This window comes from Amycolatopsis sp. NPDC051102 (assembly GCF_040682815.1).
Taxonomy (GTDB): domain Bacteria; phylum Actinomycetota; class Actinomycetes; order Mycobacteriales; family Pseudonocardiaceae; genus Amycolatopsis.
In genome coordinates this window covers 56,502-167,686 of the sequence record NZ_JBFBBT010000021.1, presented here as the reverse complement: position 1 = coordinate 167,686, position 111,185 = coordinate 56,502, and the positions used below count along the sequence as shown (strand labels likewise).

Sequence of the window (111,185 nt, the reverse complement as noted above, 5' to 3'; positions counted from 1 at the left end):
CACCGCGGACATCAGCGCCGTGTCCTCGCGGCCCGTTCCCGCCACCAGCCACGGATGTGCCCGCATCGCCGACGCCACCGCGAACGACGGGCTGTCCGTGGCGGCCGCGATCCGGCCGAATGCGCGGGCCAGTCCCGTCAGGGAGAACGCGAACAACGGTGCGCCGCAACCGTCGACACCTGTGTGGGCGATCGGCTCGCCCGTCAGCGTCGAGACGGTCTCGGCGAGAGACTGCTGCAGCGGGTGGTCCGGTGCTTCGTACCCCGGCGTCGGCCAGCCCGCGCGGAGGCACGTCGTCAGCATTGCCGTGTGCTTGCCCGAACAGTTCATCGTCACGCGGCGGGGCTCGGCCGCGTCGCGCATGCTCGGGATGTGGAGCGGGAAGTCCGGTGGGCAGGCCAGGTCCTGCTCGCCCAGGCCCGCCGCCGACAGCAGGTCCAGGACCCGCTTGACGTGTCCCGGCTCGCCCGAATGCGACGCGCACGCCAGCGCCAGGTCCTCGCCCGTGAAGTCCAGGCCCGCGCGCAGCATTCCGACCGCCTGCAGCGGCTTGTTCGACGACCGCGGGAAGAAGGGCGTGACCACGTCGCCGAGGGCCAGGCGGGCCTCGCCCTCCGGGCCGGTCACCACCAGGGCGCCGCGGTGGACGCTTTCGACGAAACCCGACCGCACGACTTCGGCGAGCACCGGGTTCGTCACTCGGTGCGGCCTTCGTTCTCCAGCAGCTCGTCCACTGTGGCCGAACCCTGCTGGTAGCGCTGCGCGATCTCCGCGTTCAACGTGTCCATCACGCCCTGGACCTCGCGGCGGAAGGACGACACCGACAGCTCTTCGCTCGCGTACGTGTCCAAAGCGGAAGCCAGCTTCTCGTCCGACAGCGACCCGACGTCGGTCAGGTCCGTGTCGCCGATCAACGCCTCCGCGTGCCGCCGGTGCTCGCCCGCGCGGGAGGGCTCCAGCTGCTGGTGACGGCCCGAGCCGGCCGCCGGGCCCAGTGCGTTGTCCGCCAGGATCGTCGCCAGCTGGTCGACGATGCTGGCCTCGCCGCCCGAGCTGCGCCGGGCCTGCTCCGCGCGCACGATGTCGATCCGGGCGTGCAGGAGGCGGCGCAGGTAGGACAGGTCGGTCTCTTCCTGGGCGGCTTCGTCGCGCCGCTCGCGCAGCACCTTCAGCGGCAGTTCAGCCAGGCCGCTGAGGTACCCCGGGCCGAGCACGCGGTCGATCCGCCGCCTGCCGCCGGGCCGCACTTCGATCACAGCGCAGTTTATCCCGGTTGAGCGTGATCTCGCTGTCAGGGGCTTTGGTTCAACCACGAAGTTGCGCTGCCGCCGCACGGCCGGGTGCGGGAGCCTCGGACGGCACCGAATCGGGGTCGATGGCCGCCTGGACTAGGTTGTCCTCCGAGCCCGCCAGCAGCTCCGCGCCCACCGGCGTCGACCGCTTGACCAGCGCCAACGCGATCGGGCCGAGCTCGTGGTGCTGGATCACCGTGCCGATCCGGCCGACCGTCCGGCCGTCGAGCAGCACCGGGTCGCCGGTCTCCGGCGTCACTTCCGGTGAGCCGTCGAGGTGCAGCAGGAGCAGGTTCCGCGGCGGGCGTCCCACGTTGTGGACCTTCGACACCGTCTCCTGGCCGCGATAGCAGCCCTTCGCGACGTGTGCGGCCGAGCCGACCCAGCCCACCTCGTGCGGGATCGTGCGGTCGTCGGTGTCGACGCCCACCCGCGGTCGCACCGACTCGACGCGCAGCGCGTCGAACACCCAGCTGCCCGCCGCCCGCGCGCCCGCGTCGGTGAGCCGCTTCCACCAGTCCACCAGTGCGGCGCGCGGCACCGCCAGGTCCACGCTCGAGCGGCCCGGCCACGGCATCCGCCGGGCGAAGCCGCCGCCCGGCAGGGCCGCGACCGCGTACGGCTCCGGGCCGACCTCGGCGCCGGCCGCGCTCAGCACGCGCTCGGCGTCCGGGCCCAGCACGGTGAGCAGCGCGAGCTCGCCGGTCGCGTCGCGGATGTCCACCTTGGACCAGAACTTCATCGCCTCGAGGTACTCGAGCAGCGTCTGCGGCCCGCCCTTGGGCAGGGCGCTCGTGACGCGGGGGCCCGGGTCGGTGTCGAGGTAAACCGTGCCGTCGAGGTGCGCGAGCACCATGTGCGTCTCGACGCGGCCCTGGCTGTCGAGGACCAGCGCCTCGGTGCCGGAGCCCTCGGCGAGCCCGGTCACGTGCTGGGAGATGACCAGGTGCAGCCACGACAGCCGTTCTTCGCCGCTGACGGCGAGGAACTCGCGGTGCGAACGGTCGATCACGACCACGCCGCGCGAGGCCGTGCGCTGCTCCGCGAAGGGGTCTCCCCAGTGCCAGGGGACGCCGGCTTCGGGGTGGTCGTCGGGCGGGGGGATCGATCCGGGCACGTCCAGCAGCGGCGAGCGGTACGGCATACCGCCCAGCCTAGGTGAGTACGGTGTGCCCATGCGCGTCCTCGTCTTCCTCGACGGCACCCCGGCCGACCCCGACGTGGCCCAGATCAAGGTCGACGACCTCGGGCTGATGCGCGGCGACGGCGTCTTCGAGACGATCCTCGTCGTCGACGGCAAGCCCCGTGAGCTGCGGCCGCACCTCGAACGGCTGGCTCGCTCGGCGGCCATGCTGGACCTGCCCGAGCCCGACCTCGCCGCCTGGGAGCGGGTCGTTTCGCTCGTTCTCGAAAGGTGGGACGGCGGGCCGGAAATGGTGCTGAAACTGGTGTACACGCGGGGATCCGACGGCGATCCGGCCGCGGTGCCGACCGGCTTCGCGCTCGGTTCGGAGGTCTCGCCGGCCATCCTCAAGGCCCGCGCCGACGGCGTCGCCGCGATCACGCTCGAACGCGGTTTCCCGCCGGACCTCGCCGAGCGCGCGCCGTGGCTGCTGCTCGGGGCGAAGCCGCTGTCGTACGCGATGAACATGGCCGCGGTCCGCGAGGCGGGCCGCCGCGGCGCCGAAGATGTGATTTTCACCGCGGCCGACGGCTCGGTGTTCGAAGGCCCGACGTCGACCGTGGTGCTCGCGAAGGGGCGGACGCTCTACACGCCGCCGTCGAGCATCGGCATCCTGCCCGGCACCACCCAGGCCGCGCTGTTCCGCGGCGCCGAGAAGGCGGGCTGGTCGACCAAGGTGGAGCCGCTGACCGTGCGCGACCTCGTCGAGGGCGACGGCGTGTTCATGGCTTCCAGCGTGCGCAAGCTGACCCGGGTGCACACGCTGGACGGCGAACGGCTGCCCGATTCCGAAGCCGTGTACGCCGAGCTGGTCGCGGCCTACGAAGGCGAATACGCCTGACCCTGGGTGATCCGGACGACGGCGGGCGCGATCTCCTCGGCGCGGTAGGCGGCGATCTTGTGGTGGCCGTCGATGATCAGCTCGCGGTCGCCGTCGGCCAGGACCACCGCGACCGGCCGGTGCCCGGTGCGGATGGCCGTCCGGTAGTAGCCGACGCGGGATTCGTCGGACGGCGGCCAGGTGTCGGTCGGGGTGAGTTCCCGGCCGTCCGGGAGCCGTTCCGGGCCGCTCACCCGGTAGTCGCCGTCGACGAGCAGGTCGAGAACCGGGCCCAGGGTGGTGGCCAGCGGGCGGCGCAGCTGCCCGGTGGCCAGCGCGATCCGCAGCGACTGGGGCAGCTCCGCCCGCGCCCGCGCGTTCACGTCGAGGAAACCCGTGCCACCGCTGATCGTCACCTGTTCCACGCTTATCAGGACGGGCGGCGGCGTGACATGGTTCCGACCCCTACCCGGACGGGTGCACCGCGTGATCCGGGTCTCACCCGCGTGGCGGTACGGCTTGCTCAGGAAGGCCGGAACCGGATCCGGGTGCCCGGCCGAGCCTGCGCGAGCGCGCCCAGCGCGGCCGTCCGCACCACGGCCGCGACGGGGTAGCCGCCGGTGGTCGGGTGGTCGGCGAGGAACACCACCGGCCGCCCGCTCGGCGGCACCTGGATCGCGCCGGTGACGACACCTTCGCTGGGCAATTCGCCGTCGACGGCCCGGCGCAGCGGCGTCCCGTCCAGGCGCAGGCCGACGCGGTTCGAGTCCGCCGTCACGGTCCACCACGCCGAGAGCCCGCGGGCGGGTTCGTCGAACCAGTCGTCGCGGGGGCCGAGCGTCACCGGCACCACGAGCTCGGGTGCCGCCGCAACGGGCACGACGACGTCGGCGCCGGCGGGGATCCCGGGGTCGCCGAGCGGGAGGACGTCCCCGGCGCGCAACGGCTCGGGGCCGATGCCGGACAGGACGTCCCGGGAGCGGCTGCCCAGCACCGGTTCCACCGCGATCCCGCCGGAGACCGCCAGGTAGCAGCGCAGGCCCGCCGGCGGTGTCCCCAGCGTCAACGTCTGGCCCGCGCGGACCGCCAGCGGCGTGTGGGACCCGGCGGCCCGGCCGTCCACGCGGACGTCGACCGCCGGGCCGGTGACCACCGCCGTCACCGCGGCCGTGAACCGGACGGCGAGGCCGCCGAGCAGGGCCTCGATCCCGGCGGCGGCCTCGGCGTTGCCGGTCAGGCGGTTCGCCAGCCGCAGCGACGCCTGGTCGAGCGCCCCCGAAGGCGCCACCCCGAGGTGGGCGTAACCGGGCCGGCCCAGGTCCTGGACCAGCGCGTACCGGCCCGGGTCGAGCACTTCCAGGCTTCTCATCGGACACTCCGGAAGCGGACGCGGTCGCCCGGCGCGAACAGCGCCGGCGGGTCCGCGTGCGGGTCGAACAGCGTCGCCGACGTGTGCCCGAGCAGCCGCCAGCCGCCCGGTGACTCGCGCGGGTAGACGCCGGTGAACTCGCCGGCGAGGCCGACCGACCCGGCCGGGACGCGGGTCCGCGGCGACTCGAGCCGCGGCTGCCGCAGCGGCGCGGGAAGGCCGGTCAGGTAACCGAAGCCGGGGGCAAACCCGGTGAACGCGACCGTGTAGACGGCCCCGGTGTGCAGCTCGGCGACGGCGTCCGTGGAGAGCCCGGCGTCCGAAGCGACCAGGGCGAGGTCCTCGCCGTCGTAGCGGACGTCGAGGGTCACTTCGCGCGGCTCGTCGGCGGGCGGGTGCGTGAGATCGGCGGCTTCCAGCAGGGCTCGCACGGCCGCGACACCGCCGACGACCAGCAGGCTGCGCGCGCCCGGCACGAGGTCGGCGACCCCGGCCGGCCGCGCGGCCAGCACGGTGGCGTGGGCGGCCCGCATCTGCTCGAGCGAGTCGCAGTCGAGCAGGGCGGCGTCCTCGCCACACCGCCGCCAGCGCACGGCGTCAGCCGACGACGCGGTGCAGCAGCGCCGAAGTGTGCGGCTGCATCTCCTGGCCCATCATCGCCCGCTCCTCGACGTACCCGAGGGAGCCTTCGATCAGGCCGTAGAGCCGCTGGGCCGCGGTGACGTCCTTGGCCGTGGCCGTGCGGATCACCGCGTCGGTGCCGAGCTCCCACGACGTCTGGTTGCGCGGCTTGCCGTAGTACAGCTCGACGATGCCGGTGTTGTGCGTGAGCAGCAGCTCGATCGTGTCGTCTTCCTGCGGCCGCCAGAACCCGGACTCGCGGGCGGCGGGGCGGATGACGTTGCCGTCGTCGTCCAGCAGCCACGCGCGGGACTCGTGGATCAGGAACGGGCGGCCGTCGTGCGAGATCGTCAGCTGCTGCGCGAACTTGCGCGGGCCGTCGATGGTCGGGTAGCCGACCTCGCCCTCACCGCGCCAGACGCCGACGAGCGGCAGCAGCGCGAGGCAGGCGTCGTTGAGGTTCGGTCCCTCACGCAGGTTCGCCGTGTCGTTAGGGATGGGCAGGTCGTCCCACAGCGGGAGGTTGCGCACGCGGGTGCTCTCCGCGCGCTTCTCCGCTGCCGCGATGGCTTCGTCGCCGCTGGCGGTCATGGGTCAGCGCTGGTCCGCGTACAGCCGGTAGACGACGTACACGGCGAACCAGGTGATGGCCACGCCCGCGAGGACCAGCAAGGTCGTAAACAGAGCTTCCACGGCTGGCAGCTTAGTCCGCCCGCCCCCGGACGGTCCTGCGCAGGGGCGCCGCGGTGAGCACGGTCACCCGTCCGGAAACGCCGTGAAGGCCTCCCTGCCGGAGCAGGAAGGCCTTCACGGGGAACGAAGTCAGGCGACGGAGATGGCCAGCTGGTGCAGGCCGGGGCCCTCCGCGGTGACGGAGGCTTCGCCGTTGCCGGTGCGGTGCAGCGCCCGGACCGTCCACTCGCCCGGCGCCGCGTAGAAGCGGAAGTCGCCGTCGGCCGACGAGACGACCTCGCCGGTGAAGTCGCCGCCGCCGTCCAGCAGCCGGACGAAGGCACCGCCGACCGGCCCGTCCGCGCCGGTCACCTTGCCGGCGAGCACCACCTGGCCGCGCGTGTCGTAGTCCGCCGGCGTGGCCTCCTGGACCGGTGCGCCGCAGCTGTCGTCAACCGCCATCACTTGGCTCCCAACTCGACCGGCACGCCGACGAGCGAGCCGTATTCCGTCCATGAACCGTCGTAGTTCTTGACGTCCTCGTAGCCCAGCAGCTCGTGGAGCGCGAACCACGCGATCGAGGAGCGCTCGCCGATGCGGCAGTAGGCGATGGTGCCCTTGCCCTCGTCGATGCCCTCGTCCTTGTACAGCTCCTTGATCTCTTCCTCGGTCTTGAAGGTGCCGTCCTCGTTGGCGACCTTCGCCCACGGCACGTTCAGCGCGCCGGGGATGTGCCCGGGAACCTGGGACTGCTCCTGCGGCAGGTGCGCCGGGGCGAGCAGCTTGCCGGAGAACTCGTCGGGCGAACGCACGTCGACGAAGTTCTTCGACCCGATCGACTGGACGACCTCGTCGCGGAAGGCCCGCAGCGAAAGGTCCTGGTCCTGGGCCTTGTACTCGGTGCGGTCGCGCTTGACCTCGTCGGAGTTCAGCTCGCGGCCGTCGAGCTCCCACTTCTTGCGGCCGCCGTCGAGCAGCTTGACCTTCTCGTGGCCGTACAGCTTGAAGTACCAGTACGCGTACGCGGCGAACCAGTTGTTGTTGCCGCCGTAGAGGATCACGAGGTCGTCGTTGGAGATGCCCTTCTCCGAGAGGAGCTTCTCGAAGCCCTCCTTGGAGACGAAGTCGCGGCGCACCCCGTCCTGCAGGTCGTTCCGCCAGTCGAACTTCACCGCGCCCCGGATGTGGCCGGCGTCGTAGGCGGTGGTGTCCTCGTCGACCTCGGCGAACACGACGCCGGGGGTGTCCAGGTTCTCCTCGGCCCACTGGGTGGTCACCAGGACGTCTTCACGGCTCATGGACTTGGACTCTCTTTCTGGGGTTGAACTTCAGGACGCGCGGGTTGGGCTGAAGCGTTGGATCAGCAAGTACATTTCGCAGCCGAGGCAGAAGTCGAAGGCCGCGTTGAGGAAGGCCGCGAACAGCGCGAACGCCGTCGCGACGATGCCGAGCGGGGTGATCCCCACGGCGAAGCCGATCGTGCCGATCAGCGCGAACACGAACCCGACGGCCTGGGCGAACCGCAGCGGCGCCGCGTCCTCGCGCTCCGACGTCGGGCCCAGCCGCGGGGCGACCAGCGTCCGGTAGACGATCGAGTACGGCGCCGGCTTCAGGCCGACGAAGGCGCCGATGGCGAACACGACGGTCTGGAGGGCCAGCAGCGGCCACCACTGGGTGACCAGCACGACCGCGAGCACGATCGTGGTCAGGATGGCGGCGAACCGCGGGCCTCGCGGGTCGACGGCCGGTCCGGCGGGCATCGTTCCTCCAGCTGGAGCAGAGGGGGTGCGTGCGAACGGCACGCGTCAGCGGCTTCGGGGCTGCGGTATCCGGACGTCGTTCAGCGCCGGTCGGTGTGAGCGCGACACAGGCTGCTGCGGACGCGGCAGAGGTCGACTGCGCGCCGCTGCGTCAGAAAGAAGGTGGTCAGCCCGGTCACGGGTGCGAGGGTACCCAGTGCTCCCTCAGAGTGGGAACCACGTTCATACCTTGGGACGATTCCCGGTTTCTGGGACAACGCCCTGGTCAGGACGTCCGGGTCGTGAGATGCGGCCGCAGCGCGGCCAGCAGTTCGGCTCCCTTGGGGACGCCGCCGACGCGCAGCAGCTCCCGGCCGTCCGGGGTCAGCGCGATCGTGGTCGGCGTGCGCAGCACGGACAGCGACTGCGCGACTTCCGGCTGGTTCGTGACGTCGAGTTCGACGTGGTGCAGGCCGTCCGTCCGCTCGGCCAGCGGCGCGAGCACGGCCTTCGCGTGCCGGCAGGGCGCGCAGAAGGTGGTGGAGATCTGGACCAGCGTCACCGCGGACGCCGGGTCGAGCACGTCGGTGACGGGGGCGGGCAGCTCGCGGGCGGCGGGCTTGGCGGCCCGTACCCGGCCGTTGCGGGCCTTGAGTAGCGCACCGACGGCCGCGGCGGCCACCAGCGTCGCCACGAGCACCCATAGCCCCGTCACCGCACCGCTCCCTACTTGCTCAGGTCCGCGAAGGACACGTTCGCCGCTTCGCCCTTGATCGTCACCGATCCGCTCTGCACCCGCACGCCGGTCGGGGTGACCGACAGCGGCAGGTCCTTCGTGTTGATCGACGCGTTGAAGTTCGGCATCAGCACCTTCTGCACCGCCTGCGGGACGACCGTCGTCTCCTGGTCGTTCCCGAACTGCAGGCGCTTGGGCAGGAAGTTGATCGTGCCCTTGGCCGGGTCCGCCTCGATCATCGCGAAACAGAAGATTTCCAGATCCTTGCCCGCGAACTGAAGGTGTCCCGAAATGCGGACACCGGTGCTCGACTCGTCCTGGTCGGGCTGGCCCTCGGTGGTCTTCGTCGTGGTCGGCGCCGGCTCGCTCTGCCCGCTGTCGCCGTTCTGGACGTACTCGGTGGTCGACGGCTCGATCCGCAGGTCCTTGATCTTGTCCAGCGGCTTGAGGCGGGCCAGGTCGGCGGCCTTGATGGTGACCGCGCCGGTCAGCTTGCCGATGGTGATCGCCTTCGTGTTGCCGTTCGTGATGTCCGACAGCGGCGCCTTGACGTCCTCGAGCTCGGCGTTGACCGCCACGTCCTGCAGCTTGTCGGCGACCGGGATGCCGGCGGCGGCCACGCTGATGTGACTGTAGTCACCGCCGAGGGCCTGCGTGAGGAACGGGAAGCCGTGGATGGTGACCGACGGGTCGTCGGTCAGCTGCAGCTGGGTGCGCGCCTTCTGCGAAATCAGGTGCTCGGCGTACGCGGCGGCCCCGAAATCGGCGCCGACCAGCAGCAGGACCAGCACGATCAGGGCGATCACCCAGCGCCGGGCGCGGCGGCCGCGGCGTCGTGCGTCCGGCCTCGGTGCGGGTCGGTCGTCCCGGGTCACGGGCCTGCTCACCATCGCGTCCGTACTCCTGTTCGTCGGGGACACCCGGATATCGCCAGGTGTGATCGATCCAGCAAGGGTTAGGTGCCCGGCCGTTCAGCCGCTATTCTCACTTAGCACCGACCAACGCCGCTCTGCGGCGACGACTCGAGAAGGCGGTGCGGCTGAATGAGCCTGGACCTTCTGGTACTGACTGCGGAGGCCGACGCCACTTCGGTGCTGCCCGCGCTGGACCTGCTGCCGCACACCGTACGCGTCCGCGCTCCCGAGGTGACGGCCCTGCTCGACGCGGGCCACCGCGACGTGATCCTCCTCGACGCCCGCAGCGACCTGGCCTCGGCGAAGAGCCTCTGCCGGCTGCTGAAGGGCACCGGCGAGGACGAGGCGGCCACCCCCATCATCGCGGTCGTCGGCGAAGGCGGCCTCGTGGCCGTCAGCGCCGAGTGGCGCACCGACGACATCCTGCTGCCCACCGCGGGCCCGGCCGAGGTCGACGCCCGGCTGCGGCTGGTGACGACCCGCGACGGCGGTTCCGCGCAGGTCGACGCCGAGCTGCGGGTCGGCGAGCTGGTCATCGACGAGGCGACCTACACCGCGCGCCTGCGCAAGCGCACCCTGGAGCTCACCTACAAGGAGTTCGAGCTGCTCAAGTACCTCGCGCAGCACGCGGGCCGGGTGTTCACCCGCGCCCAGCTGCTGCAGGAGGTCTGGGGCTACGACTTCTTCGGTGGCACGCGCACGGTCGACGTGCACGTCCGGCGGCTGCGCGCCAAGCTCGGCCCCGAGCACGAGCAGATGATCGGCACCGTGCGCAACGTCGGCTACAAGTTCGAGCGGCCGGCCAAGGGCGGCGTCCCGCGCCAGGCGACCCCGGCCGAAGCTCCGGCCGAGACTCCCGAACTCGCCCACTGACGTCCCCACGTTCACCAGGACGCGGCGACAACCGTGGCGTTGCCTCCCACCCGGGGTACGGTCACGAGGTGAGCGGAGACGGCGAATGGCGCCAGGAACTGGACGAGAAGCAGCTCGAGGACGTGCGCGGGCTGCTGCTGGCGGTCCGTGAGGCCGACGGGCGGCCCGAGGTCGAAGCCGGCGGGCCGCTGCCCGGCGAGTTCGACGGCGGCGAGCACCTCGTCGCCTGCGTCGACGGCGAGGTCGTCGGCTACGCGCACGTCGACACCACAGGTGACTCCTTCGGCCACCAGGTCGCCGAGCTGTTCGTGCACCCCGCCCACCGCAACCGCGGCTACGGCGCGAAGCTGCTCCAGGCGCTCGACGAGCGGGCCGCGGTCGGCTTCCGGGTCTGGGCGCACGGCGACCACCCGGCCGCGCAGCGGCTGGCGCGGAAGGTGGGCCTGGAGCGCAAGCGCGAACTGCTGATCCTGCACACGGACGTCGAAGGCGCGGACTGGCCGGAGCCGATCCTGCGCGAGGGCGTCTCGCTGCGGACGTTCGTGCCGGGGCAGGACGAGGACGCCGTCGTCCGGGTCAACGCGCGAGCCTTCGACTGGCACCCCGAGCAGGGCGCCCTGACCGCCGACGACATCCGCGCCGACGAGCGGCGGTCGTGGTTCGACGCGGACGGCTTCTTCCTCGCCGAAGAGCAGGGCGAGGTCATCGGCTTCCACTGGACGAAGGTGCACGAGCCGGTGCCGGGCCGCTTCGGCGGCGAGCGCGTCGGCGAGGTGTACGTCGTCGGCGTCGACCCGGCCGCGCAGGGCGGCGGGCTCGGCCGGGCGCTGACGCTCGCCGGGCTCCGGTACCTCGCGAGCCGGGGGCTGCGGCAGATCATCCTCTACGTCGAGGGCGACAACGCACCGGCGCTGGCGGTCTACACCAAGCTCGGGTTTGCGCGTCACGAAACCGACGTCCAGTACGGTCGGTGACCACGATGGACACCGCGCGAACACCTCGTCACAGTGCGCGAACGCGCAGGTCACGGGCGGGGCACGGGGCTCTCTCAAGCTAGTAGCACTGCTCACACCGGCGGCCTTGTTCACTTTGCGTTCACCTGGACAGGGGCGACCGTCCACCGGGGCTGCCTAATGTCCGGATCCGGCGCGGCAGCACGCCGCGACGACCCGGTCAAGCTCCTGATGGAGGAAACAGCAGTGAAGATCATGCGGCCCCTGAGCGCGGTGGGCATCGTCGCGAGCGCCGCCCTCGTGCTCGCCGCCTGTGGTTCCGACCCCGCGGCGACCAACAGCAGCAGCTCGAACTCGGCTTCGGCGCCCGCTGCGACCGGCACCGCCGACGTGGAGTGCGGTGGCAAGAGCCCGCTCTCCGCCGAAGGTTCGTCGGCCCAGAAGAACGCCATCGACATCTTCACGCAGCAGTTCAGCAAGAAGTGCGCCGGCCAGCAGGTCAACTACAACCCGAGCGGTTCGGGCGCGGGCGTCAAGCAGTTCAACGCCAACCAGATCGACTTCGGCGGCTCGGACTCGCCGATCAAGGACGCCGACGCCGCGGCCGCCAAGGCCCGCTGCGCCAGCGACGCCTGGAACATCCCGCTGGTCGTCGGCCCGATCGCGGTCGCCTACAAGCTGTCCGGTGTGGACAAGCTGGTGCTGACCCCGTCGGTGACCGCCAAGATCTTCAGCGGTGGCATCACCAAGTGGAACGACCCGGCCATCAAGGGGATCAAGGGCAACGAGAGCCTGAACCTGCCGGACAAGCCGATCCAGGTCGTCTCGCGCGCCGACGAGTCGGGCACCACCGACAACTTCCAGAAGTACCTGGGCGCGGCCGCGAAGGCGGACTGGACCAAGGGTGCCGGCAAGAAGTTCAACGGTGGCGTCGGCAACGGTGCGCAGGGCTCCAACGGTGTCGCGACCGCGGTGAAGGCCTCCGACGGCGGCATCACCTACGTCGAGGGCGCGTTCGCCAAGGACGGCCTGACCCCGGCCCTCATCGACAGCGGCTCCGGCGGCGTCGAGCTCAACGCGGCGAACGTGGCGAAGTCCCTCGACGCGGCGAAGTTCCTCAAGGACGGCTCGAACGACCTCGCGCTCGACCTCAACGGCATCTACGCCAGCAACACCCCGGGTGCCTACCCGCTGCTGCTGACGACCTACGAGATCGTCTGCTCGAAGTACGCGAACCCGGACGTCGCGAAGGCCGTCAAGGCGTTCCTGACGGTGGCCGCCACCGACGGTCAGCAGCCGCTGTCCGCCAAGGGCTACGTGCCGATCCCGCAGTCGCTGCAGACCAAGGTCCTGGCCGCCGTCAAGGCGATCTCCTGAACCGGCGTTGCGACTGATCGACGAGTGATAGAGGCTGGTCAGAAGTAGCTGATGAGCGAGTCATCCTCGACGCGAACGCCCACCGGCGACCCCGGTGGGCGTTCGTCGTCCGCCACGACGCCCCCGGAGGTCCCGATTTCGGAGCAAGCAGCCCCGCCGGCGGCGCCACAGCCGCCCGCGAGCGAGAAACCGAAGAAGGTGCGGCCCGGTGACCGCATCTTCCAGAACCTGACCACCGGGGCCGGGATCTTCGTCGTCGCCCTGATCGGCCTGATCGGGCTCTTCCTGCTCATCCAGGCGATCCCGGCGCTGCAGGCCGACAAGGCCAACTTCCTGTTCAACCACGGCTGGTCGACCAGCGACCCGGCCAACATGTCGTTCGGCATCCTCGACCTGCTCGAGGTGACCGTGGCGACGTCGGTCGTGGCCCTGATCATCGCGATGCCGGTCTCGCTGGGCATCGCGCTGTTCCTGACGCAGTACGCGCCGAAGCGGCTCGCGCGGCCGTTCGCGTACGTCATCGACCTGCTCGCCGCGGTGCCGTCGATCATCTTCGGCCTGTGGGGAATCCTGGTCTTCGCGCCGGCCATCGAGCCGTTCTCGCAGTGGATCAACGAAACGTTCTCGTGGTTCCCGCTGCTGGCGCCCGGCAACGTCGCGCCGAGCGTGCGCGGCACGATCTTCACCGCCGGCATCGTGCTGGCCGTGATGATCCTGCCGATCATCACGTCGCTCTCGCGCGAGGTCTTCGAGCGCACGCCCACCCCCCACATGGAGGGCGCGCTCGCGCTCGGCGCCACCCGGTGGGAGGTCATCCGCACCACGGTGCTGCCGTTCGGCAAGGCCGGCTACATCGGCGCGTCCATGCTCGGCCTCGGCCGCGCGCTCGGTGAGACGATCGCCCTGGCCGTCATCCTGCTGATCCCGCAGGGCAAGAACTTCGACTGGAGCCTCTTCGACGGCGGCGCCACCTTCGCTTCGAAGATCGCCGCGAACTACAGCGAGTTCAACAACGAGATCTCGGCCGGCGCGTACATCGCGGCCGGCCTGGTGCTGTTCGTGCTCACCTTCCTCGTCAACTTCGCCGCGCGCTCCGTCATCGGCAAGAAGGGGGACTGAGCATGTCCACCACCACGCTCGAAGCCCCGGCGACCACGCCCGCGTTCCAGCAGGTCAGCCTGGCCCGCAAGGTCAAGAACGGCGTCGCCACGACACTGGTCTGGCTGTCGTTCCTGATCGCCGTCGTCCCGCTGGTGTGGGTGCTCTACACGGTGATCGCGAACGGCATCAAGCGCATCCCGTACTCCAACTGGTGGTCGCAGGACCTGGGCAACTTCCTGTCCGACGAGGTCGGCGGCGGCGTGCTGCACGCGATCATCGGCAGCCTGCTGCAGGGGCTGGTCTGCGCGATCATCGCGGTGCCGATCGGCATGCTCGTCGCGATCTACCTCGTCGAGTACGGCCGGGGCAAGCTGGCGAAGGCCACGACGTTCATGGTCGACATCCTTTCCGGTGTCCCCTCGATCGTCGCCGCGCTGTTCATCTACGCGCTCTGGATCACCACGTTCGGCCTGCCGCGCAGCGGTTTCGCCGTTTCGCTGGCCCTGGTGCTGCTGATGATCCCGGTGGTCGTCCGCTCGTCCGAGGAGATGCTGCGGATCGTCCCGGACGACCTGCGCGAGGCTTCCTACGCGCTGGGCGTGCCGAAGTGGAAGACGATCATGAAGATCGTGCTCCCGACGGCGATGTCCGGCATCGTCGGCGGCGTCATGATGGCGCTGGCCCGCGTGATGGGCGAAACGGCGCCGCTGCTGGTGCTCGTAGGCTACTCGGCCTACACGAACTGGGACATCTTCCACGGCGAGCAGGCGGCGCTCCCGCTGCTGATGAACAACGAGCGCGTCACCAACTCGATGGACCCCGGCTCGGTCGGCTTCGACCGGATCTGGGGTGCGGCCCTGACCCTGGTGCTCATCATCGCGCTGATCAACCTCCTCGCCACCGTGTTCGCGCGCCTCGTCGCCCCGAAGAAGAAGTGAGCTGTTCCTGATGGCCAAACGACTCGATGTCAAGGACGTCGACATCTACTACGGCAAGTTCCACGCCGTGGACGGTGTCACCCTGTCCGTGCCGCCGCGCAACGTCACCGCGTTCATCGGCCCGTCGGGCTGTGGCAAGTCGACGGTGCTGCGCACGCTCAACCGCATGCACGAAGTGATCCCGGGTGCCCGCGTCGACGGCCAGGTGCTGCTCGACGGCGAGGACATCTACGCGTCGGCGGTCGACCCGGTCCAGGTGCGCCGCACGATCGGCATGGTGTTCCAGCGCCCCAACCCGTTCCCGACGATGTCCATCAAGGACAACGTCGTCGCGGGCCTGAAGCTGGGTGGCACCAAGGGCAAGAAGACCCTCGACGACATCGCCGAGCGCGCCCTGCGCGGCGCGAACCTGTGGAACGAGGTCAAGGACCGCCTCAACAAGCCGGGCGGCGGCCTCTCGGGCGGTCAGCAGCAGCGTCTGTGCATCGCGCGGGCGATCGCGGTCCAGCCGGACGTCCTGCTGATGGACGAGCCGTGCTCGGCCCTGGACCCGATTTCGACGCTGGCGATCGAGGACCTGATCGGCGAGCTGAAGAAGGACTACACGATCGTCATCGTCACGCACAACATGCAGCAGGCGGCCCGGGTTTCGGACCAGACGGCGTTCTTCAACCTCGCCGGCGTCGGCCAGCCGGGCCGGCTGGTGGAGCTGAACGACACGGAGAAGATCTTCTCCAACCCGGACGAGAAGGCCACGGAAGACTACATTTCCGGCCGCTTCGGCTGAGTTTCCCTTGACCGGGAAGGCTTTCCCGCCGGCGCTCGGGGCCGGCGGGGAAAGCCTTCCTTTTTGTCCTAAGTGGAGCAACGAAAAGAGCCCCCGGCACCGGCCGGGGGCTCTTTCGCTGGTCTGGCTCAGATGTCGTCGTCGGTGCCGTAGCCCGGCATCTTGCCGGTGACCACGAAGATCATCCGCTTCGCCACCGACACCGCGTGGTCGGCGTAGCGCTCGTAGAAGCGGCCGAGCAGCGTCACGTCGACCGCCGCGGCAACGCCGTGCGGCCACTCGCGGTCCATCAGGACGGTGAACAGGTGGCGGTGGATGTCGTCCACCTGGTCGTCGTCGGACTCGAGGCTCTTGGCCGCTTCGACGTCCTTGGACTTGATGACCTGCTCGGTCTGGCGGGCCAGCTTGACCGCCATCTCGCCCATCTCGGCGAAGTACGGCCGCACCGCATCCGGCAGGACCGGCTCGGGGTGGCGGCGCCGCGCGGCCTTGGCCACGTGCAGGGCCAGGTCGCCCATGCGCTCCAGGCTCTCCGCGGCGTGGATCGCGGCGAGCACCGTGCGCAGGTCGGTCGCCACCGGCGCCTGGAGGGCCAGCAGGGCGTACGCCTGCTCCTCGCACTGGGCGCGGGCGTCGTCGACCTTCGAGTCGTCGCTGATCACCTGCTCGGCGAGACTGAGGTCGGCCTCCAGGAGAGCGCGCGTGGCGCGCTCCATGGCGTCGGCGACCTGGACCGACATCGCGGCCAGGTTGTCGGCGAGCTGTTCGAGTTCGACATGGTAAGCCTCACGCATGGCCCAACCCTACGGCCAACCGTGGCCAAATACCGCATCGGCGGGTGAACCGCACGTGAACCCGGACTAACGATCCTCGCGGATCAGCCCGTCGTGGTGGTCTTCCGGGTGGTCGTCGACTTGGAGCTGCCGCTGCTCTTGGGCTTCGACGTGCTGGTCGGCGGCGGCGCCTGCTCGCTCACCGGGACGGGCGCGTTCGGGTCGGGCAGCTGCGTGTTGTTGCGCAGCGCGTCGAACAGGGCCTTCGTCTTGCTGAGGACGAGGACTTCGTTGCCGCGGTTGTTGGCCACGCCGACCGTCGGGACGGTGAGGAAGGTGATCTTCGAAGCGTCCAGGCCCTTCATCGACTGCGCCAGCGTCATCATCTGCTTGACGCCGAGGTTGTCGCCGAAGGTGGCCTTCGCGAAGGCGTTGATGAAGTCGCTGAGCTTGCCCGGGTCGAGCACGACGTCCGAGGACATGACCTTCTTGAGCAGCGCGCCGATGAACTCCTGCTGCCGCTTGATCCGGCCGTAGTCGGACGTCGGGTCGCCCTTGACGTGCCGGGCGCGGACGAAGTTGAGCGCCTGGTCGCCGGAGATCGTGACGTCACCGGTCTCCAGCAGCACCTTGCCGAGGATGCCGTCGTCGATCGGGATCTCGTTGTGGACGGTGACGCCGTGCACCGCGTCGACCATCTCCTTGAAGCCGTTGAAGTCGATGCCGACGAAGTGGTTGATCCGCAGCCCGGTGATCTGCTGGACCACCTTGGTCACGCACGCCGGCCCGCCGACCGCGTAGGCGGTGTTGAGCTTGGCGAACTTCGCGCCCTTGTAGACCTCGTCGGTGGTCTTGTTCTGCGCCGGGTCCCACTTCTGGCAGTCCGGGCGGTTGATCTCGAGGTCGCGCGGGAACGACGTGACGACGACCCGTTTCCGGTCGGCCGGGATGTGCGCCACCATCACGGTGTCGCTCCGGGCCCCGGGGGTGCTGTCGGCGGTACCGACGCCCTCTTCGGCGGACGCGCCGTCACGGGTGTCGGAGCCGACCATCAGGAAGTTCTCGTCGTTGGCCTGCGCGTCGGCGTCCTGGATGTCGGCGGAGTTCTCGTCGAGCGCGGAGACCTGGGTGAACTTCGCGTCGAAGTAGGTCTGCGCACCCCAGGCACCACCGATGCCGAGGAAGACGAGCCCGGCGACCACGGCGGCGGCGATCCGCCCGAACCGGGCCGAACGTTCGACCTTCTGCTGCTTCTTCTCCTGCAGCCGGGTCAGCTCGGCCTCTTCTTCCGCTTCCGCTTCCGGCGACGGCGTGGTCGCGACGACCCGGTGGAGGGCGGTGCGGGTGCTCTCGATGAGGGAGGTGGGCGAGAGACGTTCACGGCGTTCGCGCCGCTTCGCCTCCTCAGCTTCCATCTCGTCGTGCGCGGCGGAGAACCGGGCGAGGGTGTGGTCGATCTTGCGCCGGTACTGGGTCGCCTCGTCGATCGCTTCCATCTCGTCGGTCATGGTGAGCGGATCGAGCGCGGCCCGCGGCGGCACGGCGGCGGTTTCGACGGCGGCTGCCGTGCGGCGGGGTGCCGGGCTGTCGGGAGTGGGCCGCTGAGCTGCGGTTTCCGCGGCTCGGCGAGCAGCTGGGCCGTCTTGGGTGGGTCGCTGCTCGACGCCGGGGGTGCGACGGGGCGCGGGGCCGTCGGGGGCGGAACGCGGAGGGGCCGCTTCGGCGGCGCTCGCCGGGCGGCGAGGGTGCTCGGCGGTGCGGCGGGGTGCCGCGGCTTCGGGGGCACCCGTTCGGCGAGGTGCCGGGCTGTCGGGGGTGGGTCGCTGTGCCTCGGCACCTGCTGCACGGCGAGCGGCGGGGCCGTCGGCGGCGGCGCGGCGGGAAACGGGGCCATCCGGCGCGGGGCCATCGGCCGCAGTGGCACGGCGAGCCGAAGGGCCGTCGGCGGTGCGGCGGGGTGCGGGGCTGTCCGGGGTGGGTCGCTGTGGCTCGGCAGCTGCTGCACGGCGGGCCGCGGGGCCGTCGGCGGTGCGGCGGGGTGCGGGGCTGTCCGGGGTGGGTCGCTGTGCCTCGGCACCTGCTGCACGGCGAGCCGTGGGGCCGTCGGCGGCGGCGCGGCGGGAAACGGGGCCGTCGGGCGCGGGGCCATCGGCTGCAGCGGCTCGGCGAGCCGAAGGGCCGTCGGCGTTGCGGCGGGGTGCGGGGCCGTCCGGGGTGGGGCGCTGTGGCTCGGCACCAGCTGCGCGGCGAGGTGCGGGGCCGTCGGCTGCGGGGCGCGCGGCCCCTTCGACGGCGCCTGCGCGGCGGCCGACAGGTCCCTCGGCTGCCTTGCGGCGCGGGCTCGGGCTGTCCGGCGTCGGCCGCGGGGCCGCGCCGTCCGCCGCGGGGTGGCGCGGGGCGCTCTCGGGCGCTTGGCCCTCGCCGACCGGGCGGCGGAGCCTTCGGGGCGGCTGGGGCGCCGCCGCCGTCTGCTGGGGGCCCAGGTTGCCCGCCGGGGGGCGGCGCTGGAGCGGGGCCTCCGGCTGGGGGGCCGCCGCCGTCGTGCGCCTCGGCTGGCGGGGGCGCGGGGTGCGTGATTGACGTGTCGCGTCCGTGGGTACTGGGTTATCCGTCGGGTCCTGCGCCGAACGGTGGTGGGCCGGTGGCTCCGCCGCTCGGACCCGGTGTCCCGGCTGGTCGGGGCGGTCCTGCAGCTCGCGGGGCGGTACCGGGCGGGTGCCGGTGGTCCTGGCGACGACGTCGGAGACGCTGATCCCGCCCTGGTCCTCCATCGACCGGCGGCGTCCGCTGCGGCGACCGGTTCCCGGGCTGTCGTGCTCGTCCGGCACTCGGTCTCCTTTCGCGCGTTCGATGGGGCGGGCTGGGACTTGGCCGCCTTCCCCCGCAGGAGGTGATCGTTCCCCCGGCGGTTTTCGTTATCGTACGGATACCCCCCGTTCGTGACGACACCCTCCCGGAATTTTCTTCACCTTGAGTCGACGAACGGCAGGTCCGCGTCGACAAACGGGTGATCGACCGCCGCCGCGAACCGGCGTAATGCGGTGTTTGCGTTACTCAGAGTGGGTTATTAACTGTGTCGTTTGCGCGTCGTGATAGGCCACTTTGTTGCGGCCCGCGCGTTTCGCCGCATAAAGCAGCGTGTCCGCGCTGCGCAGCTGGCGCTCCGGTGCCCCGGCGCCCGGTGCCGCGTGCGCGAGGCCGGCGCTGATCGTCACCCGCAGCCCCGGCTGGAGTTCTGACCAGGGGTGACGGGCGACGCGGAGCCGGGCGCCCTCGAGGAGCCGGACCGCGTCCCCGGCGTCGACGCCCGGCAGCCACAGCACGAACTCCTCGCCGCCGTAGCGGGCGCAGAAGCCGTCCGGGGGCAGGTCCTCCTGCAGCAGATCGGCGACCCGGCGGAGGACGCGGTCGCCGACGAGGTGACCGTACGTGTCGTTGACGCTCTTGAAGCGGTCGAGATCGATCAGCGCGACCGCGAGCGGCAGGCGGTCGGTGAACGGTCCGTACAGCCGCTCGTCGAGGTACCGGCGGTTGTAGCTCGACGTCAGCGCGTCACGGAGGCTGCCGTCGCGGGCGATGTCCAGCGCGGACCGCAGGTGCTGGTACGCGCGTCGCCAGTCGCCCTGGGTCGCGAACAGGCCGGCGATGGCCTCGTGCAGGCGAAGCAGGTCCGGCGGCTGGGGGCTGGCTGTCCGGCCCAGCGCGCCTTCGCCCTCGGCGACCATGCCCACCTCCACCACCCCTTGGTTGTCGTCGTGGCGGAGGCCGCGCTTGAGGTGTGGGTGCGGAGGAAGGTGAATTTAGCTCAAACGGGACAGCGACGGTTACGCTAAGGCACGGGAGGCTCAGAGTCCGGAGAACGGCTCGATGGCCTTGAGCTGCTCGAACTGGTCCTTGGCCCAGTAACTCACATTAGCCGTCGGGTCGTTCAGTAGCTGTGTGTAGTCGGTCCAGGCGACCCAGCGCCAGTCGCCGACCTCTTCGGGGTTCGGCGCCGGCTCGGTGTCGGCCCACGCGGCGAACACCGGGCAGAACTCGTTCTCGACGATCCCCTGGAACGGCGGCGTCCGGTAGCGGTAGTTCGGCAGCACGCAGTGCAGCCCGGACAGCGACGGCATCCCGAGTTCGTAGCCGGCACGCCGGCGGACGGCGTCCTCGAGCGTCTCGCCGGGCGCCGGGTGACCGCAGACGCTGTTGGTCCAGACCCCCGGCCAGACCTTCTTGTGGAGCGCGCGCTGGGTGATCAGCAGGGCGTTGTCGCTGCGCCGCAGGACGTAGCACGAGAAAGCCAGGTGCAACCGGGTGTGCTCGTGGTGGCTGGCCAGCTTCGGGCCGGTTTCGCCGGTGGGCACGCCGTCCTCGGTGACGAAGACGATCTGCTCGGTCTCGGTTTCGGTCGCGGTATCCACGTGTCCCAGTGAACACGACGGCCTGCGGTGATCCGTACCGCGAGGCGGGTGGGTTACCGCCGGTCCGCCCGCTGGGGTGACGGGCGATTACCGCGCGTGGAGGTGCTCGACGAGCAACGTGGTGACGGCCTCCGGCGCCTCCTCGGGCGCCCAGTGCGTGACGTCCTCGAGCATCTCGAAGCGGTAGGGCGCGGTGACCCAGTCGGCGGTGTCGAGAGCGGCGGTGGAGCCGAACGAGACGTCCTCGGTGCTCCAGACGTACAGCGTCGGCACGGAGATCTTCCCGATTTTTCCGCCGGGACGGCCGGCCCGGTACCAGTTGAGGGCGGCGGTGAGCGCCCCCGGCTCGGACAGCCGCTGCACGTAGTCGTCGATCTTCGACGGCGGCACGCGCCGGTCGAACATCTCCCGCAGCGCGCGGGCGTCGTTCTCCAGCATCCGCCGTTCGGTGACGCGGGTCTGCCGCCACTCGGTCATGTAGCGGGTACGCAGGTGCTGGTCTTCGTCGGTCTTCATGGCGTTGGCGAGCGCCGCGGGGTGCGGAGTGGAGACGACGGCGAGGCTCCGAAGGCGCTCGGGGTGCGCATCGGCGGTCCACCAGGCGACGGCGCCACCCCAGTCATGTCCGACGAGGTGGAACTTCGGCCAGCCGAACTGGTCGGCGATCGCCACGACGTCCCCGACGAGGTGATCGATGGAGTAGTCGCCGGCCTGCTCGGGCCGCACATCGGGCGAGTAGCCACGCTGGTCGGGCGCGACGGCCCGGAACCCGAGCACCCCGAGGGTGGCGACCTGGTGCTCCCACTCGACCGCGGCTTCGGGGAAGCCGTGCAGGAGGAGGACGGGCCTCCCGTCTTCGGGGCCGGCGGCGATGGCGTCGAAGGAACCGGCTTCGGTGGGGATGCTGATGTGGTCGATCACTACTCGAACTTATCGCTCGCTGCTGCATCCACGTCGAAGTACGGGGGGTCGACGGTCGCTGTTACTTCGAGGTCAGGCCGGTCGTCGAGGGGGCTCAGATCGATGTCGCCGTTGCCGCGCAGGTGCAGTTCCCGAAGCGCGTTCAGGCGGGTCACGAGCCGAAGGTCCGGAACGGGAGTGTTCGCGAGCGACAGCACCCGGAGACCGGTCAGGGAAGGCAGCAAGCTCAGGTCCACCTCGGGGCAATCGAAGAAGCTGAGCTCGGTCAGGCTACCGGCCCAGCGAACCAGGGCGCGGACATCCCGGAGGTTGGGGCAGTACTCGAAGCTCAGCTGGTTTGGCTGGTCCAGAAAGGACAAACACCGCAGGTCCGCGAGATGCGGGAGTTCGCGCAGCGTCAGCGCGGTCAAGTGCCGCAAGGGGGTCAGCTCGGCGATCCGGCCGACGTCTTCGAGGTGGCTCAGCGTCAGTGCGTTCAGGTCCGGCAGCTCGGCCATTCGCGCCCACCCGTGTGTCGGCGTCCTGGCGACGATTTTGCGAAGGGTGGCTATCCCGGCCAGCGGTGCGATATCCGTCGATTCATGGACCCGGCCCCCTTCCAAGGTGATGCATTCCAGCGAGGCGTTCGCCAACGGCGCAAGGCAGAACTCGTCCGAGCCGGTGACGTCGCAGAAGAGGTGCCTGAGATGCCGCAGGTGCTGCAGGCCGGCAAGGACCGCGGGTTCGTCCAACCACAGGGAATCGATCGGCAGATCGGCCAGCACGCGCTCGGCGAATTCGGCCGGGTCGAACCGGCGCCAGGCTTCGACCAGCGCATCCACCACGATCTGTTCCCGGGCATTGCGGTAGCGGGTCAGCAGTTCCAACGCCCCCGGACCGCCGATCAACGCAATCGCGTGGATAGTCGCCGCCGTTGCTTCGGGAGTCTCGGGTTCGCTGTCGGCCAAGAGGTCGAGAACGAAGTCACCTGCTGCTGCCAGCGCCTTTGCTTCGTCTTTGTCGGAAGGCGGGATCAGCGTGCTGGCGCGGTCCTCGATCTCGTTCCGCAGTTGCTCGCTCAACGTCGGTGATGTCTCCAAGCACGCCAGCGCCACCAGGTCGAGCTTCAGCCGTTCCTGTTCGTCCGTGTCCCACTGGAGGATTCCGTCCAGCAGGCGCTCGCGCTGCGAGGGGTGGGCGTGGCCCGCCGCCAGGACCACCACTTCGCGCCACTCGTCGCGGCGGGCGTTTGCCGTCAGGATGCCGATGTCGTCCTCTTCGATTGCCGCCTGGGCGGCCAAGTACTCCTGGAACGTCCGGTGCACGAAGTCGATGCGGCCTGGGACCGGCTCTCGCAGCACGCCGCCGCGGTCCAGCAGGTGGCGGAACACCGTGCGCGGGGTCACGTCGATCTGGCCCATCGACCGCAGCTTTGCCGTGATGCGGGCTTCGGCGTCGGCGGCCGGGACGTCCGTGTGACCGTTGCGGACCAGCCAGTACGCCAGGCTTCGCAGCAGCACCAGCTTCTCGGTCAGCGACAGCCGGACGGGAGAGTCGATCTTGCGCTCGATGTCGCGGCTGTCGAGCAGCATGCGCAGCGCGACGTCGTACAGCTCCATCCGGTTTTCCGGGAGCCGTCCGCTGCCTTGGTGGTGGAGTGCGCAGAGCAAGGCGCACAGCAGCGGGTTCTCGGCGAGCCGCCGCAGGGCGCTGCGGGCGCCGATGGCCGTGATCAGGGCGTCGCGTTCTTCGTCGAGGGGCTCGCCTGGCAGTGCTTGGTGCCAGCGCGTGACGAACGTCCGGACGTCGCGCGGGGTCATCGGCTGGAGGCGCACCTCGGTGAACCCCTCGGCACTCAGCCAGCCGGAAGTCACCGCGGCCGGGCGCGTGGTGACGACGAACCGGGCGCGGGGGAACGCGCCGACGAGTCCGCGTAGCCACTCGTGCACCTCGCGGCGGCGCTCGTCCGGGACCTCGTCGAGGCCGTCGACGAGCACGACGGCCTGGCCTTGGCGCAGCTGCCGGTGCACCCAGCCCGGGGGCATCTCGTCGGCGATGTGCCTGCCCACCTCGTCGAGGAAGCGTGCCGGTGTCGGCAGCGGCGAGTGGCTGAACCGGCGCAGCCGCACCAGGAACGGCTCGACGTTGTCCCAGCCGTCGACGTTCCGCAGCTGCCGGCTCGCGCACTGGACGGCCAGCCACTGCAGCAGCGTCGTCTTGCCGGAGCCTGCTTCGCCGCGCAGGAGGATCTTCGACGTGCGCGGCAGCACGTGCTCGATCCGGTCGCCGGGAACCTCCATGTCGGAGGTGACGCTCAGGCTCAGGTAGGCAACCGACAGCGGGTACAACCGGGTTGCTTCGGTCAGGCCCGCGCCGTACAGCTCCATTCGGTCGAGGGCCGTCACGACCTGGCGGCGGAAGTCCGCGGCGAAGTCGTCCGGGTGACGGCGCTCGGGGAGCGTTGCCAGCACGTTGCGGACCGTCTCGAGGATCTCCGTCTCGCGCTGGAGGATCTTGACGAGCGCACCCGGCTGGAAGCGCGGCAGGGTGCTTGTCACCTGGACCAGGTAGGCGCAGCACTCGCGCAGCACCCGCCGGTACAGCTCGGTTGCGTCGGCCGAGAGGAGGCTGGTGACGCCGGGGACCGTCCGGAGCAGGTAGCGGTAGAGGTACGCGGCGTCGAGGTCGGCGTCGAACAGGTCGTCGTCGGTCAACGCTGCGCGCTCGAAGGTCTCGCGGACCGCCTCGACCGCGGCCGCTCGGTCGTTTTCCGGCACCGCGCGGAACTCGATCTCCAGGAACGGGAGCAGCCGGTCGGCTACCCGGTCTTCGAGGTTGGTGAAGAGGAGCCGGAGTTTGCGGCGGTCGTTGAGGCCGGTGACCTGCTTCTCCAGCAGGTCGAGCGCCTTGGCCGAAGCGTCGGCCGCGATGGGGCGGTCGCCCAGCCAGATCTTTGCGGCGGCCTTCACCACCGCCGTCGTCAACGCGATCGCCGAGGCCTCGATGCTCACCGAAAGCAGCCTAGCCGAGCACCTCCTCCGTTGTGGCGACCGTCACCAACGGGCCGTACAGGCGCAGGATGTCCAGGGCCTTTGCGTGGCTCTCGTCGTCGACGCCCGCGCACGCGTCCGATACCACCGTTACCGCTACGCCCGCGTCTGCTGCGGCCAGCGCCGTTGACAACACGCAGCAGTCCGTTGAGACGCCCGCGAGGACCAAGCCCGCGCCGCCGACGCGGGTCGCCATGCGCGGGGTCCACTTGCCGAACGTGGTCGCGTCCACTGTGGACGTCGGCTGGAACGCGTCGACCACTTGGTACAGCGGGGCGTCGGGGGGTTGCAGGGCGAACGGCCACTGCGCGTAGTACCGCTTCCACGCCCCTTCTGGCTGCGAAGGCGCGACGAACCGGGTGAACACGACGTTGGTGCCGAACGCCGTCACCAACCGTGCGATCTGCGGGACCACCTCGGCGAAGCGCGGGGTGAACCACGGGCTCGCCCTGTCCGCGAACACGTTCTGCAGGTCGATGACCGCCAGGACCGACTTCACGCCGCCTCCTGGGCGCGGACCCGCTGCCGCGTCAGCAACGTCACCAGGAAGCCCAGGGCCAGGGCCAGGAGCACGCCGAGGTTCGCGAAGGCCCATGCCCCGTCGCGGCCGCCGAGGCCGAACGGTTCCAGCAGGTAGCCCTGCCACTTCAGCCAGTCCGCCGAGGTGTTCGTCACCAGGCCCCAGCCGAGTGCCGTGGCCACCAGCACCAGCGCGATCGGACCGACGCGGACGTCGCCGTAGCGGCCGGCCGGGTCGAAGAGGTCTCGCTCGGCGTAGTCGCGGCGCCGCAGCAGGACGTCCGCGAGCATCACGCCGCACCAGGCCGCGACCGGGACGCCCAGCGTCACCAGGAAACCCTGGAACTGGCCGAGGAACTCGCCGCCGAAGAACACGATGTAGATCGTGCCGAGGACCATGATCACGCCGTCGACGAGCGCCGCCGCCGGGCGCGGGATGCGCAGCCCTGCCGAGAGCAGCGCCAGCCCGGACGAATAGATGTCCAGTACCGCGCCGCCGACCAGGCCGAGCACCGCGACGATCGCGAACGGCACCAGGAACCACAGCGGCAGCAAGGTCGTCAGCGCGCCGATCGGGTCCGCCGCGATCGCCTTGTTCAGGTCCGGCGACGACCCCGCCAGCAGCAGCCCGAACACCAGCAGCACCAGCGGGGCCACTGACGCGCCGAACGTCGTCCACCCCACCACGCCCCGGCTCGGCGACGAGCGCGGTAAGTAGCGCGAGTAGTCCGCGGCCGCGTTGACCCAGCCGAGGCCGAAGCCGGTCATCAAGAACACCAGCGCGCCGACCCACTGCTGCGCCGAACCGGACGGCAGCGCGCTGACCGCGGCCCAGTGCACGTCGCCGGCCACCAGGACCACGTAGACGACGGTGAGCACGCCGGTGATCCAGGTGATCCACGTCTGCAGCTTCATGATCGCGTCGAAGCCGAGCACGCCGGCGGCGACGGTCAGCGCCGCCACCACGACCAGTGCGACCACTTTCGTCGGTGTCCCGCCGCCCCAGCCGAGCCGCTCGAACACGGTCGCCGTGGCCAGCGTCGCCAGCGCGGCGAGCACGGTCTCCCAGCCGACTGTCAGCAGCCACGAGATCGCCGAGGGCAGCCGGTTGCCGCGCACGCCGAACGCCGCCCGTGACAGCAGCATCGTCGGCGCCGATCCGCGCTTGCCGGCGATGGCGATGAACCCGCAGAGCAGGAACGAGAACAGGATGCCGACGACACCGGCGACCAGCGCCTGCCCGAACGAGATGCCGAAGCCGAGGGTGAACGAGCCGTAGCTCAGCCCCAGCACCGACACGTTCGCGCCGAACCACGGCCAGAACAGCTGCCGGGGCCGTCCGCGCCGCTCGGCGTCGTCGATCACGTCGAGGCCGTTGGTCTCCACCTCGAGCCTGCGGGAACCGGTCATCGCATGGCCTCCACCAGCTGGTCGATCTCCTCCTGGACCGGCGCGGTCGCCGGGCCGGGACGGGTCACCGAAAGCGCGGCCGCCGCGTTGGCACGCACGGCGGCGTCGAGGAGAGTACTGCCGCGCAGCAGCTCCGCAGCCAGTACGCCGCAGTGAGTGTCGCCCGCGCCGGTGGTGTCCACCGCGTCGACCGAGAACCCGGGGACGTCGATGATCCGCCCGTGTTCGTGGACGCGGCAGCCCTTCGCGCCCTCGCGGACGACGGCGACCGGCGGCAGCTCGCCCAGTACCTCGGCTTCGCGGGCGTTGCAGCTCAGGATGTCTATTGTGGACAGTAGGTCATGGAGGTCTCCAGGGTTGATGTCGCCGATGAGCGGGCCAGGATCGAACAGGATCCTCGAGCCGGGAAGACGGGGCAGCCATCCGAGGAGGGCCCCGCGATTGATCTCGTGCAACCAACTGTAGCCGCTCACGTACACCACGTCGTCAGTCTTTGGGGTGATCCGGTCGAGCAGTTCGGCGCGCAGCCGTCCTTCGGCGCCGGTGCCGGTCGCGAAGGTGCGCTCGCCGGTCGCGTCGACGAGCACGACGACGACGCCAGTGTCCACTTCGGACAATGGCAAATGTGCCAGTTCCACCCCTTCCGCGGCGAGGGCCGCACGGGCGAGGTCACCGAAGGCGCCGATTCCGTGGCAGCCCGCGTAAAGCACCCGCGCGCCCGACCGCGCGGCGGCGGCCATCACGTTGAAACCCCCGCCGGGCAACAGGTTCGCCGACGAAGCCAGGACGTCGCCACCGTGCGGTGGCAGGGCCGGGACCGCCATGACGAGGTCGACGACGACCTGTCCGGTGTGCACCAGCCGCCCGGTCATCGGCGGCGCAGCTTCAGGAGTTCGTCGACCAGCGGCCCGAATTCGAGCCGGTTGACGGCGAGCACGGTCTCGACGACGTCGGGGCGGAAGGCGCCGACGCCGTGCGCAGCACCGAGCATCGCCCCGCAGATCGCGGCCACGGTGTCGGTGTCGCCGCCGAGCCCGGCGGCCAGCCGCAGCGCCGCCGGCGGGTCGTCGCCCATGGCTTCGGCCAGCGCGAACGCGGCGACGACGGACTCCTGCGACGCGACCGACGTGCCGATCACCCGCGCGACCGCGTCGGCCACGGCGTCCGCGGCCATGCCCCGCACCCAGCCGCGCGCCCAGCGGATCCGCGCGGCGATCTCCCCGCCGGGCGCCCAGTGCCCGCGCTCCCCGCCCACGACGGCGGCGCGCTCGCCCGCGTCGAGCGCTTCGGCCAGGCTCGCGCCGTCGACGCCGGCGGAGACGGCGGCCGCCACCGCGGCGGCCGAGGCGATGCCGAGGCTGGTGTTGTGCGTGACCCGCGCGGTCGCGACCACCGCGTCGACCAGAGTGTGCAGGTTCTCCGACGGCGTGGCGATGCCGACCGGCGTGACCCGCATGGCGGCGCCGTTGGTGGTCCCGGTGCGGCCGGCTTCGTCGGCCGGGACGCCGTCCTGGAGCCGGGCCAGCGCCCGCTTGGTGGACGGCCCGAGCAGGTCCGCGGACCCGCGGCGGACCATGTCCGCCTCCCAGATGAGCAGGGCGTCGGCGAAGACGTGCGGCTCGACGGTGCCGCGCCCGTCGATGAGCAGCCGGGCCAGCAGGATGGCCTGCTCGGTGTCGTCGGTGACCGAGCCGGCGGGCATCGACGGCGCGACCGGCTGCTCCGCGACGGCGGCGAGCAGGCCGGTGACCGGCCCGTAGGTGGCGGCGATGGCGGCGCGGGACATCGATTGCGTCGGCATGCCGAGCGCGTCGCCGACGGCCAGCCCGGTGAACGCGCCGAGCGCCCGGTCCCGCGCGGTCACCGGTGCCCGAAGGTGAGGTGGAACTGGAACCGGTCCGGGTCCAGCAGGCTGACGACGCGCTCGACGAGCCGGCCTTCGACGTCGACCGAGGTGCGCTCGGCGCGGAGGAAGAGCTCGCCGATGCTCCGGCCGAGCAGTTCGGCGGCGCAGGCGTCGAGGCGTTCGGTGCTGATCCACTGGTCACCGCCGACGGAGATCCGCCCGGCGGCTTCGAGGGTCTTGGTGAGGGAGCCGTCCCGCAGGCCGGTCCCGGGGAGGTCGGCGAGCGGGCCGACGGCGGGCACGGTGGCGGTTTCGAGCGAGATCCCGCGGTCGTGTTCCCGCCGCAGCCGCCGCACGGCGACGTAGGCCGTCTCGCCGAATTCTTCTTGCAGGGCAACGTCTTCGACGGTCTCGATGCCGAGCAGTTCGGTGGTGACCGGCGCGCCGGCGTCGGCGAGGGCACGGGCCCAGCCGATCCGCTGGTCGAGCTGGACGCCGTCGAAGGCGACGAACGACCCGACGCCGGCCTGGGTGGAGATGAGCTCGAGCTGCTGGAGTTCGGACAGCGCGCTGCGGACGGTGCCGCGGCTGACCTGGTACTGCAGGGCGAGCTGGTTCTCGCCGGGAAGGCGTTCGCCGTGGGCGAGCCGCCCGGAGCGGATCAGGTCGGTGAGGTCGCCGACCAGCTGCTGCCGCTTGCTGTACATGTCCACACCTGTACACCCGGCGTTCGCGCGGGTCAAGCGGCGATCAGCGTCTTGACCTCGGCGTTCGCCTCCGCGGCGAGCATCTTGCCGGCCTGTTCGGCGACCTTCCCGGAGACGACCATGATCACCGCGAAGACGCCCGCGAAGAGGACAGTGCTCAGCCACACCATGGTCGAGACGGGCAGGATGAACGCCCCGGCGATGCGGGCCGAGCTTTCCAGCACGAAGCCGATGCCCCAGATCACGGTGCAGCGCCGCAGGATGGCGTCGAAGCGCGTGGTGCCGCCGAGCCGGTCCCACGCGGCTTCCCGAGCCGCCTGGCCGCGGGTGAGGAACGGGCGCATGGTCTTGGTCATGATCGGGGCCGCGGTGAATGCGGAGGCGAGCATGACCAGGCCGGTGATGCCGCTGCCGAGCGAGTCCTTGGCGATCATCATCCGGGCGTCACCGGTGACGAAGGTGAGCAGCATCCCGACGACGTTCGTGGTCAGCACGACCAGCGCGAGGCCGTTGAGCGTGCGGTCCTTGGCGAACTGGAAGAGGGTCCGGGCCAGCGGGAAGACTCCCGAGGCGGCGAGCGCGGCGAAGTCGCTTGCGCCGAGTGAGTGGAGGCCGTAGTAGACCGCGGCCGGCACGGCGATCTCGATGGCGAGGGTCTTGAGGAGGGCGGTTCCGGGCTGGTTCGTCGTCATGCCGAAAGCTTGTCGCGGCGGGAGGTTCGGCGAGGATGCCGTCCGCCACGACTTCGGGCTGACAGATGTCACGGCTCAGCCGCCCGAGTGCATGTCTTCCGCCTCGGGGACGCAGTCGTCGTCCGGGTCGTCGAGCCAGCCGTGGGGCAGCGTGACCTTGCCCGGTGAGCCCTGACGTCCGCGAGGACCCGTCGCGGCTTCAGGGAAGGGGGCGTCGTGGTCGAGCTGGGCGATGAGGTCGTCGAGCTGGGCCATGCTCGAGAGCATCGCGAAGCCGCGGCGGAGTTCGGAGCCGACCGGGAAGCCCATCAGGTACCAGGCCATGTGCTTGCGGATGTCGCGCATGGCCTTGTCGTGGCCGTCGTGCTCGATGAGGAGCTCGGTGTGGCGGCGGAGCACCTTCGCGACTTCGCCGAGGTTGGGCGGGGTCGGGAGGGGGCGGCCGGCGAAGGCGGCTTCGAGCTCGCCGAACAGCCAGGGCCGGCCGAGGCAGCCGCGGCCGACGACGACGCCGTCGCAGCCGGTTTCGTCGACCATGCGCAGGGCGTCGGCGGCGGAGAAGATGTCGCCGTTGCCGAGGACGGGGATGCTGGTCACGGCCTCTTTCAGGGCGGCGATCTTGGTCCAGTCGGCTTGGCCGGAGTAGCGCTGCGCGGCGGTGCGCGCGTGCAGGCTGACGGCGGCGGCGCCCTCGGCTTCGGCGATGCGGCCGGCGTCGAGGTAGGTGTGGTGGTCGTCGTCGATGCCGATGCGGAACTTCACCGTGAACGGCGTGTCCCCGGCGGCCTTCACCGACTCGCGCACGATGGCTTCGAACAGCTTCCGCTTGAACGGCAGCGCGGCCCCGCCGCCCTTGCGCGTCACCTTCGCGACGGGACAGCCGAAGTTGGAGTCGACGTGGTCGGCGAGGCCTTCGCCGACGATGATCCGGACGGCTTCGGCCATGGTCTTCGGGTCGACGCCGTAGAGCTGCATGGACCGGGGCTTTTCGTTCGCCCCGAAGGTCATCATGTGCATGGTGCCGGGGTGGCGTTCGACGACGGCGCGGGCGGTGATCATTTCGCACACGTAGATGCCGGCGCCGTACTCGGCGCACAGCTGCCGGAAGGCGACGTTGGTGATCCCGGCCATGGGGGCGAGCACGACCGGGGGATCGACCTGGTAGGGGCCGATCTTCAGGGCGGGCTTGCTCAGGGTGGCGGTCACGGTCTCCATTGTCGCTTGTGGTGTCGGTCACGCCGACCAGGGGCTTACTTGTCCTTCCGGCGGAGCTTCTTGATCCGTTCCAAGTCGGCGGTTCGCTTAGCCTGTTCCTCCTGGAGCAGGACTTGGATGATCTTCTGCAAGTCATCCGGGGAGTACCCTTTGATCGCGACCTCCTGGTCGTTGATCCAAGTCCTGAGCTCCTTCTTGTCGTGCCGGTGCACGACGGTCCGGATCGTTGCCGCCAGGGCGCCCCAGAACCATGGACTGGTCACGGTCACCACCACCAGTTCGAGCGCGGGACCGCTCGAGAACTCGAAGCCGCGGTGGTTCACGAGGCCGGCTTCGGTGAGTGCCGGACGCAAGTCCGCTGCGAGCGTTCCGGAGGCTCGGAGACGGATCGTGTCGGGCTCCACTCCCAGTTCGATCGCAAGCCGAAGCGGTGCCTGGTCCGTCGAGGTCGTAGTCATGTCAGCAAGCGTGACAGTTTGCCTCGGCTGATGACGCCGATCTGCGGGGCGCGCGCTGTTTCCGCAGGTAGAAACGCGGGGGTACGCGTTGTCGCACTCGACAGGCATAGGGTTCTGCGTATGACGAACAAGCCGCTTCGCTGGGGAATCATGGGTACCGGCGGCATCGCCGGCGCCTTCGCTCAGGACCTGAAGCTCACCGAGTCCGGTGTCGTCGCCGCGGTCGGGTCGCGCACCGTCGAGAGCGCCGGGCGGTTTGCCGACCAGCACGACATCGACACCCGCCACGGCAGCTACGAAGCCCTTGCGAGCGATCCCGGCGTCGATGTCGTCTACGTCGCCACTCCGCATCCGATGCACCACGCCAACGCGCGGCTTGCGCTCGAGGCCGGGAAGCCCGTGCTCGTCGAGAAGCCGTTCACGATGGACGCCGGCGAAGCTCGGGATCTCGTCGACCTGGCTCGGGACAAGGGTCTCTTCCTCATGGAGGCGATGTGGACGCGGTTCCTGCCGCACGTCCGGCACATCCGTGAGCTCCTGCCGCAGCTCGGCGACATTGTCACCGTTTCCGCCGATCACGGGCAGTGGTTCGCCGAGGACCCCGCCTTCCGGCTGTTCGCGCCGGAACTCGGTGGTGGTGCCCTGCTCGACCTGGGGATCTATCCCGTTTCCTTCGCGTCGATGGTGCTCGGGGCGCCCGAGCGCGTCGCCGCCATGGTCACTCCCGCCTTCACCGGGGTCGATGCGCAGATGTCGATGCTGTTCGGCTACGCGAGTGGTGCGCAGGCCGTGCTGACCTGCACCTTGAGCGCCGTTTCGCCGACCACCGCGGTCATTGTCGGCACCGATGCGCGCATCGAGGTCGACGGGCCGTTCTACGCCCCCGCCTCCTTCACCCTCGTTCCGCGCGAAGGGGAACGGCGTCGCTTCGAATACGTCGACGAAGGCCGTGGCCTGCGGCACCAGGCCGACGAAGTGGCGCTGCGGCTCGCCGCCGGGGATACCGAGAGCCCGCTCATGCCGCTCGGTGAAACCGTCTCGATCATGACCACCATGGACCAGGTGCTGGCCGCGACCAGGACGTGACCGCGGATTGAGTAGTGCTACGGATCCGCAGGTGGACGCCCGTGCGTGACCCTGTCCGGTATGACCACCGACGCAGATGTGCTCCTCCGGCTCGCCGGCGAGATCGACGACCTGGGGCGTCGTCTCGCCCTGGTGGGTTCCGAACTGCGAACCGTCCGGGACGAGCGGGCCGAGCCTGCCGGACAGCCGCCGCACCCCGAGCCGTCCCCGGAGCCTGAGCGGGCCGGACAGCCGGCTCCGCAACCTCCCCGGCCCATGCGGCCCGAGTCGGTCCCGTGGCCGCAGTACCAGTGGCAGCCGCCGCCCCGGCCGCAGTACGTCCCGCCGCCGCAGTACCCGCCGGCGTCCTCCATGCCCGCTCCGCGGCAGACGCTGGGCGAAAAGCTCGGCAAGGAAGGCGCCGGCAGCCGCGTCCTCGCCTGGGTCGGCGGGGCCGTCACCCTCCTCGGGGTCGTCCTGCTGCTCGTCCTGGCCGTGCAGCGGGGCTGGCTCGGACCGCTGCCGCGGGTGCTCGTCGGCGCCGGGTTCGGGCTGGCGCTGACCGGGACCGGCGTGTGGCTGCACCGCAAGCCCGCCGGCCGCACCGGCGCCTTCGCGCTGGCCGCCACCGGCATCGCCACGCTCTACCTGGACGCCGTCGCCGCGACCACGCTGTACGGCTTCCTGCCGGTGCTCGCCGGGCTCGCCGCCGGGCTGGCGGTCGCCGTCGGCGGCCTGCTCGTCGCCGTTCGGTGGGAGTCGCCGCTGCTGGCCGCCGCCGTCGTCGTCGGCTGTGTCGTGTGCGCGCCGATGATCGTCCGCGGGTTCACCCCCGAACTGGTCACGTTCCTGCTGATGGTGCAGCTCGCGACGGCGCCGGTGCAGCTGCGCCGCGACTGGTCGTCGCTGACGCTCGCCGCCGGTGTCCCGCCGCTGCTCGCCTCGGTGATCAGTACCGCGGTGCTGGGCGGCGGCGGCAGCTGGGCCAACACCGCCGCGGCCGGCGGCGCCGGGGTGGCCGGCGTCGTGCTCGCCCTGATCGTGCTGCGCCGCCGCGAAAACGACCCCGCCGCGCTGGCCGTGCTGGCGACCGCCGTGCTGCCGACGCTCATCGCGGCCGTGCTGCTGCCGAAGGCGCAGGCCGTGCCGGTCACGGCCGCCGCGGGCGTGGTCCTGCTCGGCGTCTGGGCGACGCAGCGCTTCTGGCGCGGGTTCGCCGGTCAGGTGGCCGGGCTGGCCGGCCTGCTGGCGATCCTGCAGGCGACGGTCACGCAGTTCGACGGCCCAGCGCGCGCCGGGGTGCTGCTCGGCGAGGCGCTGCTGCTGGTCGTGGCCGCGGTGGGCGGCCGCAACCGGGGTGCGCTCGCCGCCGCGCTCGGCTTCGCGGTGATCGGCGGGCTGGTCGGCGTGGTCTTCGACGTCACGCCGGCGCTGCTGATCGTGCCGCGCGACCGGCCGGTCGCCGTGCTGACCGGCGGGCTCGCGGTCGCCGCGCTGATCCTCGCCGTCTCCGTCGTGCTGCCGTGGGCCGCGGCGCGCCTGAAGGTGTTCCGCGGGCCGGCCGACGACCTGCCGATCTGGCTCCTCGCCGGGGTTTCCGCGCTGTACGGCGCCGCCGGGGTGGTGCTGTGCGGTGCCCTCCTGGCGGTGCCCGGCCGGACCGGGTTCCTGCTGGGCCACGCGCTGATCACGGTGTCGTGGACGGTCGCGGCGCTCGTGCTGCTGCTGCGCGGGATCGACGTCGCCGGGCTGCGGGTGACCGGGCTGGTCCTGGTCGGCGCCGCGGTGCTCAAGCTGGTGCTGTTCGACCTGTCGGCGCTGGACGGCCTGGCCAGGGTGGGCGCGTTCCTCGGTGCCGGGCTGGTGCTGCTGGCCGCCGGGACGCGGTACGCGCGGCGGGTCGCGTCGCGCTAGCCGGGAAGAATTGCCGGTGCCCCGTGGTTGCCTGGATCACCACCGGCGACCAAGGGGCACCGACATGGCCACACCGAAGCTCACCGACCGCGCGGGCGAGAACATCGCCTGGCTGACCACCGTCACGCCGAAGGGCCGGCCCGCGCCGCGGCCCGTGTGGTTCGTCCTCGACGGCGACGACATCGTGCTGTTCAGCAAGCCGGACACCGCGAAGCTGCGGCACATCGCCGCGAACCCCGAGGTGAGCTTCCAGTTCAACAGCGACGAGTACGGCGGATCGGTCCTCGTGGTGAACGGGAAAGCGCACGTCGAGACCGGGAAGGCGTCGGAGGCGCCGGGGTACCTCGACAAGTACGCCAAGTTCTACCCGGGCATCGGCTTCGAGACGCCGGAGGCCTTCGACGCCGCGTACTCCGTGCGCATCCGCGTGGTGCCCGAGCGCTCCTGGGGGTTCTGAACCCGTCCATTTCGGACAGCGGACCGCCGCAAACCGGTGGAAAAGTCACGAATTTCCCAGCCGGTGGCGTGTCCGCGGTCCGGTTATGGTGCGTGTGTGCCCGAACACACCGGCGAAACCCGCAACGAGCAGCTCACGCGCAACGTCGGCGAACTGTTGCAGGAGCTGCGGGTCGCCCAGGCCGGCGTGCAGATCCTCTTCGGCTTCCTGCTGTCGGTCGTGTTCACCGACCGGTTCCACGACGCCAGCGGGTTCGAGAAGTCGCTGCACCTGTCCGCGGTGACGCTCGCGGTGGCGGCCACGGCGCTGCTGACCGCGCCCGCGGCGTGGCACCGGCTGCTGTTCCGCACCGGCAGCCGGGAGCGGATCCTGGCCGTCGGCAACCGGTTCGTGCTGGTCGGCCTGGTCTGCCTGGCGTTGGCGATCACGTCGACGGTGGCGCTGATCGCCAAGGTGGTCTACGGCGGGATCGCCATGGCCGTGCTGGGCGTGCTCTGTCTGCTGATCTTCGGCGTCCTCTGGTTCGTCATGCCGTTCCGGCTGCGCCCGGACGCTCAGCCGACCGGGCCGCCCAAGTAGAGCGTGTCTTCCTGGACGAAGCAGAGCGGGTTGCCGGACGGGTCCGCGTAGAAGGACCGTTCGCCCCAGAACTGGGTCTCGATGGCGTCGTCCACCCAGCGCGGCCCGGCCGCCTGGACCAGCCGGAACGTCTCTTCGACGTCGTCGACCGCGAGGTAGACGATCCGCGGGTCCTTCCGCGGCCGGGGCTCGCGGTGCTCGGGCGGTGCCTCGACGCAGGCGAGCACGACGCCGCCGCAGGTGAAGTAGTGCCGGTTGACCGCGATGCGTTCGCCGGGGGCGCCGAGGACGGCTGCGTAGAACGCGACCGCGACGCCGATGTCGTCGACGGGCTGGATCAACCGGAACACCCGCGGGCCGCTCATGCGGGCACAGTACCGCTGTTCATCCCGTGTTCGGCAGCAGTTGCCGAGGCGGTCGGAAGCCGCCCGTAGCTTCCCGCCCGTGACTGACACATCTCGCCGGACCTTCCTCCTCGGCGCCCCGGCCGTCGCCGCCGCGGTGACCCTGCCGAACGTCCTCGGCGCCCCGGCCGCCGAAGCCACCGGCCGGCACCGCCCGGACGCCGAAGATCCGCGCTTCACGCTCGTGGTCATGCCGGACACGCAGTACCTGTTCGACGAGGACCGCGGCGACGCGGCCCCGCTCGACGCCTCGCTGCGGTACGTCCTCGAAGCACAGGCCGACAACGTTGTCTTCCTCGCCCACCTCGGCGATCTCACCCAGAACGGCCGCGCCGACGAGTTCGCCCGGATCAGCCGGTCGTTCCAGGCGCTGGACCGCCACCGGTTCCCGTACAGCACCCTCGCGGGCAACCACGACATCGACGGCTCGAAGGACGACCAGCGCGGCCCCTCGCCGTACCTCGACGCCTTCGGACCACAGCGCCAGCGCAACTCCACGACTTTCAAAGGCGCGTCGAAGGACGGCTACAACACCTTCCACATCTTCCGCGGCGGCGGCCGCGAGTGGCTGCTGCTGGCGCTGGACTGGCGGCCCTCGGCGGGCGGTTTGAACTGGGCGAAGCAGGTCCTCGCGCAGCACCCGACGCTGCCGGCGATCCTGACCATCCACGACCTCGTCTGGGCCGACGACGACCACCAGGCCCAGTTCTCGACGTTCGGCGAGCACGTCTGGCAGGAGCTCGTCCAGGGCAACGACCAGATCTTCCTCACCCTCAACGGCCACTACTGGCCGACCGGGCGGACCGTCCGGAAGAACGCCGCCGGGCACGACGTGCACGTCCACCTCGCCAACTACCAGGACCGCTACTACGGCGGCAGCGCGATGGTCCGGCTTTATCAGTTCGACCTCGCGCGCGGCGTGATCGACGTCCGGACGTTCTCGCCGTGGCTCGCCGCGCAGGACCACCTGAGCGAGATGCAGCAGCAGGAGGTCGAGCGCAGCGGCGCGGCCGACTACTTCAGCGTGGAGATCGACTTCGCCGAGCGCTTCAAGGGCTTCGCGCCGGTGCCGGTCCCGCCCGGACGGCCGGCGAAGCAGCTGCTGATCCCCGGGACCGTCGCCTACTGGCGGTTCGAAGGCGGTCAGGACGGCAAGGCGGTGCCGGACAACGTCGTCGTGCGCGACCAGACCGGCCGCGGCAACGACCTCACGCGCGTCACCGCGCCCGGCAGCGGCCCGGACGCGCTGAAGTACTCGAGCGAGTTCTCGCCGCGGCAGCCGTCGCGGGCGAGCCTTCGGTTCGACGGCGGCCGTGACCCGAGCCGGGGCGCGTACCTGCGCACGGTCGACGCGGCGCCGATCAACAAGCTGAAGTTCGAACGCGGCTACACCGTCGAAGCGTTCTTCTGGCTGCCCGCCGACTTCAAGGACGGTCACCACGGCTGGTGCGGGCTGTTCGCCCGGCAGGGCAGCGGCGCCGCCGCGGGCAAGACCGGCGACGACCCGAAGGAGTCGGCGGCCACACTGTCCCTTTCGGACAGTGGGGAGCTGCAGTGGGCGGTGTACCCGCTGAACCAGAACCGGACGTCGACGAACTGGGGCCACGAGCTGCCGGTGGAGAAGTGGTGGCACGTCGCCGTGGTCAACGACGGCCGGCGGACCACGGTGTACGTCGACGGCTGCCCGGTGGTCCGGAACCCGGCCACGCCCGCCGTCGGGCTCGCCGACCCGGGCGGGCCGTGGCTGGTCGGTGCGTCGTCCTACGACGGGAAGGTGGACCGCAGTTTCGCGGGGCTGCTGGGTGACGTGCGGGTGGCCGACCGGCCGCTGGACCCGCGCGAATTCATGCTGGGCTGAGCCCCTTGACAGCGGGTGGACAATAAAAAATCGGCGTGCTCTCCAGGGGTAATAGGAGAACTCGCCGAACCTGATATGAGTCTAACCGCTGTGAGGGGAACTTGTCAAACCAGGGGTACGACGAGGAATTGCGGGAAGAACGGGCCTACGTCGCCGCGCTGTACGAGCGGCTCGACCGCGAACGCGCGGCGGCGCAGGCCCGCTACCACGGCGCACTCGGGCAAACCGAGCTGACGCCGGGGGAACGGGAGAACGACGTCCGCGCCCGGTCGTCGGAGGCGGCCCGGCTGGACGTCGCCGACAACGGGCTCTGCTTCGGCCGGTTGGACGCCCTTTCGGGCGAAACCAGCTACATCGGCCGGGTCGGGCTGTTCGATGCGGAAAACGACTACGAACCGTTCTTGCTGGATTGGCGGGCGCCGGCGGCGCGGCCGTTCTACGTCGCCACCGCGGCGACGCCGGAAAACATGCGCCGGCGTCGTCAGTTCCACACGATGGGGCGCCGGGTCGTCGATTTCACCGACGAAGTCTTCGGCCGTCCCAGCGACACCGAGCGCGGGGACGCGGCGCTGCTCGCGGCGGTCAACGCGCCTCGCGGGGAGGGCATGCGGGACATCGTCGCGACGATCCAGGCCGAGCAGGACGAGATCATCCGCCTCGGCCACCCGGGTGTGCTGGTGGTCGAAGGCGGTCCCGGCACCGGCAAGACGGCGGTCGCCCTGCACCGGGTGGCGTACCTGCTCTACACGCGCCGGGAGCGGATGTCCCGCAGCGGTGTGCTCGTGGTCGGGCCGAGCCCGCTGTTCCTCGACCACATCGGCCGCGTGCTGCCCTCGCTCGGCGAGTCGGACGTCGTCTTCCGGACCACCGGCGACCTCGTGCCCGGCCTGCGTGTCACAGCCGAGGACCGGCCGGAGGTGGCGCGGCTCAAGGGTTCGCTGAAGATCCTCCACGTGCTGGCCGCCGCGGTCGCCGACCGGCAGCGGGTGCCTGCCGAGCCGGTGCCCGTCGACCTCGGTGACGTCACCGTGGAGCTCGACGCCGGGCTGGCGGCCGAGGCCCGGCTCGAAGCACGCCGGTCCGGGCGGCCGCACAACGAAGCTCGCCGGCTCTTCCGCGAGCGCGCCTTGGAGCTCGTCGCCGAGCGGGTCGTGGCGAAGATCGGCGAAGGCTGGCTCACCCCCGCGGACCGCATGCTGTGGGCCGATCTCCGCGCCGACGTCCTGGACGAGCTCGCGCAGCACGAAAGGCTCGGCGCCGCCCTCGACGAGCTGTGGCCGTACCTGACGCCGGAAACGCTGCTGGCGCCGCTGTACGAGTCCCCGCACCGCCTCGAGGCCGCCGGGGCTGCCCCGGCGTTGTTCCGCGCGGACGGGACGGCCTGGACCGTGTCGGACGTGCCGTTGCTCGACGAGCTCGTCGACCTGCTGGGCCGGGACGACAGCGAGGAACGCGCCGCCGCACGCCGGCAGGCCGAAGCGGAGGCCGAGTACGCCTCCGGCGTCATGGAGCTCATGCGGCTCGACCAGGAGGAGCTCGACGAGGACGTCCAGCTGGTCGCCGAGAACCTCCTCGACGCCGAGGACCTGGCCGGGCGATTCGTCGAGCGCGACACCCGTGACCTCGCCGAGCGGGCGGCCGCCGACCGCGACTGGACGTACGGGCACGTCGTCGTCGACGAGGCCCAGGAACTGTCCGAAATGGACTGGCGGGTGCTGATGCGGCGGTGCCCCAGCCGGTCGTTCACGATCGTCGGCGACCTCGCGCAGCGCCGGTCCGCGGCCGGGGCGCGGGACTGGGCGACGATGCTCACGCCCTACGCCGGCGACCGCTGGCTGTACCGCGAGCTGACCGTGAACTACCGGACCCCGGCGGAGATCATGGCCGTCGCGGGCGCGCTGCTGGCCCGGTTCGCGCCGGCCGTGCGGCCGCCGGAATCGGTGCGCGCGTGCGGCGTCCGGCCGTGGTCCAGACGAGTGGCGGACGACGAACTGCCGGACGCCATCGAGGACTTCGTCCGCGACGAGGCCGGGCGCGAAGGCACCAGCGTGGTGATCGGGCCGCCGGGCGTGCCGGGAACGATCCCGCCGTCGGCCACCAAGGGCCTGGAGTTCGACGCCGTCCTCGTCGTCGAGCCCGCGCGGATCCTGGCCGCGAGCCCGCGGGGCGCGGCCGAGCTGTACGTCGCGCTCACGCGCGCCACGCAGCGCCTCGGGGTGCTGCACCGGGATCCGCTCCCGGCGGCGCTGGCCGGCCTCGCCGAGGCCGGTGTGCCGGCGCGGGCGGGGCACCGGCGGTTCCTGTAGCGGACCGCGGGGGTGGCGGGTGCAGGCCCGTCATCCCCGCACCGCTACGCCGTGAGCCGGCCCCAGGAGTAGTCCTGCTTGGCCAGCTTCAGGTACACGAACAGCTCGGTCCCGGACACGCCCGGGATCTTCCGCACCTCGTCGCCGAGCACCTCGAGCATGTGGTCGTCGTCCCGGCAGACGAGTTCGGCGAGCAGGTCGTAGCGCCCGGCGCACAACACGACGTAGTGCACGTTTTCGAGCTCGGACAGCTTGTCCGCGACCTCGCGCGGATCAGCGCCTTCGATGTTGATGCCGACCATGGCCTGCCGCGTCAGGTCCACGTTGGCGGGGTCGGTCACCGCGACGATCTTCATCAGGTCGTCGCGCAGCAGGCGCTGCACGCGCTGGCGGACCGCTCCCTCCGAAAGCCCGACCGCCTTGGCGAGGGCGGTGAACGAGGCCCGGCCGTCCTGCTGGAGCAGGCCGATCAGCGATCTGTCCGTATTGTCCAGCGCGCGCGCACGTGTTTCGTCACCCATGCCGTCCCTCCCTGTGTTTCGGCATGTGATTTGTCAAGTGCGCAGCGTATCGAGACCAGCGGAGAAAGCGAGCCCTCCGCGTCAGCTTCGCGTGATTCGGCGTACACGCCACGATCAGCCGAGGATTCGGTGGCGCGGGGTGAAACTCACGAGGTTTTCCGAGGCGGTTTTGTGCGCCCGCGCACAGCGGGACGCGCGTACGGCACGCCGGCAGGTACCGTCTGGCGGCTTCTCTCGTACCGGCAACCCCGGCGTCCCAGCAAACTCAGGAGGACCAACGCATGTCGGAGGCCGTGGCGCTCGGCGTCGCCCCCGCCGTTCCCGCGAAGGGGCTGCGCGGTGGCGCGCTGGGCATGGTGTCGTCGATGGTGATCGGGATGTCGTCGACCGCGCCGGCGTACTCCATCGCGGCCACGCTGGGGCTGATCGTGCTGGCGGGCACCGGGTTCAAGGCGGCCGCGTTCGTGCTGCTCTCGTTCGTGCCGGTGCTGTTCGTCGCCTTCGCCTTCCGCGAGCTGAACACCGCGGAACCCGACTGCGGCACCAACTTCACCTGGGCGGCGCGCGCGTTCGGCCCGCACGCCGGGTGGTTCACCGGCTGGGTCGTCACGGTCGCGCAGCTGCTGGTGATGAGCAGCCAGTCTGCGCTCACCGGCCGCTACACGCTGCTGCTGTTCGGCGCCTCGGACGCGGCGGGCAACCGGTGGGTGACGACGGCGATCGGTGCCGCCTGGCTGCTGGCGCTGTGCTGGCTCTGCCACCGCGGGATCGAGGTCTCCGCGCGGGCGCAGTGGATCCTGCTCGGCGTGGAGCTCGCCGTGCTGGTGCTCTTCTCGGCCGTCGCGCTGATCCGCGTCTTCGACGGCACGGCCGGCCCGCAGGCGTCGGTGCCGCGGCTGGACTGGCTGTGGCCGGGCGGGGTTTCGGCCGGTACCGCGGTTTCGGCGGTGCTGCTGGCCGTGTTCATCTACTGGGGCTGGGAAAGCTCGCTGTCGGTCAACGAGGAGTCCGCCGATCCGCGCCACGCGCCGGGGCGGGCCGCGGTGCTTTCGACGGTGTTGCTGGTGCTGAACTACCTGCTCGTGACGGTCGCCGCGCTGGCCTTCGCCGGGACCGGCAGCGAGGGCATCGGCCTGGCCAACGAGGCCAACTCCGAGGACGTCCTGGCCGGCCTGGGCGGCGCGGTGTTCGGCGACGGGACGACGGGCAAGATCCTCGGCGTGCTGCTGATCGTCTCGGTGCTGACCAGCGGCGCGGCCACCAGCCAGGCGACGATCATGCCGGCGGCGCGCACGACGTTGTCGATGGCCAGCCACGGTGCGCTGCCGCGCGTCTTCGGCCGCGTGCACCCGCGGTTCCGGACGCCGACCGTGGCGACCTGGGCGTTCGGGCTGGTCTCGCTGGCCGTGTACGTCCTCCTGGCGCTGATCAGCGACAACGTCCTGGCCGACTCGGTGGACGCGGTGGGCCTGACCATCGCGATCGAGTATACGATGACGGCGCTGGCCTGCGTCTGGGTGTTCCGCCGGACGCTGTTCGCGAGCGTGCGCAACTTCGTGCTGCGCGGGCTGTTGCCGTTCACCGGTGGCCTGTTCTTCCTGGCGGTGCTGGTGTTCGCGCTGATCGAGTACGCGCGGCCGGACGCCGGTGAGACGACGGTGTTCGGCATCGGCGGCGTCGCGGTGATCGGCGTGGTGTCGATCGTGCTCGGGGTGCCGCTGATGTTCGCGGTCCACCGCGCCTGCCGCGACTTCTTCGCCGGCCGCCGCCTGCCGCGCGGGATCGTGCCGCGCGGCGGCGACCGCATCGTCGAGGCTTAACCGAGGTCGCGCCGGCTGAGGTCCTCCTCGGTTTCGCGGCGCACCAGCAGCGTCGCGACGCCGTCCCGCACGCCGACCAGCGGCGGGCGGCCGACCTGGTTGTAGTTCGACGCCAGCGAGTGGTGGTACGCGCCGGTGCACGGCACGGCCAGCAGGTCGCCGGGGCGCAGGTCGGCGGGCAGGCTGATGCCGTCGGCGAGGACGTCACCGGCTTCGCAGTGCCTGCCGACCACGGTCATCGGGACGCGCTGCGCCTTCGACCGCCGTCCCACCAGCCGCGTGGTGTAGCGGGCGCCGTAGAGGGCCGGGCGCGCGTTGTCGCTCATGCCGCCGTCGACCGCGACGAAGGTGCGGCTGCCGCGCTTGACCGCGCAGACGCGGTACACCGTGATCCCGGCCGGCCCCACGATCGCCCGGCCCGGCTCGATCGTCAGGCGGGGCACCGGGAAGCCGTGCGCCGCGCATTCGTAGGCGAGGGCGACGCGCAGGCGCCGCGAGTAGCCGCCGAGGTCGAACGCGGGCTCGCCGCCGGCGTAGGGCACCGCGTGCCCACCGCCGAGGTCGAGCTCCCGCAGCGTGACGCCGTGGGTGTCGCGGATCCGGATCAGCACCTCGGCCATCCGCCGCGCGGCGGCCTCGTACAGGTCGACCCGGGACACCTGCGAACCGATGTGGCAGTGCAAGCCCTGAAGCCGCAACCCGGGTTGTTTCTTCACTGCTTCGACGGCGGCGTCGACGTTGTCGGGTACGCCGTCGAGAAGCGAGAAGCCGAACTTCTGGCCTTCGGTGCCGGTGCTGATGGCCGCGTGCGCCCCGGCGGCGACGCCCGGCGTCACCCGGACCATCACCTGCTGGGCGCCGTGGGCGAGCGTGCCGAGCTGCTCGATCTCGTCGAGCGAGTCGACGACGATCCGCCGCACGCCGTAGCCGAGCGCGGCCTTCAGGTCCTCGGGGGTCTTCGCGTTGCCGTGCAGCAGCATGCGCTCCGCGGGGAAGCCGACCGAGCGCGCGACGGCGATCTCGCCGGCGGAGCAGGTGTCGAGCGACAACCCCGCTTCGGCGACCCAGCGCAGGACAGCCCGCGTACACAGCGCCTTGCTCGCGTACGCGACTTCGACGTCCGGCAGCGCTTCGCGGTACTCGCGTGCGGTGTCGCGGACCTGCTGTTCGTCGATGAGGTAGGACGGCGTCCCGAAGCGGGCCGCGAGGTGACTGACGGGCGCGCCGGCGAAGAGCAGTTCGCCGTCTTCGCCGAGTCGGGTGCTTCGCGGCCAGACTCCTGGCTCGAGGTGATCGGCGGCTTCGCAGCCGAGGCTGGGAAGAAGCTCGCTGAGCGTCACGGGTGCCTCCGGGCATCACGGCGGATCGGACTCCGCCAGGACACCCCCGCGGGCACGCCCGGAGATCACCCGTGAACGCCGTCCTGACGGCTCCGGGGCGCCCGCTGACGCGTTGTTAACGCGCGAGTAACTTCGGCCACACCTCGGCTGAGCTGCGGCGATCCCGGATCAGCGGATGGCTTCGGGGGTGGTGTCGAGTTCGTGCACCAGCTGCACCGCCAGTGCGAGCGCCTGGGCGTCGCCGAGCTCGGTGTTGGCGAGGACGACCCGCTTCGCGCGGTCGATGCGGAGCTGGTAGCGGGTGGTGGGCTGGATCGGGGTGCTCATGGTGGTCCTGTCCGTGTTCATCGTGCTCGGTGTTCGGTCGTGGAGCCGCACACGCAGCCGCGGTCGGCCGCCTGGCCGGCCGCGGTCGCGGCGCAGTAGCGACGCGCGATCGCGTCGTGCGTGCCGAGGGGGTGCGGACAGCTCGGGCACTGCGTGCCGGAGCGAGGCACTTCCGTCGTTTCGGGTCCCGGCGCCGTCACGGCGTCACCGTCGCCGTCCGGAGGGGTTCGCCGACCGCGTGGAGGTGCTGCAGCACGTACCCGTACGAGCGGGCCCAGCCGCACTCGGCGTAGGAAATGTCGTGCCGGGCGCAGAAGTCCCGGACGATCGTCTGCGCGTGCTTGAGGTTCGGCCGGGGCATGCTCGGGAAGAGGTGGTGCTCGATCTGGTAGTTCAGGCCGCCGAGGGCGAAGTCGGTCACCCGGCCGCCGCGGATGTTGCGCGAGGTCAGCACCTGCTTGCGCAGGAAGTCGAGCTTGTGCCCGGCCGACAGCATCTCCATGCCCTTGTGGTTGGGCGCGAACGAGCAGCCCATGTACAGCCCCCACAGGAACTGGTGCACCAGGATGAAGACGATTCCGGTCAGCGGCGACAGCACGACGAACACCGCGGCCAGGTAGGCCACGAGGTGCCCGATCAGCAGCGCGGACTCCAGCCGGTGCTTGCGGATGTCCCCGCGCCATGCCGCCTTCACGCTCGAGACGTGCAGGTTGAGGCCTTCGAGCAGGAGGAGCGGGAAGAACAGGAAAGCCTGGTACTTCGCCATCCAGCGCAGGAAACCGCGCTTCTGCGAGCTTTGCGCCTTGCTGAATGCGAGCGCGGCGATGTCGACGTCCGGGTCTTCGTCCTCGTGGTTGGGGTTGGCGTGGTGGCGCGCGTGCGTCCCGATCCACCAGCCGTAGCTCAACCCGGTGAGTCCACCGTGGACCAAGCCGGTGGCGTCGTTCGCCCGGCGGCTGCGGAAGATCTGCTTGTGCCCGGCGTCGTGGCCGATGAACGCCAGCTGCGCGAACACCATCGCGAAGAACGCGGCGAGCAGCAGCTGCCACCACGAGTCGCCGAGGTAGGCGAAGGCGACCCAGCCGCCGCCGAACGCGGCGAGGTTGAGCCCGATGCGCACGGCGTAGTAGCGGCGTCGCCGCCGCAGGAGGCCCGCGTCCTTGATGAGCCGGGACAGCTCGGCGAAATCGCTGCCGGGCAGGGCAGGAGTGTCCGGGATTTGCGTGGAAGTCATCGACGCACCGCTCTGGTTAAGTCGTAATGGCTTGTCCAGCAACGGTTTCCAGCCCTGACGGGGTCTGGGTCCGGTTCGGGAAAGGGCACTGGGGCCTGGTCGCGGTGGTACCGCGTCCTACGCACAGCCTCCCACCCGGCGGTCTCGTTGGCAATTCCCCGTTGACCACCGAAGAGGTGTACAGTCAGCCACATCGGGATGACGGTGACCTACCACACACCCGAGGCCGTCCGGCCGGTTCGCCTGGCCGGAGACAGGAGTCGCAACCGGGTTCGTGAACCCGTTCGTCTTGCAGCCGTGCCGGTCGTTCGACCGGCGAGCAGCCGCCCGCAGTTGCCGAAGCGACGCCCGGGGCGCCCAAATTGGTTGCTACGACGAGGTTCGTGTCCGGTGGACGCCTGTCAGCGGGTGGCTCGTCGACGAGCCGGGGTCCGGCATCGCCGCCGCCCCCCGACCCGCCGACGAGCCGCCATTCAGGAAAGCCCCCACGAGGAGAGCAGGCCGGAGAGCTGCTCCCGCTCGCCCGCGGTCAGCAGCCGGCTCGGCGGCCGGACGTCGGGGCGGCACAACCCCAGCTGGCCCAGCGCGTCCTTGACCACGCTGACGTTGTTCGCGTTCCCGTTGGCCGCGCGCAGTTCCTCGAACGGGCGGATCCGCTCCCAGACCGTCATCGCCGCCGGGTAGTCCCCTGTGGACAATGCGCGGAACATCTCCAGCGAGATCGCCGGGTCGACGTTCACCAGCCCGGACGTGAACCCCGTGGCGCCGACGGCGAAGTAGCCCGGTGCCGAGAGCTCCGCCAGTCCCGCGATCCACACGAACCGGCCGAAGCCCGCGTCCCGGGCGACCGAGCCGAACCGCACGGGGTCCGGCACCGCGTACTTCACGCCGATGACGTTCGGCGCTGCCTCGCCGAGCGCGCGCAGCTGGCCGCCGGTGATCGCCGGGTTGCGGACGTACAGCACGACGCCGAGTTCCGGGACCGCGGCGGCGATCGCCGCGTGGTAGTCGACCCAGCCGTCGCCCGAGACGTACGGGTGCACCGGCTGGTGGATCATGATCATGTCCGCGCCGGCGTCCCGCGCGTGCACCGCGGCCCGCGTCGCCGAAGCGACGTCGTGCCCGATCCCCGCCAGCACGCTCGCCCGGCCCGCCGCCGCTTCGACGGTGACCTCCAGGCACTGCCGCGCTTCGGCCGCGTCGAGCGCGTAGAACTCGCCGGTGTTGCCGTTCGGCGTCACCACCTCGATGCTGCCGGTGATCAGCCGGTCCACCAGCTTCGCGTACGTCTGGCCGTCGACGGCGCCCTCGGCGTCGAACGGCGTGACCGGGATGGCCACCACCCCGGACAGCCGCCGCCTCTGCTCCTCGAACGTCATCGGGCCCCCTTCGGATCGCCGGTCTCGGTGGTGCGTTCGCCGGGCAGCTCGAGGGCGACCCGGTCGATGAAATCGGTGATGTGCCTGCGCAGCAGGTGTTCGGTCTGCCGGGCGTTGCCGCTCTCGGCGGCGTTCAGGATCGCCCGGTGTTCGGCCGCTTCGCCCGGCCAGGTGGGGCTGATGCCCCAGCCCGTGACGGTGATCAGCGCCGCCTGGTCGCGCAGCCCGTCCAGGACCTCGACCAGCAGCGGGTTGCCGCACCCGGCGTAGAGCGCGCGGTGGAACAGCCGGTTGGCCAGGCTGGCCTTCGCGCGGTCGGTGGCCGCCGTGCCGGTCACGACGCCGGCCAGCACCTGCCGCGCGGGGCCGAAGTCCGCGCCGCGCTCGACCGCGCGCCGGACGGCTTCGGGCTCGAGCAGCGCGCGCAGGTCGTACACCGCGTACGCGCTCTCGGCGTCCATGACCCGGACCGCGGCCCCCTTGTACGTGCTCATCGTGACCAAACCGGAACCGGCCAGGATCCGCAGGGCTTCGCGCACCGGCGTCTTCGACACCCCGAGCAGGGCGCCGACCTCGGCTTCGACGAGCGTTTCGCCCGGTCCGAACTCGCCGCTCAAGATCGCTTCCTTGATCGCGTCACGCACGAAATCCGTCCGCGAGACGGGCGGCGGCGGCCTCCGGGCCGAAGAAGTGCTCGCCACTGGCATGTCCGATCTGATATACGATGCGACATACAACATTATCACGGACCTAGGGAGCAGCCATGCAGCGTTGCACCGGCTTCCGATTCCGACGGGTGTTGCTGGCGGTGGGCCTCGCCGCCGGTCTGGCGGCCTGCGGCGCGCCCGGCGGTGACGGCGGCGGCCAGGCGGCGGACCCCAAGGCGGTGCCGGACAAGCCGAGCAAGCCCGTCGAGCTGAACATCCTCGACGTCGCGGGCAACCTGCAGCTCACCAAGCAGATGATCGAGAACTTCAAGGCCGCGCACCCCGAAGTCCTCGCGAAGGTCACCTATTCGACCGCGCCGGCGCCGAGCATGGCGGGCAAGCTGAAGGCCGAGCAGGACGGCGGCGTCGCCCAGACCCACCTGGTCCTCAGCGGCACCGACGGCCTCTCCGCCGGCATCGCGAACGGCACCCTGGCGAAGGTGCTGCCGGACTTCTCGAGCCGGTTCCCGAACCTGATGCAGAACTACCTCGAGCCCGCGGCGAAGATGCAGGAGCTGGCCAACGGCTACGGCGTCGAGGTCGTCTACTATCCGTCCGGCCCGCTGCTGGAGTTCAACCCCGGCGCGGTGCCCGCCGCGCCCGCGTCCCCGCAGGAGCTGCTCGACTGGGCGAAGGCGCACCCGGAGAAGTTCCAGTACGCCCAGCCGTCGAACTCCGGCCCGGGCCGGACGTTCCTGATGGGCCTGCCGTACCTGCTCGGCGACAAGGACCCGAAGGACCCGGACAAGGGCTGGGACAAGACCTGGGCGTTCCTGCAGGAGCTCGGCAAGTACGTGAAGTACTACCCGTCGGGCACCACGGAGACGATGAAGAACCTCGCCTCCGGTTCGGTGGACATGATCATGTCGACCACCGGCTGGGACATCAACCCGCGCAAGCTCGGCACCGTGCCGAACACGGTCAAGACCGCGATCATGCAGCCGATGCACTGGGTCACCGACGCCCAGTACGCGCTCATCCCGAAGGGGCTCTCGCCCGACCAGGAGTCGGCGATCCTGCAGCTGGTCGCGTGGATGCTCAAGCCGGACCAGCAGGCGATCGCCTACGACGACGGCTACTTCTACCCCGGCCCGGCAGTCAAGGACGTCACCCTGCAGATGGCGCCGCAGAAGAGCCAGGACACTCTTCGGCAGTTCGGGCGCCCGGAATACGAGCAGTGGATTTCGCAGTACCCCAAGGAAACCTCGCTGCCGGCCGAGCAGCAGGTCAAGGCGTTCGACAAGTGGAACCAGCTGGTCGGCGGCTCGAAGGTCGGCAAGAAGTGACGTTCGGGCAGCTGCGGCTGGACGGCGTCTCGCGCAGCTTCGGCACCGCGAACGCCCTGCGCGGCCTCGACCTCGCCATCGCGCGCGGCGAGTTCGTGGCCCTGCTCGGGCCGTCCGGCTGCGGCAAGTCGACGGCGTTGAACTGCCTGGCGGGCCTGCTGCCGCTGACCGAGGGCAGCATCTGGCTCGACGACGCCCGGATCGACGGGCAGCCGCCGGAGCGGCGCGGGTTCGGGATGGTGTTCCAGAACTACGCGCTGTTCCCGCACCTGTCCGTCCGCGCCAACGTCGGGTTCGGCCTGAAGATGCGCAAGGTCGGCCGCGCCGAGGCCCGGCGCCGGGTGGACGAGGCACTGCGGCTCGTCCAGCTCACCGAGCACGCGGCGAAGTTCCCCGCGCAGCTGTCCGGCGGGCAGCAGCAGCGCGTCGCCATCGCGCGTGCCGTCGTGCTGGAACCGCCGGTGGTGCTGATGGACGAGCCACTGTCCAACCTGGACGCCAAGCTCCGGCTGGAGATGCGGATGGAGATCCGCCGCCTCCACCAGACGCTCGGCCTGACGACGGTGTACGTCACGCACGACCAGGAGGAGGCGCTGTCGCTGGCCGACCGCCTGGTCGTGCTGCGCGAGGGGACCGTCCAGCAGATCGGCACGCCGGAGGAGGTCTACGCGCAGCCGGTGAACAGCTACGTCGCGTCCTTCATGGGGTACCGCAACCTGCTGGACGTGACGGTCACCGGCGCCGCGGGCTCGTCGGTCACCGTCGAGGGCGCGGGCGTCCGCCTGACCGGCCGTGGCTCGCTCGCCGAGGGCCCGGCGAAGGTGGCGATCCGCCCGGAGGACTTCGTCGTGGGCGAGGGCACCGAGAACGCCCTCGACGTCACGGTCGAGATCGTCGAGTACCACGGCCGCGAGCTGTCGGTCTCGGCGCGGCTGGCGACCGGGGTGCCGGTCTACTTCCGGACGGACAAGCGCCTCGCCCCCGGTGACGCGGTCAGGATCGGCGTCCCGGCCGAGCGGGTCCTGGTGTTCGCGCCGTGACCGCCGTGGCCACCGCGCGCCCGGCGCTGCGGCACCGCCTGGCCGAACGCGGCGTCGACCGCACCCTGCTGCTCCTGGTGCCCGGCCTGCTGGTCACCGCGTGCCTGTTCCTGTACCCGTTCCTCTACGGCCTCCAGCTGTCGTTCGCGCCGCGCAAGGGCGGCGTCTTCGCGAACTACGCACGCTTCTTCGGCGACCCGTACCTGCGCGACACGATCTGGACGACGCTGGGCATCGCGCTGCCGGCGACGTTCATCAACGTCCTCGCCAGCATCCCGATCGCGTACGTGATGCGCGGCCGCGTCCGCGGCAAACGTCTGCTGACGACGATCCTGGTCGTGCCGATCACGCTCGGCACGGTGCTCACCGCGCAGGGCCTGATCATGTACGGCGGGCCGGCGGGCTGGCTGAACAAGGTGCTCACCGTCCTCGGGATCACCGACCAGCCGCTGCCGCTGATCCACAACTACACCGGCGTGCTGTTGTCGCTGGTCATCACCGGTTTCCCGTTCTCGTTCCTGCTCACGCTGTCCTACCTGTCGGGCATCGACCCGTCGCTGGAGAAGGCGGCCGCGACGCTCGGCGCGAACGGCGTCCAGCGCTTCCGGCGGATCACGCTGCCCCTGCTGGCGCCCGGCCTGGCGATCACCTTCTGCCTGTCGTTCGTGATGGCGTTCTCGGTCTTCCCGAGCGCGCAGCTCGTCGGCGACCCGGCGAACGAGACCCGCGTCATCTCGATCGCCGCTTACCACGCCGCGTTCGAGGAGTACGACTACTCGATGGGCTCGGCCGTCGCGATGCTGATGGCGGTGATCATGCTGATCGTGATCGGCCTGGTCATGGCGTGGCGCGCCACGCTGTACCGCGGAGCCACCGGAGGCAAGGGATGACCGGTTGGGTCGCGCGTCCCGGACGTTGGGTCGTCTGGGCCGTCGTCGCGTTTTTCTTCGTCAACCTCGTCGGCGTGGTGCTCTCGGTGGTCGTCGACTCGTTCGGCACGCAGTGGTTCGGCAGCTGGCTGCCGGACGGCTTCACCGCCCACTGGTACGCCGACGCCTGGCGCGAGTTCGGTCTGTCCGACGTCCTGCTGACGACGGCGGTCGTCGCGCTGGTGGTGATCGCCGTGTCGGTCGCGGTCGGCGTCCCGGCCGCGTACGCGCTGGCCCGCCGCTCGTTCCCGGGCAAGCGCCTGGTGATGCTGCTGTTCGTGCTGCCGATCCTGATCCCTCCCATCACCTACGGCATCCCGCTGGCCACCGTGCTGTACAAGTTCCACCTGGCCGGCACGGCCACCGGCGTCATCCTGGCCAACCTGGTGCCGTCGGTGCCGTTCGTCGTGCTGACCATGACGCCGTTCATCGAGCAGATCGACCCGAAGATCGAGGCCGCGGCCCGGATGTCCGGCGCGCGGACGGTCTCGGTGTTCACCCGGATCCTCGGTCCGCTGCTGCTGCCGGGCATCCTGGCGGCGTCGATCCTGGTGCTGGTGCGCACGGTCGGCATGTTCGAGCTGACGTTCCTCACCGCCGGCCCGGACTCGACGACGCTGGTGGTGGCGCTGTACAACTCGGTCTTCGCCGCCGGCATCCGCGCCAACCAGTCGGTCGACGCCATGGCGACCATCTACACCGGTTCCATGCTCGTGCTCCTTCTCGTCGCGTTGCGGTTCGTGAACCCGACCCAGCTGGTGACCCGGATCCGGGAGGAAACCTGAGCTCCTGGGATCGACTTTACCGCGAATAGTCGAACATGTGATCGACACGATCGGGCGAACCTGACGCTTGTGCCTCCCCCGAGGGGAGGTGCCACGCTGACCGCATGCGCTACTCGATCGGCGACCTGGCCCGCCGGACCGGGCTGACGACGAAGGCCGTCCGGTTCTACTCCGACCGCGGGCTCGTGCCGCCGTCCGGGCGCAACGCCGCCGGGCACCGGCAGTACGACGACGCCGCGCTCGCCCGGCTCGGTCTCGTCCGCACCCTCCGCGAGCTGGGCCTCGGCCTGGCCGCGATCCGCCGGATCGTCGACGGCGAAGCGACCGTCGCCGACGTCGCGGCGAAGCACGCCGAGGCCCTGGAAGCGGAAATCCGCGTGCTGCGGCTGCGGCACGCGGTGCTGACGGCCGTCGCCGGCCGCGGCTCGACCCCCGAGGAGACGAGACTCGTGCACGAGCTGGCCCGCCTGTCCGCCGCCGAGCGGCGCCGCCTGATCGACGGCTTCCTCGCCGAAGCCCTCGGCGACCGCCCCGAACTCGCCGGGGTCGCCCGCACGCTGACCCCGGAACTGCCCGAGGACCCGAGCCCCGGCCAGCTCGACGCCTGGATCGAGCTGGCCGAGCTGACCCGGGACACGCAGTTCCGCGCGGTCCTCCGCCGCCTCGTGGACCAGCACGAAGGCGGGCTGCGCCGCGGCCTGGCCGCCGAGGTGCGCGACGCCGTCAGCCCGGCGCTGGCGGCGGGCGTCGACCCGGGCTCGCCGGAAGCCGCGTCGATCGTCGACGGCCTCGGGCGTGCCCGCGGGGAGCTGCGGACCTGGCTCGGCGACGTCCACGACCCCCGCCGTGAGCGGTACCTGGAGCTGCTCGCGGTGATCAACGGCTGGGCGGCGCCGGAGAGCCTGGCCCCCGTGCTCGACTGGCTGACCGCGGCTACGGCCGCCTGACCGCCGCGCGGATCCGCTCGAGCGCGTCGTCCGCGGGCTCGGCGTCGAGCCGGCTCCCGTCCCGCAGCCGCAAGGAAAGCTGCCCGGTGCCGGCTTCCCGCGGGCCGATGACGGCTTGGTACGGCACCAGCCGCCCGTCGCGGATCCGCGCGCCCAGGCTGCCCTCCGACGCGATCTCGGCCCGCAGCTCGCCGCACCGGTCCAGGACTTCGCGCGCGTAGGGCACTTCCGCGGCGGACAGCGGCAGCAGCCGGAGCTGCACGGGCGCCAGCCACGCCGGGAACGCGCCGCCGTGGACCTCGATCAGCTGCGCCACCGCGCGTTCGACGCTGCCGATGATGCTCCGGTGCAGCATGACCGGCCGGTGCTTCGCGCCGTCCGCGCCGACGTACTCGAGGCCGAACTGCGCGGGCTGGTGGAAGTCGACCTGGACGGTCGACAGGGTCGATTCGCGGCCCGCGCCGTCGGCGATCTGGATGTCGATCTTCGGCCCGTAGAACGCCGCTTCGCCCTCGACGGCGTCGTAGGCCAGCCCGCTGCGGTCGAGCACCGACCGCAGGATGCCGACGGCCCGGTCCCAGTCGCCGTCGACGTACTTCCCGCCGTCCCCGGGCAGGGACAGGCGGTAGCCCGCCGGGCTGATGCCGAGCGCGTCGTACGCCCGCCGGATCAGCGCCAACGCCGCTTCGGCCTCGGCCTCGACCTGGTCGAGGGTGCAGAAGACGTGCGCGTCGTTGAGCTGGATCGCCCGCACCCGGGTCAGGCCGCCGAGCACGCCGGAGAGCTCGGCCCGGTACATCCCGCCGATCTCGGCCATCCGCAGCGGCAGCTCGCGGTAGCTGCGGCCGGCCGAGCGGTAGATCAGCGCGTGGTGCGGGCACAGGCTCGGCCGCAGCACGAGCTGCTCGCCCCCGACGTCCATGGGCGGGTACATGTCGTCGCGGTAGAGCGACCAGTGCCCGGAGATCTCGTACAGCTCGCGTTTGGCCAGCACCGGCGAATGGACGTGCCGGTAGCCCGCCCGCCGTTCGAGGTCGCGGACGTACTCCTCCAGGCTGTGGCGGACGATCGCGCCGTCGGGCAGCCAGTAGGGCAGGCCGGCGCCGATCAGCGGGTCGGTGCCGAACAGGCCGAGTTCGCGGCCGAGCTTGCGGTGGTCGTGCATGGTGGACTCCCTGGTGGACGGCGGGGCGGGAGACCACAAGACGAAGCCCGGGGCACCCGCCCCGGGCCGGAAACGTCGTTCAGCGCGCCGGGACACTCTCCGGCGTCGTCGTGACAGCAGCGCGCTTCATAAGATCGACGGTAGCAGCGGCCGCCAGTCCTTTTCAGGACGCCAGGAACAGCTCAAGCTGCTCGACGACGAAGGCGTGGTCCTCGGCCTGCGGCAGCCCCGAGACCCCGACCGTGCCGACCGGCCCGACCCCGCGCACCAGCACCGGGAAGACGCCGCCGTGCGCCGCGTAGTCCCCGAGGTCGAGGCGGGAATGCTGTTCGAACGAGCCGCCGTTCGCGCGGAACTGCGTCCCGACCAGGAAGGAGCTGTGCCCGTAGCGGTCGACGACCCGGCTCTTGCGGTCGATCCAGCCGTCGTTGTCGGCCGACGTCCCGGGCAGCGCGGCGTGGAAGAGCCGCTGGCCGTTGCGCCGGATCGAGATGGTGACCGCCAGGCCGCGGTCCGCCGCGGCGTCCAGCATCTGCCGGCCGAGGGCGAGCGCGGTCTCGTTGTCGAACTTCGCGAACTGGAGGCGTTCCTCCTGCTCGAAGAGCTGGGCGAGGCGTTCGGCTTCGGTCATGGGGCTATTAAATCAACACTGTTGTTTAATTGCCAGGGGTGAACTCGGTCAGGGACAGCACGTTGCCGTCCGGATCGCGGAACCACGCGATGCGGCCGCCCGGCGTGGTCCAGATTTTGTCGGTGTCCTGTGGCAGCGTGTCGTAGGTGAGGAACTCCACGCCCCGGCCGCGCAGCTCGGCGACCGCCGTCCGGATGTCGGCGACCGCCCAGCCGAGCACCGTGAACGGCTGCGGCGTGAACTCGGTGACGGCGGTGACGCGCAGCATCGTGGCGCCGCTGCGGAAAACGCACGCGAAGGGGGTTTGCTCGATGAACTCGAGCCCGGCGACATCCGTGTAGAAGGCGCGCGAGCGCTCGAGGTCGGTCGACGGTGCGAAGGCGACCAAATCCGCTGAGTTGAGCATGGGCTTCACCTCTCTCGGCGAACTTACCCCTCGGCCGGGCGCCGACCTGGGGACGAGGAGGTGGGCATGGGCCGGATCCGGCGCCGGACGGTGCTCGGCGGTGCGGCCGCGGTCACCGTCGCCGGCGCGCTGCCCGCCGGCTGTGCCCCGGTGCCGCGGAAGGGCACCATCGAGGACGTCCGCCACGTCGTCGTGCTGATGCAGGAGAACCGGTCGTTCGACCACTACTACGGCACGATGGCCGGTGTGCGCGGCTTCGGCGACCGCGCGGCCCTGCGCGACGTCTTCCGCCAGCGCGGCGACCGGGGCGGCCCGGTGCTGCCGTTCCGGATCGACACGTCCGTTGTGGACGGCCAGGACCTCGGCGAGCTGCCGCACGACTGGAACAGCACCCACCGCGCGTGGAACGGCGGCGCGTACGACCGCTGGATCGCGGCGAAGAGCCCGATGACGATGGGCTACTTCACCCGCGAAGACATCCCGTTCCAGCACGCCCTGGCGAGCGCGTTCACCCTGTGTGACCACTACTTCTGCTCGATTCAGGGCCCGACGCACCCCAACCGGCTCTACCACTGGACGGGCACGATCGACCCGGACGGCGTCGCCGGCGGCCCGGCGACGCACAACGCGCCGGACTACGAGCCGTCGTTCCGCTGGACGACGTACCCCGAACGGCTCGAGGCCGCGGGCGTCTCCTGGCGGATCTACGCGAACGACGAGGAGCGCGGCGTCCCCGAGCACTTCGTCGGCGACTACGGCGACAACCCGCTCTGGCTGTTCCAGAACTTCCACGACGCGCTGCACTCGATGGATCCGGTGAAGCGCCGGCTGGCCGAGCGGGCCAACCTGCGCCAGAAGCTGTGGCCGGATTCGGGGCAGGGCAAGGACCTCGACCACGTGCTGGCGGAGTTCCTCGCCGACTGCGCGGCCGGGACGCTGCCCGCGGTGTCCTGGGTCGTGGCCCCGTACGGCTACTGCGAGCACCCGGCCGCGCGGCCGGTCGACGGCGCCGCCTACGTCCACCGCATGCTGAAAGCGTTGTGGGACAACCCGGAACTGTGGGAATCGACCGTCGTGTTCCTCAACTACGACGAAAACGACGGCTTCTTCGACCACGTCGTCCCGCCGACGCCGCCGCCCGGCACCCCGGGCGAGTACCTGCCGGGCCACCGGCCGGAAAAGGGCACGCCGTCCGGGCCGCCGGTCCCGATCGGGCTGGGCCCGCGGGTGCCGATGACCGTCGTTTCGCCGTGGAGCCGCGGCGGCTGGGTCAACTCCCAGGTCTTCGACCACACGTCGGTGCTGCGCTTCCTGGAGACCTGGACCGGCGTGCGCGAGCCGAACATCTCGGCGTGGCGCCGGGCCATCTGCGGCGACCTGACCAGCTGTTTCGACTTCCGCGCCCCCGACACGACGATCCCGCTGCTGCCGGACGCCGACGCGTTGCGCGCCGAAGCCGACCGGACGCAGTCCCGGCTGCCGAAGCCGGGGCTGGGGCCGGGCGCGCTGGTGCAGGACCCCGGCACGGCGAAGGCGCGCCCGCTGCCGTACCAGCCGGTCGCCTGGGCCGCGGCCGAGCCGGGAGTCCTGCGGCTGCACCTGGCCAACCACGGGACGCAGGCGCTGCAGCTGGCCGCGTACGCCTACCACGACGGCGGGACGTCACAGCGCTTCGACGTCGGGCCCGGCGGCTCGGTGACCGGCGAAGTCCCGCACGGCGGGAGCTACGACGTCGCCGTCCACGGCCCGAACGGCTTCGTCGTCGAAGCCGCCGGCGGCCTGGACCTCGACGCGTCCGTCACCTTCGCCGACACGCCCGCGCTGCTGGTCACGGTGACCAACCGCGGGCCGGCGCCGGTCACGCTGAACGACGTCACGATCGCTCCGGCCGGCTCGCACGACTTCCCGGTGCCGGCGAAGAACGGCTGGTACGACGTCACCTTCGAGGTGCCCGGGTGGCGTCGCCGCTTCGCCGGTCACCTCGAGGACGGCAACCCGTCGCGGACCGGGCCCTGACCCAGGGCGTCGAGCGCGAAGGCGGCGAGCATCGCGACGCCGTTCGGCATCGCGTCCTCGTCGAAGACCACGCGGTTGGAGTGGTTGGCCGCCGCTTCGGCCGGGTCGACGCCGGCCGGGCAGCCGCCGAGGAACGCGTAGGCGCCGGGAACACGTTGCAGGACGTAGGAAAAGTCCTCGGCGCCCATCAGCGGGTCGGCGAGCAGCTCGACGTTGTCCGGGCCGAGCACGGCCGCGCCGAGCCGCAGCACTTCGGCGGCGACGCGGTCGTCGTTGACGGTCACCGGGTAGCCGGGTTCGACGTCGGCGACCACGCGACAGCCGTAGGCCGCGCCGACCTGCTCGCACACCTTGGGCAGCTCGGTGCGGACCAGCGCGCGCGTCTGCTCGGACAGCGTGCGGATCGTGCCCTCGAGCTCGGCGGTCTCCGGGATGATGTTGGACGTCGTGCCGGCCTGGATCCGGGTCACCGAGAGCACCGCGGGGTCGAACACGCTGACCCGGCGCGTGATCATCGTGTGCAGCGCCCCGACCATCGCCGCGGCGGCCGGCACCGGGTCGATCGTGTGCTGCGGTGCGGAGCCGTGGCCGCCCTTGCCGGTGACGCGCACGGTGAACGAGTCGGCCGACGCCATCAGCGGGCCCGGCCGCAGCTGGAGCAGCCCGCTGCGCGCGTTGGCGAGGATGTGCAGGCCGAACGCGCGTTCGACGCGTGTCCCGGCGGCGTCGAGCACGCCCTCGTGGATCATGAACCGGGCGCCGTGGTGACCCTCCTCACCCGGCTGGAACATGAACACGACCGACCCGGCCAGCCGGTCCCGGCGCTCGGCGAGCAGCCGGGCGGCCGAGGCCAGCATCGCGACGTGCGTGTCGTGTCCGCACGCGTGCATCGACTCGGGGTCCTCGGACGCGAAGTCGAGGCCGGTCTCTTCGGTGAGTGGCAGCGCGTCCATGTCGCCGCGCAGCAGCACCGCCGGGCCGGGCCGCGCACCGCGCAGGACGGCCGTCAGCGACGTCGTGGCCTTGCCCTCGGTGATCTCCAGCGGCAGGCCGTCGAGGGCGTCCCGGATCGCGGCCTGCGTGTGCGGCAGGTGGAGACCCTGTTCCGGCCTGCGGTGCACGGCGCGCCGCAGCGCGACCGTGCGGTCTTGCAGCGCCCGCGCGTCGTCGAGCAGGCCGGCGAACGGGGTGCCGGGCAGGGTGGGCAGGTCAGCAGGTCCGGTCATGCTCCCGATAGTGGCGCATGCGGCGCTTCGGGCGCACCGTGCGTGCGCCGGATCTCGCGGCGGAATACGGTGTGCGCATGGCGGTGGATGAGCCGGTCACGGGCTTCGCGGTGGCTGTGGTCCGAGAAGACGGTCGGTGGCGGTGCAGTGCGCTCGACCCGGGGGCGCTGACCGAGCTGGACGCGGCGATCACTGAACTGGGCAAACTACGTTCCACCGGCGCGAGCTTCGGGCTCCTGGCGGTCGACGACGAGTTCTTCGTCATCGTCCGGCCCAGTCCGAGGGGGCCGTCGTTGCTGCTCTCGGACGCGGCGGCGGCGCTGGACTACGACATCGCGGCGGACGTCCTCGACGTCCTGCGCGTCGACCCCCCGGACGAGGAGGACGACTCGGTCTGGCCCGAGGGCGACCTGGAGATCCTGGCGGATCTCGGGCTGCCGGGACCGGAGCTGGAGGTCATCGTCGGCGAGGTCGACCTGTACCCGGACGAGCAGCTGCAGATGGTGGCGCAGCGCTGCGGGTTCGGCACCGAGTTCGCCAAGCTCCTGGACGAGCTCTGAGACGCCCGTCCGACACCGAAGCCGTGGAGGCGGCGCTGGAGGCAGCGCGCGCCCCGGGCGCGGACGTCCCGATCGGAGCGGTGGTGTTCGCCCCGGACGGAACCCCCCTGGCGGCGGCCCGCAACGCCCGCATCGAGCTGGGCGACCCGACGGCCCACGCGGAGATCCTCGCGTTGCGAGCGGCGGCGAAGGTGGTCGACGACGGCTGGCGCCTGGAGGGCTGCACGCTGGCGGTGACGCTGGAGCCGTGCACGATGTGCGCGGGCGCGCTGGTCCTGGCGCGCATATCGAGGCTGGTGTTCGGAGCGTGGGAGCCGAAGACGGGCGCGGTGGGGTCGTTGTGGGACGTGGTCCGCGACCGGCGGTTGAACCACCGCCCGGAGGTCCACGGAGGCGTGCTGTCACAGGAGTGCGCGGCGGTTCTGGAGACGTACTTCGCTCGGTGCCGCTGAGTTCTGGGTACTCCAGGGGCATGACGATGAAGCACAGGATCCAGCAGGCAGTGGGCACGGCACGCGAGAAGGCCGGCTCGGCGACGGGCAACCGCCGTCTGGAGGCATCCGGCCGCGCCCAGAGGCGAGGAGCACAGCTGCGTTCCGCGGTCGTCGACGTCCGGCACCGAGCGGGTCGCGCGGTGCGGGAGGCGCAGGTCAGGCTGCGCGGGAGCCGGGCAGCGGACCCCAGGTGAGGGGTAGGACGGGCCTCCGGTATTGTTCTCGGCGGTGGCGTGTCCGAGCGGCCGAAGGAGCACGACTCGAAATCGTGTGACGGCTAATCCCCGTCCGTGGGTTCAAATCCCACCGCCACCGCTCTACCGGACCCCCGGTCAGCCCAGCTGGCCGAGGGTCCGGTGCTTTTCGAGCGTCAATCCGCTTCGACGATGATCGTCATGAATATTCCTTGGTAGTACCGGTCCGGGAAGAACTCGTACCCCTCTTCGTCCACCATCTTCCAGTGGATCTCCGCGGTGCCGGGCAGGATGTGCGCCTTCAACGGCACCGAGATGTCGACCGTCTCACCCGGCATCGTGTCGGCGATCCGCACCTGGACCGGTGAGCTCGGGATACCCAGGCCGCCCGGTGCTCCGAGCCGTCGCAGGTACCGGCCCACCCAGGGGACCGTGCCGCTGTTCCGCAGGCGCCAGGTTTTCTCGAACCGCTGTCCGGGCGCCATGATGGTTCCGTCCGGGATCGTGACGTCGGTGACGAACGCCGCCTGGTCGCCGGCGAGCGGGTAGCGCGGCCGGTCGCCACGCCGGAACGCCGGCTGGCGCCCCGGTGCGGCCACCACTTCGACGTAAGTCGACCAGAGCTGGCCGTCCCCGGCGTAGGCCTGCTCGTAGAACGCGATCAGTTCCCAGCTCGGCGCGTCCCGGCCACGCTCGACGTTGCTGAGGTGGCCCTTGCTGACGCCGGCGGCCACCGCCGCGGCGGTCAGCGTGGCCCCGTTGGCCGTTCTCAGGTGTCGCATGGTTTCCCCCAGCGTCTCGAGGGCGCTCCCGCGGCTCATGAGAACCACCCTGGTTTGGCGTTCGCCAAACTGCAAGGGGCGCTCGTACGGTGACACCCCGCTCTCCCCAACCTGAACCGGGAGCCACTGATGGCGCAGTCGTCACCGACGAATTCGGAACTCGTGGACGCACACAAGCTGGTGATCCGGGTGAACGAACGGCGGAAGCAAGGGAAGCTGATACAGCGGGAGGAGCTGGATCAAGCGGCCCGGCAGATGGTTTTGCAGCTGCCGAAGTTCTCCTACGAGCCCGCCGAGCTGTACCAGCGAGGGATGACACCGGCTGAGCGGTTGAAGAAAATCGGGCTTGCCACGAATGTGCGCCCTATCGAAAAATGCGCTCACAAAACCGGAATGCTGTCGAGCAAGGACAGCCTTATCGTACAAGTTGTCGGCACGTGGCTGAAGGACCCGAATTTCGCGGCAGTTGTGCTCGACCGAAGGTACCTGTGGTGCGGTGCCGCCTACCGGGACAACTGCTACGTCCTGCTCGTGGCCGGGTAGCACGCGCTTGACTTGAAGGGCTCTTGAAGTGTGACCGTGGTCGGCACCAGCTGATCACGAGGAGCGCACCCATGACCGTTCTCGTCACCGGGGCCACCGGCCACACCGGACGCCACGTCGTCACCGGCCTCAAGGCCGCCGGTGTCCACACGCGAGTCCTCGTCCGAGACGAGACCAAAGCCCCGCACGGCGTCGACGTCGTCCAAGGCGACATCACCGACCTGACGAAGGCCGCCGAAGGGGTCGACGCCGTCTACCTCCTCTGGCCCTTCTTCACCTCCGAAGGCATCGAACAAGCCATAGCACCACTGGCCGGCAAGAAGATCGTCTACCTCTCCGCCATGGCCGCCGAAGCCGGAGACGGTGGTGTCTGGGGAGACGTCGAGGCCGCTGTCCGTAAGATCACCGCTGACTGGACCTTCCTCCGCGTCACCGGCCTTGCCACCAACGCCCTCGCCTGGGCGCCGCAGGCGAAAACCGGCGTCGTCCGTGCGCCCTACGGTCAGGCGAGGCGGTCCGTCGTCCACGAGCGGGACGTTGCCGACATGGCCGTGAAAGCGCTCACCGGAGACCACATCGGACAGATCTACCTCGTCACCGGTCCGGAATCCGTTGCCCACGCCGAACAGGCGCGGCTCATCGGGGAAGCACTCGGAACGCCTGTCACGTGGGAAGAACAGCCGCCGGAGGAGGCGAAAACGCAGCTGAGTGCCTACCTTGGTGCGGAATTCGCAACCAACGCCGTGGACCACTGGGCGTCGCTCGTCGACGATCCGGAACCCGTCTCGCTCGACGTCGCGCAGGTCACCGGGCATCCCGCGCGGCCCTTCGACGAGTGGGCGCGGGAGCACTTCAGCTGAGCTGGACCGCCGGGGTCGTCCACGGCTCCAGCTCCGCCGCCAGGCCGGTCAGCGCCGCGACCTTCGCCGACACCGTCCGCAGGACGGCCGTGCACGCGGCGCTGACCTCGCTCACCACCTCCGCCGACCGGTCGCCCGCCAGCACCGCGTCGACGGACGCCGAGGCGGCCGACGCCAGCGCGCGCACCTCCGCGGCCGCTGACACCGCGAGCTCGTCCAGCGCGGTGGCGATCCGGACGCCCAGCGCCGCCGTGGCCGCGGCCGCGCGGGCCGCCGCGCCGTACTGACCGTCCACTGTGTCCGCCCAGGTGCCGAACGTTTCGCTGCTGCCGCCGGTTTCCGCGCGGTCGACGCCCGCGCGGAACTCCGCCTGCGCCGCCGTCACGCCCAGTGCGCCGGTGTCGATCGCCGACGCCGACGTGCTGATCGCCGCCGGTGCGCAGTCCAGCTGCCGCAGCGCCGCCACCGGGTCCGGGACGCCGAGGCGGCCGGCCGCCGCGCGCAACGCCGACAGCTCGGCCGCGGCCGACGTCAGCGCCGGGTGTTCGAAGACCTCAGCGGTCACGGCGCCATCGCTATCCGCCCCCGGAAGCCGGTGCTCCGGGTGCTCTCCGCCGCCATGCGCAGCCGGCCGGCCAGGTCGGACGTCGCGTCGCCGAGGACGCGCGCGTCCGCTTCGCGCGCCGCCAGCGCCGCCGCCCAGCGCGCCGCCAGTTCGCGGGCCTGCGGCGAGATGCCGAACGGCGTCGATTCGACGCGGGCTTCGGCGAACCGGCCCGCGGCCTTGTCGTCGGCGGCCGCCGCCTGGTCGAGCAGGTCGGCCGCGGTGCGCAGCCGGTCGGGCAGTTTGCCGGGGGTCCGGAGGGCGAAGCCGCCCGGATTCACACTGTCGATCCGCGAGCCTCTGCCTTCCGGCATGGGGACCTCCGTCGTCAAGGGCGCTCACCCGATCGGGGAAGATCTTGCCTCATGCTTCCGAGCCGCCCGCATCGCGGTTGACCTGCGGCGTTGAACACTGTTCCACCAAGTGGACGTCTTGACCGCGCAGCGGGAAGAAAGCGACCATGAACACATGCCCGCCACCTCGGAAAGCTCGCCGATCCGGGCCCTCGTGCGGTCGATCGGGGAAGGCGTCGTGGAGCTCCTGCTGCGCCGCGGCCGCCTGGGTTCGCCGCCCGCCTGACGCGAACCCGGCGTCCCTTCTCCCCGAAACCCTTGGAGCACAACCATGTCCGTAGACCTGCCTGCCCGGATTCAGCTGCGCGAGGCCGTCACGCCCGCGGATGGCCTCCTCGAAGGCCCCCGGATCCTGCGGGAACCGCAGCAGGAGTTCGAACTCTTCACCGTCCGCCCGCTGGGCCGGGTGATCGGCGCCGAGATCGACGGCGTCGACCTCGCCGAGCCGCTCACCCCCGCCCTGCACGCGGAGCTCAACCGCGCCCTGCTCGAGTGGAAGGTGATCTTCTTCCGCGACCAGCGCATCACGTCGGCGCAGCAGCGCGCATTCGCCGCGAACTGGGGTGAGCTGGAGACCAACCCGTTCATCCCGAAGGGTGACGACGACGCCGTCACGCGCTTCGAGCGCACCGCGGCCATGCCCGGCTACGAGAACATCTGGCACGTCGACGTCACCTGGCGGCCCAACCCCGCGCTCGGCTCGGTGCTGCGGCTGGTCGAGGTGCCGCCCATCGGCGGCGACACGCTGTGGGCCGACATGGCCGCCGCCTACGACAACCTGCCCGAAGACGTCCGCGCCCGGATCGACGGGCTCACCGCGGTGCACGACTACCTCCCCGGTTTCGACCGGTTCTCCGACCCCGCGCTCCTGGCGCGCTGGCAGGACCGCTTCCCGCCGGTGGAGCACCCGGTGGTCCGGACGCACCCGGAGACCGGGCGGCGCACCCTGTTCGTCAACCAAGCGTTCACCACGCACATCGTCGGGCTGGACCGCGACGAGAGCGACCGGCTGCTGCGGTACCTGTTCCTGCAGGCTCACACGCCCGAGTTCCAGGTCCGGTTCAGCTGGCGGCCGGGCTCGGTGGCGTTCTGGGACAACCGCGCGACGCAGCACTACGCGGTCAACGACTACCACCCGCACGTCCGGATCGCGGAGCGCGTCGCGATCGCGGGCGACCGGCCCTTCTGAGCCTTAGCCTGGGGTCATGACCGAAGAACCCCAGGCAGCGGTGACCGGTTTCCTGAAGGCCCTCGAAGCCCTCGACGTCGACCGCGCGCTGACGTTCGTGGCGAGCGACATCGTGTACCAGAACGTGCCGTTGCCGCCCGCCCGCGGCGTCGCGGCGGTGGAGAAACAGCTGCGCGTCATGGCCAAGTACGGCTCCGGGTTCGAGGCGCGCACGCACCACATCGCCGCGGACGGCAACGTCGTGCTCACCGAACGCACCGACGTGCTGCGCCGCGGCGCGTGGGAGGCGGAGTTCTGGGTGTGCGGCACGTTCGAGGTCGAAGGCGGCCGGATCGTGCTCTGGCGCGACTACTTCGACTGGACGACGGTGCTGGCCGCGAGTGCGAAGGGCGCCGGACGCGTGGCGCTGGCCGGCGCGCGGACGCTGCTCGGCCGCTACAAGGCGAGGCAGGCGGTGCGCTAGACCCGGTGCTCGCCGCGGTCGTGGTCCCGAAGGTCCACGACCGCGGCTGTCCCCAGCACCAGCACGAACACGCAGCTGAGAACAATCAGCCCCCACATGATCGTTCCCCCTCCCCCCGTGTCGTGCCGGTCGTGAGCTGTCGGAGAGTGGTCTGTGCCACTTTTCCGGCGGCTCACGCAGACCGTACCGCCGCTTGACACGGGTTGTTCCCCTCCTTGAGCTGCATTTAAGGCAGATGCGCCGGATGGGTGACAAGCCGGTGGCCTGTTGTCACAGAATGCGCGCGATCCGTTACGCGCCAACACTTACCGAGGCGATTCCGGCCTGGACGGTCACCTTCGTGGCGCGCAGCGCCGAGATCTCCGAGACGTACCGCAGCACCCGGTCGGCGTCGTCCCCGGCGAGCGGCCGGCACTCGCCGTCGGCGGTCCGCCGCACCGGGATGAGCTCGAGCCGCGGCTCGTCGCCGAACATGCACCCGGCGAGCAGCCCGTCCGGCCGGTCGGCGAGGAGGTTGCCGAGGCTGTAGAGGATCGGCCGGCCGCGGTACACCTCGACGGCCTGGATGGTGCGCGGCCCGTGGCCCGCGACCAGGTCGGCGCCGGCGTCGATCGCCGCGCGCCCGTAGGTCACCTGGTACTCGGCGAGGTCCGCGCCCGGCAGGCCCCAGTGCATCGAGACGACGACGTGGTCGTGGCCGGCCTTGGCCCGCTGGACGTCGGCGACGAGCCGGTCCAGGTGTTCGGGCACCGGCGTGGTGCGCACCAGCGGCGGCCGGCCCGGGATCTCCCCGACGCGGGGATCGGGCTGGTACGCCGTCGTCGCAAACGCTTGCGCGACACCGGGGGCGTCCGGCCGGGCGACCTGACCGGGCAGGCGGAGTGACGTGTACGCGAGGAATGCGACCTTCTGCCCCGATCGCTCGAGGACCGCGGGCGCGTGCGCGGCGTCGAGGTTCGCGCCCGCGCCGCAGTGCGCGATCCCGGCGTGGTCGAGGACGCTCAGCGTCGCCGTCGGGTGAGAAGCGTCGTTGGCGCACGAGACGACGTCGACACCGGCCGACGTCAGCGCTTCGGCCATCGCCGCGTCGAGCGGTCCTTCCAGGTTCACGAACCGGACGTCGGCGCCCTTGAGCAGCGGCTCCAGCTGTCCGAAGGCCGGCTTTGCCCGGCCGTGGAGATTGACGTCTCCGCCCAGTACCAGCGTGATCACGAAACCTGCTCTGCCGAGTGAGTGACGACGAAAGTAGTTGTTACGAATCGTTGCATTGTTGTCTTCCTCCTCCTCACTTGTTCGGGGGACTATGCCACGACTGTTCAAGCACAAAGGGGACTCAGGGTGACCAAGACCCACAGATCCAAGGCCGCCTTCACGGTGGCCGTCGCGTCGGGCCTGGTGCTCGGCGGCGTGGCCGCACCGGCCGCGCTCGCCACGCCCAGCGCCGACGCGGTCATCGCCGAGGTCTACGGCGGTGGTGGCAACTCCGGAGCCACGCTCACCAGCGACTTCGTCGAGCTCGCCAACCGCGGGGCGGCGGCCGCGAGCCTGGCCGGCTTCAGCGTCCAGTACCTGCCGGGTTCGGCGAGCCCGTCGAGCACCTGGCAGGTGACGCCGCTTTCGGGCAGCGTCGCGCCGGGCGGACGCTACCTCGTCGGCGAGGGCAAGGGCTCCGGCGGCACCGTGGCGCTGCCGGCGCCGGACGCGACCGGCGCGATCGCGATGTCGGCCACCGCGGGCACGATCGCCCTCGTCTCCGGCACCACCGCGCTGACCTGCAAGACCGCCGCCGACTGCGCGGCCGACGCCCGGGTCAAGGACCTCGTCGGCTTCGGTGCGGCGACCGTCCGCGAGGGCACCCCGGCGGCGGCGCCGTCGAACACCACGTCCGTTGCGCGCGGCGCGGCGCTCGCCGACACCGACGACAACGGCGCCGACTTCACCGTCGGCGACCCGACCCCGACCAACAGCGCGGGCGAGTCGACCGGCGGCGACCCCGGCCCGGCGCCGACCCCGGCGAAGATCCACGACATCCAGGGCACCACGCGCATTTCGCCGTTCAAGGACAAGAAGGTCGGCGACGTCACCGGCGTCGTCACCGCGACCCGGACGTTCGGCTCGTCGCGCGGCTTCTGGCTCACCGACCCGAACCCGGACAGCGACCCGCGCACCAGCGAGGGCCTGTTCGTCTTCACCGGCTCGACGAGCCCGGCCGTCGCGGTCGGCGACGCGGTGACCGCGACCGGCACCGTCCGCGAATTCTACCCGGACGCGCCCGCGACGTCGAACTACCAGTCGCTCACCGAACTGAGCAGTGCACAGTGGACAGTCGGCTCGCACGGGAACGCCCTGCCGGCGCCGACGGTGCTGAACCCGGACACCGTGCCGACGACGTACGCGCCGTCGCCCGGCGGCAACATCGAGCCGCTCACCCTGGAGCCGTCGAAGTACGCGCTGGACTTCTGGGAGGCGCACGAGAGCGAGATCGTTTCGATCAGCGACGCCCGGGTCGTCGGCCCGTCGAACTCGTTCAACGAGCTGTACGTGACGTCGAAGCCGGACCAGCACAAGTCGGTCCGCGGCGGCAGCGTCTACCTCGGCTACGACCAGCTCAACAGCGGCGTCATGAAGGTGTCGTCGCTGATCCCGTTCGACCAGCGGCCGTTCCCGAAGCTCAACGTCGGTGACGTGCTGACCGGCACCACGTCCGGCCCGGTCGAGTACAGCAACTTCGGTGGCTACACGCTGTTCGCCAGCGTGCTGGGGACCGAAAAGGACAACGGGCTGCAGGGCGAGACCACGCGCAAGCAGCGGACCGGCGAGCTCGCGGTCGCGACCTACAACGTCGAGAACCTGGCGCCGGGCGACCCGCAGGCGAAGTACGACCGGCTCGGCGAGGCGATCGTGACGCACCTGGCGACGCCGGACATCGTGAACCTGGAAGAGATCCAGGACAACACGGGCGCGACCGACGACGGCACGGTGGCCGCCGACCAGACGCTGCAGAAGTTCACCGACGCGATCGTCGCCAAGGGTGGCCCGCGCTACGAATGGCGTGAAATCGACCCGGTGAACGACCAGGACGGCGGCCAGCCGGGCGGCAACATCCGCGTGGCGTTCCTGTTCAACCCGACCCGGGTGTCGTTTGTGGACCGTCCGGGTGGGACGTCGACGACGGCGGTCGGCGTGGTGCGCGAGCACGGCAAGGTGCACCTGACGGCGTCACCGGGCCGCGTCGACCCGGCGAACGAGGCGTGGACGACGAGCCGCAAGCCACTGGCCGGCGAGTTCGTGTTCAAGGGCCGCACGGTGTTCGTGATCGCGAACCACTTCAACTCCAAGGGCGGCGACCAGCCGACGCACGGCCGCTTCCAGCCGCCGGTGCGCAGTTCCGAGGTGCAGCGCGCGAAGCAGGCGACGGTGCTGCGCGGGTTCGTGGATTCGTTGCTGGCGGCGGACCGCAGCGCGAACATCGTGGTGGCGGGCGACCTGAACGACTACCCGTTCTCACCGGCGGTCCAGACGCTCACCGCGGGCGGCGCGCTGACGGACCTGATCGCGTCGGTGCCCGAAGCCGAGCGGTACAGCTACGTTTTCGAGGGCCAGTCCCAGGTCCTGGACCACATCCTGGCATCGAAGGCCCCGCGCGGCGTGGACTACGACGTGGTCCACATCAACGCGGAGTTCGCGGACCAGGCCAGCGACCACGACCCGCAGGTGATCCGGTTCCGCCCGGGCGCGGGAAACGCGGTCCTGGACGGGCTGTACGACCTGCTCGACTGGCTGGAGCAGGTCTTCGGCAAGTAGTTTTCCCGCGTGGAGGCCACTCCCGGGCGTTCAGCCCGGGAGTGGCCTTTTTGTCGCTCCACTCCATCGGGTGATCGGGGAACCGCGGAGTGTTGACGGTCGTCATACGGTTGGACGGGACCACAAGGGAGGGTGGCGTGGACGGGTACGCGGTGAAGGTCGACGAGCTGGGCAAGCTCATCGACGACCTCGACACGGCGGCGGCCAAGATGACCGAAGCCAATAAGAAGCTCGGCGGCGGCGGGGCGTTCGGGTCGTTGGGGACGGCGGAGCTGAGCCAAGCCGGCGTCGAGTTCGAGGAAGCGTGGGGCTTCGGCATCGGCCGCTTGGGTGAGGCGGCTTCGGGGGTGACGGAGCGGCTGAAGGCGGCGAAGCAGAAGTACGAGCAGATCGAGGCTCAGTTCGGCGATCAGCTGGGGAAGTTCGGTGCGGCGGTGCTGGGGGACGGTCCCGCCGGTGGTGAGCCCACGGGTGGGGTGAAGGGGAACCACCCGCGGATCGGGCAGCCGGACGGCGGCCCGGTGGGCGGTGGCCACACCGGCGAGGGCCCGGTGGGTGGCGGCGCGACCGGCGGCATCACCGACCTCCTGAACGGCCTCGACCGGTGAGCGCCCGCGACTTCCCGGCCCTGGGCTTCGACCCGGCGCCCGGCGACCTCGACGGCATCACCGACCTGGCCGGCAAGTACCGCGCCGTGGGCGGCGACCTGGCCGAGGCGGACGACTCGCTGCGTCGGATCGTCCGTAAGCAGGGCATCTGGCAGGGCGAGGCGAGCGACGCCTTCGCCCGCCGGATCGGCCCGCTGCCGGGCTACCTCGACGACGCGGCCAAGTCGATGGGCCAAGCCGCCGAGGCGCTCGAAGGCTGGGCGCAGAGCCTCGGTGAACTGCAGAAACGCGCGGCCGACCTGGAGGCTCGCGCGGAGGCGGCGGCTCGCGCGGCCGAGCAGGCGCGGGCGAACCCGGATCTGGCGCTGGCCAACCGGACGTTCCCGGACCAGCAGTCCCTGCAGATCGCCCAGCGCCTGCTGGACAACGCGGGACAGCAGCTCCAGGCCGCCATCAACGGCTGCCAGAACGTCCAGGACGCGGCGAAGCAGCTCCAGCAGGAGCACACGGAAGCCGCGGCCCGGGTGGCCGAGCAGCTGCGGAAGGCGAAGGAGCTGGCCCCGGACGAGCCGGACCTCCTCGACAAGCTGAGCAACGCGGTCGTCGGAGCTTTGGGCGACCTGACGAACACCCTCGCGGACGGGGTGGATGAAGCGTGGAACTTCGTCCAGGACCATGCCGAGCTGATCGCCAAGGTCTCGGACGTGGTGGGTGACATCGGCAACGGCATCGGCGTCATGAGCGACTTCCTGCCGCCCCCGGCGGGCGAGGTCGCCAGCGTCGTGGCCACCGGCCTGGGGCTCGGCGCTCTCGGGGGGCATGCCCTCGCCAAGTCGGCCGGAGCCGACGTGGCACCCGAAACACTGATCTTCGACCTGGCGGGCGCGGGCACCTCGCTGGCCGGCCTGGTTCCCGGGGTCCCGGATGCCGCGCTCAAGGTCGCCACCTACGGAATGCTCGCCGACCAGGCGGTCGGTGAAGTTGCGGGCGGCAAGGATTTCGAGAGCCCGTGGGACGATTTCAAGAACTACTGGGTGCCCAAGGACTGGGGGCAGGCGGCGGTGGTCGCCGGCACACTCGTCGCCGGGCCTGCGCCGTGGGCGGTGACGGCGATGGGGAATGCGGCCGATGCCGGCGTGCAGGCGGACAACGCACCGGATCGGCAGCGGAAGCGGGCGGAAAACGAGGTGTGGGACTGATGCCGCTGCAAATCGACCTTCCGCCCGGATTCTCGGGCATGCCCGTGGGCAGCGACGACCGGATGAACCGCAGCCACGCTTGGACCGTCGCAGACAACTTGGCGGCCGGCGCCGGGAAGTCCGTCGAGGAGTTCGGCAGCTACCTGATGACGCTGGTGCCGACTATGCAGGCCAACGGCATCCGGGTGTTCGGCAAGTTCGCCGTCGGCCCGCGAAAGGGTGACGTCGCGACCCTGACGCTCGGCGTGGCGCACTGGCCGGACCCCGCCCCCGGCAGCCGGGATGCCTTGGCCGTGGCCATGGCCGAGGAGTACCGCAGCCGCCACAAGCGGGCGGTGGTGCAGCCGGTCCGGCTCCCGATCGGGCCGGCCGTCGTGGCCATCAGCGGCGGCGAGTTCCACCTGCCCGAACGGGATGTCCGCACCCAGATCAAGGCGGAGTACCAGATCCCGCTGCCGGACGGCCGGTCCGTGGTGATCCTCTCGGTGGTCGCGGAGTCCGAAGACGCGTGGCCCGCGGTGGCCGAGGCGACGGCCAAGGTGGCCTGGAGTCTCCGGAGCGGGGAGGCAGCGCGATGACGGACCTGGCCGCCCACACCGGCAACGCCCTCTCACCCCTGCTCGTCGTGCTGATGTTTCTGGTGCTCGGCGGTCTTCTCGTAGCGCGGTGGAAGGTGAGCGCCGCTCGGATCGCGCGAGGCCGGGAACACGGGAACAGCAGCTGTCCCGCTTGGCTGCCCGGCTCGACGGCCGGGAGCGCGTCTCCATCCGAACGGTGGAATTCGGCGTGACGGAGGCAGACCTCCGCTGGGTCGCGCACAGCCGTGGCTACGGCCTGATAAAGCACTCGTTCGGCAGCTACTACGAGTTCGTCCGTGTACCGGGGAGACCATGAACAACGCAGAGTTCGCCGGAATCGCCGGGAGCAACCACACGACCGTCGTATCCCTGGATCGGTCCGTCACCGTGCTGGCCGGGCCCGGTGGGAGCGAGGTCCGGCTCGCGCCCGAGGCCATGCGGCTCGACGCGGGCACGCTGAGCCGGACCATCACCGCCGCCGTGCGAGATGTGGCTTGGAGTCTCCGAAGCGGGGAAACGTCGTGATCAGCACGGTGGCGGCCGGTACGACCGAGTCACCGGCCATGCGGGTGATCTTCCTCGTCCTGATGGGCGTCGTGATCGCAGGCGGTCTGACGTTGACGATCGTCCGGGTCCTCCGTTCGACGAAGTCGTGCGAGAAGCAAATGGCGCGTTTGGCCGCACAGCTCGACGGCCGGAACCAGGTGTGCATCCGGAAGATGGAGATCGGGTTGTCCCAGGAGGATCTGCTGCGGGTCGCGGGCAGCCGGGGCTACTCGCTGATCGACCACCGGGTCGGGAAGTACTACGAGTTCGTGTACACGCCGCACCAGCCGGGGAGACTCGCATGACCGACAACGCACAGCTCATCGAGGAAATGCGCTGGCAGCTCAAGCAGATCGAAGACCGCAAGGCCGAAAACCAGCGCCTCCTCGCCGGAATCGCCGCGAGCAACCACACGACCGTCGTCTCGCCGGATCGATCGGTCACCGTCCTGGCCGGGCCCGCTGGGATCAGCGAGGTGAGGCTCGCACCCGAAGCCATGCGGCTCGACGCGGGCACACTGAGCCGGACCATCACCGCCGCCATCCGGGAAGCCGCCGGGGCAAACCCGCCACCGGTGCCCCCGCCGGCACCGCAGCCCCGGCGACCGCCGCAGCGCAAGCAAGCCCCCGCGGACGACGATGATCCCTACGACACCGTCTTCGACGTCTAGACCGGCGGTGGCTGCTCTCCCCGCTTGGCCGCCGCCCGCTTCGCCCGCCACCCCAACGCCAGCACCGCCTGCACCAGCTCCTGGTAACTCGGCTTGACCTCCTCGAGGTACCGCTCCAGATACGCCGCGCGGGCCGTGGAAACCGGGCGCGGGTCGTCGCCCGGGGGCAGCCATGTCAGGCCCTGGATGTTGTGGAGCGCCATTTTCCACCAGCGCGTGGCCCGCTCGGCCGCCCTCGCTTCGCGCTCGGTGGCCACCTCGATCGCCGCCGTTGCGGCCTCGATCTCCGCTTCCAGGGCCTCTGCCCGGGCCAGTTCCCACTGGCGCAGGTTGTCCGCCGAGCCGCGGGACAGGGCGATGATCTCCTTGTACCGCATGGCCGCGGTCGCGCCGTCGTCGGTCATTGCACGTTCTCCGGACGCTGGAACGGGATGATCACTTCGGGGGCGCCGTGGGTGGTGCGGTCGAAGAACAACGCGCGGCCCGGGCGCGGTGACCAGTGCACCACCTGGCCCGCCGCGAACGGGGACAGCTCGTTGCCCTGGACGTCGAGCGCCGCCCACGAGCCGATGTCGTCGGTGCCCGCGAACCCCAGTGTGTCCTTGAGCCGGGCGATGCTGCGCCACCAGCCGATCGTGTGGATGCCGTGGCCCGGCCCCTGCTTCAGGATCACCCGCAGGTGGTCCAGGCCGCTCTTCAGCTGGCCGACCGCTTTCGCCTCCAGTGCCGGCAAAGCCGCGTCGACGCCGTAGAGCAGCAGCACCTTCGCCCCGCCCGACATCGAGCCGGTCATCGACTCCAGGACGCCGGTCAGGTCGTCCACCAGGGACGCCGCGTGGCCGTCGTCGCGCAGCCGCAAGGCCAGCTCCATCGCCGCGTCGGCGCACGCCTCGATCGGGCAGCTCAAGATGAACTCGACTTCGCCGGATTCGTACTGCCGGGACAGCGAGCGCGCCGAGGAGTCCATGATGGACAGTGCCTCCGCGGTGGCCGACCCGAGGACCGCGACGTTGCGGCCCGGCGCGCGCGGCAGGTCGACGCCGCACGCCGTCTCCGTCACGTCGATCGACTGGCCGAGCAGCGCCCGTGGCTTGGAGTTCGGCTTCAGGTCCAAGTAGGCCGGGAACCGTTCCAGGATCGGCGAATGCGCGCCGTCGAACAGGCGGGGCCGCGGGAAGTGGCCCGCGTACTCCTCCCACAGCCGGTGCTGCAGCCGGACGAACACGTTCTTGCTGCTCGCGTCCGGGATGTGGGCCAGCTGGTTGCCGTGCGCGACGCCGGAGTCGTGGTTGATCACCGCGTGCCACTTCGGCGCCGACACCGCCGCGTTGTTCGTCTCGGCCAGCACGCGCCGCGCCTTCGGCATCGCGATCCGCAGCGTGCACTGCTCGAACACCGCCGGCTTGCCCCAGAACGCTTCGATGCCGGCGACGTCCTGGCTGGCCAGCACCAGGTGGATGCCCTGTGACCGGCCGCGCCGCGCGATGTCCTCCAGCAGCTGCGTGGCCGTCGCCGTCACCTGGTCGCGGCCGGCGAACAGGTACTGGAACTCGTCGATCACCGCGACGATCCGCGGCCAGTGGCCGCCCGGATCGGCTTCGCGGAGGTCGGCGAGGTTCGTCACCTCGTGTTCCTTCGCGGCCGCGGACCGGCGACGCAGCTCGTCGGCGAGGAACCGCAGCAGCGCCAAGCCGAACTCGCGGTCGGTGTTGACGTTGACGCCGACCAGCCGCGCGTGCGGCAGCCAGCTCGCGTCCTTGCGGCCCGGCGCCAGCCCGGCGAACGACACGCCTTCCTTGAAGTCCAGCAGGTACAGCGCCAGCTCCTCCGGCGTGTACCGCGCGGCGAGGCTGCCGAGCAGTGCGTAGAGGAAGTTCGTCTTGCCCGAACCGGACGGGCCGCCGATCAGCGCGTGCGGGCTCGCGTCGCCGATCACGACCTCGATCGGCTCGCCTTCGAAGAACCCGACCGGGGCCCGCAGTTCCCGCGCCGAGCTTTCCCGGCCCAGCTCGGCCGGCAGCAGGTCGTCGAACGACCGCGGCCCGCCCTGCTTGGCGATCAGCGCCTTGGCGATCTTGTCGACGGCCCGGATCACCTGCGCCGACGGCATCGCGGGATCGAGGTCGACGACCAGGTCGGTGCCGGTCATGCTGCTGATCGCGTGCCGGTCGTCGACCAGGCTCAGCGTCTCGACCGGTGCGCTCACCGCCGTCGGCACGTCGACCATGATCAGGCAGATGCCGGCCGCCAGCGCCCCGCTCGCGACGCGCTTGAGGTCGCGGGCGCGTTCGGGTTCGAGGGTCTCGCCGTTGCCGTAGAGCACGACGATGCGGTACGGCTCGCCGCGCTGCCCGGTCGTGGCGCGCATCTCGCGCAGCGACGTGAACCCGGCGGACATGCAGCTGGCGTGGATCCGGCGGATGTGCCCGGCCAGCTCGTCGAGGAGGTCTTCGAGCCGGCCCGGGTCATACAGCGAGAGCGCGCTGGTCTGGCTCAGCGGGTAGAGGTCGGGCAGGATCGCGGTCAGTTGCCCGATGTCCCACAGGTGCACGCGCACCGCGCCGGGCTCGAACGTCGAGAGCACGCGGATCAGCAGGTTCTGCACGATCCCGTCGATCACCGGCCGCGTCTTGGGCGCCGACGTGATCGCCAGGTGCGACTCGTCGAGCAACGGGACGGCGACGTCGAACGTGCGGGTGGCGTCGCTGCCGGCCGCCGTGGCGAAGCCGACGCGCCACAGCCCGGGCGAGGTCAGCCCGGGGTTGTGGCCGACCGTGCCGAGCCAGTCGCCCGCCGGCAGCCCGGCCGGGCCGGGTGCGTTCTGCGCGACCAGTTCCCGCAGCGTCGCGGGACCCTGGCTCCAGTCGGTGTAGAAAGCGCTTCGCACGGTGCCGAGCGCGCCGAACACCTCGTGCGCGGCGGGGTGGCGAGCCCATTCGTTCTGCTGCTCGGTGCTGGCGTGGTTCAGGCCGACGCGGACGATGTCCCGCTCCAGCTGGAGTTTGGCGAGATCGGCCTCCGCGGCTTGGCGCGCCCCGGCCGCCGCGCCCAGTACCAGTCCGATCTGGTGGCGGACCCGGTCGAGGGCGGTTTCGACGCGGTTGCGTTGCTCGGCTGACTTGTTGGCCATCGGCGTCCCCAAGAAAAGGTGTCCCCTACAAGGATTACAGGCGCGACCGGTATCCGCTCACCAGATCTTCGGCGGCGTGCAGGCGGACGAGGAGCTGGTCCAGCCCCTCGCCGGCCTGTGCGTACTGCGAAGGAAGCCAGGGATCGGCCTTGGCCTGGGCATCCACGAGAGCTTGCCGGGCTTCCCCGAGCAGGCTTGTGGCCCGTTCGGAGTGGGCCCGCGCGTCGGCGAGCCCGGTCACGGCAGCGGTGAGCAGCTGGTGGAGTTCGGCGAGCGTCATCCGGCTAGAGACGCGCCGAGTAGGAGTCGGCGGAGGAAATGCTGGCCTGGACGGTGCTCTGCAGGCCGTTGATGCCCTGCAGGGCCTCCGCCAGGAGTCCGTGTGCCTGGCTCACTTCGTGCTGGCTGCTCCCTTGGGTCGCTTGTGCGAGCGACTGCTGGGCTTCTTCGAGAGACTGCGCTGCCTGTTGCAGGGCGGCGATGCTCGCGGACGCCTTCTCGTTGGCGAGCGCGATGCCAGCGCGGATCTCTTCGACTCCGGCCATCGGGCCTCTACTCCTCGAAATCTGGTGGTCGTACGGGGACGGATTCCATTGAAACAGATCCAGCGACACAGCGTGATCATCAGACTTTGCCGAGTGACCGCGGGTCCGGAATCAGCAAGGCCCCGGACGTGGGAACGTCCGGGGCCGGGCCGATCACGGTCTGTGCGGGGGTAACCCGCCACCAGAACCGCACACTGAAGTCGCTGGCCAGCGCTACCCCAGGTCAGAGCGGTTTTCGTGCCACTGCTGGCCTTTCTCGACAGGGGCGGGCGAGGTGTGGCTGAGACTAGCGCGACCGGAGTAACGGTCTGCGCTCAGCCCTGTTCGTAACTCCGCGTACAGGCGCAGAATTCCCCAGCATCGAAGGCATTTCATGTTCGAGTGGGCTGAAAGTGCCGCGCAACCGTGTCCGAGGCATACCGACGGTGGGTCGCGCAAGCTCTTCGGCGGCGGGTCCGGCGAGCAACCGCGCTGAGACGGCAAACGCCGGGCACCCCCGCAGTGGGATGCCCGGCGTTTCCGGAAAGAGCGCTACCGCGTCCGAAGCCTCAGAGCGCGCAGTCGTAGTAGACGTTCCGGGTCAGCTCGGTGATCCGGGCGGCGGAGTCCTGCCACGACAGAGTCGTCGGCTCCAGGGTCAGCACCACCACGATCTTGCCGTTGTCGCCCCCGACGATGCCGCTCGTGTGCATCGCGCGGCTGGTCAGGTCGATGTCCTGGGCGCCGGTCGGACCGTCGCCGCTGGACGCGACCGCGGTGGCGGCCTTGACCTCCGGCGAGCGCAGCACGCGCAGCACCTGGGCGTCGGTCTCCGTGCACTGCTCGCCGGGCGCGGGCGCGGCGCCGAAACCGGACCACCCCTGCTTGACCGCCTTCGGCCCGGGCACCGCGCTCGGGAGGCCGAACGACTGGTCGAAACCGTCCGAACCGCACTTGGTCGACTGCGCCAGGTTGCTCAGGATGAAGTCCCGGTACTTCGGGTTCGCTTCGTGCTCGATGTACTGGTAGGTCCGGACGATGTCCGCGGCGCTGATCGCGGTGTAGCCCCACTTGCCACGGGCGGTGGGCGGCGCGGTGTCGGTGAGACCGAGCTCGGTGACCATCCGCTTGACGATTTCTTCCCAGCCGTCGCGGACCCACAGCGTGCTGGCGGCGTCGTCGTTGCTGGAGCGCAGCATCGGCTCGAGCAGCGCCAGGTCGTCGGCCGGGATTTCGTAGTCGGGACCGTGCGATTCGAGGTAGTCGAGGGCGATGAACAACTTGACGAGCGAGGCCGAGCGGTACTGCTTGTGCTCGTCGGAGCCGAAGCTCTGGCCGGTCTCCTGGTCGACGACGAGGTAGCTGGCGGTCATCCCCTCGGGGAGCTCCACCGAAGAAGCCGCGGCGGAAGCCGGCCCGGCCCCCATCGCCATACTCGCCACGACACCGGTTGCGATCATCGCCAGACGGCGGATTTTCCCCATGATTTCCCACCCGGATTGCTAGATCAACTTCGTCCGGGGGGTCACCCTATCGGGTTAGGTGTCGCCTTGATTTGGCGTAGAACGAAACCTGCCCGGGGCCGAGACGACGAACGCCGGGCACCCCGCGAAGGAAGTGCCCGGCGTTCGCCTGCTTCGAGCGCGGAGGATACAGGATTCGAACCTGCGAGGGCGTGAACCCAACACGCTTTCCAAGCGTGCGCCTTAGGCCGCTCGGCCAATCCTCCGCAGAAGACGATACCGGATGGCTCCAGGTCCCCCGGAAGGTGGGTCAGGGCGTGACGTCGGCGACCACGCACGTGATGTTGTCCGGGCCGCCGCCTTCGTTGGCCAGGCGGATCAGCTCCGGGATCACCTCTGCCGGTTCCGTGCCGGCCGCCAGGACGTCGCGGAGGGTTGCTTCGGAGACCGGGCCGCTCAGGCCGTCCGAACAGAGCAGGTAGCGGTCGCCCGGCTTGGCCTTGAACGTCCAGATGTCCGGGTCGCCCGAGCCCGTTGTCTGCAGCGCTTTCATCAGCAGCGATCGGCGGGGGTGGTTCTCCGCGTCCTCCGCTGCGACGCGGCCGTCTTCGACCAGGGCCTGGACGAGCGTGTGGTCGCGGGTCAGCCTGCGCAGGCCGCCGTCGCGCAGGAGGTAACCGCGGGAGTCGCCGATGTGGGCCGCCGCGAACTCGATGCCGTCGAACAGCAGTGCCGTCAGTGTCGTGCCCATGCCTTCGGTCGTCGGCTCCTGCGACGCCACTTCGAGCAGCCGCTCGGCGATCGACTTGACCACGCCCGCCAATGTTGCTGCCAGGTCGACGCTGGTCAGGTCCATCCGGCGCAGGTCGACCTCGAGCTCGCGCAGCACGTCGACCGCCGTCGCGCTGGCGACCTCGCCGTGCGGCTGACCGCCGATGCCGTCGGCGACGGCCAGCAGGCGGGAACTCGCGTAGACCGAGTCCTCGTTGATCCGGCGTCGCTTGCCGACGTCCGACCCGGCGGCGTACCGCAGGACGTACCGATCTTCTGTCATGTCCCCCATGAAAGCATTGGTTGACTGAGTTCACAAGCAAGGCCGCTGAATGGCCCATCCTCCGATACAGTCCTCGCCATGGACGACGACGCCACGGTCAGCGCGGCCGACATCGCGCGGCTCGCCGGGGTCGGCCGGGCCGCGGTCAGCAACTGGCGCCGCCGCTACCCGGACTTCCCGCAGCCGGTCGGCGGCACGGCGTCGAGCCCGCTGTTCGGCCTGTCCGCCGTCGCCGGCTGGTTCCGCGCCCGCGGCAAGAAGTTCGAGCTCAGCGCGGGCGAACGCGCGTGGCAGCGACTGCGCGCCCTCGGCGACGACCTCGACCTCGCCGAGCGCGTCAGCCGCGCCGGGGGCTTCTTCGCCTTCCAGGCCGGCGTCTTCGACACCTTCGACAGCGCGCTCGACGACCCGGAGCTGCTCACGCTGCTCAGCGAGCTGACGCACCATCTCGGCCCGGCCGAGGCGTTCGAACTGTTGTGCCGCCGGTACTTCGAGGCGCACTCGCGGCGGTTGTCGGCGACGCCGGAGCCGGTCGCCGAGCTGATGGCCCGGCTGGCCGGCCCGGTGTCGACGATCCTCGACCCCGCGTGCGGCTTCGGCGCGCTCGCGCTGGCGAGCGGCGCGAAAACCGTGCTGGGGCAGGACAGCGACCCGATGACGGCGTCGATCGCGGCGCTGCGGCTGCGGTTGCGCGGCATCGAGGCCGAGGTCTACGCGGTCGACGCGTTGCGCGAAGACGCCTTCGCGGGCCGGACCGCCGAAGCCGTGTTGTGCGATCCGCCGTTCAACGAACGCGCCTGGGGGCACGACGAGCTGGTCGGCGACGAACGCTGGGAATACGGCCTGCCCCCACGTGGCGAACCCGAGCTCGCCTGGGTGCAGCACTGCCTGGCGCACGTCGAACCCGGTGGCACGGTGGCGATCCTGATGCCGGGCGCGGCGGCCGGGCGACGCAGCGGGAAACGCATCCGCGGCAACCTGCTGCGCGCGGGCGCGGTCCGCGCCGTCGTGACGCTGGCGCCTGCGGGTCCCGACCTCTGGCTGCTGAGGCGGCCGTCCCCCGGCGAGCGACCGCCGTTCACGGTGCTGCTCGGCGAAGCGGGGGACGACCTGTCCACAGTGGAGGAGAGCTGGCACGAGTTCTTGGCGCGCCCTGAATCCGGCGTTCGGATCATCGACCTGCTCGACGACGACGTCGACCTCACGCCGGCCCGCCGCCGCGCCAGGGACGAGGACCCCGGGCAGGCGTTCCAGGTCGTACGGGCCCGGTTCGCCGAGCTGACCCCGCAGCTGCCGCCGCTCGAGGCGGCGGACGCCGAACCGGCGTTCACGACGATCGGCGAGCTGGTGAAGGCCGGCGTGGTCGAGGTCAGGTACGCGGGTGTGCGTGCGGACGCCGAGGCCCCGGTCGCCGAAGCGGGTGACGTCGTCGCGTCGGTGACGGGCATCGCGTATGTCCACAGTGGACCGCCGCGGCCGGTGGGGGCCGGGCTCACCGTCTACCGCGTCGACAACGGCCGGCTCGACGCGGGTTTCCTGGCCGGCTGCCTGCGCGCGGCCGACCTGCCCGCCACGTCCGCGTCCACCCGGATCGACGGCAGGCGCGTGCGGATCCCGCGCGTCCCGCTCGCCGTCCAGCGCGAGTACGGCGAGGTCTTCGCGAAGCTCGCCGAGTTCGACGACGTCCTGCGCGAGGCGGCGGAAATCGGCCGTGACCTGGTCCGGCTAGGCTTCGCTGGACTTGTCGAAGGACGGCTCAGCCCGGGCCGATAGGGGAACGGATGCTGATCGCCGACCGCTACGAGCTCGACGAGCTGCCGCTCGGCCGCGGCGGGATGGGTGCGGTGCACGGCGGGTACGACCGCCGGCTGGGCCGCCGCGTGGCGATCAAGCTGCTCAGACTGCCGGGCCGCGACGAAGAGCTCGAAGCCCGCTTCGCGCGCGAGGCCCGCATTCTCGCGACGCTCGACCACCCCGGCGTCCCGACGCTGTACGACTACGGCACCCACGACGACCGGTTGTTCCAGGTCATGCAGTTCGTCGACGGCGTGACCGTGGCCGACCTGCTCGCCGAACACGGGCCGCTGCCGGTGCCGTGGGCCGCGGCGATCGCGGCGCAGGCGTGCGCGGTGCTGACCGCCGCCCACGCCCTTGCGGTCTGCCACCGCGACCTCAAGCCGTCCAACCTGATGCTCGGGCCCGACGGCGGCGTGAAGGTGATGGACTTCGGGCTCGCCGTGCTCCGCGAGGCCGACGCGGCGCAGTTCACGCGGGCCGGGCAGCTGCTGGGGACGCCGTCGTACATGGCGCCGGAGCAGATCCAGCGCGGCGGCGCCGAACCGCGCAGCGACCTCTACGCGCTGGGCTGCGTGCTGCACGAGATGCTCACCGGGCGGCGGCTCTTCGACGGGCCCACGGCGTACGCGGTGTTCGAGCGGCAGGTCAAGGAACTGCCGCCGCCGGTGGCGGGCGTCCCGAAACCGCTCAACAAGCTGCTCGCCGAGATGCTGGCGAAGGACCCCGAAGGCCGCCCGGCCGGGGCCGCAGTGCTGTACGAGCGGCTCGGCGCGTTCGTCGGCGGGCTGCCGCCGCTGCCGGGGTTCCTGGTGCCGGCGTCGGTGCCCAGCCCGGGCCGGATGTACGCGCGGATGCTGGGCCGCGTCAGCGGCTGAGCGCCGCCGGGCGCCGCTCGGCGAGCGGCAGGCCGAGGCGGCGGATCCGGCGGTGGGTCGTCGCGTTCTGCACCGCGATGCTCAACCCGAGGCTGAGCGCGACCGACGCCGAGGTCAGCGGGCCCGCCACCCCCAGCGCGGTACCGAGCGCGACCAGTCCGATCCGGACCGCGACCGTGAGGGCCCACAACCCCACCGTGACGGCCGAGCCCTTCTGGAACGTCGTGCCTCCGCGCGCGGTGAGGGTGGTCGTGGTGCTGCGCAGCACGCCGAGCCCGGCGAGCACCAGCAGGTCGGCGGCGAGCAGGCCCAGCTCGCCCGCGGACGTGCCGGGCAGCGCTTTCAGCGTCAGGTACGCGCCCACCGCGACGAGCAGCAGCGGCGTCGTCACCAGCGTCCTGCGGTTGAGCAGCGTGCCGCGGACCTGCTGGTAGACGACCTTGTAGAGGACGAGGCCGGCGATGGCGACGTAGAGCAGGACGTTCGTGGCGCTGGGCATTGCGGGCTCCCCGGGGTTCGATGGTCCGCTCAGCTTCGGCGAACGGCGGCCCGGGGGCGTCGGCCCGCGGACCGGGCCCGGGTGGATCTGCGTCTCCACCTGCGGGTTGACCGCGGCTACCCAAATCGTGACCTTCGCCGACGAACCTCGAACGGGTGAACGCCGTCTTTACCGGTGTCCAAAGGCGATGATCGAAACAGCTGGGGGTACCGGATCGTGAAGAGGCTTCTGGCGGGAGCGGCCGCGCTGGCCACCGCGTTCGTGCTGGCCGCCTGCTCCGGCGGGGGCGCGGCCGGCGGGGCGAACGCGGGCGGCGGGGCCGTCGCCGCGGGGACCGGCGGTGGGACGCCGACGACCTCGAGCGCCGCCCCCACGGCGACGACGAGCGCCACCCCCACTCCGACGCCGACGCCCACCCCGGCGTCCACCAAGCCGGCGCCGACCAGCACCTCGGCCAAGCCGAAGCCGAAGCCCAAGCCGACCCCGGCGCCGCAGCCCGCGGCCGACCCGGGCGTTCCGTGCGCGGCGGCCGCCGCGGCGGCCGGCACCGCTGCCTGCGTCGACCTCTCGGCGCACAAGGCGTGGATCCTGCAGGGCGGCCAGGTCGTCTACGGCCCCGTGCCGATGCTGCCGGGTCGCAAGAGCAACCCGACGCCGACGGGCACGTTCCACGTGTACTCGAAGGAAAAGATGCACCTGTCGAAGGAATTCGACAACGCGGAAATGCCGAACTCGGTCTTCTTCTACCCGGGTGACGCCTTCCACCAGGGCAGCCTTTCGGTGTACTCGCACGGCTGCATCCACCTGTCGGCGGGCGCGTCGCTGAAGTTCTTCAACACCCTGCACGTCGGCGACGTAGTGCAGGTTGTCCCGTAACGGGATTCAAGCAATCACCGACCGTAGGTCACAGTCGGGTAAAATCAACCCGTCGTCTGCAACTGGCCTCCCTTCCCGGGCGATAAGTGATCGCTTGGGAAGGGGGGCCAGATGGCCTTGCGAAAACTTCGCGCACTCCGCCACCTCCTGGTGACGGCGGTTCTGACGGGGGCGCTCCTGCCGGTCGTGTCCACGGGGGTGGCTTCGGCGGCAGCAGGACTTCCACCGGGATTCGTCCTGCAGGACACCAACACCGGCCTGGGGAACGATCCGCTGACGGACTTCGCCTACCTGCCGGACAACTCGACGATCGTCATCGGCAAGAACGGCGACGTCCGGTGGCTGCCGGTCGACGGCGCGGGCCGGACGCTCGCGACGCTCCCGGTCCGCACCAACGAGGACCTCGGCCTGGTCGGGCTCGCGATCGCGCCGGACTACGCGACATCGCACAACATCTACCTGACGCGCTCGATCAACGTCGGCAGCGGCTTCGTCATGCGGCTGGCGCGGTTCACGGTGACCGTGGACGCCGCGGGCGCGCCGAACGGGCTGAGCGGCGAGCGGTCGGTGTTCGAGGTGCCGGGCATCTCCAACGTCCACGCCATCGACGGCGTCGTCGCGGCCGCGGACGGCACGCTCTGGCTGTCGATCGGCGACAACGGCGACTTCCGGAAGGTCGACCCGGGTGCGTTGCGCGCCCAGGACATCACCAGCCCGAACGGCAAGATCCTGCACCTGACCGCCGACGGCAACGGCGTGCCGTCGAACCCGTACTACGACGGGACCAACCCGGGTTCGACCGCGAGCAAGGTGTTCGCGCGCGGCTTCCGCAACCCGTTCCGGTTCACCATCGACCCGAACCTCGGCCTGCCGGTCGCCGGTGACGTCGGCTGGAGCACCTGGGAAGAGGTCGACGTCGTCCAGCGCGGCTCCAACCAGGGCTGGCCGTGCTGGGAAGGCAACAACCCGACGACCGGTTACAGCACGCTCGCGCAGTGCACCGGCGTGGCGAACCAGCCGCCGATCTTCTCGTACCTGCACGGCAACGAAGCCATGCAGGGCAACAGCGTCACGGGCGGGATCGTCTACAACGGATCCAGCTACCCGGCGGCGTACCGCGGTTCGTACTTCTTCGGCGACTACGTGACGAACAAGATCTGGACCCTGCGGTACGACGACCAGGGCAAGCTCACGCAGGCCCCGGAGAACCCGCCGGTCTTCACCGGCATCGGCGGCCCGGTCAAGTTCGCCGCGGCGCCGAACGGCGACATCGTCTACGCCGACATCCTCTCCGGCAACCTGCGGCGGCTGAGCTACCCGGGCGGCAACACCGCGCCGGTGGCCAAGGCCACCACGACGACCGACCCGGACACCCGCACGGTGTCCTTCGACGGCTCTTCGTCGGTCGACTACGACAACGACGCGCTGAAGTACGACTGGGACTTCGGCGACGGCACCGTCGTGACCGACGCCGGCCCGAAGGTGACCCACCCGTACGCGGCGGGCACCGCCGCGTTCACCGCGAAGCTGACCGTCCGGGACCCGCTGAACGCCACCGGCACGGCCACCATCGCGGTCGCGCCCGGCAACCACACCCCGGAGCTCACCCTGACCTCGCCACGGGACGACGCGACGTTCGCGGTGGACCAGCAGGTCGCGCTGAGCGCCAGCGCGACCGACGCCGAGGACGGCACGCTGCCGGTCACCTGGACCACGGCGGTGCGGCACTGCCCGAGCGAGGCGACCTGCCACTCGCACCCGGGCGTCGGCGGCACCGGGGAAACCTTCGCGCAGCCGTTCACCGAGCACCCGGACTCCCGGATGGAGTTCACCGCGACGGTGACCGACAGCGCGGGCGTCACCACGTCCCGCACGTACACCGCGATGCCGCGCCGGCACCGGATCACCCTGCTCAGCACGCAGCCCGCGGCGCTGAGCATCCCGGTGGAGGGCGGCGTCAACTCGGCCATGGTCACCGAAGGCGCGTCCTTCGACGTCGAAGCCGCTCCGCTGGGCGTCGACGGCGTCTCGAAGTTCACCGGCTGGCAGGGCGGCCCGTCGGACACGACGTGGGTCGTCACCGTCGGCACCGCCGACATGACGCTGACGGCGAACTACGCGACCCCGATCGACCAGCGCTACGACGCCGACGCGGCGCTGCGGACGACGCTCGGCGCGCCGACGGCGGCCGAGGTCACCGACGGGCCGGTGCACTACCGCGCCTACGCGAACGGCCGGCTGTACTGGAGTGCCGTCGGCGGCACCGTGTACGTCACCGGCCCGGTGCTGGCCAAGTACCTCGCCATCGGCGGGGCCAACGCGTTCGGCCCGCCGACGACCGACACGTTGACGACGCCGGACGGCGTGGCCCAGTACAACCACTTCGTCAACAACGGCAACGTGGGGTCGATCTACAACACGGCCGCGACGGGCGCGCACACGATCTACGGTGAGATCCGTAAGAAGTGGGCGGCACTGGACTTCGAGCGTGGCCTCGGCTACCCGACGACCGACGAGCTCGGCACGCCGGACGGCGTCGGCCGCTACAACCACTTCATCAAGGGCGGCAACGTCGGGTCGATCTACTTCACGAGCGCGACCGGCGCGCACGCCATCTACGGTGAGATCCGGAAGAAGTGGGCGGCGCTGGACTTCGAGCGTGGTCTCGGCTACCCGGCCACCGACGAGCTCGGCACGCCGGACGGCCGCGGCCGCTACAACCACTTCAGCATCGGCGGCTCGATCTACTACACCACGGCGACCGGTGCGCACATGGTGAAGGGCGAGATCCGCAAGCGGTGGGCGGCGCTCGGGTGGGAGTACTCCTACCTGCACTACCCGCGGTCGGACGAGTACGTGACGAACGGGGTGTACCGCAGCGACTTCGAAGGCGGCTACATCACGTTCACCCTCGCCACCGGGTCGGTCGACCGCCCCTGGTGAGGTCGTTCCTCCGGCGCGGGCCGGTTCCTTCGGGAGCCGGCCCGCGTTTCCGTCCGGGTCAGAGATCCGCGGGTGTCGTCCCGGCCGCCGTCAACGGCAGGCCGAGGGCGACGCGCTCGGTGAGCCACGGGCTCGGCCGGTAGCGGGGGTCGCCGGTGGCCGCGGTGAGGCCGTGCAGGATGCGCAGCACGATGTCGCCGCCGACGAGGTCGCCCCAGGCCAGCGGGCCGCGCGGGTAGCCGAGGCCGAGGCGGACCGCCGTGTCGATGTCCGCCGGTGTCGCCAGGTGCTGGCCCGCGATGAAGCACGCCGTGTTCACGATCGACGCCAGCAGGCGCTGCGCGATCGGCGCCGGCCCGTCGCGGACGACCGTGACGGGGTGGCCGGTCGCGGCCAGCGCGCCCCAGGCGGCGCGCGCCGCCGCCGGGTCGAGTCCGGGGTGGACGGACATCGTCAGGCGGCGTTCGTAGCCACCGAGCGGGTCGACGCCGGCGACGCGGCCGGGCGGCAGCCCGGCGCGGATCGCGGCGTCCACTGTGGACTCACCGTAGAGCGGGAGGAGCAGGACGGCGTCGGGGTAGGCGTCCGACACCACCTGCACGCCGGCGGCGGACAGCACCCGCGCGAGGTGCTCGTCCGCGGTGAACACCGGGCTCGTCGGCTTCGGCGGGGCCGGGGGCTCGTCGGCGACCTGCTGCTTGCCGTCGGCGTAGGAGTAGAACCCCTCGCCGTTCTTGCGCCCGAACAACCCGGCGGCCACGCGCGGCCGGGTCAGCCACGACGGCCGCAGCCGCGGGTCGCCGTGGAAGCCGCTCCAGATGCTCTCCAGCACCGCGTGGGAGACGTCGAGGCCGGTGAGGTCGAGCAGCTCGAACGGGCCCAGCTTCAGGCCGAGCACGTCCCGCGCGATGCGGTCGACGTCGGCGGGCTCGGCCAGCGCCTCGGCGAGGATCTGCAGCGCTTCGGTGTTCAGGCCGCGGCCGGCGTGGTTGACCAGGAAGCCGGGCGCGTCCTTCGCGAGCACCGGCTCGTGGCCCCAGCTCTTGACGAGCTCGAGGGCCTGGCCGGGCAGCCAGTCGTGGGTGCGCGCGCCCGGGACGACCTCGACCAGCCGCATCAGCGGCACCGGGTTGAAGAAGTGCAGGCCGACCAGCCGGCCCGGGTCGGCGAGTTCGGCGGCGATCTCGGTGACCGACAGCGAGCTCGTGTTCGTCGCGAAAACCGTCTCCTGTGGACAGACGCGCTCGAGGCCGGCGAACAGGGCGCGTTTCGTCGCCAGGTCCTCCCGGACGGCTTCGATCACGAGGTCGACGCCGTCGGCGGGGGCGTCGGGCGCGTCCACCGGGACCAGCCGGTCCTTGACGGCCTGGGCGTCCTCGTCCAGCTTGCCCTTGGCGGCGAGCTTGTCCACCATCCCGCCGACGTACCCGATCGCCTCGGTGACGGCCTCGCGCCGGACGTCGGCCAGCTCGACGGTCACCCCCGCGGTGGCGGCCAGCTGGACGATCCCGCGGCCCATCACCCCGGTCCCGATCACCCGGATCCTGCCGACCTTCCCGGCCCACCCCGTCACGTCGTGCCGCCTTCCGCCGTTGGACTTCCCGCCCCAGCCTAGAGGCCGACGAACTCCGCCATCCGCTTCGCCGAGTGGGCGAAGAACGCGTCGGCCGGGTCGACGCTGCCGACGTACTGGCCGAACAGGTCGAAGCTGATCGCGCCGAACAGCTGGGTCCACGCCATGAGCAGCCGGGCCACCGTTTCCGGGCCGGCGATGATTCCGAGGGTCTTCGTGAGCGTCTCGGCCTGGGTGCGCAGCTCGGGCGGGACTTCGCCGTCGATGTCCCGCAGCTCCGTGTGCGTGAGCACCTTGACCAGGGCGAGCGCGACGCGGGCGGCCGGCACGACGGTGTCCTGCGGTGCCGCGTAGCCGGGGATCGGCGAGCCGTAGATCAGCGCGTACTCGTGGGGGTGCGCGCGGGCCCAGCCGCGGGTGCCCTGCCAGATCGCCAGCCACCGCTCGCGCGGTGCGCCGTCGCCCGGGTCCGCCTGCTCGGCCGCCGCACCGATCGCGTTGTAGGCGTCGATGATCAGGTCGGTCAGCAGCCGGTCGCGGCTCGGGAAGTACCGGTAGATCGCGGACGACACCATGCCCAGCTCCCGCGCCACCGCGCGCAGCGACAGCCCGTGCGCGCCGACCTCGGCGAGCTGGCGGCGGGCCTCGTCCTTGATCTCCTGGGTCAGTTCGGCGCGGGCACGTTCGCGTGCGGTGCGGGAGGTGGTCATGCGGATCAGTGTGCCACGACGAGAGCAGTGCGCACAAAAGAGAGCAGTGCTCTTGACAGAGTGCGGCGCTCTCGTGTTCACTGCTCTTAACCGAGAGCACTGCTCTCCCAAACTTCCGGAGGACACCGTGAACGAGACCCGCTACATCAAGCCGAAGAAGTCGACCAGCGCCTTCAACGAAGTGGTCGCCAAGCTGACCAACCTGGGCGTGAGCGTCTGGGGCAGCCGGGTGCTGACGGTGGCCGGCCGCAAGAGCGGCGAGCCGCGCTCGGTCCCGGTCAACCTGCTGACTGTGGACGGCGTCCGCTACCTGGTCGCCCCGCGCGGCGAGACGCAGTGGGTGCGCAACCTGCGCGCGGCGGGCCAGGGGACGCTGCGCGTCGGGCGCCGCGTCGAGACGTTCACCTTCCGCGAGCTGCCCGACGACGAGAAGCCGGGCATCCTCCGGGCGTACCTCAAGCGCTGGAAGTTCGAGGTCGGCGTGTTCTTCGACGGCGTCGACGCGAAGGCCTCGGACGAGAAGCTGCGCGAGATCGCCCCGGGCTACCCGATCTTCGAGATTTTCACGAAGTAGGTTTCCGCCGGGTCAGGTTCGCGGCCACCAGCACCACGCCGACGAGGAACGCGACGAGCCCGATGAGGAACCACAGCTTCTGCCCGGTCATGAAGCTGCCGGTGATGACGCCGACGCCCTGCAGCACCCAGACGGCGCCGACGAGCACGAGCACGACCCCGACCGCGAAGGTGATCCAGCGCCTCATCGGCTCAGCTTAGGCCGACGGCTCGGCCGGCACGAGCTTGTGGCGGTAGGCGTAGACGACGGCGTGCACCCGGTCGGGCAGCCCGAGCTTGCTCAGCACCCGCGACACGTGCGTCTTCACCGTCTCCTCGCCGACGTGCAGCTTCCGCGCGATCTCGGCGTTGCTGCACGCGCCGGCGAGCAGCAGCAGGACTTCGCGTTCGCGGGAGGTCAGGCGGGCCAGCTCGGGAGGTTCGGCGGCCGCGGGTTCGAGGACCGTCGCGAACTTCGCCACCAGCCGCCGCGTCACCGACGGGTCGATCAGGGCGTCCCCGCGCGCCGCCACGCGCATCGCCGCGACCAGCTCCTCCGGGGCCAGGCTCTTCAGCAGGAAACCGCTCGCGCCCGCCCGCAGCGCGCGGTAGACGTACTCGTCGGCGTCGTAGGTGGTGAGCACGAGGACGCGGGTGTCGTTGCCCGGCGCGGCCAGGATCGCCTCGGTCGCGGCGAGGCCGTCGAGGCGGGGCATCCGGACGTCGAGGACCGCGACGTCCGGGCGCAGGCGCGCGGTCTCGGCGACGGCTTCGCGGCCGTCGGACGCCTCGCCGACGCAGGTGAAGTCGGGCTGGGTGTCGAGCAGCGCGCGCATCCCGGACCGGAACATCGCGTGGTCGTCGGCCAGCAGGACGCGGATCATGTGCTCTCCACCGGGAAGGTCGTGCGCAGCTGCCACTGCCCGCTGTGCTCGCCGTAGGACACCTGCCCCCCGAACAGGGTGACGCGCTGGCGGATGCCGGCCAGCCCGCGGTGCGCGTGCTCCTTTTCCTCGCCGCGGCCGGCGCGCAGGCCGTTGGTCACCGTGAGCACGACCTCGGTGCGCCCGTGGTTCAGCTCGACCTCGACCGGGCCCTGGCCGTGGCGCAGGGCGTTGGTCATGGCTTCCTGCGCAATCCGGTAGAGCGCGACGTCCAGGGAGCCCGGCAGCTCGCGGGGCTCGCCGAGCAGCGTCAGCCGGGTGGGGAGGCCGGCCGCGCGGACCGTCTCGACCAGCTCGTCGAGGTTGTCGAGCCCGGGCTGTTCGACGTTGGGTTCCGCGTGCAGGAGGTCGAGCAGCCGCCGCAGGTCGGCCATCGCCGAGCGGCTCGCGGACTCGACCGCGCCGAGCGACTTCCGCACCGGTTCGGCGCCGTCGGGCAGGCCGAGCCGGGCGGCGCCGGCGTGCACGCCGATGGCGCTGACGTGGTGGGAGATGACGTCGTGCAGGTCGCGCGCGATCGTCGTCCGCTCTTCGAGGACGGCCCGCTTGACGGCTTCCTCTTCGTGCTGACGGCGTTCGTCGGCTTCGCGCTCGAGGTCGGCGATGTAGGCGCGCCGGGCCGTCGTGTACCGGCCGACCAGCCAGGGCAGGAGGGCGGAGACACCGACGTTGATGCCGAGCAGGCGCCAGTCGTTCGCGACGCGCCCGCCGCCTTCGAGGCAGCCGGCGGCGACCCCGGCGATCAGCGCGCCGAGCGCGAGCACGGCCGGCCGCGGCCGCAGCCACGCGCCGGCGCGGTAGCCGGCGATGAGGATCCCGGAGTTGTTGCCGGTGACGTACCCCTGGCAGGTGCAGAGCAGCAGCGGCGAGGCGGCGAAGAGCACGGCGTGCGCGAGCGCGACCCACCCCGAATATCGGGCTGCCCCGGCGAGCGCGGCGTTGACGGCCACCCCGCCGAGCAGCACGACCCAGGCCGCCCACCCGCCTTCGGGAAGCGGGCCGCGAAGGGTGAAGAGGGCGGCGTCGCAGACCACGCAGACCAGGGCGACCAGCAGCGACTGCCGCCTCAGCGACCCTCTGATGTCCTGCACACCCGCAACTGTGCCCTAACCGGGGGCGAGAGGGGACGGGAAGTCCCCGATGCGGCGGGAGGGGGACACGGCATCGGGGACGTTCCCTGGCGAAAGCCGACGACGGTCCGGAGCGCCCCGGCGTGGCGTTGGGGCGCTCCGGGACGGGGTCAGCTCGTCGGGCGGGGCGGGTAGCCGCCGCGGCGCTGGCCCGGCTGGCGCTGGCCCGGCTGGAAGCCCTGGCCGAGCGACGTCGCCGTGGCCGTCTGGCCCTCGACCTTCGCCACCACCGTCACGTTCGTGTCGCCCTGCTTCACGTCGCCCGTCTTCTCGGTCGACCCGTTCAGCGTGTACGTCTGCTTGTAGCCGTCCTTGCTGGTCAGCGTCACCGAGGTGGCGCTCAGCTCCGTCACGTCGCCCGTCTGCAGGCGCTCGGTCGTGTAGCCGCCGCTGCCGTTCGACACCACGAAGTCGCCGTGCAGGGCCTCTCGCAACGCGGCCATCCCGCCGCCGAAGCCGCCGCCCGGCATGCCCTGGCCGCGGAACTGGCCGCCGCCCGGTCCGCCACCCGGCCCGCCGAAGCCGCCGGGGCCCTGTGCGGTGTTGTCCGCGTTGCTCGTGCCCGCCCAGATCGCCGCTCCGCCGCCCGCCGCGATCACCACCGCGATCCCCGCCGCGATCGCCGTCTTCTTGCCGGACCAGCCCTTCTTCGGGGCGGCCGGGGCGGGGTCGCCCCAGTTGGCGCCCTGCGGCGGGGTGGTCGGCGTCGGCTCGGTAGTCATCGTGTCCTCCGGTCGTACCCACACTGGTCCCGACCAGGCTCGCCGCCGTGGCTGTGATTGAGCTGTGCGCGGCGTCAGCGGGTGCTGTGCCTCGATCGCGCGAACCTTCACAGGAAACGCACAGCGACCGCACAGCGAACACCGACGCGGAGCCGCGAAGGTGGCACCATGACCGCTATGAACGCCACGTCACCCGGCCCCGGCAAGGCCGACCTGCGCCGCGCCGACGGGAGCCCGGTGCGGGTGCTCGTCGTCGACGACGAGGCGACGCTGGCCGAGCTCGTGTCGATGGCCCTGCGCATGGAGGGCTGGGAGGTGCGCAGCGCGGGCGACGGCACGGAGGCCGTCCGGATCGCGCGCGACTTCCGGCCCGACGCGGTCGTCCTCGACGTCATGCTCCCCGACTTCAGCGGGCTCGAAGTCCTGCGCCGGATGCGGTCCGAGGCGCCGAACCTGCCCGTCTTGTTCCTGACGGCGAAGGACGCGGTCGAAGACCGGATCGCCGGGCTCACCGCGGGCGGCGACGACTACGTCACCAAGCCCTTCAGCCTCGAAGAGGTCGCCCTGCGGCTGCGCGCGCTGCTGCGCCGGGCCGGCGGGGTGACCGGCGCGAGCGGGTCGACGCTCGTCGTCGGCGACCTCACCCTGGACGAGGACAGCCGCGAGGTGCACCGCGGCGGCGACCTGGTGCCGCTGACCGCGACCGAGTTCGAGCTGCTGCGCTACCTCATGCGCAACCCCAAGCGGGTGCTGTCGAAGGCCCAGATCCTGGACCGCGTGTGGAGCTACGACTTCGGCGGCCAGGCCAACATCGTCGAGCTCTACATCTCCTACCTGCGCAAGAAGATCGACGCCGACCGCGAGCCGATGATCCACACCATGCGGGGCGCCGGGTATGTCCTCAAGCCCGCAGGCTGAACCGCGGCGCGTCCGCCGGCCGTGGTCACTGCGGCGGCGGCTGATCGTGCAGCTCGCCGCGCTGCTCGCGCTGGTCTGCCTGGTCGTCGGCGTGGTCACGGAGTTCGCGCTGAGCGAGTTCCTCGTCGGCCAGCAGGACAAGCGGCTGGCCGCGGCCAGCGATCGCGCGGCGCACGCCGGGGAGCGGCCGCCGCCGTGGACCTACGGCGAAGCGCCGCCGCCGGATCCGCTGCGCGTGCTCGGCCAGGGCGAGGGCACGCTCGCCGTCGTCGAGCGCGGGTCGGTCGCGCAGGGCAGCGTGCTGGACTCCACCGCCGCCGCGCCGTCGAAGCGCAAGGCGGGCTTCCGCAACATCTCGCCGGACCAGGTGCTGATGCTGATCGCGCTGCCGTCCGACGGGAAGCAGCACAGCATCGACCTCGGCGGCAGCCTCGGCGAGTACCGCGTCGTTTCGACGAAGGCGCCGAACGGGGACAAGACGGTCATCGGCCTGCCGCTGCGGGACGTCAACGAGACGCTCTGGCAGCTCGGGTTCATCCTCGGCGGGGTCGCGCTCGCCGGGATCCTGGTGGCGGGCGCGGTCGGCGCGGCGACGATCCGCCGCACGATGCGGCCGCTCGACCGGCTGGCCGCGACCGCGACGCGCGTCTCCGAGCTGCCGCTGGACCGCGGCGAAGTGGCGCTGTCCGAACGCGTCCCGGAGGCCGACACCGACCCGGGCACCGAGGTCGGCAAGGTCGGCTCGGCGCTGAACCGGATGCTGCAGCACGTCGCGAACGCGCTGACCGCGCGGCACGCGAGCGAGAACCGCGTCCGCCAGTTCGTCGCGGACGCCAGCCACGAGCTCCGGACGCCGCTGGCGGCGATCCGCGGGTACGCGGAGCTGACCCGCCGCGGCGGCGAGCAGGTCCCGCCGGACGTCGCGTTCGCGATGAGCCGCGTCGAGTCCGAGTCGCGCCGGATGACGACGCTGGTGGAGGACCTGCTGCTGCTCGCCCGGCTGGACTCGGGCCGCCCGGTGGTGCACGAGTGGGTGGACCTGTGCCGCCTGGTGGCCGACGCGGTCGCGGACGCGCACGTCGCGGGCCCGGACCACAAGTGGCTGATGGACGTCCCCGGCGAGCCGATCGGCGTCCGCGGCGACGCGGGCCAGCTGCACCAGGTGGTGATCAACGTGCTGGCCAACGCCCGCACGCACACCCCGCCGGGCACGACGGTGACGACCACACTGTCCACTTCGGACGGAATCGTCCGGCTCCGGGTGGCCGACGACGGCCCGGGCATCCCGCCGGAGATGCTCCCGGACATCTTCGAGCGCTTCGCCCGCGGCGACAATTCGCGTTCGCGGGCGGCCGGAAGCACCGGGCTGGGGCTGGCGATCGTGGCGGCGGTGGTGGGTGCGCACGGCGGCCGGGTCGGGGTGCAGAGCCGGCCGGGGCGCACGGAGTTCGAGATCACCTTCGCGGAGGCACCGGCCTAGCTGTGGCCGGGGTAGCGGGCCACGATGGTCGCGGAGTCCGGGGTCACCCGCAGCTCGGTGGCGAGCAGCTGCGGGTGGCGCAGCCAGTGCAGCCTCGGCTCGTCGGGCCGGCCTTGGAAGACCGGTGGCCACGAAGACATCGGCGTGAAGTCGTCGATGACGAGGCAGCCGCCCGGGCGCAGCCACCGGTCTGGCTCCAGCGGCGGCTCGCCGCTCTTGCCCTGGCCGCCGCCGTCCGCCACCAGCAGGTCGAACGGCCCCGCCGCGGCCAGCTCGGTCCAGTCGCCGCGCAGGAGCGTCACGGCCGGCGTGCCGTCGAACACCCCGGCCGCGACCGCGTGCCGGTCCCGGTCCCGCTCGACGCTGACCAGCGTCGTGCCCGGGCCGGCCCCGGCGGCGAGCCAGGCCAGGCCCACTCCGCAGCCCGTGCCGGTTTCGCCGATCACCCCGCCGGCGACCCCGCCCGCGAGCAACCGCAGCAACCGGCCCTGTGCGGGACGGCACGAGCAGCCGAACCCCGCTTGCTCCGCCGCCCGCACGGCCTGCCGGACCAGCTCCGGCAAATCGGGTTCGCGCGCGTGCTCCGCCGTTCCGTTCTCCGACACCCAGGTCACCCGTTCGACGTCGATGCACAGCTGACGCACAGCTTGGCCACAAGTTCACCACATCCCGCGCCGACACGGTGAACGCCATGACGACCACGCTGTCGGCGCCCGAACACGCCCAGCCCCAGCCGCCCGCCGTGCCGCCGGATCCCCGGTGGGTCAAGCCTTCCGTCGCCGCGCTGCTGCTCGGGACCGGGCTGCTCTACCTGTGGGACCTGGCGAAGACCGGATGGGCCAACGATTTCTACGCGATGGCCGTGCAGGCCGGCACGTGGAGCTGGAAGGCGCTGTTCTTCGGTTCGCTCGACCCGGGCAACGTCGTCACCGTCGACAAACCGCCGTTCTCCCTGTGGGTGATGGGGTTGTCCGGCCGGCTCTTCGGCTTCTCCAGCTGGAGCCTGCTGGTGCCGAACGCGCTCGCCGGCGTCGCTTCCGTCGGGCTGCTCTACCTCGCCGTGCGGCGGCTGTCCGGGCCGGGGGCCGGGCTGCTGGCCGGAGCCGGGCTCGCGCTGACGCCGGTCGCCGCGCTCATGTTCCGCTACGACAACCCCGACGCCTTCCTCGTGCTGCTGCTCGTCGCCGGCGGGTACTGCGTCGTGCGCGCGCTGGAGCACGCGAGCACGAAGTGGCTGCTGCTCGCCGGGGTCGCGATCGGGTTCGGCTTCCTCGACAAGATGCTGCAGGCCTTCCTCGTGCTGCCCGCCTTCGTGCTGGTGTACGCCGTCGCGGCGCCGACGTCACCCGGCCGCCGGATCGGGCAGCTGTGCGCCGCGGCGGGTGCGGTGGTCGTCTCGGCCGGCTGGTGGATCGCCGCCGTCGCGCTGTGGCCTGTCGCGGACCGGCCCTACATCAGCGGTTCGACCGACAACACCGTGCTGGAACTGGCCTTCGGCTACAACGGCCTCGGCCGGATCTTCGGCGAAGGACGCGGGGGAGGCGGCGGCGGGGCGTTCGCGCCGCCCGCCGGGCTGGAGCTGCCCGCCGGTGGCCGGGGCTTCGGCGGTGGCTTCGGCGGCGAGACCGGCCTGACGCGGTTGTTCTCCGGCGAGTTCGGCGGCGAGGCGTCGTGGCTGCTGCCCGCCGCGGTGCTCGGCCTGGCCGCCGGCCTCTGGTTCACCCGGCGCGCGCCCCGCACCGACCGGACGCGCGCGGCGCTGCTGCTGTGGGGCGGCTGGCTGGTGGTCACCGCGCTGGTGTTCAGCTACATGAGCGGCATCATCCACCCGTACTACACGGTCGCGCTGGCCCCGGGAACCGCGGCCACGCTCGGGATCGCCGCCCGGGAGCTCTGGCGCGGCCGGGCGAACTTCGCGGCGCGCGTGGTGCTCGCCGTCATGCTCGCGGTGACCGCAGTCTGGGGGTTCGTGCTCCTCGCCCGGACGCCGGACTGGCAGCCGTGGCTGCGCTACACCCTCCTGGTGGCCGGCGCCGCCGCGGTCGCGGGGCTGCTCTTCGGCGCCGACCGGTTCCGGCGGCTCGGCCCGGTCGTGGCCGTGCTCGGCCTCTGCGGTGCCCTGCTCGGGACGGCGTCCTTCACGCTCGCCACGGCGGCGACCGCGCACGCCGGCGGGACGCCGTCCTCCGGTCCGGCTGTCGCAAGTGGACGCGGCTTCGGCGCGCGGGGCTTCGGGGGCGGGGAGACCGACACCGCAGTGGCCGAGCTGCTGAAGAACACCACGACGAAGTGGGCCGCGGCGCAGAGCGGGGCGATGCAGTCGGCGGGCCTGGCGCTGGCCAGCGGACGGCCGGTGCTCGCGATCGGCGGCTTCAGCGGCAGCGACCCGGCGCCGACGCTGCAGCAGTTCCAGCAGTACGTCGCCGACGGGGACGTCCGCTACTACGTCGCCGGCGGCCGGGGCGGTTTCGGAGGTGGCCGCGGGACGTCCGGCGAGATCCAGGCGTGGGTCGAGCAGAACTTCGCGCCGGAGACCGTCGGCGGCACGACGGTTTACGACCTCACCAAATCTATCGGCTGACAGAAATTCGGCGGCCCGGCGGAAATGTTTCGGGCGTGTTAACAGTCCGGGAATCATCGGCGAATCCGGGGCCTGTGCGGTATCGGCGGATGCGGACAGGTGTTCGAAATGCGCCGCGAGACCGCGAATGGCGAACAATCGTTCGCCATTCGCGGTCTCGCTGTCGGTGATGATCTCGGCACTCCCCGCTGCCGCCGTAACGACCAGTGGCGATCTTCCGGGCCGTTGCACGCGATCCCGGTGCGACTGAACGGAAATCTTGGCCGGTCGGCCGACAGGAATCCTGCTCAGGTTGATCTTGAACGACAGTGATCGTGCTGGTTAACCCGGTTGGCGGTCACTCGTTTGGCTGCAATGGACAGACGTTGTGGGGATCTTGTGTCACTCGCTAGGCTCTCCGCCGGGAGAGGGACAGGGGTGGCTGATCCAGTGCGCTGAGTGCTGGGATTTCACTGGGCGTCAGGTACTTCCTGTCCGCGTTCTCCCGCATGACCCGATCAGGTGCGGCCGGAAGAGAGCAGCGATGACCGTGCGCGGTGGCGCAGCTCGACCCGTTGACCCTTCCCGTCGTCACCGCCCGTGGCCCTGAGCACCGCAATTCCCCCATTGGTACGGCACCACTCCACTTCCCCCGCCATCTGGAGTTCGTTGTGATTTCCCGTTCCCGCCCCCGTCTGCTGACGGTGCTCCTGACCTTGCTGACCCTCGCCGGGGTCACCGCGCTTTCGGGCTGCAGCGACAGCTCCGCCTCGGGCAGCGGCAGCAAGATCACCCTCGGGTTCAGCGCCTGGCCGGGCTGGTTCCCCTGGCAGGTGGCGCAGGAACAGGGCCTGTTCGCCAAGAACGGCGTCAACGTCGACCTCAAGTACTTCGACAACTACACCGACAGCATCAACGCCCTCGCCAGCGGCGCCATCGACGCCAACAGCCAGACCCTCAACGACACGCTGTCGTCGGTCTCCGGCGGCGCCAAGCTGTCGATCGTGCTGGTGAACGACAACTCCACCGGCAACGACAAGATCATCGCCCGCGACGGGATCACCAGCATCGCCGACCTCAAGGGCAAGAAGGTCGCCGTCGAGCAGGGCGCGGTCGACCACTACCTGCTGCTGCTCGCGCTGCAGTCGGCGAAACTGACCGAAAAGGACATCCAGCTCGTCAACCTCCCGACCGACGCCGCGGCGGCCGCGTTCGCCGGCAGCCAGGTCGACGCCGTCGCCGCGTTCGCGCCGTTCACCTCGAAGGCCCTGGAGCGCCCGGGCAGCCGCGCGATCTCGTCGTCGGCCGAGTTCCCCGGCGCCATCCCGGACCACCTCGTCACGTCGCAGAAGCTGGTCAAGGACCACCCCAAGGACGTGCAGGCGCTCGTCAACACCTGGTTCGAGACGCTGACCTGGATCAAGGACAACAAGGACGCGGCCGTGAAGATCATGGCCAAGCGCGGTGGCGTGTCCGACGTGGACTACAAGTCCTACGACGCCGGCACCACGATCTTCACCCGCCAGCAGAACCTCGACGCGTTCACCCCGGGCGTCACGCCGCAGCACCTCGACTTCCAGGCGAACAAGATCGTCGACTTCATCGTCGGCACCGGGCTCGCCCAGCAGCGGCCGTCGCTCGACGGGCTGTTCGACGACCAGTTCGTGAAGGCCGCGCCCCAGTGACCGGTCCGACCCAGCGCACCACCCCGGCGGTCCCGGCCGACGCACGGGCCGCCGAAGCACAGGAGGCCGAACAGCGGCTCGCCGAAGAGCACGAGGCCGGCCGGGGCCGCCCGGCCTGGGGACCGCTGCCGCGGCGGTCCGCGCCGAAGACCGCGTCGCCGCTGTTCTCCTTGCGTGCGCCCCTTTCCGCGGCGGCCCGCTGGAAGCTGGCGGTGCTGTCGTTCGCGATCCCGTTGCTCGCCTGGGTCGTGCTGAGCGTCAGCGGCGCCGTCGACTCGACGTTCCTGCCGTCCCCGGTCGCCGTGTTCCGGGCCGGGCTCGACATGGCGGGCACCGGCGAGCTCTTCGACGACCTCTGGGCGACGACCCAGCGGGTGCTCGAAGGGTTCGGCCTGGCCGTGCTGGTGTCGGTGCCGCTCGGCATCCTGATGGGCACCTTCACCGCCGGGCAGGCGTTCTTCGAGCCGCTGATCGGGCTGCTGCGCTACCTGCCGGCGAGCGCGTTCATCCCGCTGCTGATCATCTGGCTCGGCATCGGCGAGCCGTCGAAGATCGCGATCCTGTTCATCGGGACGGTCTTCTTCAACACGCTGATGACCGCCGACGTCGTGCGCAGCGTGCCGAGCTCGCTGCTCGACGTCTCCTACACGCTCGGCGCGCGCCGCGGCGAGGTGCTGCGCAAGATCGTCGTGCCGCACTCGCTGCCCGGCATGATCGACGCGATCCGGGTCAACGCCGCCGCGGCGTGGAACTTCGTGGTCGTCGCCGAGCTGATCAACTCCTCGGCCGGCCTCGGCTACCGGATCGTCCGCGCGCAGCGGTTCCTGCAGACGGACAAGATCTTCGCGGTGCTCGTGGTCATCGGGGTCGCCGGGCTCGGGATCGACGTCCTGCTGCGCCTGCTGCGCACGCGGGTCGGGAAGTGGGCGGCATGACGCTGGAACTGCGGAACGTCGCGAAGGACTACACCGTCCGCGGCAAGGTGACCCGCGCCCTCGACGGCGTCGACCTCGAAGTGCTGCGCGGCGAGTTCGTCTGCGTCGTCGGCGCGAGCGGCTCGGGCAAGTCGACGCTGCTGTCGCTGGTGGCCGGGCTCAGCCGGCCGACCGAAGGCGAGATCGTGCTCGACGGCGTCCCGGTGACCGGGCCGGGCCCGGACCGCGGGCTCGTCTTCCAGTCCGGCGCGCTCTACCCGTGGCGCAGCGTGGAGAAGAACGTCGCGTTCGGACTCGAGCTGCTTTCGCTCGACCCGGCCGAGCGCGCCCAGCGGGTGGACTGGTACCTCGCCGAAACCGGGCTCGACGGCGTGCGCAAGTCGCTGCCGAAGCAGCTTTCCGGCGGACAGAAGCAGCGCGTCGCGATCGCGCGGGCGCTGGCGTGCGAGCCGGAAGTTCTGCTGCTGGACGAACCCTTCGGCGCGCTGGACGTCCAGACCAAAGAGGACATGCAGGTGCTCATCCGCCAGGTGTGGGCCGACACCGGCACCACGGTGCTGATGGTCACCCACGACGTCGAGGAGGCGGTCTTCCTCGGCGGCCGGGTGGTGGTGCTCGCCTCCGACCCGGGCCGGATCGCCGCGGACGTCGAGGTGGCGCTGCCCGCCGAACGCGGCCTGGCGGTGAAGCGCGAACCGGATTTCCTCGCGCTGCACGCCCGGATCGAGGACCTGGTCCGCGAGCAGCACCGCGGCCACGTCAGCCGGGTGGCCGCGGTCGAGTGAGAACGCAAGACGGGAAGGTGGCGGGATGAGGCACGGCAGGTCGACCGCGAAACCGGCGGGCGGCGGGGGTTTTCTCGCCCGGCTCGGCATTCGCGGCAAGCTGAACCTGCTGCTGCTGCCCCCGCTGGTCGCGGTGGTGCTGGTGTCGGTGCCGTTCGTGCTGACGCAGGCGAACAGCGCCGGCGCGGCCGGTCAGTCGGCGACGGTGGCGCGGTACACGCAGCAGCTCGGCGGGCTGGTCTGGCAGCTGCAGCGCGAACGGCTGCAGACCGGCGCCTTCGTGGCGACGCCGTCGATGCCCGCCGACCAGATGCTCCAGCAGCGGAAGACGGTCGACGCGGCGGTCGAGCAGGTGCGGTCGTCGCTCGGGCCCGACGCGCCGGACGAGCTGTCCGCGGCGCTGACCCGGATCGGTTCGCTGGCCGAGCTGCGGCAGAACGCCGAACGCCGCGGCGTCGCGCTCGACAGCGTCGCCCGCACCTACCACGCGGTGATCGGCGCGGTGATCGACTCGCTGCGGCTGGTCCCGCAGCTCACCGACGACGCGGAGGGCACCAGGGAGCTGTCCGCGCTGGAAGCGCTGCTGCGCGCGAACGAAGAGAACTCGCTGCGCGGCATGGCGTTGATGGTGACCGCGGTGTCGCCCGAGGCCGGCCGGCCGATCCTGGACGACGCGACCCAGCAGGCGCCGATCTTCACCGACCGGTTCGTCCAGCAGGCCGACGACGAGACCGACAGCGAGCAGGCCGCCCTGGTCGTCAACGTCGAGGCGAGCGACGCCGGCCGCCGGATCGAGGACCTCGCCGCCCAGGTCGCCAACCCGCGCAACGCGGCGGGCACCACCCAGTACGTCGCCGACGTCCTCACCGCGTCGGAGAGCCAGGCGAGCCAGCGCAAACTGGTGCAGGAACGGGTGATCGGCGAGATCGCCGACTCGGCGAACGGCCGCGCCGCCGACGCGACCCGGCTGGCCTGGACGGTCGGCCTCGGCGCCGGCGGGCTGTTCCTGCTGGTCGCCTTCCTCGCCGTCGCGGTGTCCCGCTCGATCGCCGGGCCGCTGCGCCAGCTGACCACCGCGGCGACGTCGGTCGCCGACCTGGCCGGCACCGAGCTCGTCCGCGTGACCGACACCGAAGAGGCCGAGGAGCAGATCCCGCGGCTGGCGACCATCGACGTCGTCTCCGGCGACGAGCTGGGCAAGCTGGCCGCCGCGTTCAACCGGGTCCAGACCACCGCGGCCGAGCTGGTCGAACGGCAGGCGCTCACCCGGCGCAACACCAGCCTGATGTTCGCGAACGTCGCGAAGCGCACGCAGAACCTCGTCGGCCGCCAGCTGGCGCTGATCGACGAGGTCGAGCGCAACGAGCAGGACACCCGGCTGCTGGCCAGCCTCTACCGGCTCGACCACCTCTCCACCCGCCTGCGCCGGAACGCGGACAACCTGCTGGTGGTGTCCGGCACGCGCGACGAAACCCGGATCGCCGGCCCGATCGAGCTGTCGACGGCCCTGCGCTCCGCGCTCGCCGAAATCGAGGACTACCAGCGCGTCAAGCTCGGCGTCGTCGCGGAAATCCTGCTGTCGTCGGCGCTCGGTGCGGACCTGGTGCTCGTCTTCGCCGAGCTGCTGGAGAACGCGACGTCGTTCTCGCCGCCGGGTTCGATGGTCGAGGTCGACACGATGCTGCTGTCCGACGGGGCCTGCCTGGTGAGCATCGTCGACCACGGCATCGGCATGACCGCGGACAAACTGGCCGAGGAGAACCAGCGGCTCGTCGAGCGCGAACGCCTGGAGCTCGCGCCGACCAGCGTGCTCGGCCTGTTCGTGGTCGGCCGCCTGGCGCGGCGCCACGAACTGGGCGTCGAGCTGCTCGCGACGCCGACCACCGGCGGCGTGACCGCGCGGCTGACCATCCCACCGTCCCTGTTCAGCCACCGCAACGCACTGCGCCCCAAGGCCGAGCCGACGCCGGTGATCCCGGCGCAGGCCGCGCCGCCCGCCTCGTCGCCGGCGCCGCGGCACGCGGCACCGGCCAGTCTGTCCGATTTGGACAGTTTCCGCCCGCCCCGGCCCGAACCGGCCCGCGAGCGGCCCGCCGAGCTGCCGGCGCCGGCCATCCCGGCGCTGCTCGGGACCGGCAACGGCTTCCGCTGGTTCCGCGAACTGGACCCGGTGTGGCCGGACGCCGAACCCGACGCCGACGTCACACCGGCCGAAGAACCGGCACCGGAGACCGAAGTCCGCGGCGGCCTGCGCCGCCGGGTCCGCGGCGCCCAGCTGCCCAGCCCGGGCACTACGGCCCCGGTGGCCGACGACAAGCCGCGGCACGACCCCGAAGCCACCAAGGCCGCGATGGACGGCTTCGAGAGCGCCTTCGCGAAGGCCGCCGAGGTCGGCGCGATGGCGGCCGAACCGCCGCCCACCCTCGTGACGGCGCCCGTGTCCCCGCCTGTTCCGTCGCCGGACGACGGCGCGGGCCTGCCGGTGCGCGTGCCGGGCGACTCGGAGATGGCCGCCGCCCGCCCGCGGGCCACGTCCGTCGCCACCGCGCCGATCGCCGCGGCCCCGCCGCAGTCGAGGGACGGCCTGATCCGCCGCGTCCCCGGCGCCCAGCTCGCCCCCGGCCTGCGTCAGCAGCCCGCCGGGCGGCCGATCGCCCGAGCCGTCGCGAACCGCACCCGGCGGGACCCGGCGGCCGAGCGAGCGGCATTCGACGCGTTCGCCGCCGGCCTGGCCAAGGCGGACGTGGTGACGGCAGACAGCCCGCCCCAAGGCGTGGTCGCCGGTCGTGTGATGGAACGAGGAGAAGAGAGCAGGAAATGAGCATCCCCGCACCTGGTGTCAGTGTCGAAGCCCAGAACTTCAACTGGCTGGTGAGCCGCTTCGCGCAGCACACCGCGGGCGCGATAGCCGCCATCGCGGTCTCGGCCGACGGCCTGCTGATCGCCATGTCGACCGAGCTCGAGCGCTCCAACGCCGACCGCCTCGCCGCGATCTCCTCCGCCATGCTCGGCCTCGCCCACGGCGTCTCCGAGAGTCACCCGCTGGGTTCGCCGGACAAGGTGATCATCGAGCTGGAGCACGGCTACCTGCTCGTGTGCACGATCAGCATCGGCTGCTCGCTGGGCGTGCTGGCCAACAAGCAGGCCAGCCTGGGCACGATCGCCTACGAAATGGCGATGTTCGCCAACCGCGCCACCGAGGTGCTGACGCCCGGGCTGATCGAGGAGCTCAAGAACACCGTGGGGTCGTGATGCCCGAAGAACCGGACATCTCGCTGCTGCGGCCGTACCTGATGACCTCGGGGCGGGCCCAGCCGGTCGACCAGAGCCTCGAGATCGAGGCCCAGGTCATGACGTCCCGCCTCGGCGCGGCGTCGCACCCGAAGCTCACGTTCGAACGCCAGGAAATCGTTTCCCTCTGCCGGAACACGATGTCCGTCGCCGAAGTGGCCGCGATGCTCGGGCTGCACATCGGCGTGGCCCGCGTGCTGGTGGCCGACCTCGCCGAACTGGGCTACGTCGTCGTCCGCCGCCCAGGCAACCACAACTCGCACGACCTCGGCATGATCGAAAGGGTCATTCGTGGACTCGAAGCCATTCACTGAACCGGGTGCCCGCCCGCCGGCCCCGGTCAAGATCGTCATCGCGGGCGGCTTCGGCGTCGGCAAGACGACGGCGGTGTCGTCCATCTCGGAGATCAAGCCGCTGACGACCGAGGCGGCGATCACGTCGGTGGCGGCGTCGGTCGACAGCACGGGCCACGTCCCGGCCAAGACCACGACCACGGTGGCCCTGGACTTCGGCTGCATCACGATCGACGAAGAGGTCAAGCTGTACCTGTTCGGCACGCCGGGCCAGGACCGCTTCGGCTTCATGTGGCAGGACCTGGTCCACGGCGCACTGGGCGCACTGGTGATCGTGGACACCCGCCGCATGGACGACTGCTACCCGGCGGTCGACTACTTCGAGAACGCGGGCCTCCCGTTCGTGGTGGCGGTGAACATGTTCGACGGATCACTGGGCCACAACCTGGAGGACGTCCGCTGGGCCCTCGCGGTGAGCGACGACGTCCCCCTGATCACGTTCGACGCGCGGAAGAAGCTTTCGGTGCGGGACGCGCTGCTGGCGGTGCTGCACAACACCTTCAAACGCGCCCGGGCCCAGGCGGGCGCGGGGGCCTGAGCGGACTTCGCTACACTGATCCACGGACCCCGCGCGGCGTCCACCCTGTGAACCTCCCCAGGGCCGGAAGGCAGCAAGGATAAGCAGGCTCTGACGGGTGCGCGGGGTCCCCTTCTTTTCGGCTCCGGCTTCGGGGCTTCGCCCCTTTGCCGGGCCTTCTCTCCGTCGTTTCACCCGGGGGCCGAGCCCCCGGACCCCCACGGTGCCTCTCTTGCGGCCTGGGAGCTCTGCCGCGGCTTCGGCGCTGGTCGGTGGGGGGAGGGGGGAGTCAGAACAGGCCCAGGACGTCTTCCGGGGGCTTCGGGGGCGGGGGTGCGTCGCCGTCCGTGATCAGGGCCGCTTTTCCCGCCAGTTTTCGCAGCTCCTCGCCGTACACGCACCTTGCCGGGAATGCCGCCGAGGCCGTTCGCTGCGCTACCTCCGCCGTCGGGAGCTCGGCCGCCGAGGCTGCCAGGACCAGGTTGCCGAAGCGGCGGCCGCGCAGGACTCCCGGGTCCGCCAGGAGCATGACCTGCGGGAACACCGCCAGCAGCGTCGCCAGGAAGCGGCGGGCGAACGGGAGGCCCGAGCCGTCCGTGATGTTCGCCAGGTAGAGGCCCGGCGGGCGGAGGATTTCCGCGATCGCCCTCGTCGCCTCCAGCGTCGCCAGGCCGCCGGCCAGGGTGGCGCGCTCGAACGCGTCGACCACCACCAGGTCCGCCGAACCGGGACGGCGGGTCGCCAGGCCCTCGCGGCCGTCCGTCACCCGGACGCGCAGGCCGGGGATCCGCAGGCCCAGCTGCGCGCGGACCAGCTCCACCAGCTCGCCGTCGGCGTCGAACACCAGCTGGCGCGAGCCCGGCCGCGACGCCGCGACGTACCGGGGCAGCGTGCACGCCGCGCCGCCGATGTGGAGCGCTTCCAGCGGGCCCGGCGGCAGGCGGTCCAGCACGTCGGCGAACCGGCGGACGTAGTCGAACTCCAGGTGGGCCGGGTCGTCGAGGTCGACGTACGACTGCGCGACCCCGTCCACCGAAACCAGCCAGGCGTTGCCGCGGCCGGCGTCCCGGACCAGCTCCGCCGTGCCGAACCGCACCGGGTACCGGCCGGGCTGGGGATCGGCTTTGCGCGTGCGGCTCACGAAATCCGAGGTTATCGGAAACATTCCGACTGCTCCGGCGATAAGGGAACGGAACGATCATCGATCGAGGGGGTTTTACCTTGCGTGCAAACGCAGTAATCGTTGCGGCGGCACTCGCCGCCGGCGTCTTCGCGACGCCCGCGGCCGCCGATGTGCTGCCCGATCGGGCGCAGGCCGTGTCGCTGCTGGAGACCGGCGGTCCCGGCGTGGCGCGGGCCGCCGAAGAGGCGTTGCTCGGCTCGCCCGCGGACCTGGCGGCCTTCCTGGCCACCGGCCGCCAGCGGGCGCAGGACGACGACGAGCGGGTCCTCGTCGCCCAGGCCCTGTCCGCCGGCGGCCCCGTCACCAAGCGCACCGCCCAGGAAGCGCTCAACGGTACCCAGGCCGACATCCGCGAGTACCTGGCCCACGGCCTGCCGCAGGCCCGGATCGCCGACGACCGGATCGCCGTCGGGCAGGCCATGAGCACCGGCGGCCCGACCGTCAACGCCCGGGCCCAGAAGGCGCTCGACGGCACTCCCGCCGACGTGCGCGCCTTCCTGGAGACCGGCCTGCAGAAGGCGAAGGACGTCGACGACCGCCTCACGGTCAACCAGGCCATGGCCGCCGGCGGCCCGGAGGTCAAGGCCGCCGCGCAGACGGCGCTCGACGGCACCCCGGCGGACGTCCGGTACTTCCTGTCCCTCTGGCGGCAGGTCGCGGCGAACTACGACGCCGAAGTCACCGCGGTGCAGGGCCAGCTCGACGGGGCCAAGGCGGCCGCGGCCGCCCACCGGCCCCTGGTCGTGAAGCTCGCCGCGGAGAAGGCGGCGAAGATCGCCGCGGACGCGCGTCAGGCGAACACCGACCGGCTCGCCGCCCAGCAGGCGAAGAACCAGCAGGACGGCCGGGCGGCCGCGGCCGCGGAGGCGGCCGCGCAGCAGCAGGCCCAGGAGGCCGCGGCCCGCGCCGCGCAGGCCAAGGCGGACAACGACAAGCTGCTCACCGACGCCGCCGACCCGGCGCTGACCGTGCCGAACGGCCGCAAGGCGTCCGTCTACCTGCTGCGCAACGGTGGTGCCGCGGTCAAGAACGCCGCCCGCGCCGCGCTGAGCGGTTCGGACGACGATGTCGTCACGTTCGTGCGCACCGGCCTCGCCGTCGCGCAGGAGTCCGACGACCGCGCCGCCGTCTCGGCGATCGCGGCGGACCCGAACGCCCGCCCGGGCCTGCGCCAGGCGGCTCGTGACGCGCTCGCCGGCCCGTACGCCGGTGTCGCCGCGCTGCTGCGCACCGGTGACTACCCGGGCCGTGACACCGACGACCGCGTCGAGGTCAACCAGATCATGGCGGCCGGCGGCCCGGCGACGAAGTCGTGGGCGCAGAAGGCGCTCGACGGGACCGTCGCGGACATCCGCGAGTTCCTGGCCCACGGCCGCTACACCGCACACCTGATCGACCTGGACGTCTACGCCACCCGGACGCTGGGGGAGGGCCCCGAGGTCGTCGCGGTCGCGCAGGGCGTCCTCGACGGCCCGGACTCGGGCCTGCAGCAGTACCTGGACGTCGAGCTGCCCAAGGCGCGGGCGCGTGACGCGTTCACGGCGGAGCACGTCACCAAGGTGAACGCTCTGGTCGCCGAAGCGGCGGCCCTGGTCTCCTGACCGCACGGCGAAGGTTGTCGGACCCTGGCGGTAGTCTCGCGGCGTGGCTCTCGCGCTGTACCGCAAGTACCGTCCGGCAACCTTCGCCGAGGTCGTCGGGCAGGAGCATGTGACCGAACCCCTCCGCACGGCGTTGTCCGCCGGGCGGATCAACCACGCCTACCTCTTCTCGGGCCCGCGCGGCTGCGGCAAGACCTCCAGCGCACGCATCATGGCGCGCTCGCTGAACTGCGTGAAGGGGCCGACGCCGGACCCGTGCGGCGAGTGCAACTCGTGCAAGGCGCTCGCGCCGGAGGGCTCGGGCAGCGTCGACGTCACGGAACTCGACGCGGCGAGCCACGGTGGTGTCGACGACGCCCGCGAGCTGCGCGACAAGGCGTTCTACGCCCCGGCCGAGTCGCGCTACCGCGTGTTCATCATCGACGAGGCGCACATGGTCACCACGCAGGGCTTCAACGCCCTGCTGAAGATCGTGGAAGAGCCGCCCGAGCACGTCATCTTCATCTTCGCGACGACCGAGCCGGACAAGGTGCTGACCACCATCCGCTCGCGCACGCACCACTACCCGTTCCGGCTGATCCCGCCGAGCTCGATGCGCAACCTGCTGGAGCGCAACATCGCGGCCGAGGGCGTCGAGGTCGAGCCGGCAGTGTACCCGCTGGTCATCCGCGCGGGCGGCGGCTCGGCGCGTGACACGCAGTCGGTGCTCGACCAGCTGCTCGCGGGCGCGGGGCCGGAAGGCGTCTCGTATTCGCGGGCGGTCGCGCTGCTGGGCGTCACCGACGTCGCTTTGATCGACGACATGGTCGACGCGCTCTCGACCGAGGACGCGGCGACGGTGTTCGGCACGGTGGAGAAGCTCACCGAGGCCGGCCACGACCCGCGCCGGTTCGCGACCGACCTGCTCGACCGGCTGCGCGACCTGGTGCTGCTGCGCGCGGTGCCGGAGTCCGCGGGCGGGCTGGTGTCCGCGCCGGAGGAGGAGCTGTCGCGGATGGTCTCGCAGGCCGAGCGGATCGGCCTGGCCACGCTGTCGCGCTACGCCGACATCGTCCACAATGGACTTCTGGAGATGCGGGGGGCGACGTCGCCCCGGCTCGTGCTCGAGCTGCTGTGCGCGCGGATGCTGCTGCCGTCGGTGACGGAGGCGGAGAAGGCGCTGCTGGCCCGGATCGAGCGGCTGGAGCGTCGCGCGACGCTGGCCGGCGGAGGCGGCGCGCCCGCGGAGGGTGGCGTCGAGCCCCCGGTGCGCGGGGCGCCGGAACGCGAGTTTTCGAGGCCGTCGCAGCGCGCGGGATCGGCGGGTCCGGCCCCGGTGCCCGAGCCGGTCAAGCCGCCCGGCCGCCCGGCAGCCGCCGAGCCGCCGGTGCCGCCGCAGCCGGTCACCCCGCCTGCCGAGTCTCCGGCCCCGGTGGCCGTGACCCCCGCTCAGTCCGATGGCTGGGGTACTCCGCGCACGCCCGGAGGCGGCACGGCTGTTCCGGTTGGCCCGGATCACGGCGCACCGGCCGCCGCTCAGCCGGCGAGCACCTCCGGTGGCGGTGCGCCCGCCCCCGTGGCCGCTTCTGCCGCGCCGGAAGCCCCGGCCGAGCCGCCCGCCGCGCCGGGCGGGATGGATGCCGCCGCGATCCGGAACGTGTGGCCGCAGCTGATGACCGCCCTGCGCAAGTTCACCGGCGGCCGCAGCCTCGAGGCGATGCTCACCCAGGCGACGGTGGCGACCGTCGAGGGCAACGCCCTGACCCTGACCCACAAGTCCGAGCCGCTGGCCCGCCGGCTGTCCGACCAGGACAACGCCCGCAAGATCGCCGGCGCCCTGACCGACGTCCTGGGCGGCGACTGGCAGGTCCGCTGCGTCCACGGCAACGCCCCGGCCGCACCGGCCGCCCGTCAGCAGCAGTCGGCACCGGCGCCGGAGCGGTCGTTCACGCGCCAGTCGGCCTCCGCGGCTCCCGTCGCCGCGCCGGCGGCCCGCCCCGCGACCCCGCCGCCCCCGGCCCGCCCCAAGGTCACGACGGCCGAGCCGGACATCCCGCTCCCCCCGGAACCCGCCGACGAGGACGACGACGACCTCTACAACGAGGACGCCAGCCCGGCCCCGCCGCCACCCCCGCCCCCGCCGGACCAGGACCCGGACGAGGTGGCCCGCAAACTCCTCTCCGAGCACCTCGGCGCCCGCCCCCTCGACTGACCCCACCCGGTCGCCTCGCGTACCCAGGCAGTCGGCTCACCGAGTCGACGCTCCGGGTACGTGAGCTGGCTGCTTGAGCGGGCGGCGGGCGGTGCCAGGGGGCCGTGGCTAGGGGGCCAGGTAGGCCTCGATCGCCGCCGCGATGGCCGTGGCGTACTGCTGGCGGCCGTCCGCGCTCGTCATGCGGGCCGCTTCGGTCGCGTTGCGCATGTTGCCGCACTCCACCAGGGTCGCCGGGCGCGTCGAAAGGTTGAGTCCCGCCAGGTCCGCGCGGGCCGACAGGCCGTTCGAGCCGATGTAGTTCGCCGTCGTGAAGCCGCTGGTGCGCAGCGTGTCCCGCAGCGTCTGCGCCAGCCGGGTCGAGGGTGCGCCCTGCGCGGCGTTCAGGGCCGGTGACGAGTAGGCGACGTGGAAGCCGGTCGCCCCGGCCGCTTCCGAGCCGTCGGCGTGGATGGAGACGACCGCGTCGGCCGCCGCGTCGTTGCCGATCGCCGCGCGGCGATCGACGCACGGGCCGACGCCGGTGTCGTTCTGTCGCGTGTAGACAACGCGAATTCCCTTGTCCGCCAACGCTTTCCCGACCCGCTGGGCGACGTCGAACGTGAACGCGTGCTCCGGGTAGCCTGCGTTGGTCGCGGTGCCGGTGGTGTTGCACGGCTTGGTCTGCCCGCGCCCGGCGGGCACCTGCCGGTTGATCTCCGCCGGGTGGGCGGCGTTGCCGCCGTTGTGCCCGGGATCCAGCACGACGACCTTCCCGGCCGCGGGAGCCGCCGGAGCCGACGACGAAGCCGCAGCCGACGACGAAGGCGACGAAGGCGAAGACGGCAGCGAAGCCGAAGGCGTCACGGAGGTCGCCGTAGGCGTGACGCCGGTGCCGGGGACCGCCGCCGGAGCGTCGTCGGAGCAGCCGGTGAGCAGCAGGGCACCGGCCAGCAGCAGGGGGACAATCGCGCGTCGCACGGCGACCACGGTGCCACAACTCGGCCACTCGCGTGGCGCGACTACCCTGGTGGGGACACAGGCGTGCAGAGAGGACCGAGTGCGATCATGGCCCAACCCGGCGGCGGCTTCGACCTTTCCCAGCTGATGCAGCAGGCGCAGCAGATGCAGCAGAAGCTCGTCGAGGCCCAGGAAGAACTGGCCAACACCGAGGTCACCGGCACGGCGGGCGGCGGACTGGTCACCGCGACCGTGTCCGGTGACAGCCAGCTGAAGAGCCTGCAGATCGACCCGAAGGTGGTCGACCCGGACGACGTCGAGACGCTGTCCGACCTGATCGTCGCGGCGGTGCGCGACGCGTCGGCGAGCGCGCAGAAGCTCACCGAGCAGAAGCTCGGCCCGCTGGCCGGCGGGCTCGGCGGCGGTGGCGGCATGCCGGACCTCGGCAGCCTCGGCTTCGGCGGCTGACGAACTTGTACGAGGGTGTCGTCCAGGACCTGATCGACGAGCTCGGGCGCCTGCCAGGGGTCGGGCCGAAGAGCGCCCAGCGGATCGCGTTCCACCTGCTGGCCGCCGACCCGGCCGACATCGCGCGGCTGCAGGACGTGCTCGGCAAGGTCAAGGAGGGCGTGCAGTTCTGCGAGATCTGCGGCAACGTCTCCGAGCACCCGACGTGCCGCATCTGCCGCGACGAGCGCCGCGACCTCACGGTCATCTGCGTGGTCGAGGAGCCGAAGGACGTCCTGGCGGTCGAGCGCACGCGCGAGTTCAAGGGCCGCTACCACGTCCTGGGCGGTGCGCTCGACCCGCTGTCGGGCATCGGCCCGGAGCAGCTGCGGATGCGTGAGCTGCTCAAGCGGATCGGCGAGGCGGACATCACGGAGATCATCATCGCCACCGACCCCAACACCGAGGGGGAGGCGACGGCGACGTACCTGGTCCGCATGCTGCGCGACTTCCCGGGCCTGAGCGTGACGCGGCTGGCGTCGGGCCTGCCGATGGGCGGTGACCTGGAGTTCGCGGACGAGCTGACGCTGGGCCGCGCGCTGTCGGGCCGCCGGGTGCTCTAAGGGGCGTCGAAGCGGCGCAGGTCGTACAGGTTCATCAGCCTGATCACCTTGTTCGCGTACTCCGGGTCGGTGGCGTACTTCTTCGCCACCGCCCGGATGAACGCGTCCGGGTCCGTGCGCACCGGCAGGGCTGCCGAGTAGTTCGACGACGTCGTCAGCAGCCGGCCGTAGTCGCGGAACGAGTCGTCGATCGAGGCGTACGAGCGGAAGTACGCTTCCGCCGGGTGGCACGGCGCCGGAACGCACTCCGTCGTCGGGTACTGCGTGCACTTCAGCGCGATCGGCCCCGGGGTCGTCGGCGTCACGCACTTGAAGCCGAAGTAGTTCCGCTCGGCCGTGGACAGTTTGCTGCGGCCCCAGTTCGACTCCAAGATCGACTGCGCCACCGTCACCGACGCCGGGATGTTGTACTCCGCGTGGATCGTGCGCGCGATCGGGCCCGCCGCGCCGACGTACGTCTCCTGGAAGCCGGAGCCGAGCGCCGCCTCGCGGACCGAATTCTGGTCGATGGGCGGGGTGACCACCAGTAACGCCGCCAGTCCGATGTGGATCATGGCGACACTTTGCCCGGCTGACCTCCGGAGAAACGGGAGGTCACCCGGACGAAGGACTCAGCAGTAGCCGAGCTGCGCGAGGGTGTCGACGACGATCTCGGACGGGTGGTACTTGTCCATCCAGGACTCACCGCGGCGGTTCTGGTACGTGTCGAGGAAGTTCTGCAGCTTGTCGCCGCGCATCTCGGTCAGCACCACCGTCTCGCCGAGGTGCTGCGGGGTCTCCGTGCGCTCGCGGTGCACCGCGCAGGGGAGGCCGAGGTAGTAGCACTCCGCCGAAAGACCACCCGAATCGGTGACGACGTACTCGGCGCGGGCCACCAGCGGCAGGAACTTCAGGTACCGCATCTTCGGCTGGACGATGAACTGGTCGTCGAAGATGTTGCCGATGCCCAGCGAGCGGATCTTTTCGCGCTCGGGCGCGCCGGCCATGTACAGGATCGGCATCTTGCGGCTCTGCTCGCGCAGGATTTCGAGGGCCTCGCGGTACTTGTCCGGGCGCGAGACCAGCTCGAAGCGGTGCAGCGTGGCCAGGCCGAACTTCTCCGGCAGGTTCGGCACGTCCAGCGGCCCGTTGATGGCCAGGCGCATCGCGTCGATCGCGGTGTTCGCCTCGGTGTCGACGACCACGCCGCGGGCGTGCCGCAGGTTGTTGACCTCGCGGATGCTCGGCGCGAAGTGGATGTCGACGATCTTCGCCGCGATCTTGCGGTTCAGCTCCTCGGGCAGCGGCGACAGGATGCTGCCCGAGCGCGCGCCGGCCTCGACGTGCCCGACCCGGGCCTTGAGGATCCGCTTCCCGATCAGCGAGCCGTACGGCGTGGTGAACGTGTCGCCGTGCACCAGCACCAGCGGGGGACGGCCGTCCTCGGTCAGCGCGGCGCGCAGTTCGTGGCGGCGGCCCCACGCGGTGCGCAGCACCTGCGCGGCCCAGCCCGGCACCTGCGCCGGCGACTCGAGGTTGTGCGCCTTGTCCTCCGGCACCAGCCAGACGTCGGGCGCCGGCATGTCCAGGTCGGCCAGTACGTCCGCGACCTCGTCGACGTGCTGGGCGGTGAACCAGATCTTCGGCCGCATCCCGCGCTCGCGGATCCCGTGGTAGACCGGCGCGATCTTGATCAGTTCCGCGGTGGTGCCGAGAATGAAGGAAATCACCAGGGAGCCCATTTCTGGTCGGGTGCGGTGGCG

General features: G+C 71.3%; 113 protein-coding genes, 2 tRNA genes and 1 other RNA gene (1 of these 116 only partly in view). 55 read left to right on the top strand and 61 right to left on the bottom strand.

Features of this window, described 5'->3' with window-relative positions; translation table 11 throughout:
* The 3 genes in view from AB0M93_RS38995 to AB0M93_RS38985 are tightly spaced (at most 49 nt apart) and all read right to left on the bottom strand, a layout consistent with a single transcriptional unit that may run on beyond the window.
* Positions 1-699: the 5' portion of an asparaginase gene (locus AB0M93_RS38995; RefSeq protein WP_364283933.1), read on the bottom strand. 234 nt of this gene lie to the left of the window's left edge; the window shows 699 of its 933 coding nt (coding positions 1-699); its start codon is at positions 697-699; its stop codon lies beyond the left edge, outside the window.
* Positions 696-1,256, bottom strand: a complete 561-nt coding sequence (locus AB0M93_RS38990; protein WP_364283931.1) for an aerial mycelium formation protein — start codon at positions 1,254-1,256, stop codon at positions 696-698. Before AB0M93_RS38990 ends, AB0M93_RS38995 begins: the two co-directional genes overlap by 4 nt.
* 49 nt (positions 1,257-1,305) lie before the next feature.
* Positions 1,306-2,436: a folate-binding protein gene (locus tag AB0M93_RS38985; RefSeq protein WP_364283928.1), complete on the bottom strand. Its 1,131-nt coding sequence runs from the start codon at positions 2,434-2,436 to the stop codon at positions 1,306-1,308.
* Between the two features lie 31 nt (positions 2,437-2,467).
* Here AB0M93_RS38985 and AB0M93_RS38980 point away from each other — a divergent pair, with 31 nt between their 5' ends.
* The gene (locus AB0M93_RS38980; RefSeq protein WP_364283925.1) at positions 2,468-3,316 is read left to right on the top strand and encodes an aminodeoxychorismate lyase; all 849 of its coding nucleotides are present in this window, start codon (positions 2,468-2,470) and stop codon (positions 3,314-3,316) included.
* Here AB0M93_RS38980 and AB0M93_RS38975 read toward each other — a convergent pair.
* The 9 genes from AB0M93_RS38975 to AB0M93_RS38935 all read right to left on the bottom strand — a co-directional run bounded on the left by AB0M93_RS38975 (position 3,295) and on the right by AB0M93_RS38935 (position 9,322).
* On the bottom strand, positions 3,295-3,720 hold the full coding sequence (locus tag AB0M93_RS38975) for a hypothetical protein (protein WP_364283922.1): 426 nt from the start codon (positions 3,718-3,720) through the stop codon (positions 3,295-3,297). The two genes, AB0M93_RS38980 and AB0M93_RS38975, sit on opposite strands and share 22 nt — an antisense overlap.
* 98 nt (positions 3,721-3,818) lie before the next feature.
* On the bottom strand, positions 3,819-4,664 hold the full coding sequence (locus tag AB0M93_RS38970) for a biotin-dependent carboxyltransferase family protein (RefSeq protein WP_364283919.1): 846 nt from the start codon (positions 4,662-4,664) through the stop codon (positions 3,819-3,821).
* Complete coding sequence (locus AB0M93_RS38965) at positions 4,661-5,257, bottom strand: allophanate hydrolase subunit 1 (RefSeq protein WP_364283916.1); 597 nt, start codon at positions 5,255-5,257, stop codon at positions 4,661-4,663. Before AB0M93_RS38965 ends, AB0M93_RS38970 begins: the two co-directional genes overlap by 4 nt.
* A gap of 4 nt (positions 5,258-5,261) precedes the next feature.
* Entirely contained in the window at positions 5,262-5,876 is a 615-nt protein-coding gene (locus AB0M93_RS38960) for an FABP family protein (protein WP_364283913.1), read from the bottom strand.
* Positions 5,877-6,107: 231 nt separating this feature from the next.
* Positions 6,108-6,419, bottom strand: coding sequence for a DUF1416 domain-containing protein (locus AB0M93_RS38955; RefSeq protein WP_354817886.1), 312 nt, complete (start codon positions 6,417-6,419; stop codon positions 6,108-6,110).
* Complete coding sequence (locus tag AB0M93_RS38950) at positions 6,419-7,255, bottom strand: sulfurtransferase (RefSeq protein WP_364283910.1); 837 nt, start codon at positions 7,253-7,255, stop codon at positions 6,419-6,421. Before AB0M93_RS38950 ends, AB0M93_RS38955 begins: the two co-directional genes overlap by 1 nt.
* 30 nt (positions 7,256-7,285) lie before the next feature.
* Positions 7,286-7,717: a DUF4395 domain-containing protein gene (locus AB0M93_RS38945; RefSeq protein ID WP_364283907.1), complete on the bottom strand. Its 432-nt coding sequence runs from the start codon at positions 7,715-7,717 to the stop codon at positions 7,286-7,288.
* 265 nt (positions 7,718-7,982) lie between these two features.
* Positions 7,983-8,411: a thioredoxin family protein gene (locus AB0M93_RS38940; RefSeq protein ID WP_364283905.1), complete on the bottom strand. Its 429-nt coding sequence runs from the start codon at positions 8,409-8,411 to the stop codon at positions 7,983-7,985.
* An 11-nt stretch (positions 8,412-8,422) separates the two neighbouring features.
* The gene (locus tag AB0M93_RS38935; protein WP_364283902.1) at positions 8,423-9,322 is read right to left on the bottom strand and encodes a DUF2993 domain-containing protein; all 900 of its coding nucleotides are present in this window, start codon (positions 9,320-9,322) and stop codon (positions 8,423-8,425) included.
* A 153-nt stretch (positions 9,323-9,475) separates the two neighbouring features.
* On the opposite strand from AB0M93_RS38935, the gene AB0M93_RS38930 reads away from it, so the two are divergent.
* From AB0M93_RS38930 to pstB, 6 genes are all read left to right on the top strand, one after another.
* On the top strand, positions 9,476-10,219 hold the full coding sequence (locus AB0M93_RS38930; protein ID WP_364283899.1) for a response regulator transcription factor: 744 nt from the start codon (positions 9,476-9,478) through the stop codon (positions 10,217-10,219).
* A gap of 68 nt (positions 10,220-10,287) precedes the next feature.
* Positions 10,288-11,193, top strand: coding sequence for a mycothiol synthase (gene mshD, locus AB0M93_RS38925; RefSeq protein ID WP_364283896.1), 906 nt, complete (start codon positions 10,288-10,290; stop codon positions 11,191-11,193).
* 225 nt (positions 11,194-11,418) lie between these two features.
* Positions 11,419-12,549 (top strand): phosphate ABC transporter substrate-binding protein PstS, encoded by a 1,131-nt coding sequence (gene pstS, locus AB0M93_RS38920; protein WP_364283893.1) that lies wholly within the window; start codon positions 11,419-11,421, stop codon positions 12,547-12,549.
* Positions 12,550-12,747: 198 nt separating this feature from the next.
* Positions 12,748-13,668 carry a phosphate ABC transporter permease subunit PstC gene (gene pstC, locus AB0M93_RS38915; protein ID WP_364283965.1) on the top strand — a complete coding sequence of 307 codons (921 nt, stop codon included), beginning with the start codon at positions 12,748-12,750 and terminating at the stop codon, positions 13,666-13,668.
* A gap of 2 nt (positions 13,669-13,670) precedes the next feature.
* The gene (pstA, locus tag AB0M93_RS38910; protein WP_364283890.1) at positions 13,671-14,588 is read left to right on the top strand and encodes a phosphate ABC transporter permease PstA; all 918 of its coding nucleotides are present in this window, start codon (positions 13,671-13,673) and stop codon (positions 14,586-14,588) included.
* 10 nt (positions 14,589-14,598) lie between these two features.
* On the top strand, positions 14,599-15,375 hold the full coding sequence (gene pstB, locus AB0M93_RS38905; RefSeq protein WP_247016960.1) for a phosphate ABC transporter ATP-binding protein PstB: 777 nt from the start codon (positions 14,599-14,601) through the stop codon (positions 15,373-15,375).
* A gap of 128 nt (positions 15,376-15,503) precedes the next feature.
* Here the strand turns inward: pstB and phoU are convergent, their stop codons facing one another.
* From phoU to AB0M93_RS38835, 14 genes are all read right to left on the bottom strand, one after another.
* Positions 15,504-16,169: a phosphate signaling complex protein PhoU gene (phoU, locus tag AB0M93_RS38900; RefSeq protein WP_364283887.1), complete on the bottom strand. Its 666-nt coding sequence runs from the start codon at positions 16,167-16,169 to the stop codon at positions 15,504-15,506.
* Between the two features lie 83 nt (positions 16,170-16,252).
* The gene (locus AB0M93_RS38895; protein WP_364283884.1) at positions 16,253-17,656 is read right to left on the bottom strand and encodes an LCP family protein; all 1,404 of its coding nucleotides are present in this window, start codon (positions 17,654-17,656) and stop codon (positions 16,253-16,255) included.
* A 1,542-nt stretch (positions 17,657-19,198) separates the two neighbouring features.
* Positions 19,199-19,873 carry a GGDEF domain-containing protein gene (locus AB0M93_RS38890; protein WP_364283881.1) on the bottom strand — a complete coding sequence of 225 codons (675 nt, stop codon included), beginning with the start codon at positions 19,871-19,873 and terminating at the stop codon, positions 19,199-19,201.
* Positions 19,874-19,993: 120 nt separating this feature from the next.
* The gene (gene idi, locus AB0M93_RS38885) at positions 19,994-20,557 is read right to left on the bottom strand and encodes an isopentenyl-diphosphate Delta-isomerase (protein WP_364283878.1); all 564 of its coding nucleotides are present in this window, start codon (positions 20,555-20,557) and stop codon (positions 19,994-19,996) included.
* An 87-nt stretch (positions 20,558-20,644) separates the two neighbouring features.
* Positions 20,645-21,478: an alpha/beta hydrolase gene (locus AB0M93_RS38880; RefSeq protein WP_364283875.1), complete on the bottom strand. Its 834-nt coding sequence runs from the start codon at positions 21,476-21,478 to the stop codon at positions 20,645-20,647.
* On the bottom strand, positions 21,478-24,468 hold the full coding sequence (locus tag AB0M93_RS38875; protein WP_364283872.1) for an NACHT domain-containing protein: 2,991 nt from the start codon (positions 24,466-24,468) through the stop codon (positions 21,478-21,480). Before AB0M93_RS38875 ends, AB0M93_RS38880 begins: the two co-directional genes overlap by 1 nt.
* 10 nt (positions 24,469-24,478) lie before the next feature.
* Positions 24,479-25,006 carry an isochorismatase family protein gene (locus tag AB0M93_RS38870; RefSeq protein ID WP_364283869.1) on the bottom strand — a complete coding sequence of 176 codons (528 nt, stop codon included), beginning with the start codon at positions 25,004-25,006 and terminating at the stop codon, positions 24,479-24,481.
* Positions 25,003-26,436 (bottom strand): cytosine permease, encoded by a 1,434-nt coding sequence (locus AB0M93_RS38865; RefSeq protein WP_364283866.1) that lies wholly within the window; start codon positions 26,434-26,436, stop codon positions 25,003-25,005. Before AB0M93_RS38865 ends, AB0M93_RS38870 begins: the two co-directional genes overlap by 4 nt.
* The gene (locus AB0M93_RS38860; RefSeq protein WP_364283863.1) at positions 26,433-27,308 is read right to left on the bottom strand and encodes a PfkB family carbohydrate kinase; all 876 of its coding nucleotides are present in this window, start codon (positions 27,306-27,308) and stop codon (positions 26,433-26,435) included. The genes AB0M93_RS38865 and AB0M93_RS38860 overlap by 4 nt, the downstream gene beginning before the upstream one ends.
* A complete protein-coding gene (locus tag AB0M93_RS38855; protein ID WP_364283860.1) occupies positions 27,305-28,300 on the bottom strand; it encodes an ADP-ribosylglycohydrolase family protein in 996 nt (331 codons plus the stop codon). The genes AB0M93_RS38860 and AB0M93_RS38855 overlap by 4 nt, the downstream gene beginning before the upstream one ends.
* The gene (locus tag AB0M93_RS38850; RefSeq protein WP_364283857.1) at positions 28,297-28,989 is read right to left on the bottom strand and encodes a GntR family transcriptional regulator; all 693 of its coding nucleotides are present in this window, start codon (positions 28,987-28,989) and stop codon (positions 28,297-28,299) included. The genes AB0M93_RS38855 and AB0M93_RS38850 overlap by 4 nt, the downstream gene beginning before the upstream one ends.
* A gap of 32 nt (positions 28,990-29,021) precedes the next feature.
* Positions 29,022-29,681, bottom strand: coding sequence for a VC0807 family protein (locus AB0M93_RS38845; RefSeq protein WP_364283854.1), 660 nt, complete (start codon positions 29,679-29,681; stop codon positions 29,022-29,024).
* A 75-nt stretch (positions 29,682-29,756) separates the two neighbouring features.
* The gene (gene dusB, locus AB0M93_RS38840; RefSeq protein WP_364283851.1) at positions 29,757-30,896 is read right to left on the bottom strand and encodes a tRNA dihydrouridine synthase DusB; all 1,140 of its coding nucleotides are present in this window, start codon (positions 30,894-30,896) and stop codon (positions 29,757-29,759) included.
* Positions 30,897-30,931: 35 nt separating this feature from the next.
* On the bottom strand, positions 30,932-31,354 hold the full coding sequence (locus AB0M93_RS38835; RefSeq protein ID WP_364283849.1) for a hypothetical protein: 423 nt from the start codon (positions 31,352-31,354) through the stop codon (positions 30,932-30,934).
* Between the two features lie 120 nt (positions 31,355-31,474).
* Here AB0M93_RS38835 and AB0M93_RS38830 point away from each other — a divergent pair, with 120 nt between their 5' ends.
* The 4 genes from AB0M93_RS38830 to AB0M93_RS38815 all read left to right on the top strand — a co-directional run bounded on the left by AB0M93_RS38830 (position 31,475) and on the right by AB0M93_RS38815 (position 35,369).
* Complete coding sequence (locus tag AB0M93_RS38830; protein ID WP_364283962.1) at positions 31,475-32,440, top strand: Gfo/Idh/MocA family oxidoreductase; 966 nt, start codon at positions 31,475-31,477, stop codon at positions 32,438-32,440.
* Between the two features lie 60 nt (positions 32,441-32,500).
* A complete protein-coding gene (locus AB0M93_RS38825; protein ID WP_364283846.1) occupies positions 32,501-34,333 on the top strand; it encodes a DUF2339 domain-containing protein in 1,833 nt (610 codons plus the stop codon).
* A gap of 64 nt (positions 34,334-34,397) precedes the next feature.
* On the top strand, positions 34,398-34,790 hold the full coding sequence (locus AB0M93_RS38820; RefSeq protein ID WP_364283843.1) for a TIGR03667 family PPOX class F420-dependent oxidoreductase: 393 nt from the start codon (positions 34,398-34,400) through the stop codon (positions 34,788-34,790).
* Positions 34,791-34,886: 96 nt separating this feature from the next.
* Complete coding sequence (locus AB0M93_RS38815) at positions 34,887-35,369, top strand: DUF6328 family protein (RefSeq protein WP_364283840.1); 483 nt, start codon at positions 34,887-34,889, stop codon at positions 35,367-35,369.
* Here the strand turns inward: AB0M93_RS38815 and AB0M93_RS38810 are convergent.
* Entirely contained in the window at positions 35,345-35,734 is a 390-nt protein-coding gene (locus AB0M93_RS38810; protein ID WP_364283837.1) for a VOC family protein, read from the bottom strand. The genes AB0M93_RS38815 and AB0M93_RS38810 overlap by 25 nt on opposite strands.
* Before the next feature lie 79 nt (positions 35,735-35,813).
* Here AB0M93_RS38810 and AB0M93_RS38805 point away from each other — a divergent pair, with 79 nt between their 5' ends.
* Both AB0M93_RS38805 and helR read left to right on the top strand, forming a co-directional pair.
* Positions 35,814-37,631, top strand: a complete 1,818-nt coding sequence (locus AB0M93_RS38805) for a LamG-like jellyroll fold domain-containing protein (RefSeq protein WP_364283834.1) — start codon at positions 35,814-35,816, stop codon at positions 37,629-37,631.
* Between the two features lie 101 nt (positions 37,632-37,732).
* Positions 37,733-39,937, top strand: a complete 2,205-nt coding sequence (gene helR, locus AB0M93_RS38800) for an RNA polymerase recycling motor ATPase HelR (RefSeq protein WP_364283831.1) — start codon at positions 37,733-37,735, stop codon at positions 39,935-39,937.
* A gap of 44 nt (positions 39,938-39,981) precedes the next feature.
* Here the strand turns inward: helR and AB0M93_RS38795 are convergent, their stop codons facing one another.
* Entirely contained in the window at positions 39,982-40,458 is a 477-nt protein-coding gene (locus AB0M93_RS38795; RefSeq protein WP_364283828.1) for an Lrp/AsnC family transcriptional regulator, read from the bottom strand.
* Between the two features lie 281 nt (positions 40,459-40,739).
* Between AB0M93_RS38795 and AB0M93_RS38790 the strand changes: the two genes are divergently transcribed.
* Positions 40,740-42,278: an APC family permease gene (locus AB0M93_RS38790; RefSeq protein WP_364283825.1), complete on the top strand. Its 1,539-nt coding sequence runs from the start codon at positions 40,740-40,742 to the stop codon at positions 42,276-42,278.
* Here AB0M93_RS38790 and lysA read toward each other — a convergent pair.
* From lysA to AB0M93_RS38760, 6 genes are all read right to left on the bottom strand, one after another.
* On the bottom strand, positions 42,275-43,618 hold the full coding sequence (lysA, locus tag AB0M93_RS38785; RefSeq protein WP_364283822.1) for a diaminopimelate decarboxylase: 1,344 nt from the start codon (positions 43,616-43,618) through the stop codon (positions 42,275-42,277). The two genes, AB0M93_RS38790 and lysA, sit on opposite strands and share 4 nt — an antisense overlap.
* Positions 43,619-43,786: 168 nt before the next feature.
* A complete protein-coding gene (locus AB0M93_RS38780) occupies positions 43,787-43,945 on the bottom strand; it encodes a DUF6307 family protein (protein WP_364283819.1) in 159 nt (52 codons plus the stop codon).
* A gap of 17 nt (positions 43,946-43,962) precedes the next feature.
* The gene (locus AB0M93_RS38775) at positions 43,963-44,145 is read right to left on the bottom strand and encodes an RGCVC family protein (RefSeq protein WP_364283816.1); all 183 of its coding nucleotides are present in this window, start codon (positions 44,143-44,145) and stop codon (positions 43,963-43,965) included.
* The gene (locus AB0M93_RS38770; protein ID WP_364283813.1) at positions 44,142-45,179 is read right to left on the bottom strand and encodes an acyl-CoA desaturase; all 1,038 of its coding nucleotides are present in this window, start codon (positions 45,177-45,179) and stop codon (positions 44,142-44,144) included. Before AB0M93_RS38770 ends, AB0M93_RS38775 begins: the two co-directional genes overlap by 4 nt.
* A 473-nt stretch (positions 45,180-45,652) precedes the next feature.
* The gene (locus tag AB0M93_RS38765) at positions 45,653-46,558 is read right to left on the bottom strand and encodes a dihydrodipicolinate synthase family protein (protein WP_364283810.1); all 906 of its coding nucleotides are present in this window, start codon (positions 46,556-46,558) and stop codon (positions 45,653-45,655) included.
* Positions 46,555-47,259, bottom strand: coding sequence for a GntR family transcriptional regulator (locus AB0M93_RS38760; protein WP_364283959.1), 705 nt, complete (start codon positions 47,257-47,259; stop codon positions 46,555-46,557). The genes AB0M93_RS38765 and AB0M93_RS38760 overlap by 4 nt, the downstream gene beginning before the upstream one ends.
* Before the next feature lie 62 nt (positions 47,260-47,321).
* Between AB0M93_RS38760 and AB0M93_RS38755 the strand changes: the two genes are divergently transcribed.
* From AB0M93_RS38755 to AB0M93_RS38735, 5 genes are all read left to right on the top strand, one after another.
* Positions 47,322-48,551: an extracellular solute-binding protein gene (locus tag AB0M93_RS38755; RefSeq protein ID WP_364283807.1), complete on the top strand. Its 1,230-nt coding sequence runs from the start codon at positions 47,322-47,324 to the stop codon at positions 48,549-48,551.
* Positions 48,548-49,591, top strand: a complete 1,044-nt coding sequence (locus AB0M93_RS38750; RefSeq protein ID WP_364283804.1) for an ABC transporter ATP-binding protein — start codon at positions 48,548-48,550, stop codon at positions 49,589-49,591. The genes AB0M93_RS38755 and AB0M93_RS38750 overlap by 4 nt, the downstream gene beginning before the upstream one ends.
* Entirely contained in the window at positions 49,588-50,481 is an 894-nt protein-coding gene (locus AB0M93_RS38745) for a sugar ABC transporter permease (RefSeq protein WP_364283801.1), read from the top strand. Before AB0M93_RS38750 ends, AB0M93_RS38745 begins: the two co-directional genes overlap by 4 nt.
* Positions 50,478-51,305, top strand: a complete 828-nt coding sequence (locus tag AB0M93_RS38740) for an ABC transporter permease subunit (protein WP_364283798.1) — start codon at positions 50,478-50,480, stop codon at positions 51,303-51,305. Before AB0M93_RS38745 ends, AB0M93_RS38740 begins: the two co-directional genes overlap by 4 nt.
* 104 nt (positions 51,306-51,409) lie before the next feature.
* Positions 51,410-52,252, top strand: coding sequence for a MerR family transcriptional regulator (locus tag AB0M93_RS38735; RefSeq protein WP_364283795.1), 843 nt, complete (start codon positions 51,410-51,412; stop codon positions 52,250-52,252).
* On the opposite strand, the gene thrS is transcribed toward AB0M93_RS38735, so the two are convergent.
* The 3 genes from thrS to AB0M93_RS38720 all read right to left on the bottom strand — a co-directional run bounded on the left by thrS (position 52,239) and on the right by AB0M93_RS38720 (position 54,454).
* Positions 52,239-53,456: a threonine--tRNA ligase gene (thrS, locus tag AB0M93_RS38730; RefSeq protein ID WP_364283792.1), complete on the bottom strand. Its 1,218-nt coding sequence runs from the start codon at positions 53,454-53,456 to the stop codon at positions 52,239-52,241. The genes AB0M93_RS38735 and thrS overlap by 14 nt on opposite strands.
* A 124-nt stretch (positions 53,457-53,580) precedes the next feature.
* Positions 53,581-54,048 (bottom strand): heme-degrading domain-containing protein, encoded by a 468-nt coding sequence (locus tag AB0M93_RS38725; RefSeq protein WP_364283789.1) that lies wholly within the window; start codon positions 54,046-54,048, stop codon positions 53,581-53,583.
* Positions 54,049-54,073: 25 nt separating this feature from the next.
* Positions 54,074-54,454, bottom strand: coding sequence for a VOC family protein (locus AB0M93_RS38720; RefSeq protein ID WP_364283786.1), 381 nt, complete (start codon positions 54,452-54,454; stop codon positions 54,074-54,076).
* A gap of 66 nt (positions 54,455-54,520) precedes the next feature.
* Here AB0M93_RS38720 and AB0M93_RS38715 point away from each other — a divergent pair, with 66 nt between their 5' ends.
* Positions 54,521-56,470, top strand: coding sequence for a phosphocholine-specific phospholipase C (locus AB0M93_RS38715; protein ID WP_364283783.1), 1,950 nt, complete (start codon positions 54,521-54,523; stop codon positions 56,468-56,470).
* On the opposite strand, the gene AB0M93_RS38710 is transcribed toward AB0M93_RS38715, so the two are convergent.
* Entirely contained in the window at positions 56,431-57,696 is a 1,266-nt protein-coding gene (locus AB0M93_RS38710; RefSeq protein WP_364283780.1) for a M20 family metallopeptidase, read from the bottom strand. The genes AB0M93_RS38715 and AB0M93_RS38710 overlap by 40 nt on opposite strands.
* A gap of 77 nt (positions 57,697-57,773) precedes the next feature.
* Here AB0M93_RS38710 and AB0M93_RS38705 point away from each other — a divergent pair, with 77 nt between their 5' ends.
* The 3 genes from AB0M93_RS38705 (at position 57,774) to AB0M93_RS38695 (ending at position 59,065) form a co-directional block, all read left to right on the top strand.
* Positions 57,774-58,256, top strand: a complete 483-nt coding sequence (locus AB0M93_RS38705) for a tRNA adenosine deaminase-associated protein (protein ID WP_329054049.1) — start codon at positions 57,774-57,776, stop codon at positions 58,254-58,256.
* A 23-nt stretch (positions 58,257-58,279) separates the two neighbouring features.
* Positions 58,280-58,708: a nucleoside deaminase gene (locus AB0M93_RS38700; protein WP_364283777.1), complete on the top strand. Its 429-nt coding sequence runs from the start codon at positions 58,280-58,282 to the stop codon at positions 58,706-58,708.
* A gap of 269 nt (positions 58,709-58,977) precedes the next feature.
* A tRNA-Ser gene (locus AB0M93_RS38695) sits at positions 58,978-59,065 on the top strand.
* Positions 59,066-59,120: 55 nt separating this feature from the next.
* Here the strand turns inward: AB0M93_RS38695 and AB0M93_RS38690 are convergent.
* A complete protein-coding gene (locus AB0M93_RS38690) occupies positions 59,121-59,765 on the bottom strand; it encodes an NBR1-Ig-like domain-containing protein (RefSeq protein WP_364283775.1) in 645 nt (214 codons plus the stop codon).
* A gap of 90 nt (positions 59,766-59,855) precedes the next feature.
* Between AB0M93_RS38690 and AB0M93_RS38685 the strand changes: the two genes are divergently transcribed.
* Entirely contained in the window at positions 59,856-60,269 is a 414-nt protein-coding gene (locus AB0M93_RS38685) for a hypothetical protein (protein ID WP_364283773.1), read from the top strand.
* Positions 60,270-60,340: 71 nt separating this feature from the next.
* Positions 60,341-61,129, top strand: coding sequence for an NAD(P)H-binding protein (locus AB0M93_RS38680; protein ID WP_364283770.1), 789 nt, complete (start codon positions 60,341-60,343; stop codon positions 61,127-61,129).
* On the opposite strand, the gene AB0M93_RS38675 is transcribed toward AB0M93_RS38680, so the two are convergent.
* Both AB0M93_RS38675 and AB0M93_RS38670 read right to left on the bottom strand, forming a co-directional pair.
* On the bottom strand, positions 61,122-61,694 hold the full coding sequence (locus tag AB0M93_RS38675; protein WP_364283767.1) for a hypothetical protein: 573 nt from the start codon (positions 61,692-61,694) through the stop codon (positions 61,122-61,124). The two genes, AB0M93_RS38680 and AB0M93_RS38675, sit on opposite strands and share 8 nt — an antisense overlap.
* Positions 61,691-62,047 carry a hypothetical protein gene (locus AB0M93_RS38670; protein WP_364283764.1) on the bottom strand — a complete coding sequence of 119 codons (357 nt, stop codon included), beginning with the start codon at positions 62,045-62,047 and terminating at the stop codon, positions 61,691-61,693. Before AB0M93_RS38670 ends, AB0M93_RS38675 begins: the two co-directional genes overlap by 4 nt.
* 310 nt (positions 62,048-62,357) lie before the next feature.
* Between AB0M93_RS38670 and AB0M93_RS38665 the strand changes: the two genes are divergently transcribed.
* Both AB0M93_RS38665 and AB0M93_RS38660 read left to right on the top strand, forming a co-directional pair.
* Positions 62,358-63,275, top strand: coding sequence for a TauD/TfdA family dioxygenase (locus tag AB0M93_RS38665; protein ID WP_364283762.1), 918 nt, complete (start codon positions 62,358-62,360; stop codon positions 63,273-63,275).
* A gap of 16 nt (positions 63,276-63,291) precedes the next feature.
* Complete coding sequence (locus AB0M93_RS38660) at positions 63,292-63,738, top strand: limonene-1,2-epoxide hydrolase family protein (RefSeq protein ID WP_364283759.1); 447 nt, start codon at positions 63,292-63,294, stop codon at positions 63,736-63,738.
* Between the two features lie 291 nt (positions 63,739-64,029).
* Here the strand turns inward: AB0M93_RS38660 and AB0M93_RS38655 are convergent, their stop codons facing one another.
* A complete protein-coding gene (locus tag AB0M93_RS38655; RefSeq protein WP_364283756.1) occupies positions 64,030-64,950 on the bottom strand; it encodes a CapA family protein in 921 nt (306 codons plus the stop codon).
* Positions 64,951-65,076: 126 nt separating this feature from the next.
* On the opposite strand from AB0M93_RS38655, the gene AB0M93_RS38650 reads away from it, so the two are divergent.
* From AB0M93_RS38650 to AB0M93_RS38620, 7 genes are all read left to right on the top strand, one after another.
* The gene (locus AB0M93_RS38650) at positions 65,077-67,542 is read left to right on the top strand and encodes an endonuclease/exonuclease/phosphatase family protein (RefSeq protein ID WP_364283753.1); all 2,466 of its coding nucleotides are present in this window, start codon (positions 65,077-65,079) and stop codon (positions 67,540-67,542) included.
* Between the two features lie 137 nt (positions 67,543-67,679).
* The gene (locus AB0M93_RS38645) at positions 67,680-68,150 is read left to right on the top strand and encodes a hypothetical protein (RefSeq protein ID WP_364283751.1); all 471 of its coding nucleotides are present in this window, start codon (positions 67,680-67,682) and stop codon (positions 68,148-68,150) included.
* Positions 68,147-69,349 carry a putative T7SS-secreted protein gene (locus tag AB0M93_RS38640; protein WP_364283748.1) on the top strand — a complete coding sequence of 401 codons (1,203 nt, stop codon included), beginning with the start codon at positions 68,147-68,149 and terminating at the stop codon, positions 69,347-69,349. Before AB0M93_RS38645 ends, AB0M93_RS38640 begins: the two co-directional genes overlap by 4 nt.
* The gene (locus AB0M93_RS38635) at positions 69,349-69,927 is read left to right on the top strand and encodes a hypothetical protein (RefSeq protein ID WP_364283745.1); all 579 of its coding nucleotides are present in this window, start codon (positions 69,349-69,351) and stop codon (positions 69,925-69,927) included. Before AB0M93_RS38640 ends, AB0M93_RS38635 begins: the two co-directional genes overlap by 1 nt.
* A 312-nt stretch (positions 69,928-70,239) precedes the next feature.
* Positions 70,240-70,452: a hypothetical protein gene (locus AB0M93_RS38630; protein WP_364283742.1), complete on the top strand. Its 213-nt coding sequence runs from the start codon at positions 70,240-70,242 to the stop codon at positions 70,450-70,452.
* Complete coding sequence (locus AB0M93_RS38625; protein WP_364283739.1) at positions 70,449-70,778, top strand: hypothetical protein; 330 nt, start codon at positions 70,449-70,451, stop codon at positions 70,776-70,778. Before AB0M93_RS38630 ends, AB0M93_RS38625 begins: the two co-directional genes overlap by 4 nt.
* Positions 70,775-71,143 carry a YbaB/EbfC family DNA-binding protein gene (locus tag AB0M93_RS38620; protein ID WP_364283736.1) on the top strand — a complete coding sequence of 123 codons (369 nt, stop codon included), beginning with the start codon at positions 70,775-70,777 and terminating at the stop codon, positions 71,141-71,143. The genes AB0M93_RS38625 and AB0M93_RS38620 overlap by 4 nt, the downstream gene beginning before the upstream one ends.
* Here AB0M93_RS38620 and AB0M93_RS38615 read toward each other — a convergent pair.
* The 7 genes from AB0M93_RS38615 to AB0M93_RS38585 form a co-directional block, all read right to left on the bottom strand.
* Entirely contained in the window at positions 71,140-71,547 is a 408-nt protein-coding gene (locus AB0M93_RS38615) for a hypothetical protein (RefSeq protein WP_364283733.1), read from the bottom strand. The two genes, AB0M93_RS38620 and AB0M93_RS38615, sit on opposite strands and share 4 nt — an antisense overlap.
* Complete coding sequence (locus tag AB0M93_RS38610; protein ID WP_364283730.1) at positions 71,544-74,273, bottom strand: FtsK/SpoIIIE domain-containing protein; 2,730 nt, start codon at positions 74,271-74,273, stop codon at positions 71,544-71,546. Before AB0M93_RS38610 ends, AB0M93_RS38615 begins: the two co-directional genes overlap by 4 nt.
* 34 nt (positions 74,274-74,307) lie before the next feature.
* Positions 74,308-74,553: a hypothetical protein gene (locus AB0M93_RS38605; protein ID WP_003056173.1), complete on the bottom strand. Its 246-nt coding sequence runs from the start codon at positions 74,551-74,553 to the stop codon at positions 74,308-74,310.
* 4 nt (positions 74,554-74,557) lie between these two features.
* On the bottom strand, positions 74,558-74,818 hold the full coding sequence (locus AB0M93_RS38600; RefSeq protein WP_003056176.1) for a hypothetical protein: 261 nt from the start codon (positions 74,816-74,818) through the stop codon (positions 74,558-74,560).
* Between the two features lie 548 nt (positions 74,819-75,366).
* Positions 75,367-76,257, bottom strand: a complete 891-nt coding sequence (locus tag AB0M93_RS38595; protein ID WP_364283727.1) for a hypothetical protein — start codon at positions 76,255-76,257, stop codon at positions 75,367-75,369.
* A 184-nt stretch (positions 76,258-76,441) separates the two neighbouring features.
* Positions 76,442-76,526 (bottom strand) — tRNA-Ser (locus AB0M93_RS38590).
* 44 nt (positions 76,527-76,570) lie between these two features.
* The gene (locus tag AB0M93_RS38585; RefSeq protein WP_364283724.1) at positions 76,571-77,314 is read right to left on the bottom strand and encodes a protein phosphatase 2C domain-containing protein; all 744 of its coding nucleotides are present in this window, start codon (positions 77,312-77,314) and stop codon (positions 76,571-76,573) included.
* A 78-nt stretch (positions 77,315-77,392) separates the two neighbouring features.
* Here AB0M93_RS38585 and AB0M93_RS38580 point away from each other — a divergent pair, with 78 nt between their 5' ends.
* The gene (locus AB0M93_RS38580) at positions 77,393-79,087 is read left to right on the top strand and encodes an N-6 DNA methylase (protein ID WP_364283722.1); all 1,695 of its coding nucleotides are present in this window, start codon (positions 77,393-77,395) and stop codon (positions 79,085-79,087) included.
* Between the two features lie 8 nt (positions 79,088-79,095).
* Positions 79,096-79,986, top strand: coding sequence for a serine/threonine-protein kinase (locus tag AB0M93_RS38575; RefSeq protein ID WP_364283719.1), 891 nt, complete (start codon positions 79,096-79,098; stop codon positions 79,984-79,986).
* Here the strand turns inward: AB0M93_RS38575 and AB0M93_RS38570 are convergent.
* Positions 79,976-80,485, bottom strand: a complete 510-nt coding sequence (locus tag AB0M93_RS38570) for a hypothetical protein (protein ID WP_364283716.1) — start codon at positions 80,483-80,485, stop codon at positions 79,976-79,978. The two genes, AB0M93_RS38575 and AB0M93_RS38570, sit on opposite strands and share 11 nt — an antisense overlap.
* A 216-nt stretch (positions 80,486-80,701) precedes the next feature.
* Between AB0M93_RS38570 and AB0M93_RS38565 the strand changes: the two genes are divergently transcribed.
* Together AB0M93_RS38565 and AB0M93_RS38560 are read left to right on the top strand one after the other, a co-directional pair.
* Entirely contained in the window at positions 80,702-81,361 is a 660-nt protein-coding gene (locus tag AB0M93_RS38565) for a L,D-transpeptidase (protein ID WP_364283713.1), read from the top strand.
* A gap of 111 nt (positions 81,362-81,472) precedes the next feature.
* Complete coding sequence (locus AB0M93_RS38560) at positions 81,473-84,304, top strand: PQQ-dependent sugar dehydrogenase (protein WP_364283710.1); 2,832 nt, start codon at positions 81,473-81,475, stop codon at positions 84,302-84,304.
* A gap of 58 nt (positions 84,305-84,362) precedes the next feature.
* Here the strand turns inward: AB0M93_RS38560 and AB0M93_RS38555 are convergent, their stop codons facing one another.
* Entirely contained in the window at positions 84,363-85,877 is a 1,515-nt protein-coding gene (locus tag AB0M93_RS38555) for a 3-hydroxyacyl-CoA dehydrogenase (RefSeq protein WP_364283707.1), read from the bottom strand.
* Positions 85,878-85,915: 38 nt separating this feature from the next.
* Positions 85,916-86,587, bottom strand: a complete 672-nt coding sequence (locus tag AB0M93_RS38550) for a TetR/AcrR family transcriptional regulator (RefSeq protein ID WP_364283705.1) — start codon at positions 86,585-86,587, stop codon at positions 85,916-85,918.
* A 127-nt stretch (positions 86,588-86,714) separates the two neighbouring features.
* Here AB0M93_RS38550 and AB0M93_RS38545 point away from each other — a divergent pair, with 127 nt between their 5' ends.
* The gene (locus AB0M93_RS38545) at positions 86,715-87,161 is read left to right on the top strand and encodes a nitroreductase family deazaflavin-dependent oxidoreductase (protein WP_364283702.1); all 447 of its coding nucleotides are present in this window, start codon (positions 86,715-86,717) and stop codon (positions 87,159-87,161) included.
* Here the strand turns inward: AB0M93_RS38545 and AB0M93_RS38540 are convergent.
* The 4 genes from AB0M93_RS38540 to AB0M93_RS38525 all read right to left on the bottom strand — a co-directional run bounded on the left by AB0M93_RS38540 (position 87,151) and on the right by AB0M93_RS38525 (position 89,935).
* Positions 87,151-87,348 carry a hypothetical protein gene (locus tag AB0M93_RS38540; protein ID WP_364283699.1) on the bottom strand — a complete coding sequence of 66 codons (198 nt, stop codon included), beginning with the start codon at positions 87,346-87,348 and terminating at the stop codon, positions 87,151-87,153. The two genes, AB0M93_RS38545 and AB0M93_RS38540, sit on opposite strands and share 11 nt — an antisense overlap.
* A 9-nt stretch (positions 87,349-87,357) precedes the next feature.
* Positions 87,358-88,023, bottom strand: coding sequence for a response regulator transcription factor (locus AB0M93_RS38535; RefSeq protein ID WP_364283696.1), 666 nt, complete (start codon positions 88,021-88,023; stop codon positions 87,358-87,360).
* Positions 88,020-89,174 (bottom strand): histidine kinase, encoded by a 1,155-nt coding sequence (locus AB0M93_RS38530; protein ID WP_364283693.1) that lies wholly within the window; start codon positions 89,172-89,174, stop codon positions 88,020-88,022. Before AB0M93_RS38530 ends, AB0M93_RS38535 begins: the two co-directional genes overlap by 4 nt.
* A 149-nt stretch (positions 89,175-89,323) precedes the next feature.
* Positions 89,324-89,935: a hypothetical protein gene (locus AB0M93_RS38525; protein WP_364283690.1), complete on the bottom strand. Its 612-nt coding sequence runs from the start codon at positions 89,933-89,935 to the stop codon at positions 89,324-89,326.
* 168 nt (positions 89,936-90,103) lie between these two features.
* Here AB0M93_RS38525 and AB0M93_RS38520 point away from each other — a divergent pair, with 168 nt between their 5' ends.
* Both AB0M93_RS38520 and AB0M93_RS38515 read left to right on the top strand, forming a co-directional pair.
* Positions 90,104-90,853 (top strand): response regulator transcription factor, encoded by a 750-nt coding sequence (locus AB0M93_RS38520; protein ID WP_033261680.1) that lies wholly within the window; start codon positions 90,104-90,106, stop codon positions 90,851-90,853.
* Positions 90,831-92,333, top strand: a complete 1,503-nt coding sequence (locus AB0M93_RS38515; RefSeq protein ID WP_364283687.1) for a HAMP domain-containing sensor histidine kinase — start codon at positions 90,831-90,833, stop codon at positions 92,331-92,333. Before AB0M93_RS38520 ends, AB0M93_RS38515 begins: the two co-directional genes overlap by 23 nt.
* On the opposite strand, the gene AB0M93_RS38510 is transcribed toward AB0M93_RS38515, so the two are convergent.
* Positions 92,330-92,938 carry a class I SAM-dependent methyltransferase gene (locus AB0M93_RS38510; protein ID WP_364283685.1) on the bottom strand — a complete coding sequence of 203 codons (609 nt, stop codon included), beginning with the start codon at positions 92,936-92,938 and terminating at the stop codon, positions 92,330-92,332. The two genes, AB0M93_RS38515 and AB0M93_RS38510, sit on opposite strands and share 4 nt — an antisense overlap.
* 86 nt (positions 92,939-93,024) lie before the next feature.
* Between AB0M93_RS38510 and AB0M93_RS38505 the strand changes: the two genes are divergently transcribed.
* The 10 genes from AB0M93_RS38505 (at position 93,025) to ffs (ending at position 102,596) form a co-directional block, all read left to right on the top strand.
* Positions 93,025-94,914 carry a glycosyltransferase family 39 protein gene (locus AB0M93_RS38505; RefSeq protein ID WP_364283682.1) on the top strand — a complete coding sequence of 630 codons (1,890 nt, stop codon included), beginning with the start codon at positions 93,025-93,027 and terminating at the stop codon, positions 94,912-94,914.
* Between the two features lie 108 nt (positions 94,915-95,022).
* Positions 95,023-95,226 (top strand): hypothetical protein, encoded by a 204-nt coding sequence (locus AB0M93_RS38500; protein WP_364283679.1) that lies wholly within the window; start codon positions 95,023-95,025, stop codon positions 95,224-95,226.
* 338 nt (positions 95,227-95,564) lie between these two features.
* Entirely contained in the window at positions 95,565-96,578 is a 1,014-nt protein-coding gene (locus AB0M93_RS38495) for an ABC transporter substrate-binding protein (protein WP_364283676.1), read from the top strand.
* The gene (locus tag AB0M93_RS38490) at positions 96,575-97,513 is read left to right on the top strand and encodes an ABC transporter permease (protein ID WP_364283673.1); all 939 of its coding nucleotides are present in this window, start codon (positions 96,575-96,577) and stop codon (positions 97,511-97,513) included. The genes AB0M93_RS38495 and AB0M93_RS38490 overlap by 4 nt, the downstream gene beginning before the upstream one ends.
* Positions 97,510-98,298, top strand: a complete 789-nt coding sequence (locus AB0M93_RS38485) for an ABC transporter ATP-binding protein (RefSeq protein ID WP_364283670.1) — start codon at positions 97,510-97,512, stop codon at positions 98,296-98,298. Before AB0M93_RS38490 ends, AB0M93_RS38485 begins: the two co-directional genes overlap by 4 nt.
* Before the next feature lie 25 nt (positions 98,299-98,323).
* The gene (locus AB0M93_RS38480) at positions 98,324-101,119 is read left to right on the top strand and encodes a nitrate- and nitrite sensing domain-containing protein (protein WP_364283667.1); all 2,796 of its coding nucleotides are present in this window, start codon (positions 98,324-98,326) and stop codon (positions 101,117-101,119) included.
* Positions 101,116-101,550 (top strand): roadblock/LC7 domain-containing protein, encoded by a 435-nt coding sequence (locus AB0M93_RS38475; RefSeq protein WP_003061341.1) that lies wholly within the window; start codon positions 101,116-101,118, stop codon positions 101,548-101,550. Before AB0M93_RS38480 ends, AB0M93_RS38475 begins: the two co-directional genes overlap by 4 nt.
* Entirely contained in the window at positions 101,550-101,903 is a 354-nt protein-coding gene (locus AB0M93_RS38470) for a DUF742 domain-containing protein (protein ID WP_285987110.1), read from the top strand. Before AB0M93_RS38475 ends, AB0M93_RS38470 begins: the two co-directional genes overlap by 1 nt.
* A complete protein-coding gene (locus AB0M93_RS38465) occupies positions 101,881-102,480 on the top strand; it encodes an ATP/GTP-binding protein (protein WP_364283665.1) in 600 nt (199 codons plus the stop codon). The genes AB0M93_RS38470 and AB0M93_RS38465 overlap by 23 nt, the downstream gene beginning before the upstream one ends.
* Before the next feature lie 21 nt (positions 102,481-102,501).
* Positions 102,502-102,596, top strand: an RNA gene (gene ffs / locus AB0M93_RS38460) — signal recognition particle sRNA small type.
* Between the two features lie 152 nt (positions 102,597-102,748).
* Here the strand turns inward: ffs and AB0M93_RS38455 are convergent.
* The gene (locus AB0M93_RS38455; RefSeq protein ID WP_364283662.1) at positions 102,749-103,624 is read right to left on the bottom strand and encodes a fused MFS/spermidine synthase; all 876 of its coding nucleotides are present in this window, start codon (positions 103,622-103,624) and stop codon (positions 102,749-102,751) included.
* A gap of 56 nt (positions 103,625-103,680) precedes the next feature.
* Between AB0M93_RS38455 and AB0M93_RS38450 the strand changes: the two genes are divergently transcribed.
* Positions 103,681-105,243 (top strand): ALF repeat-containing protein, encoded by a 1,563-nt coding sequence (locus AB0M93_RS38450; protein ID WP_364283659.1) that lies wholly within the window; start codon positions 103,681-103,683, stop codon positions 105,241-105,243.
* Positions 105,244-105,286: 43 nt separating this feature from the next.
* Complete coding sequence (locus AB0M93_RS38445; RefSeq protein WP_364283657.1) at positions 105,287-107,434, top strand: DNA polymerase III subunit gamma and tau; 2,148 nt, start codon at positions 105,287-105,289, stop codon at positions 107,432-107,434.
* Between the two features lie 108 nt (positions 107,435-107,542).
* Here the strand turns inward: AB0M93_RS38445 and AB0M93_RS38440 are convergent, their stop codons facing one another.
* Positions 107,543-108,403, bottom strand: a complete 861-nt coding sequence (locus AB0M93_RS38440; protein WP_364283654.1) for an N-acetylmuramoyl-L-alanine amidase — start codon at positions 108,401-108,403, stop codon at positions 107,543-107,545.
* A gap of 78 nt (positions 108,404-108,481) precedes the next feature.
* On the opposite strand from AB0M93_RS38440, the gene AB0M93_RS38435 reads away from it, so the two are divergent.
* Both AB0M93_RS38435 and recR read left to right on the top strand, forming a co-directional pair.
* Entirely contained in the window at positions 108,482-108,841 is a 360-nt protein-coding gene (locus AB0M93_RS38435; protein ID WP_013230627.1) for a YbaB/EbfC family nucleoid-associated protein, read from the top strand.
* A gap of 5 nt (positions 108,842-108,846) precedes the next feature.
* On the top strand, positions 108,847-109,443 hold the full coding sequence (gene recR / locus AB0M93_RS38430) for a recombination mediator RecR (protein WP_364283652.1): 597 nt from the start codon (positions 108,847-108,849) through the stop codon (positions 109,441-109,443).
* On the opposite strand, the gene AB0M93_RS38425 is transcribed toward recR, so the two are convergent.
* Together AB0M93_RS38425 and AB0M93_RS38420 are read right to left on the bottom strand one after the other, a co-directional pair.
* Positions 109,440-109,997: a glucosaminidase domain-containing protein gene (locus tag AB0M93_RS38425; RefSeq protein ID WP_364283649.1), complete on the bottom strand. Its 558-nt coding sequence runs from the start codon at positions 109,995-109,997 to the stop codon at positions 109,440-109,442. The two genes, recR and AB0M93_RS38425, sit on opposite strands and share 4 nt — an antisense overlap.
* 57 nt (positions 109,998-110,054) lie before the next feature.
* Complete coding sequence (locus AB0M93_RS38420) at positions 110,055-111,164, bottom strand: UDP-N-acetylglucosamine 2-epimerase (RefSeq protein ID WP_364283646.1); 1,110 nt, start codon at positions 111,162-111,164, stop codon at positions 110,055-110,057.
* Between the last annotated feature and the right edge of the window lie 21 nt (positions 111,165-111,185).

Bases quoted from the DNA above. Each gene is read 5' to 3' on its own strand.
- AB0M93_RS38985 (WP_364283928.1), bottom strand. From the start codon at position 2,436: ATGCCGTACCGCTCGCCGCTGCTGGACGTGCCCGGATCGATCCCCCCG.
- AB0M93_RS38980 (WP_364283925.1), top strand. From the start codon at position 2,468: ATGCGCGTCCTCGTCTTCCTCGACGGCACCCCGGCCGACCCCGACGTG.
- AB0M93_RS38970 (WP_364283919.1), bottom strand. From the start codon at position 4,664: ATGAGAAGCCTGGAAGTGCTCGACCCGGGCCGGTACGCGCTGGTCCAG.
- AB0M93_RS38960 (WP_364283913.1), bottom strand. From the start codon at position 5,876: ATGACCGCCAGCGGCGACGAAGCCATCGCGGCAGCGGAGAAGCGCGCG.
- AB0M93_RS38955 (WP_354817886.1), bottom strand. From the start codon at position 6,419: ATGGCGGTTGACGACAGCTGCGGCGCACCGGTCCAGGAGGCCACGCCG.
- AB0M93_RS38950 (WP_364283910.1), bottom strand. From the start codon at position 7,255: ATGAGCCGTGAAGACGTCCTGGTGACCACCCAGTGGGCCGAGGAGAAC.
- AB0M93_RS38945 (WP_364283907.1), bottom strand. From the start codon at position 7,717: ATGCCCGCCGGACCGGCCGTCGACCCGCGAGGCCCGCGGTTCGCCGCC.
- AB0M93_RS38935 (WP_364283902.1), bottom strand. From the start codon at position 9,322: ATGGTGAGCAGGCCCGTGACCCGGGACGACCGACCCGCACCGAGGCCG.
- AB0M93_RS38930 (WP_364283899.1), top strand. From the start codon at position 9,476: ATGAGCCTGGACCTTCTGGTACTGACTGCGGAGGCCGACGCCACTTCG.
- pstA (WP_364283890.1), top strand. From the start codon at position 13,671: ATGTCCACCACCACGCTCGAAGCCCCGGCGACCACGCCCGCGTTCCAG.
- pstB (WP_247016960.1), top strand. From the start codon at position 14,599: ATGGCCAAACGACTCGATGTCAAGGACGTCGACATCTACTACGGCAAG.
- phoU (WP_364283887.1), bottom strand. From the start codon at position 16,169: ATGCGTGAGGCTTACCATGTCGAACTCGAACAGCTCGCCGACAACCTG.
- AB0M93_RS38895 (WP_364283884.1), bottom strand. From the start codon at position 17,656: ATGACCGACGAGATGGAAGCGATCGACGAGGCGACCCAGTACCGGCGC.
- AB0M93_RS38890 (WP_364283881.1), bottom strand. From the start codon at position 19,873: ATGGTCGCCGAGGGCGAAGGCGCGCTGGGCCGGACAGCCAGCCCCCAG.
- AB0M93_RS38865 (WP_364283866.1), bottom strand. From the start codon at position 26,436: ATGACCGGTTCCCGCAGGCTCGAGGTGGAGACCAACGGCCTCGACGTG.
- AB0M93_RS38860 (WP_364283863.1), bottom strand. From the start codon at position 27,308: ATGACCGGGCGGCTGGTGCACACCGGACAGGTCGTCGTCGACCTCGTC.
- AB0M93_RS38850 (WP_364283857.1), bottom strand. From the start codon at position 28,989: ATGTACAGCAAGCGGCAGCAGCTGGTCGGCGACCTCACCGACCTGATC.
- AB0M93_RS38845 (WP_364283854.1), bottom strand. From the start codon at position 29,681: ATGACGACGAACCAGCCCGGAACCGCCCTCCTCAAGACCCTCGCCATC.
- dusB (WP_364283851.1), bottom strand. From the start codon at position 30,896: ATGGAGACCGTGACCGCCACCCTGAGCAAGCCCGCCCTGAAGATCGGC.
- AB0M93_RS38835 (WP_364283849.1), bottom strand. From the start codon at position 31,354: ATGACTACGACCTCGACGGACCAGGCACCGCTTCGGCTTGCGATCGAA.
- AB0M93_RS38830 (WP_364283962.1), top strand. From the start codon at position 31,475: ATGACGAACAAGCCGCTTCGCTGGGGAATCATGGGTACCGGCGGCATC.
- AB0M93_RS38825 (WP_364283846.1), top strand. From the start codon at position 32,501: ATGACCACCGACGCAGATGTGCTCCTCCGGCTCGCCGGCGAGATCGAC.
- AB0M93_RS38820 (WP_364283843.1), top strand. From the start codon at position 34,398: ATGGCCACACCGAAGCTCACCGACCGCGCGGGCGAGAACATCGCCTGG.
- AB0M93_RS38810 (WP_364283837.1), bottom strand. From the start codon at position 35,734: ATGAGCGGCCCGCGGGTGTTCCGGTTGATCCAGCCCGTCGACGACATC.
- AB0M93_RS38795 (WP_364283828.1), bottom strand. From the start codon at position 40,458: ATGGGTGACGAAACACGTGCGCGCGCGCTGGACAATACGGACAGATCG.
- AB0M93_RS38790 (WP_364283825.1), top strand. From the start codon at position 40,740: ATGTCGGAGGCCGTGGCGCTCGGCGTCGCCCCCGCCGTTCCCGCGAAG.
- AB0M93_RS38780 (WP_364283819.1), bottom strand. From the start codon at position 43,945: ATGAGCACCCCGATCCAGCCCACCACCCGCTACCAGCTCCGCATCGAC.
- AB0M93_RS38770 (WP_364283813.1), bottom strand. From the start codon at position 45,179: ATGACTTCCACGCAAATCCCGGACACTCCTGCCCTGCCCGGCAGCGAT.
- AB0M93_RS38765 (WP_364283810.1), bottom strand. From the start codon at position 46,558: ATGACGTTCGAGGAGCAGAGGCGGCGGCTGTCCGGGGTGGTGGCCATC.
- AB0M93_RS38755 (WP_364283807.1), top strand. From the start codon at position 47,322: ATGCAGCGTTGCACCGGCTTCCGATTCCGACGGGTGTTGCTGGCGGTG.
- AB0M93_RS38740 (WP_364283798.1), top strand. From the start codon at position 50,478: ATGACCGGTTGGGTCGCGCGTCCCGGACGTTGGGTCGTCTGGGCCGTC.
- AB0M93_RS38735 (WP_364283795.1), top strand. From the start codon at position 51,410: ATGCGCTACTCGATCGGCGACCTGGCCCGCCGGACCGGGCTGACGACG.
- AB0M93_RS38725 (WP_364283789.1), bottom strand. From the start codon at position 54,048: ATGACCGAAGCCGAACGCCTCGCCCAGCTCTTCGAGCAGGAGGAACGC.
- AB0M93_RS38720 (WP_364283786.1), bottom strand. From the start codon at position 54,454: ATGCTCAACTCAGCGGATTTGGTCGCCTTCGCACCGTCGACCGACCTC.
- AB0M93_RS38715 (WP_364283783.1), top strand. From the start codon at position 54,521: ATGGGCCGGATCCGGCGCCGGACGGTGCTCGGCGGTGCGGCCGCGGTC.
- AB0M93_RS38710 (WP_364283780.1), bottom strand. From the start codon at position 57,696: ATGACCGGACCTGCTGACCTGCCCACCCTGCCCGGCACCCCGTTCGCC.
- AB0M93_RS38705 (WP_329054049.1), top strand. From the start codon at position 57,774: ATGGCGGTGGATGAGCCGGTCACGGGCTTCGCGGTGGCTGTGGTCCGA.
- AB0M93_RS38690 (WP_364283775.1), bottom strand. From the start codon at position 59,765: ATGAGCCGCGGGAGCGCCCTCGAGACGCTGGGGGAAACCATGCGACAC.
- AB0M93_RS38685 (WP_364283773.1), top strand. From the start codon at position 59,856: ATGGCGCAGTCGTCACCGACGAATTCGGAACTCGTGGACGCACACAAG.
- AB0M93_RS38680 (WP_364283770.1), top strand. From the start codon at position 60,341: ATGACCGTTCTCGTCACCGGGGCCACCGGCCACACCGGACGCCACGTC.
- AB0M93_RS38670 (WP_364283764.1), bottom strand. From the start codon at position 62,047: ATGCCGGAAGGCAGAGGCTCGCGGATCGACAGTGTGAATCCGGGCGGC.
- AB0M93_RS38665 (WP_364283762.1), top strand. From the start codon at position 62,358: ATGTCCGTAGACCTGCCTGCCCGGATTCAGCTGCGCGAGGCCGTCACG.
- AB0M93_RS38660 (WP_364283759.1), top strand. From the start codon at position 63,292: ATGACCGAAGAACCCCAGGCAGCGGTGACCGGTTTCCTGAAGGCCCTC.
- AB0M93_RS38635 (WP_364283745.1), top strand. From the start codon at position 69,349: ATGCCGCTGCAAATCGACCTTCCGCCCGGATTCTCGGGCATGCCCGTG.
- AB0M93_RS38630 (WP_364283742.1), top strand. From the start codon at position 70,240: ATGAACAACGCAGAGTTCGCCGGAATCGCCGGGAGCAACCACACGACC.
- AB0M93_RS38620 (WP_364283736.1), top strand. From the start codon at position 70,775: ATGACCGACAACGCACAGCTCATCGAGGAAATGCGCTGGCAGCTCAAG.
- AB0M93_RS38615 (WP_364283733.1), bottom strand. From the start codon at position 71,547: ATGACCGACGACGGCGCGACCGCGGCCATGCGGTACAAGGAGATCATC.
- AB0M93_RS38610 (WP_364283730.1), bottom strand. From the start codon at position 74,273: ATGGCCAACAAGTCAGCCGAGCAACGCAACCGCGTCGAAACCGCCCTC.
- AB0M93_RS38605 (WP_003056173.1), bottom strand. From the start codon at position 74,553: ATGACGCTCGCCGAACTCCACCAGCTGCTCACCGCTGCCGTGACCGGG.
- AB0M93_RS38600 (WP_003056176.1), bottom strand. From the start codon at position 74,818: ATGGCCGGAGTCGAAGAGATCCGCGCTGGCATCGCGCTCGCCAACGAG.
- AB0M93_RS38595 (WP_364283727.1), bottom strand. From the start codon at position 76,257: ATGATCGCAACCGGTGTCGTGGCGAGTATGGCGATGGGGGCCGGGCCG.
- AB0M93_RS38585 (WP_364283724.1), bottom strand. From the start codon at position 77,314: ATGACAGAAGATCGGTACGTCCTGCGGTACGCCGCCGGGTCGGACGTC.
- AB0M93_RS38580 (WP_364283722.1), top strand. From the start codon at position 77,393: ATGGACGACGACGCCACGGTCAGCGCGGCCGACATCGCGCGGCTCGCC.
- AB0M93_RS38575 (WP_364283719.1), top strand. From the start codon at position 79,096: ATGCTGATCGCCGACCGCTACGAGCTCGACGAGCTGCCGCTCGGCCGC.
- AB0M93_RS38570 (WP_364283716.1), bottom strand. From the start codon at position 80,485: ATGCCCAGCGCCACGAACGTCCTGCTCTACGTCGCCATCGCCGGCCTC.
- AB0M93_RS38560 (WP_364283710.1), top strand. From the start codon at position 81,473: ATGGCCTTGCGAAAACTTCGCGCACTCCGCCACCTCCTGGTGACGGCG.
- AB0M93_RS38550 (WP_364283705.1), bottom strand. From the start codon at position 86,587: ATGACCACCTCCCGCACCGCACGCGAACGTGCCCGCGCCGAACTGACC.
- AB0M93_RS38540 (WP_364283699.1), bottom strand. From the start codon at position 87,348: ATGAGGCGCTGGATCACCTTCGCGGTCGGGGTCGTGCTCGTGCTCGTC.
- AB0M93_RS38535 (WP_364283696.1), bottom strand. From the start codon at position 88,023: ATGATCCGCGTCCTGCTGGCCGACGACCACGCGATGTTCCGGTCCGGG.
- AB0M93_RS38525 (WP_364283690.1), bottom strand. From the start codon at position 89,935: ATGACTACCGAGCCGACGCCGACCACCCCGCCGCAGGGCGCCAACTGG.
- AB0M93_RS38520 (WP_033261680.1), top strand. From the start codon at position 90,104: ATGACCGCTATGAACGCCACGTCACCCGGCCCCGGCAAGGCCGACCTG.
- AB0M93_RS38515 (WP_364283687.1), top strand. From the start codon at position 90,831: ATGTCCTCAAGCCCGCAGGCTGAACCGCGGCGCGTCCGCCGGCCGTGG.
- AB0M93_RS38505 (WP_364283682.1), top strand. From the start codon at position 93,025: ATGACGACCACGCTGTCGGCGCCCGAACACGCCCAGCCCCAGCCGCCC.
- AB0M93_RS38500 (WP_364283679.1), top strand. From the start codon at position 95,023: ATGCGCCGCGAGACCGCGAATGGCGAACAATCGTTCGCCATTCGCGGT.
- AB0M93_RS38485 (WP_364283670.1), top strand. From the start codon at position 97,510: ATGACGCTGGAACTGCGGAACGTCGCGAAGGACTACACCGTCCGCGGC.
- AB0M93_RS38480 (WP_364283667.1), top strand. From the start codon at position 98,324: ATGAGGCACGGCAGGTCGACCGCGAAACCGGCGGGCGGCGGGGGTTTT.
- AB0M93_RS38475 (WP_003061341.1), top strand. From the start codon at position 101,116: ATGAGCATCCCCGCACCTGGTGTCAGTGTCGAAGCCCAGAACTTCAAC.
- AB0M93_RS38470 (WP_285987110.1), top strand. From the start codon at position 101,550: ATGCCCGAAGAACCGGACATCTCGCTGCTGCGGCCGTACCTGATGACC.
- AB0M93_RS38455 (WP_364283662.1), bottom strand. From the start codon at position 103,624: ATGTTTCCGATAACCTCGGATTTCGTGAGCCGCACGCGCAAAGCCGAT.
- AB0M93_RS38435 (WP_013230627.1), top strand. From the start codon at position 108,482: ATGGCCCAACCCGGCGGCGGCTTCGACCTTTCCCAGCTGATGCAGCAG.
- AB0M93_RS38425 (WP_364283649.1), bottom strand. From the start codon at position 109,997: ATGATCCACATCGGACTGGCGGCGTTACTGGTGGTCACCCCGCCCATC.
- AB0M93_RS38420 (WP_364283646.1), bottom strand. From the start codon at position 111,164: ATGGGCTCCCTGGTGATTTCCTTCATTCTCGGCACCACCGCGGAACTG.